The sequence below is a fragment of the Pseudomonas bharatica genome (genome assembly GCF_048586865.1).
In the GTDB taxonomy this organism is placed as follows: domain Bacteria; phylum Pseudomonadota; class Gammaproteobacteria; order Pseudomonadales; family Pseudomonadaceae; genus Aquipseudomonas; species Aquipseudomonas bharatica.
The window spans coordinates 1-113,039 of the sequence record NZ_JBMAWR010000019.1 but is presented as its reverse complement, the minus strand read 5'-3'; the positions used below and the strand labels follow the sequence as shown (position 1 = coordinate 113,039).

Below are 113,039 nucleotides of genomic sequence, written 5' to 3'. Positions count from 1 at the left end.
GGTGCGCGACAACATCGCCTTCCCCCTGGCCATTCGCAAGCGCAGCGCTGCCGAACGCGACAAGCAGGTGGACGCAATGCTCAAGCTGGTGCAACTGGAGAAGTTCGCCCATCGGCGCCCGGCGCAACTCTCCGGAGGCCAGCAACAGCGCGTGGCGATCGCCCGGGCGCTGGTGTACGAGCCACGCATCCTGCTGATGGACGAGCCGCTGGGGGCGCTGGACAAGAAGCTGCGTGAAGACCTGCAGGATGAACTGCGCCAGTTGCACCGGCGCCTGGGCATCACCATCGTCTACGTGACCCACGACCAGGAAGAAGCCATGCGTCTTTCACAGCGCATCGCGATCTTCAGCCACGGCAGGATCGTCGGCCTGGGGACCGGGTATGACCTGTACCAGAATCCGCCGAATGCCTTCGTGGCGTCGTTCCTCGGCAACTCCAATTTCCTGCGGGTGAAGGCCCATGGCAATGGGGCGGCGAGCTTCGAAGGGCAACCGGTGGCGATGCGTCTGACCTCGGGTGTGAGCGATGGGCAGGAAGTGTTGCTGATGGTTCGGCCGGAGAAGGCGCTGGCCTTGAGTCGTGAGCAGGCTGCCCAGGAAGCACTGCCAGCGGGCTGGAACGAAGTGACGGCGAAGGTCGGCGAGGTACTGTTCCTCGGCGAGAGCCAGACTTGCTCCGTGGTAACGGCTGGCGGCACGCAGATGACGGTGAAGGCCCTGTCGGCGGCCGGCATGTCGATGAAACCGGGCGACGAAGTGAAAGTGCGCTGGGCCGTGGCAGATGCCTGTGTGTATACGGAGTGGCAGGAGAGTGATCTGAACAAGGCTGCCGGGGCACATTAAAAGCTGCGGCGAATGAAAAATCCCGGCCAATGGCCGGGATTTTTATTGTCTAGGAGATCATCGCTGGCAAGCCAGCTCCCACAAGTTCAGCGGGGCACGCGGATCCTGTGGGAGCTGTGAGGCCAGTCAGGCTGGCGCAGAGGTGCGGATCAGATGATCGAACGCCGCCAACGACGCCTTGGCCCCCTCGCCCACCGCAATCACGATCTGCTTGTACGGCACGGTCGTCACGTCACCCGCGGCGAACACACCCGGGATGTTGGTCTGGCCCTTGGCATCGACGATGATCTCGCCACGCGGGGTCAGCTCGACACTGCCTTTCAGCCAGTCGGTATTCGGCAGCAGGCCGATCTGCACGAAGATCCCTTCCAGCGCCAGCTCATGCTCGGCATCGCTGGTGCGGTCCTTGTAGCGCAGGCCGTTGACCTTCTGCCCGTCACCCAGCACCTCGGTGGTCAGGGCGCTGGTGATGACCTTGACGTTGGGCAGGCTGTGCAGCTTGCGTTGCAGCACGGCATCGGCCCGCAGTTGGCTGTCGAACTCGATCAGGGTCACCTGGGCAACGATACCGGCCAGGTCGATGGCCGCTTCCACGCCGGAGTTGCCCCCGCCGATCACCGCCACGCGCTTGCCCTTGAACAGCGGGCCGTCGCAGTGCGGGCAGTAGGCCACACCGCGGCTGCGGTATTCCTTCTCGCCCGGTACGTTCATTTCGCGCCAGCGGGCACCGGTGGCGAGGATCACGGTTTTCGCCTTGAGGGTCGCGCCGCTGTTCATCCGCACCTGATGCAGGCCGCCGTCGGTGGCGGGCACCAGGGCGTCGGCACGCTGCAGGTTCATGATATCGACGTCATACTGCTTGACGTGTTCCTCCAGCGCCGTGGCCAGTTTCGGGCCTTCGGTTTCCTGCACCGAGATGAAGTTCTCGATGGCCATGGTGTCCAGCACCTGGCCGCCGAAACGCTCGGCCGCGACACCGGTGCGGATGCCCTTGCGCGCAGCATAGATCGCCGCCGCCGCACCTGCGGGACCACCACCGATCACCAGCACGTCGAAGGCGTCCTTGGCGTTCAGTTTGTCCGCCTGGCGGGCGCTGGAGCCGGTGTCCAGCTTGGCGACGATTTCTTCCAGGCCCATGCGGCCCTGGCCGAAGACTTCACCGTTGAGGTACACGCTCGGCACCGCCATCACCTGGCGCGATTCCACTTCGGCCTGGAACAGCGCACCGTCGATGGCGACGTGGCGCACGTTGGGGTTGAGCACCGCCATCAGGTTCAGCGCCTGGACCACGTCCGGGCAGTTCTGGCAGGACAGCGAGAAGTAGGTTTCGAAGTTGAACTCCCCTTCCAGCCCGGCGATCTGTTCGATCAGCTCGGCGCTGGCCTTGGACGGGTGCCCGCCGACCTGCAGCAGGGCCAGGACCAGGGAGGTGAATTCGTGGCCCATGGGAATGCCGGCGAAGCGCAGGCTGATTTCACCATTGGGGCGATTGAGCGAGAACGACGGGACGCGGGCGTCAGTGCCGTCCTCGCGCAGGGTAATGAGGCTCGACAGGCTGGCGATTTCGCGCAGCAGGTCGTGGAGTTCGCGGGACTTCGCGCCGTCATCGAGGGAAGCGACGATCTCGATCGGCTGGGTGACCCGCTCCAGGTAGGCTTTCAACTGAGTTTTAAGCGTGGCGTCCAACATACGGGCGATTCCTTTTTTTCAATCGGTGTAAATGCAAACGCCCGGGCGAAAGCGCCCGGGCGTTTGTGCGGGGCGGGTACTGCAATCAGGTGCGGATGACCGCCCTCGACTTCGTCATGACCGGCTTAGATCTTGCCGACCAGGTCCAGCGATGGGGCCAGGGTGGCTTCGCCTTCTTTCCACTTGGCCGGGCAGACTTCGCCTGGGTGGGCAGCAACGTACTGGGCAGCCTTGACCTTGCGCAGCAGCTCGCTGGCGTCGCGGCCGACACCGCCGTCGTTCAGTTCGACGATCTTGATCTGGCCTTCCGGGTTGATCACGAAGGTACCGCGGTCCGCCAGGCCGGCTTCTTCGATCAGCACGTCGAAGTTGCGCGAGATGAGGTGGGTCGGGTCACCGATCAGCGGGTACTGGATCTTGCCGATGGTTTCGGAAGTGTCATGCCAGGCTTTATGGGTGAAGTGGGTGTCGGTGGACACACCGTAGATTTCCACGCCCAGCTTCTGGAACTCGGCGTAGTTGTCGGCCAGGTCGCCCAGCTCGGTCGGGCACACGAAGGTGAAGTCGGCTGGGTAGAAGAACACTACGGACCACTTGCCTTTCAGATCGGCGTCGGAAACCTGAACGAAGTTGCCGTTGTGGTAAGCGGTTGCGGTGAACGGTTTGACCTGGCTGTTGATGATTGGCATCGGTATCGCTCCTTCAGGGTTGGAAAAACTTGATGGAGAAATCCTAGCCAATAGAGCCGATCAATGCTCATTGGCAAAAATGATGTTGGTGATTGGTTTTGGCTATAACCGGTGGGTATTAATAGAAGAGACAGAAAGCGACGCGGACCCTGTGGGAGCGGGTTCACCCGCGATTACTTTAGTGAATTCACCATCGTAATCGCGGGTGAACCCGCTCCCACAGGGTCCGCGTCGTTGCAAAAGGGTCAGCGGGTCACGGTGCGCATGGTGACGAACTCTTCCGCCGCCGTCGGATGCACGCCGATGGTGTCGTCGAACTGCTGCTTGGTCGCGCCCGCCTTCAGTGCGATGCCCAGGCCCTGGATGATTTCGCCCGCCTCCGGGCCGACCATATGGCAGCCGAGCACGCGGTCGCTGTCGGCGTCGACCACCAGCTTCATCAGGGTCTTTTCCTGGACATCGGTAAGGGTCAGCTTCATCGGGCGGAAACGGCTTTCGAAGATCTTCAGCGAGTGCCCCGCCTGCAATGCCTGCTCCTCAGTCAGGCCGACCGTCCCGATCGATGGCTGGCTGAACACCGCTGTGGGGATATTGGCGTAGTCCACCGGGCGGTATTCCTCCGGTTTGAACAGCCGCCGCGCCACCGCCATGCCTTCGGCCAGGGCCACCGGGGTCAGTTGCACACGACCGATCACATCGCCGATGGCGAGGATGGAGGATTCGTCTGTCTGGAACTTGTCGTCGACCCGGACGAAACCGCGCTCGTCCAGTTGTACCTCGGTGTTCTCCAGGCCCAGGTTGTCCAGCATCGGCCGGCGCCCGGTGGCATAGAACACGCAGTCGACGACCAGTTCGCGACCGTCCACCAGGGTCGCCTTGAGGCTGCCGTCGTCCTGCCGGTCGATGCGTGCGATGTCGGCGTTGAACTGAAGATCCAGACCGCGCTTCTCTAGCTCTTCCTTCAGATGGGTCCGTACCGAGCCGTCGAAACCTCGCAGGAACAGGTCGCCGCGATAGAGCAAGGTGGTATCGGCGCCCAGCCCGTGGAAGATGCCGGCGAATTCGACCGCAATGTAGCCGCCGCCGACGACCAGCACGCGCCTGGGGAGATCCTTGAGGTAGAAGGCTTCGTTGGAGCTGATGGCCAGCTCGCGTCCGGGAATGTCAGGAATCTGCGGCCAGCCGCCGGTGGCGATCAGGATGTGCCTGGTCGAGTAGCGCTTGCCCTCGACTTCCACTTCATGGGGCGCGGTAATCCGTGCATGGCCTTCCAGCAAGGTCACGCCACTGTTGATCAGAAGGTTGCGATAGATACCGTTGAGGCGCTGGATCTCGCGGTTCTTGTTGGCGATCAGTTGTGCCCAGTCGAACTGCGCATCTTCCAGCGACCAGCCGAAACCGGAGGCCTGCTCGAACTCATCGGAGTAGTGCGCGCCGTATACCAGTAACTTCTTCGGCACACAGCCGACGTTGACACAGGTGCCACCCAGGTAGCGACTCTCCGCCACCGCCACCCGGGCGCCGAAGCCTGCGGCGAATCGCGAGGCACGCACACCGCCGGAACCGGCACCAATCACAAACAGATCAAAATCGTAGGCCATAACTCTCTCCTCGGCAGTGCGCCAGCATAGCGCCTGTTATCGCCATAAACAAAAGGGCCTGGAACACTGACGAATGAAAAGCTGTCGTCCAAGTCAAAAAAATGAATCCGTGCGGAGTCGGCTCAGTCAACTCTTGTGAACGCAGTAATCTGACGAGGTATAGCGATGACCATCGAAGCAGAGACACTCGTACAACTGACCGAAGCCCTGAAAAAACGCGGCATGCGCCTGCTGGCCGACATCAACTTCATTCGCGCGCCTTATCGTCGCAATCACCGCTGGGTCTGCTGCATCGCGCAGGCAACCCGCAAGCCGCGCATCCTGCGTGCGTGAACCAGAAAACAAAACGCCCGATACGAAGACCGGGCGTTTTGTCGGTAGCGGTCGGAACTCAGTAGGCCTTGCCGGTCTTGTAGAAGTTCTCGAAGCAGAAGTTGGTCGCCTCGATGTAGCCTTCGGCGCCACCGCAGTCGAAACGCTTGCCCTTGAACTTGTAGGCCATGACGCAGCCGTTCTGGGCCTGCTTCATCAGGGCGTCGGTGATCTGGATTTCACCACCCTTGCCCGGCTCGGTCTGCTCGATCAGGTCGAAGATATCCGGGGTCAGGATGTAGCGACCGATGATGGCGAGGTTCGAAGGCGCATCTTCCGGCTTCGGTTTCTCGACCATGCTGTGGACGCGGTAGATATCGTCACGGATCATTTCGCCGGCGATGACGCCGTACTTGTTGGTTTCCTGCGGGTCGACTTCCTGGATGGCGACGATCGAGCAGCGGAACTGCTTGTACAGCTTGACCATCTGGGTCAGCACGCCGTCGTCGTCGAGGTTGACGCACAGGTCGTCGGCCAGGACCACGGCGAATGGCTCGTCACCGATCAGCGGACGGCCGGTGAGGATGGCGTGACCCAGGCCCTTCATCTCGGTCTGACGGGTGTAGGAGAAAGAGCACTCGTCCAGCAGGCGACGGATGCCGACCAGGTATTTTTCCTTGTCGGTACCCTTGATCTGGGTTTCCAGCTCGTAGCTGATGTCGAAGTGGTCTTCCAGGGCACGCTTGCCGCGACCGGTGACAATGGAGATTTCGGTCAGGCCGGCCTCGAGGGCTTCTTCGACGCCGTACTGGATCAGTGGCTTGTTGACCACCGGCAGCATTTCCTTGGGCATGGCTTTGGTTGCGGGCAGGAAGCGAGTGCCGTAGCCGGCTGCCGGGAACAAGCATTTCTTGATCATAAAAGTCCTTAACGAAGGGCTGTGCGTACGAAATTCGGCGCAGTCTAATCAGGCGGCATCAAGCTTACAATGCCCCGCCCGACCGCGCCCGCTGCCATCATAGAGAAATCCATGGGGAGATAGTTCCCACGGCTTGAAATTATTGGCCATGCGCCAGTATTCCAGCGACAAAAAGGCGCCATTTCCTGCGTGGAAAACGGCGCCCTGACTATCGATTTTCAGGCTGATCGACTACTTGCCCGTGCCCTGTCCGACAAGCACACCCTCCACGGTCTGACCGTACAGGTTGACTCCGTCGTTGGCGTGGAACTTCAGCCGGGTTTTCTCCACCGAGCCCTCCACCAGCCTGGGATCCTGCGGCCGCTCGTGCTTGTTGATATAGGCTGCGACGTCCCACGCCTGCTGGTCGCTGAGGCTGCCGGGCTTGCCCAGGGGCATGTTGTACTTGATGAAGGACGCCGCCGTGTTGATCCGGTGCATGCCCGCGCCCCAGTTGTAGGAATCCTTGCCCCACAGCGGTGGCATGACGTAATCATCGGCGACCTTTTGTCCCTCGCCATCAGCACCATGGCAAAGCGCGCATTGCTGCTGGTAGACCTGCTTGCCACGGGCGATGTCGTAGCCACCCGCAGGCTGGGCGACATCGGGATAGCCGCGACCCGGCGGCTCGACGCCGACCTGGGCCTTGCTGGCCAGCCAGTAGGAATACACCGACAAGGCGGTAATCTCATGGCTGTCAGCAGCAGGTGCCTTGCCGTTCATGCTGAACTGGAAACAGCCCTGGATGCGCTCGGCGTAGGTGTTGACCTTGTCGTTCTTCTTGCGGTAGGCCGGATACATCGGATAAGCGCCCCACAGCGGCGCGGAATGCGCCATGCGGCCCTGGTCGAGGTGGCAATTGCTGCACTTCATGCCGTTGCCGACATAGGCTGGCGCCAGGCGTTGGGTATCGACAAACAGCGCATAGCCATCCCTGACCATCTTCCCGAACGCGTTGTCAGGCAGTTCGCTTTGCGCCGGTGGCACGAAGACCGGAGCCTGGCTGGCCGGCGGCACCTTCAGTTGCGATTGGTCTTCCATGGCCACCTGTGCGGCATGAGCCGAACCCAGCGCGCAGGCCAATGCGGTACAAACGATTGCTTTCATGGCCTGGCCTCCTGCCCGGCGGCGAAGTACTCGGCGATCGCCTTGACCTCGTCATCGGTCATGGCCTTGGCCACGCCCACCATCAATTGATTCGGATCGTTGTGACGGCTGCCGTCACGCCAGGCGTTGAGCTGCGCGACCAGGTAGGTGGCCGGCTGCCGGGCCAGTGGCGGGAAGTGCTCGCCGACGCCAACGCCACCCGGGCCATGGCATTGCACGCAACCGGGGATCTGCCGGCTCCAGTCGCCGTACAGGGCCAGTTGTTCGGTCGGGTCGCTGGCCATCTGCTGGCGCCGGCTGCCGGGCGCCACGGGGGCTGGCATGGCCGCCAGGGTCTGGCTCACGGCGGCGATTTCATCGTCGTCCAAGGCCTTGGCCAGCGGCTCCATGATCGGATTCCTGCGCGTACCGTCGCGGAAATCGCGCAACTGCTTGCTGACGTAGCCCGCCGGGAGGCCGGCAAGTCGCGGAAAACCAGCGGCGGCCAGGCCCAGGCCATCCGGACCATGGCAACCCTGGCAGGCCATGGCGGCGGGATTGGCCCCTCCTTGGGCAAGGATCTTCTGGCCCGGGTCGGCATGAGCGGCCGGCAGAGAAAACAACAACAGGCTACTGATCAGGATTCGATCCACTGTGATCATCACGGCATTCCCTTTTTCTTCTGGTTATATGCTTAGACTCAAAAAATATAAGCCTATGGATAGTAGGGCTATTGTTCAGCCACTACAACGCCGGAAAGCACCAGAAAGGGGCATTTGGATCGGTGAATCGATTAACGAGAGGAGATTTCAAGGACTGCACAAAAACCCAGTCTGGGTTCACCCGCGCTCAAAGAACAAAACATAACTCTTGGAGTTGCAGGGATCGTGTGGGAGCGGGTTTACCCGCGATGACGTTAGTGAACCCACCATCGTAATCGCGGCGGTTCGGCGCTCCGATAAACCCGCTCCCACAGGGTTTTTGCGATGTTCTCTAGAACGCTGGTATCAGCCCGAAATGCACCGGGTGGCGGCGTTGTTGACGTCGGAAAGCCGCAGCGGGAAGTTGTTCAGGCGTTCGTGCAGCTTGATGGCGCTGCCATTGGAGCGTTCATTGATGTTCATCACTGCGGCAGGGGCGTCGGACAGCTTCTGCGGGACGATTACCCGGATCGAATTCTTCTCGCCTCGAGTCACCTGCAAGGGGTCACGGCTGTCCTTCAAGTGTTCCTGCACGCAGGTCAGGTACTGCTCGGGCGATTTGCCGGAAATCACGTCGAGGGTTTCAGGGCTCTGTTCCAGCTCGGCCACACTGGCACAACCGGTCAGCGTCAGTGCCAAGGCAGATACAAACCATTTCATCGAGAACCGCTCCTGCATATAAAAAAACTCAGACCGCTATTAGGCCAATTTGCTCCCTTGAATGTCAGATTTATCGTAAGGAATGTGACGAGTCCTACATTCCCCTCCCGTGCTTCTGTTATCGTGCCGCTTTGCCGAAATATCCCTTGCGGAGCCGCTACATGAAATTCGTACACCAGCGCGAGCATCTGAACGAAGACGATATCGTCGTTATCGAGTGCTCCCAGCGCTGCAATATCCGCCTGATGAACGACGCCAATTTCCGCAGTTTCAAGAATGGCGGGCGCCATACCTACCATGGCGGCGCATTCGACCGCTTCCCGGCCAAAATCACCGTGCCAAGTACCGGTTTCTGGAACATCACCATCGATACCGTGACCCAACGGCCGATCTCGGTGACCCGCAAGCCGGCCTTCACCCACAAGATCAAGATCATCCGTCGTTCATCGTCGCAGTTGAGATAAAAGCCCCATGAGCACCAACATCAAATACGTCATCAAGTACAAGCTCGACGGCGAACGCCGCTGGGATTTCGCCGTCCTGGCAGACAATTCGCTGGAACAGGCACAGCAAGCGCTGCGCAAGATCCACGGCGACGACGCCGACAAAATCACCGATATCCAGGTCAGCAAGGCACTCTGAGGTCGCTGGCCGTCATAGAGGAGTTCACGGGTAATGAGCCGCTGGCCGGATTCACGCATCCTCGATCTGTTGGCAATTGATCTGCCGATTCTCCAGGCACCGATGGCCGGTGCCACCGGCTCGGCCATGGCGATCGCCGTGAGCGAGGCCGGCGGCCTGGGCTCCCTGCCTTGCGCCATGCTCGGCCCCGAGCAGATCCGCCAGGAACTGCAAGCCTTCCGCCAGGCCAGCCGTGGCCCGCTCAACCTGAACTTCTTCTGCCACACCCCACCGCCCGACGATCCGGCGCGCATAGCGCGCTGGAAAGCAGCGCTCAGACCCTACTACGAGGAAGTCGGTGCCGACTTCGAGGCGCCGACACCGGTGTCCAGCCGCGCGCCGTTCGACGACAGTGCCTGCGCGCTGGTGGAGGAACACAAGCCCGAGGTGGTCAGTTTCCATTTCGGCCTGCCGCAGCCGCGCCTGCTGGCCCGGGTCAAGGCGACCGGGGCCCGGGTGCTGTCCAGCGCCACCACGGTCAGCGAAGCCTTGTGGCTGGAGCAGCAAGGCTGCGACGCGATCATCGCCATGGGCTACGAAGCCGGCGGCCATCGCGGGATGTTTCTCAGCGAAGACCTGAACAGCCAGGTCGGTACCCTGGCGCTGGTCCCGCAGATCGCCGACGCGGTGCGCGTGCCGGTGATTGCCGCCGGCGGCATCGGCGACGCCCGGGGCATCGCCGCAGCCTTCGTGCTCGGTGCGGCAGCGGTGCAACTGGGCACCGCCTATCTGTTCTGTCCGGAGGCCAAGGTTTCCGCCATGCACCGCAGGGCCCTGCATACCGCACGGGAAAGCGACACAGCGCTGACCAACCTGTTTACCGGACGCCCGGCCCGGGGTATCTGCAACCGCATCATGCGTGAACTGGGCCCGATGAGTGAGCTGGCCCCGGCCTTCCCCCTGGCCGGTGGCGCCTTGATGCCGATCCGGGCGCTAAGCGAGCCAGCGGGCAACAGCGATTTCAGCAACCTGTGGTCCGGCCAGGCATTGCGCCTCGGCATCGAACGACCTGCTGCAGAACTCACCCGCACGCTCGCCGAACAAGCACTCACCATTCTTGGCCGTTGAAACAGGTCTTCCCGTTGGCAAGGACATCGCTATATATTTAGGTATATAGCGATTGGCCTTTACTCAACCCCGGAGTCGTTTCATGCGCAGCCACACCCCTCGCCTGGCCCTGGCCGGCCTGTTCACCCTGCTCGCCTTCAACCATGCGTGGGCCGATGAGGTCCAGGTCGCCGTCGCGGCCAACTTCACCGCACCGATCCAGGCCATCGCCAAGGACTTCGAAAAGGACACCGGTCACACGCTGGTCGCCGCCTTCGGCGCCACCGGCCAGTTCTATGCGCAGATCAAGAACGGCGCACCGTTCGAAGTGTTCCTCGCCGCCGACGACACCACTCCGGCCAGGCTCGAAAGCGAAGGCGCCACCGTCAAGGGCTCGCGCTTCACCTACGCCGTGGGCACCCTGGCCCTGTGGTCGGCCACGCCCGGCTATGTCGACGACAAGGGCGAGGTACTCAAGGCCAACCGGTTCCAGCACCTGTCCATCGCCAATCCGAAGGCCGCTCCCTACGGCCTCGCCGCCACCCAGGTGCTGGACAAGCTCAAGCTGACCGAAGCCACCCGGGGCAAGATCGTCGAAGGCCAGAACATTACCCAGGCCTTCCAGTTCGTCTCCACCGGCAATGCCGAGCTGGGCTTCGTCGCCCTGTCGCAGATCTACCAGGACGGCAAGCTCGGCAGCGGCTCCGCGTGGATCGTGCCGGCCGAGCTTCACGACCCGATCCGCCAGGACGCGGTGATCCTCGAAAAAGGCAAGGCCAACCCAGCCGCCAGGGCACTGGTCGATTACCTGAAAGGTCCGAAGGCTGCCGCCGTGATCAAGTCCTACGGTTACCAACTCTGATGCCGCTCGATGCCAGCGACTTCGGCGCTATCTGGCTGACCCTCAAGCTGGCGTCGCTGACCACCCTGCTCCTGCTGCTCCTTGGCACCCCCATCGCCTGGTGGCTGGCCCGCACCCGCTCGTGGTGGCGCGGGCCGGTCGGTGCGCTGGTGGCCCTGCCCCTGGTGCTGCCACCCACGGTGATCGGTTTCTACCTGCTCCTCGCTCTCGGCCCCCACGGTTTCATTGGCAAGACCACCGAGGCCCTGGGGCTTGGCACCGTGGTGTTCAGCTTCAGCGGCCTGGTGATCGGCTCGGTGATCTACTCCATGCCTTTCGTGGTGCAACCATTGCAGAACGCCTTTGCCGCCATCGGCGATCGTCCGCTGGAAGTGGCCGCGACGCTGCGCGCCAGCCCGCGGGATACCTTTTTCAGTGTGGTGTTGCCGCTAGCCCGGCCCGGTTTCGTCACCGCCAGCATCCTCGGTTTCGCCCATACGGTTGGCGAGTTTGGTGTGGTGCTGATGATCGGCGGCAATATCCCCGACAAGACCCGGGTCGTCTCGGTGCAGATCTTCGACCACGTCGAGGCCATGGAATACGCCCAGGCGCACTGGCTGGCCGGGGCGATGCTGGTGTTCTCGTTCCTGGTGCTGCTGGCCCTGTATGGCAGTCGCCGCGGCAAACCGGCCTGGGGTGCAACATGAACGCGCAGATCCACGCCCGCCTCAAGGTAGCCCGCGGTGATTTCACCCTGGATGTCGACCTCGACCTGCCCGGCCAGGGCGTCACTGCGCTGTTCGGCGCCTCCGGCTCGGGCAAGACCACCTGCCTGCGCTGCCTGGCGGGCCTGGAACGGGCCGCGGATGCGCGCATCGAGGTCGCCGGCACGGTCTGGCAGGACTCGGCCCGGGGCATCTTCGTTCCGCCCCACCAACGTCCGATCGGCTATGTGTTCCAGGAAGCCAGCCTGTTCAGTCACCTCACGGTGCGCGACAACCTGGCGTTTGGCTACAAGCGCATCGATCCAGCACTGCGCCGGATCCACCTCGAACAGGCCTGCGAACTGCTGGGCATCGGTCACCTTCTGCAACGCAAGCCCACCACCCTGTCCGGCGGCGAACGCCAGCGCGTCGGTATCGCCCGGGCACTGCTGACCAGCCCGAGCCTGTTGCTGATGGACGAGCCCCTGGCGGCCCTGGATGGGCCGCGCAAGCGCGAGATCCTGCCGTATCTTGAGCGTCTGCGCGACGAGCTGCGGATCCCGCTGATATACGTCAGCCATGCCCAGGAGGAAGTCGCGCGCCTGGCCGATCACCTGGTGCTGCTGGAACAGGGCACGGTCCTGTCCAGCGGCCCGCTCAACCAGACCCTCGCCCGCCTCGACCTGCCCCTGGCCCGCGATGAAGACGCCGGGGTGGTGCTCGAAGGCCGGACCGGCGCCTACGACGAGGTCTACCAGCTCCTGGACGTCCATCTGCCGGACAGCACGTTGAAACTGCGCATTCCCCACGCGCCCCTGGCGCACGGCTCGGCCCTGCGTATCAGGATCCAGGCCCGGGACATCAGCCTCAGTCTGGCGGAGGACCCACGTTCGAGCATCATCAACCGCCTGCCGGTGACCCTGCGCGCCCTCTCCGACCAGGGCAGCCCGGCGCAGATGCTGGTCAGCCTCGACGCAGACGGGCATCCGCTGCTGGCCCGGGTCACGCGCTATTCCTGCGACCAGCTCGGCCTGCAACCTGGCCAGAAACTCTGGGCGCAGATCAAGGGCGTGGCGCTGCTCGGCCAATAGCGCCAGGTGAATCCGCCAGGTCACAGTCCGGAGCTACAGCCCGGAATGAAACTCATTTATTAACCAAACTAAAACCTCACAAAAAAAGCGTTAATTATCGAAAGTTTCTCTTTTCACAAGAGAAATTTCCCATATTCGTTCAAGCCCCCTATGCTTGCGAGGTGCGAATCTCGCCAGGCGAAGTTCCCACCTGTCCGTCGACTCCCAATCCAGAAAAAGGCACCAGCAAATATTTTGCTCGGGGAATTAATTTTCAACGAATGCGTCTTTAATGAAGGGAAAGAGGGAAGCGCTTCCGGCGCCCCCATCCTCGGTGGGGTACTCGCCCGCGAGGCATTTCAAGTTACCAAGGAGAAATACATGCTGATACTCACCCGCAAAGTCGGCGAAAGCATCGTCATCGACGATGACATCAAAGTCACAATTCTGGGCGTCAAAGGGATGCAAGTGAGGATTGGCATCGATGCACCGAAAGATGTCCAGGTGCACCGCGAAGAGATCTACAAACGCATTCAGGCCGGCAGCCCTGCGCCGGAGAAAGGAGAAGGCAGTCACTAAGGCTTCGGCCTGATTGCAGTCGCACGGATGCGCCTGTCCCTTGCCGGACACAAGCAGATTGCCGGGTCTAGCTCTCGGCCGGTGGTAATACCTGCCGGACCATGGCAACCAGTTGTTCGGGATCGAAAGGCTTGTCCAGCACAGCATCGAACAGCCCGGGATTTTCCCGGCCGACGCTGGCTTGCGCGCCACTCATGAGAATGATCGGCAGCGTATTGAACTGGGGGTCGACGCGAAGCTTCCTGGCGAGCTCCTCGCCATTCATCAACGGCATCATATAGTCGGTGATCAGCAGTTCGACCCGAATTTTCTCCTGTCGCTCCTCTGCGTTCTCGTGTTGGTCCGGCTTCAGGATCTTCAGCGCGCCCAGCCCGTTGCTGGCTTTCTTCACCTGATACCCCGCCTCCTCAAGGATAAACTCGAGGATATCGCAGATCACGTATTCGTCATCGACCACCAGGACTGTGCTCATATCGTCACACTGCGGCCCTCAGGACCGCTCCAGTGGCTGGGCAGTACCCGACAACACCGCGGCAGCCTCGTTGAATGCCTTGTGCAATTGCATCCCGTCTTCGCCGAAGCGGACCTCCAGCAACGCCGGGTCGTAAAGGCTGTCACGCACCTTGAGGATCGACAGCACACGCTTGAGCTGCGAATTCAGCTCGACGAAGCGCATCAGCAGCAAATTGTCGACGACGCTCGACAGCTCCGGTGCCGGGGCGATGATTTCCGAACCGAACAGGTCGCGCATCTCCCAGGTCGCCAGCACCGTCACGTCGCGGGCACGCAGCTCACCCATCAGCGCACGAAAGAACCCATTGAGGCGTTCCGGACGGGTGGCCAGCCGGGTGAACCCACCAAGGTTGTCGATGAGCACGCGCTTGCTTCCATGGGTTGCCACCTGCCGCAGCAAGCGCGCGCCGACATCGTCGAGCAACCCTTCGGTGGTGGGTTGCCAGGCAATCTGCAGTGCGCCTTCGCGTTCCATAGCCGCGAAGTCGAGCCCCAGGCTGGCAGCCTTCATGCGCAGGCGAGTGGCCGGCTCATAGAAACCGAAATGCAGCCCGGGCGCGTCGGGTGTGGCTGCGCCCAGGAAACTCAGGCCCAGGGAGGTCTTGCCACTGCCCGAAGGCCCCATCACCAGGGTCACGGAACCCTGCGCCAGCCCACCCTTGAGCAGATCGTCGAGGGAAGGTGCGCCGGTGCCGACACGGACGAAGGTCTCGCTGCCCGCCCCCGAGGGGTGCCCGTACAGGGCCTCGAGACGCGGGTAGACCTGCAGGCCATCGTCGGTTATTTCGCATTCGTGCAGGCCGGACAGCGCCGCGCTGCCGCGGGTCTTGCGCAACTGGATACGCCGTACCGCCCGGGCGCCGTGCAGGTCCTCGCCCAGTTCGATCACACCGTCGACCATGGTGTGTTCGGGGCAGTCCTCCTCGAAATGGACACTGGTCAGCAGCAACAAGGTACAGCCGGCGAAGGCGGCATGGGCCTGCAGTTCGGAAATGAATTTCTTGGCGTCGAGCGCGGTCTGCGCCCGCGAGCGGGCGTTGAGCAGACCGTCGATGATCAACAGCGAGGCACCGTGGCGGGCGATCTCCCCGCGCAACAGGCGCACCACCGCTTCCAGGCCGTCCTGCTCTAGGGTATCGAAGGCACTGAGATACTGGATCTGTTCGCCGATCTTCGCCGGGTCGAAAAACGACAGGGTCGACAGGTACTGGAACAGTCGCTCATGGGATTCGCTGAGCAGGGTCGCCACTAGCACCCGGCCGCCGCGCTGCACATGATTGAACGCCAATTGATTGGCCAGCACCGTCTTGCCCGAGCCGGGACGGCCCTGGACGATGTAGGCGGCGCCAACGACAAGACCGCCCTTGAGCAGGTCGTCGAGCCCCTGGATCCCGGTCACTAGACGCTTGAGCTGTTCCACCTTGGTTGTTCCTCCCCGTTGGCCGGCAGCGGGATGCACAGGGTCATGCAGGTGCCTTTGCCCGGCTCGCTGTCGACCCAGATCCCGCCATTGCTTTGCCTTGCAAAACCGTATACCTGGCTCAGGCCCAGGCCAGTGCCCTTGCCGAAACCCTTGGTGGTGAAGAACGGCTCGAAAATCCGCGGCAGCACCTCGGCGTCGATACCGGTGCCGGTATCGATGACGCTGATCGCAGCGAAATCACCTACCAGGCCATCACGCTCGCCCTGCAACCGGCGATTGCCGGCAACGATGCGGATCTCCCCGCCCGCCTCCATCGCGTCGCGGGCGTTGAGCACCAGATTGAGCAACACCATCTGCAACTGCCCGGCGTCCACTTCGACCGGGGCCAGGTCCTCGTCGCACAGCACATGCAGTTCGATATTCTTCGGCAAGGCCTGGTGCAGCAGTGCGTGGATGGACTCGATCACCTCGGCAAGATCGACCCGTACCACGTTGAGCTCCTTGCGCCGGGCAAAGCTGAGCAATTGCTGGGTCATCTGGCTGCCGCGCTGGCCGGCATCGAGAATATGCTCGAGCATGCGCCGGGTACGTTGCGGATCGGAGCTGTTGAGCGCCAGCCTGGCCGAGTTGAGGATGATGGTCAGCAGGTTGTTGAAGTCGTGGGCCATGCCCCCGGTCAACTGGCCAAGGGCCTCGAGCTTTTGCGACTGGAACAGTTGGGCGCGCATGGCATCCAGTTGCAGCGCGGCCTCGCGCCGGTCAGTGATGTCGCGGGTGATCTTCGCCAGACCAATTATCTCGCCCTCCCGCGAGCGCACCACATCCAGCACCACCAGGGCCCAGAAACGCGTGCCATCCTTGCGCACGCGCCAACCCTCGTCCTGGGCGCGGCCCTTGCTCAGGGCCTGGCTGACGAGAGAAGCGGGACGCCCGTCGGAACAATCCTGCTCGCTGAAGAACAGCGAGAAATGCCGTCCGATCACTTCCTCGGCCCGGTACCCCTTGATGCGCTCGGCACCGGCGTTCCAGGAAATGATGCAACCATTGAGGTCCAGCATATAGATGGCGTAGTCGACCACCGTCTGTACAAGTTGCTCGTACAGGCCGGCATTCATGCTATGCAGGTCGACGCGTTCGGATGGATCCATTTCGGGGTCCGCTGGCTAGGGTTGGACGATAACTACAGCATACGCTGAGGACGACCTGAAAAGACGCCTGCTGCAGCAGCGGAGTTCCCCTTTTTGCAGTAATAGGCCGCCGCAACCCATAAATATGCCCCGCAACCATTGCGCTGGATCAAGGTATAGCGCGATTGTAGGCGCTGCGCCTGCCGACGTGCCGGCAAATTGCTATAGTTCGCGCCCCCGGGTATCGACAAGACGAGCGGTTGAGGAAAGGGATCTTGGTCATCAACATACGCATGCAACGCATTCACGACGATCTGGAAACCACCGCCGACGGCATGGAACAACTGGCTCGCGGCCTGGCCGGGCACGCCGTCTATCTACAGCATTCGGTGCATGCAGGCGATGCTGTCGAAGTCAGGGCACGGGTCAGCGGCCTGACCGACTCGATCAACGAGCTGCGCGCCGTGGCCAACAGCATCGAATTGCGCTAGGCCGCCCGGATGCTCCCCGAACATCCCGCGGCACTGCGCAGCCTCAAGGCACGGCGCCTGTATCGGCGGCATGGCCAGGTCGGTCTGTTCTTCGTTGGCAGTCTCTCGGTGCTGGCCGGCATGACCGATGCCATCGGCTTTCTGGCCAGCGGCGACTTCGTTTCCTTCATGAGCGGCAACACGACACGCCTGGCGGTGGCTGTCAGCGAAGGCCATTTCGGGCTGGTGCTGCGCCTGGGCCTGCTGGTAATCACTTTCGTCCTTGGCAATGCCCTGGGCGTAATGATCGCCCGCTCCAGCCGCAAGCGCGCCTGGCCGTTGCTGGTCCTGACCTCTCTGCTGTTGCTGAGCGCAGCTTTTTGTGGCGACTACCTGGAACTCCTGGCGCTGCTGGCGGCGATCCTTGCCATGGGCATGCTCAATGCCGCCGTGGAGGAAGTGAACGGCCTGCCCATCGGCCTGACCTACGTCACCGGCGCCCTTTCCCGTTTCGGCCGAGGTCTTGGCCGCTGGCTGATGGGCGATCGTCGCGCCGGCTGGCGCATGCAACTGGTGCCATGGGGCGGCATGCTGTTCGGCGCGGTCCTTGGCGGCTGGCTGGAACATCGGCTGGGATTCGCCGCGCTGCTGTTCAGCAGTGCGCTGGCGGCCCTGATCGGCTTGGCTTCGCTGTTCATTCCACGACGTTGGGTGCAGCGCTATATGGCGCGTTGAAGCGGCTTGCCCGTTGACTGGAATATAACGATGAGTTATAAAGCGCGCTTGCTTCGAGCAGCTTCTTGAAGCTCGGACAACCTGCGAGTGTGGTGGAATTGGTATACACAGCAGACTTAAAATCTGTCGGCGCAAGCCTTGCGGGTTCGAGTCCCGCCACTCGCACCACCTTCCGGAAAGCGCCCTCCATGGGGCGCTTTTTTCATATCTGCCAGTCGCTTACCGGTGATCGAGGAAACCAAACCCGAAACATGCGGTCATAACCTTGCCATCGACCCTATCGCGTCGATTCGAGGACATCACCGTGTTGACCCGCCTGACCCAGTTTTCCCTGCTTGCCGCGATCCTGCTTTCCGCCGGCTGTGCCCATCACCATCATCATGACCGCGACGACGGCTGGCGCGGCGGTGACCGCGATCAGCGGCGCTGGCACGACGACGACCGCCGCCGCTATGACGACCGTTACGACTACCGTCGTGACGACCGCCGCTACCGCGATGACGACTGATATCCCTGACACACGATCGCTTCAACGACCCTGAGGTTTCTGCCATGCGTCTCACACTGCCTACTCTTGCTCTAGGTTTCCTGATCTCCCAGGCCGCGCTGGCCGGTGACGGCACCACCGCCATTGGCGGCGGCCTCGGCGGCGCGCTGGGCAACGTGGTTGGACAACAGATCGGCGGCAGCACCGGCGCGGCCATCGGTGCCGGCCTGGGTGGCGCTGCCGGTAGCGCCGTCGGTGCGAAGAAAGGCAATCGTACCGAAGCCGCGATCGGCGGTGGCCTTGGCTCGGCCGGTGGCTCGGTGCTGGGCGGCAAGGTCGGCGGCTCCACCGGCTCGACCATCGGTGCAGGCCTCGGCGGGGCTGCGGGCGGCGCGCTGGGCAATCACCTGGCCGATGACGATCGCCACGACTCCGGCAAGCACAAGCATAAGCGTCATCATCGCGGTCATTGATAACGCGGCGCTTTGCGCTGTGTTCTCGACGTGCAGTGCTCTCGACAATGGGAGCATTGCACAGCCCAAGGCATATCCCACGCATTGACTCAAGCATTCGTCTGACCCAAGCTTGGCGCTTTTCCGTAATCCCCGTCCGGATCACGCATGCCCCGACCGCGTATCTACCTGTTCGCCGGCCTCGCCCTGCTATTGCTGGCGGGCCTGGGCAGCCTGGCGCTGCAAAAGGACCCTCCGGCACCCAATCCGGCACTCCAGCACTCCTACGTCAAGGCCCTGGCCCAGGCGCATAATGGCCTGCCCGGAGCTGCCCGGGTGCTGTACCAGCAACTCGGGCGCGACGACCTGTCGGCCATCCGCCGCGCCAGCCTCTACGCAGAACTGCCCAACTATCCGTCTCCCCAGGCCCTGAAACTGGCCAGCCAGGACCTGCGTAACGACGATCCCCTGGTACGTCGCGCCGCCCTCGAGGCCATCGCCGCCATGGTCCCGGCCAACCAGCGCAGCCTGCTCCTCGGCCCATTGCTCGACGATGAGGACGACAGCGTACGCTTCGCTGCGGTGGACGCCCTGGCAGGCTTGAGCCCCGATGACATCGGCCTGTACTTCGCACCGTTGCAGAACGTGCTCGACCAGTACCAACTGGCCCTGCAGACGCGCAGCGAAGATGTACAGGACCAGGTGCACCTGGCCCGCCTCTATCTGCAGGAGCGCGACTTCCCCGCCGCCGCCAGCGCACTGGACCAGGCGCTGAAGCTGGAGCCGGAGAACCTCGAGGCCATAGCCACCCGGGTACGCCTGCTCGACAGCCAGGGCCAGGGCGAAGGCTCTCGTGCGGTATTGGCCGAAGCCTTGCAGCGCTATCCTGATTCCGCCTTGCTGCAATATGAACTGGGCCAATGGCTGCTGCGTCATCAGCAGGACGAATACGCCCTGCTGGCATTTTCCAGGGCGGTGGAGCTGGAGCCGGACAACAGCGACTATCGCTATACCCTGGCGGTCAGCCTGCACAGCCTCGACCAGCTCCAGGTGGCGCAAAAGCAGCTGGAAACCCTGCTCGCCCGGCAGCCGGCCAATCGCAAGGCGCGGGTACTGCTGATCGAGTACTGGAAGGAAAGCGGCCAGTTGCAGAACGTGCAGATCCTCCTGGCCCAACTGGAGCAGCAGAACCCCGACGATCCCCTGGTCCAGCAAGGCCTCTGACGCTACCGGCGTCCTTCGCGCAATCGGTTTGAACCCGCGCTTTCACGGCGCGGTCCAGAGAGAGTGCATCCGCTGCAGATGAAACGCTGCCCGGGGCGCTTTCCAAGGAGATCGACCGTGAATCATTCGTCAGCCAACAGCGAGCGTGCGCTGATCCTGGCGCCACCGCCGATCAGCGACCACACCCGGAACCTGCTGGAACAGGCCGGGCTCATTGCCCTGGCCATGGGCAATGTCGAAGAGCTGGCCGACGCGCTTGACCAGGGTGCAGGCCTTGCGATCATTGCCCGGACATGCCTGGAAGATGCCGAATCCTCGCGGCTCGAATGCCACCTGCGCAGCCAGCCATTATGGTCGGACCTGCCGGTAGTGCTGATCGGCGACGGCGATCAAACCATGGCTTGCAATGCGCATCTGCGCCTGGCCCTGGGCAATCTGTTCATCCTGCCCTGCCCCTTTGCCGACCAGGCCCTGCTGGACCTCGCCCACACCTCCCTGCGTGCCCGGCGTCGCCAGTACTACAGCTGCCAGCAAGGACTGGAACTGGCCAGCCTGCAGCGTCGGACCGAAGAGCGGGTTCGCCATTTGCGCGAAGAAGAGCAACGCCTGCACCAGAACCAGAAAATGGAGGCCATCGGCCAACTGGCCGGCGGCGTGGCCCATGACTTCAACAACCTGCTCACCGGCATCGGCGGCAGCCTGGAATTGATCCGCCAGCGCATCGACCAGCAACGCCCGGAGGACGTTCCCAGGCTGGTGGACATGGGCCTCACCGCGGTGCAACAGGCCGCCAGCACCACCCATCGCCTGCTGGCCTTTTCCCGGCGCCAGTCGCTGGACGACCGCCCGGTGCAACTGGCCGCTCTGCTGGAGCACAAGCGCCTGAGCGACCTGGTCGGCCCGGGCGTACGCCTGAAGCTACGCATCGATAAGGAACTGTGGCCGGCCAGGGCCGATGCCCGGCAATTGCAGGAAGCCCTGGACAACCTGCTGGTCAATGCCCGCGACGCCTTGCCCGATGGAGGCGAGGTGCGCATCGAGGTCAGCAATCTCCATCTGCTGCGTCCCTTGCCCGAAGCCCATCCTTTCGATGGCAATGATTTCGTCCGCATCAGCGTCACCGACAACGGTTGCGGCATGTCGCAAAGCACCCTGGAACGCGCATTCGATCCTTTCTTCTCGACCAAGGGCAGCGGCCAGGGCTCCGGCCTCGGCCTGTCCATGGTCTACGGTTTCAGTCGCCAGTCCCACGGTCATGTCAGCCTGCACAGCCGGGTGGGCCAGGGCACCGAGGTGGAGCTGCTGCTGCCGCGCCATCATCCGGAAAACGCCGCAGCTTGCGCTGCTGCGGCATGCCCGGCCGACGGAGGGCAGCCATGACCCAGGCACAACGCCCCCTGGAGCTGAGCCAGGTCGAACCGGTCAGCGCCTTGCGCGTGCTGACGGTGAATGTGCACAAGGGCTTCAGCCCGCTGAATCGTCGCTATGTGCTGCCGGAGCTGCGCGAGGCGGTACGTGCGCATCACGCCGACGTGGTATTTCTCCAGGAAGTGCTCGGCAGCCACAGCCGTCATGCCCAGCGCCATCCGGGCTGGTCGCCGTTGCCGCAATACGAGTTCCTGGCCGACAGCCTGTGGCCGATGTTCGCCTACGGTCGCAATGCGGTGTATCCCGAGGGCGAGCACGGTAACGCCCTGCTGTCGAAGTTTCCCATCCTCGAACACCACAACTTCGATGTCAGTGTCGATGGCAGCGAGCAACGCGGCCTGCTGCATTCGGTGCTGGCCCTGCCCGGCGAACGCCGGTTGCACACCATCTGCGTGCACCTGGGGCTCGACGAGCGCCAGCGCACCCAGCAACTGCATTTGCTGTGCGGCCTGCTCGACACCCTGCCCGAGCACGCACCGGTGGTGATCGCTGGCGACTTCAACGACTGGCGCCAGCGTGCCGACGCCCTGCTCGCCAGTCGCGGCCTGTTCGAGGTGTTCACCCGCGCCTACGGCGCACCAGCGTGCAGCTTCCCGGCGCGCTGGCCACTGCTGCGTCTTGACCGAATCTACCTGCGCAATGCCCGGGCCCATGAGCCTCGGGTGATGTCGCGTAAACCCTGGTCGCATCTGTCCGACCACCTGCCACTCTGTGTCGAGGTCCTGTTATGAGCACCGAATGGCGTGCGGAAAACGAAGTGCAGCTACTGATCAACGGCGAGGAATATTACCCGTCGGCGTTCGAGGCCATCCGCCAGGCCCGCGAAGAAGTGCTGCTGGAAACCTTCATCATCTACGAGGACAAGGTTGGCCTGGAACTCCAGCAGGTACTGATCGAGGCCGCCCAGCGCGGGGTGCGGGTGCAGGTATTGGTGGACGGTTACGGTACCGCCGAGCTGAGCCGCGAGTACCTCCAGGCGCTGTTCGATGCCGGTGTGGACCTGCAGGCCTTCGACCCGAGTCCGATGCGCCTGGGGGTGCGAACCAACCTGTTCCGCCGCCTGCACCGCAAGATCCTGGTGATCGACGGTTCGCTCGGCTTTATCGGCGGCATCAATTACTGCGCCGACCATCTCGGCGATTTCGGCCCCCTGGCCAAGCAGGACTACGCGGTCCAGGTACGCGGCCCGATCGTCGATGACCTGCGCAAGGCAACCCTCAAGCTGCTCGACAGCCACGCCCGCATCGGCCAGCGCAACCGCGCCTGGTGGCGCCGGGCGCCGGTATTGGAGCCAGACAGCGAACAGGCGCAGATGCGCCTGATCATCCGCGACAACAACGAGCACCCCACCGACATCGAGCAGCAATACCTGCGCGCCATTGTCAGCGCCCACGAGCGCATCATCATTGCCAACGCCTACTTCTTCCCCGGCTACCGCCTGCTGCGTGCCTTGCGCAATGCCGCGCGGCGCGGGGTGGACGTGACCCTGATCCTGCAAGGGATGCCGGACATGCCCTGGGTACGCCTGTGCTCGCGGCTGCTGTACAACTACCTGCTGCGCGACGGGGTGAAGATCCATGAATATTGCGAACGACCGCTGCACGGCAAGGTGGCCCTGGTGGACCGGCACTGGAGCACCGTCGGCTCCAGCAATCTCGATCCACTGAGCCTGTCGCTGAACCTTGAAGCCAACCTGGTGATCCGTGACGAAGCCTTCAACCAGCGCCTGTTCGAACACCTGGACGAACTGCGCAACAAGCGCTGCAAGACGGTGAGCCTGCAACGGGTGCTGCGCGGTTACTGGTGGCGCGCGCCGCTGATTTTCCTGACGTTCCACTTCACCCGTTACTTCCCGGCGCTGGTCGCCGGCTTGCCGGCGCACAAGCCGCGGGTAAAGCCGCTGTACCAGGATGCTGAAACCGTGCAGGAGCGCCTCTCTTGAAAAAGACCTTGTGGAAACGCGCGCGCCAGGCGCTGACGGTGCTGTTCTTCATCCTGGTCCCGGTGTTGCTGTTCATGCTCCTGCGCAACCAGGATTGGGGCGAAGTCTGGCATGCGTTGACGTCCTACCGGCCAACCGTGCTACTCATCGCCCTGGGTTTCGTAGTGTGCAGCTTCGTCCTGTTCAGCAGCTACGACCTGCTCGGTCGCCGCTATACCGGTCACCGCTTGCCGGCGCGCCAGGTGTTGCCCCTGGCGTTCGTCTGCTATGCCTTCAACCTCAACCTGAGCGCCTGGGTAGGCGGCGTTGCCCTGCGCTTTCGCCTGTACTCGCGCCTGGGACTGGACACCCCGACCATCACCCGCATCCTTGGTTTCGGCCTGGTCACCAACTGGCTGGGCTATTTGCTGGTCGCCGGTTGCCTGTTCACCCTCGGCTTTCCCAAGCTTCCCGCTGGCCTGGAGATCGGCAGCAGCGGCTTGCGCGTGATCGGCATTGCCATGCTGATCGCGGCCATCGGCTATCTGCTGGCGTGCCGCTTCGCCAAACGGCGGGAGTGGAACATACGCGGTCAGCAGATCACCCTGCCCTCCTGGCGCCTGGCCGCGCTGCAAGCGCTGATGGGTGCCGGCAACTGGTGCCTGATGGGCCTGGTGATCCATACCCTGTTGCCGGAAAAGGCTGGTTATCCGACCTTGCTGGCGACCCTGATGGTCAGCAGCATCGCCGGGGTGATCACCCATATTCCGGCGGGGCTGGGCGTGCTGGAAAGTGTGTTCATCACCCTGCTGCAAGGTCAATACAGCCAGGGCACGCTGCTGGCGGCACTGATCGGCTACCGCGCCGTGTATTTCCTGCTGCCGCTGCTGGTCGCCTGCGTCACCTACCTGGTATTGGAGCGGGTAGCCGCCCGTCAACGCGGCCGTGCTGGCACGTCGGCGACCGAGGGCGGGACTGGCTGAAGCATGCTGGCGACCTTGCGCAGCAGCGCGTTCAGGTCGAACGGTTTGACGAGCAGGTCCATGCCCTGCTCGTCCAGCCCGCTGGTGTTGAATGATTCACGGGTAAAACCGGTGATGAACAGAATCCGCTGCCGGGGCGCGCGAGCACGCACCGCCTTGGCCAGCTCGATACCGCTGAGCCCGCCGGGCAAGCCTATGTCGGTGATCACCAGGTCGAGGGATCCGGCGCTTTCATACAGGGCCAGGCCACTGCTGGCATCCCCTGCCTCCAGCACTTCTAGCCCCTGGTCCTGCAAGGATTCACGAATGACCATGCGCAATACCGGCTCGTCGTCGATCAGCAGGACCCGCAGCCGACCGGCCGGCATGCTCAGGGGCGCCTGCGGTTGCGTGGGCTCTGGCTGCGGTTGTGGCAGGGGCACGTCGGAGCCGATGAAACGCGGCAGGAGCAGCTCTATGCAGGTGCCCTTGCTCTCTTCGGAAACGATGCGAACGCTGCCACCGGACTGGCGCACGAAGCCATACACCATGGACAGGCCAAGGCCACTGCGCTCGCTTGCAGGCCGGGTACTGAAAAAGGGATCGAAGGCCCTGGCGGCCACCTCCCGCGACATGCCGCAGCCGTTGTCCTCCACCCTCAGGCAGCAATAATCGCCCGGTGGCAGGTCGACGCCGGGCAGCGCACTGTAATGCCGTTCGTAGCAGGTGCTGATCTTCACCCAGCCCCGGGGGCGCATGGCATCGCGCGCATTGGCACACAGATTGATCAGGGCGTTTTCCATCTGGCTGACATCCACCTCGATCAACCAGGGACGCGGGTCCACCTGCCAGCGCAGCTCGATATCCGGACCGATTGCCTGGTGAATCATCGGTTCGATATTCGTCAGCAGGTCGTTGAGATCCGCCGGGCGCGGTGACAATGGCTGGCGACGGGAGAATGCCAGCATGCGCCGGGTCAGCTCGGCGGCGCGATCGGCGGCCTGGCGGGCGGCGTCCAGGTATTTGTCGATAGTGTCCACGCGCCCCTGGGCCACGCGGCGCTCGAGCAATTCGAGGCTGGTGCTGATACCGGTCAGCAGATTGTTGAAGTCGTGGGCCACGCCAGCGGTCAACTGACCCACCGCTTCCATTTTCTGACCGTGACGCAACAGCTCCTCGGCCTGGAGCAAGGCGTCCTCTCGTTCGCGGGCCTGGGTGATATCGTGGCCCAGCAAGGTGGTGAAGTCCGAGCCGGGCATGGCGCCCAGGCTGAACCGACGGTAATGCCCGTCGACATGCCGCAAGCGCCCCTCGCCGCTCGGCTGGGCGCCCTGGAGGAGCTGCCGGACGACGAGGTGGTCATCCGGGTGCAGCATGTCCAGCAGTGACCGGCCATGCAGGTCGTCATCCCAACCCAGCAGTTGCCGGCAGGCCGGGTTGAACGTGCGCAGGCGCAGATCCTCCTGCACCACCAGCATCAGGTCGCTGGACAGCTCCCACAAGCGGGTGTGGTCGGCCGTCCGTTCCTGCACCTGGCGCTCGAAGGATCCGGCCAGCTCGCGCCATTGCCGCTCGGACTCGACGCTGCTGGTGGTTTCAAGCACGGTGTCGAGAAATCCGGCGACCTGGCCGCTCTCATCGCGCACCGGGCTTGCGGAAAAAGTGAAATAGACCTGTTCGAGCGTGCCGTTGCGGCTGGTAACCAGCGGGAAGTTCTCGAGAAAGACCGCTTCCCCCTCCATGACCCGAAACACCAGCTCGCCCACTTCGCCCCAGATATCGCTCCATACCTCATTGAACGGACGGCCCAGCGGGTTCGGCTTGTTTCCCAGGATGGGCACGAAGGCGTCGTTGTAGAGCGTGATCATATCGCTGCCCCAGACCAGGCAACTGGGGAAGCGCGACGCCAGCATCAGGTCCACGGCGATGCGCAGCGAATTGGGCCAGCGATGCAGGGGGCCGAGCGAGGTACTGCTCCAGTCGAACTGGCGTACCGCCTCGCTCATGCCCTGGGCCTGGACCGGACGAGGTGCGAGATGAATGATATGCATCGCTGCGCTTCCTTGACCGCTGTCAGCGATCGGACTCCTGTCCTATGTCTTCGTTCCACAGCGCCGGACGCTCGCGGATGAAGCGGGTCATCAAGTCGATGCACTGCGCATCCTGCAGTACCGTGACCTGCACACCGCGCTCGCGCAGCAGCGCTTCTTCGCCCATGAAGGTGCGGTTTTCCCCGACCACCACCTCGCGGATCCCGTACAGCAGGATCGCCCCACTGCACATGGCGCAGGGCGAAAGGGTGGTGTACAGGGTGGCCTGGGCATAGATCCGCGCATCCTGGCGCCCGGCATTCTCGAAGGCATCCATCTCGCCATGCAGCACCACACTGCCCTGCTGGACCCGCCGATTGTGCCCGCGGCCGATAATGCGACCCGCATGGACGATCACCGAACCGATGGGAATGCCGCCCTCTTCCAGGCCCAGGCGGGCCTCGTCGATGGCGGCCTGCATGAACTGCGACTGCTGCTGGGCATCGACCATGTCACTCTCCTGTGCATTTGCAGACAACTTTCAAAACGCTAGCACATAGCCATAGGTCGTGGCGGGCTTTTCCCGGGGAACTATGCTGTACAGGTTCGAAATCACCTCCGACCTCCCTCTCCACCCCGCCGAGGATCACCGCAATGAGCCAGAAAGTTCTGGTGGTGCTGACCAATACGGCCAAATACCCCACTCTCAAGCGCGCTACCGGCCTATGGCTGGGCGAAGCCGTGCATTTCGCCGACGTCCTTCAGCAGGCCGGTTACCAGGTCGATTATTGCAGCCCTGCGGGCGGCTACGTGCCCGTCGATCCGCACAGCCTGAACCTGGCACAGGACATCGACTGGCAGTGGTACAACGACAAAGCGTTCATGAACCGCCTCGGCAACACCCTGGCGCCCGGACAGGTAAGGCCCCGCGATTACCGGGCGATCTACTACGCCGGCGGACATGGCGTACTGTGGGATTTTCCGGATAACCATGGGCTGCAGGAGATTGCCCGGCAGATCTGGGAAAACGGTGGCGTGGTGGCTTCGGTCTGTCACGGCGCGGTGGGCCTGTTGAACATCAAGCTCAGTGACAACTCGTTGCTGCTGCGTGATCGCGAAGTGACCGGCTTCTCCAATATCGAGGAGCAACTGGCGGAGCTGGACAAGGTAGTGCCCTTCCTGACCGAAACCGAGCTGGCCGCCCGCGGCGGGCTCTATTGCAAGGCAGAGGATCCGTGGGAAGCCTTCGCCGTCGTGGACCAGAAGGAAGGGCGGCTGGTCACCGGGCAGAATCCGGCATCCGGCGCTGCGGTCGGGCGCCTGGTGGTCAGCGCGCTCGAGTCCGCGCAAACATGACAGCGTCCTGACGAAACGAAGAATCCGACACGTCCTGTCAGCTGCTCGTACAGGAAGCGGGTATAGCGCTCACTTATGCTGATCGGCTTCGGTCCGGCCCCATCCGGTCGTGGCCTTCTGCCTATAGGTGAATCATGCCCCTTCGTACTTCCCGTTCCAGCCACGCACTGCTCACCCTGCCGACCTTGCTGCTGATCGGCCTGGCTCCCGTGGCCTTCGGCTTGCTGGTAATGGCCTGGCAGGTCAACAAGCAGCTCGACGAGTCTTCCATTCTTGCCCTGCGCGACGCCCGGCTGGGTGTCGATAGCCTGATCGACTCGCTGCACGGGGCCAGCAACAAGGTCCTCAACCTCGCCGAGTACCCCTGCGACAAGGCCCTGCCCGCCCTGCACAGCGAGGTGGTCGGCAACCCGGAGCTGCGCTCGCTGACCCTGGTTCGGGAAAACCGCGCCTATTGCAGTACCCTGCGCGGCGAATCCGGATTGCTGGTGGACCCCGGCGACTATTTCAACCATCGCTTGCGCCTGGAAGCGGGCAACGACAACACCCCCGACTCGGCAATCCTCTATTACCGCCTGCAGGAATATCCCTACGGTGTGCTGGCGGTGGCCGACGGCGAAATCCTGCAACGGATCCTGCACGGCACGCGGCAACCGGAGAGCGTAAAACTGCAGTTCGGGCCGACGCTGATCGGCGCCACCGGCGAAGTCCAGGACAGCCTGCAGGCTTTGGCAAGCGAGCCCGGCATGAGCCAGGTATCGCCGATGTACGGCTACACCATCCATATCGTCCATCCGCCCGGGCATGCCGCACGGCAATTGCTGGACAACAGCAGGGTGGTCGCACCGTCGCTGTTGCTGGTGGGCATCATGACGGCGGCGGGGAGCTACTGGGCGATGTATCGACGGCGGCGCGGGGTGGGCCGGGCGGTATAGACAGGTCTGAACGGGCCTCATCGCCGACAACGCCGGCTTCCACATTGTGGGAGCCGGCGTTGTCGGCGATGAGGCCATCAGCAACAACAAAACACCATCAATCGGTGCTCAGCACCCCACGGCGCACCTGGTCGCGCTCGATCGACTCGAACAGCGCCTTGAAGTTGCCTTCGCCGAAACCATCGTCACCCTTGCGCTGGATGAACTCGAAGAACACCGGGCCCATCAGTGTTTCCGAGAAGATCTGCAGGAGCAGACGCTTGTCGTCCGGGTTGGACGAACCATCGAGGAGAATGCCGCGCGATTGCAGTTCGGCGGTTGGCTCGCCATGGGCTGGCAGGCGGCCTTCGAGCATCTCGTAGTAGGTTTCCGGCGGCGCGGTCATGAAGCGCATGCCGAGTTTCTTCAGGGCGTCCCAGCTCTTGATCAGGTCGTCGGTGAGGAAGGCCACGTGCTGGATGCCCTCGCCGTTGAACTGCATCAGGAACTCTTCGATCTGCCCGGCGCCCTTGGACGACTCTTCGTTCAACGGGATGCGGATCATGCCATCCGGGGCGGTCATGGCCTTGGAGGTGAGGCCGGTGTATTCGCCCTTGATGTCGAAGTAGCGGATTTCGCGGAAATTGAACAGCTTCTCGTAGAACCCGGCCCAGTAGGTCATGCGTCCGCGGTACACGTTGTGGGTCAGGTGATCGATGATCTTCAGCCCGGCGCCGACCGGATTGCGATCGACTCCCTCCAGCCAGTTGAAGTCGATGTCGTAGATCGAGCTGCCTTCCTCGAAGCGGTCGATCAGGTACAGCGGCGCACCGCCGATACCCTTGATGGCCGGCAGGCGCAGCTCCATGGGGCCGGTTTCGATTTCCACCGGCTGGGCGCCCAGCTCCAGGGCACGGGCGTAGGCTTCATGGGCATTGCGCACGCGGAACGCCATGCCGCAGACCGACGGGCCATGCTCGGCGGCAAAGTAGGACGCAACGCTTTTCGGTTCGTTGTTGAGGATCAGGTTGATCCCGCCCTGGCGGTAGAGATGGACGTCCTTGGAGCGGTGGGTAGCGACCTTGGTGAAGCCCATGATCTCGAAGATCGGCTCCAGGGTGCCGGGGGTCGGCGAAGCGAATTCGATGAATTCAAAGCCCATCAGGCCCATCGGGTTGTCGAAGAGATCTGCCATGTTCGTATGCCTCATCATCAAAACGGTTGAATAACGCGAGTTACTGTTCGGTCGATGCGAGTGAACGTGGTGGCGCGCAGGAAATGCCCCGGGTACTGCGGGCAAGGAAGTCACCAAGAATCAGCTTGAATCCATGACACTTCATAGAGGACCCATGTTCGGCGGGTTCGATCCCCGTGGACGGGAACCTTATTGTTGTATTCGTAACGCGATTCTACAGTGCGTAATTTCATTTGTCGCGCATTGCTTTCATCGGCGCGGCAACCCACAGGATAGACGGCGGCATTGCCCGCTATGCTATGCGAACCAGCCCAAGGATGGATCCCGCCCATGCCCCTGCACAAATCCCGGCGCCGCGCGCGCCTGTTGCGTCGCCTGCTGCCCTGGCTGGTGGGCGCGCTGCCCGTGCTGGGCGGGCTGGCAATCATGCATTGGCAGGCCGAGCGCGAGTTGCAGGCCCGTGCGCAGAACAGCGCCCGCCAGGCGGTCAGCCACCTCGAGCAGGTCCTGGACAATGTCGCCGCCGCGGCACGCACGCTACTGCCCATGGCCGGCAGGCCCTGCACCGAGGTTGACCTGGCCCTGCGCGAGCAGGTCACCCGACGCTCGTTCGTGCGCTCCACCAACCTGACCCTCGATGACGAGATCTATTGCACCTCGCTGTTCGGCGAATTCCGCGAAAAGGTCGATCCGACGGATTATACCGACGGCAGCCTGTGGTTGATGGACGGCAACTCGGTGACCCCGGGCCATCCATTGCTGGTCTATCGCCTGAGCGACGGCGCCAGGGGCGCGATCACCACCCTCGATGGCGATCACCTGACCAGCGCCCTGGAACTGATCGCCCCGGACATCGACCTGCGCCTGCAGGTCGGCGCGCACTGGATCGACAAGCTCGGCCAGGTGCGCCAGGGTGCGGTGCCAGGCTATCCGGTCGCCCCGCAGCGAGTGGATTCGCAGCGCTACGCCTTTTCCGTGTACAGCGGTTTCCAGGCTGGCCAGGCCTGGCGCCTGATGCGCAGCGAATACCCGGCGCTGTTCGGCCTGCTGCTGTTTCTCGGCGCCGGTTCCGGCGCGGCCTGCTACTGGCAACTGCGGCGTGCTTCGTCACCACGTGCCGAACTGCAACGGGCCCTCGAGGCGGATGAATTCGTGCCCTATTTCCAGCCGGTGGTGCGCCGTGGCGACTACCGCTGGTCCGGTGCCGAGGTGCTGATGCGCTGGCATCACCCGCGCGAAGGCCTGGTGCGCCCGGACCTGTTCATTCCCTATGCCGAGCACAGCGGGCAGATCGTGCCGATGACCCGGCGCCTGATGGAGCGCCTGGCCAGCGACCTGGCGCCCCACGCCCATCTGTTCGAGGACGGCTTCCACCTGGCGGTCAATGTCACCGCCGCCCACTGCCAGGATCCGGGCCTGTGCGATGACTGCCAGGCCCTGCTCGACGCCTTTCCCCCGGGGCGCGTGCAACTGACCCTGGAGCTCACCGAGCGTACACCGATAAAACCCGGCCCGATCACCGACCAGTTGTTCGAACGCCTGCACCGCATGGGCGTGCTGCTGGCGATCGATGATTTCGGCACCGGCCAGTCGAGCCTCGGCTACCTGCAGCACTTCAATGTCGACTACCTGAAAATCGACCAGAGCTTCGTCGGCATGATCGGTGTCGATGCGCTCTCCCTGCATATCCTCGACAGCATCATCGAGCTGTCGGCCAAGCTGGGCCTGGGCATCGTCGCCGAGGGCGTGGAAACCGCTGAGCAGCGAGACTACCTGGCGCGCTTCGACGTCGATTACCAGCAAGGCTACCTGTTCGGCCGGCCCATGCCCCTGGGCGACTTCATCACGGCCCTCGGCGACCAACAGCGGCCGGCGGTTGCCGAAGCGACGCCGGCCCTGAGATCATGAGCGGTCAACCTTTCCTCCCGTTTCACTGTTGTTCGAGGCCCCCTTGTCCAGAGGCATTGCTTTATCGGTGATGGCGTCCTGCCTGTTCGCCGTGATGTATTACTACACCTCCCTGCTCGCTCCGCTCGACGGTGAGGAAATCTTTGGCTGGCGCATGCTCCTCACCCTGCCCTGCGCCACCCTGTTCATGATCGTCACCCGCGACTGGTCGCTGGTCACCGGCCTGGTGCGCCGGGTGCAACGCACCCCTGCCCTGTTCCTTGGCCTGTGTGCGACCTCGGCGCTGGTCGGCGTGCAACTCTGGCTGTTTCTCTGGGCACCGCTGCAAGGGCGCAGCCTGGAAGTGTCGCTGGGGTATTTCCTGCTGCCGCTGACCATGGTCCTGACCGGGCGCCTGGTCTATGGCGAGCGTCTATCACGCCTGCAGAAGGTCGCCGTAGCCCTGGCGGCCACCGGGGTCGGGCACGAGCTGTACCAGCACGGCAGTTTCGCCTGGGAAGTGCTGGTGGTCGCCGGGGGTTATCCGGTGTATTTCGTGCTGCGTAAACGCCTGCACACCGACCATCTGGGCGGGCTGTGGACGGACATGCTGCTGATGTCCCCGGCCGCGCTGTACTTCGTCATCAGCGGACCGCTGTCGGGCGCTGATCTGGACACCCACCCGCAGCTCTACGCCCTGATTCCGCTGCTGGGCGCGATCAGTGCATTGGCGTTGATCAGTTACGTATTGGCGAGCCGGATGCTGGCGTTCAGCCTGTTCGGCCTGCTCAGCTATGTGGAACCGGTGCTGCTGGTGATGGTGGCACTGATCCTGGGCGAAAGCATCGCCCCGGACCAGTGGCTGACCTACCTGCCGATCTGGCTGGCAGTCCTGGTGCTGATCATCGAAGGCGTCAGGCACCTGCTGCGCCAGCGTCGGCCGGCTGCCTGAGACGGACCTGGCGCACGCGGCGCTCCTCCACTTCGACCACGGTCAGCGACCAGCCTTCCCACTCGAGCTGGTCACCGACCATCGGCAGGCGGTCCAGCAGGCTCATCACCAGCCCGGCGAGGGTCTGGTAGTCGTCGGTGGGCCGGGCCGCGAAGCCGGTCTGCGCCTGGATCTGGCGCAAATTCAGGGCACCGCTGACCAGGTAGCCCTCCTGGTCGGCGACGATGCCCGGGCCGACCACTTCACTGGCATCGGGCAGTTCGCCGGCAATCGACTCGAGGATGTCGGTCATGGTCAGGACACCGGTGAAATCACCGAATTCGTTGACCACGAAGGCAATGTGCGTCGATTCGCTGCGCATCTGTTCCAGGGCATTGAGGATGCTGAAGCTCTCCAGCAGGTTCAACGGCGCGCGCATCAGTTGCTCCAGGTCCGGCTCGCCACCGGCCAGCAGCACCTTGAGCAGTTCCTTCTTGTGCACGTAGCCCAGCGGCTCTTCGACACGCCCGTCGCGGATCACCGGCAGGCGCGAGTAGGAAGAGTTCATCAACGCCTCGCGGATCGCTTCCGGCGGCTGGGCCAGATCGATAGCGTCGACTTCGGCACGCACCGTCATCACCGTCCTGATCGGCCGCTCGGCGAGGTTCAGCACGCCGCTGATCATGACCCGCTCGCGGCGGTCGAACAGCACCTGCTCGTCGCCATCGCCCACCAGGTCGGCGATTTCTTCACCCACTTCGTCGGCTTCAACCCGGCGCCCGCCAAGCAAGCGCAGGACGGCGTGGGCGGTGCGCTCGCGCAACGGCTTGTGCTGTTGCAGGCTGCGCTTGCGCCGGGCCCGGGCCAGCTGGTTGAAGGCCTCGATCAGCAAGGAGAAGCCGATCGCCGCGTACAGGTAGCCCTTCGGAATATGGAAGCCCAGGCCTTCGGCGGTGAGGCTGAAACCGATCATCATCAGGAAGCCCAGGCACAGCATGATCACTGTCGGATGGGCGTTGACGAAGCGGGTCAGCGGTTTGCTGGCGACGATCATGATGCCGATCGAGAAGATCACCGCGATCATCATGATCGACAGGTGCTCGACCATGCCCACGGCGGTGATCACCGCATCCAGCGAGAACACTGCGTCAAGCACGACGATCTGCGCGACGATCGGCCAGAACGCCGAATGACGCACCGGCCCGCCGGCCTGCACCACGTGGCCCTCCAGGCGCTCGTGCAGCTCCATGGTGGCCTTGAACAGCAGGAACACACCACCGAACAGCATGATCAGGTCACGTCCGGAGAACGACTTGCCGAACACCTCGAACAAGGGTGCGGTCAGGGTCACCATCCACGAGATCGAAGCCAGCAGGCCCAGGCGCATGATCAGCGCCAGCGACAGGCCGATGACCCGCGCACGGTCGCGCTGATGAGGCGGCAGCTTGTCGGCGAGGATGGCAATGAAGACAAGGTTGTCGATGCCCAGGACCAGTTCCAGGACAATCAGCGTGGCCAGTCCCAGCCACGCGGTGGGATCGGCTAGCCATTCCATGGACGGGTACTCATGCGGGCAAGGTCACGGGGACGGGACGAAAAGACAGGCCATGAAGGCCTGGTACTGGGGGGCTCCGAGGAGAAGGAAGTCATATCAACCTGAGATCAATTAGGGACGTCGATCCTACAGTTGTAGCGGCGTTTTACTACACAGGGAAAGTATTTCAATGTGTAAGTCAGGATTCTGTGTGGTCAGTTCAGGCCTCATCGCTGGCAAGCCAGCTCCCACAGTGTCCGCGGCGCTGCCGAACCCTGTGGGAGCTGGCTTGCCAGCGATGAGGCCCTCACTTGCACAGCAGAATCAACGATTCCAGTTGGCCTCGCTGCTCTGCAGGGCGTTGGCGATGGTCTGTACCTTGTCGTCCGGCAATTCCCGCGGCAGCGGGTCGGTACCGGCACTGACCGCCAGTTGCGCGTAGGCATTGCGCAACTCGGCATAGGACAGGTCACGCTTGAGCTGGGTCTGCAGGTTGTTCAGCTCGCCCTGGATCAGCTCCAGCTCGCCGATGTTGTTGGTCTGGAAACGGTTGCGCAGCTGCTCGGCGATCTGTCCGTCGAGCCGGGCCATTTCCTCGCTGGTCTTGAACTGCCGGCTGGACTCCTCGAAATTCGCCCGGGCGACGTACAGCTGCGCCAGCACCGCCACCGACATGGCCTGGCGGCGTGCCTCGGCTACGCTTTGGCCCGCTTCGGCAACCTTGATCGCCCGTGGTCCGGACAGCACGTTGAACAGGTTCCAGGTGACCTTGACGCCATAGTCGGCCCAGCTCTGGTTGACCAGGAAGGAGTTGCTGTCGTAGTGACCGCCGGCGGAGAACTCCAGGCCCGGAAGCATGCGCAGCATGGCCTTGCGGGTTTCCGTGGCGCTGATGCGCGCCTGGTAGTCCTGCTCGCGCAGTTCCGGACGGCTGGCCAGCGCCTGTTGTTCCAGTTTGGCGAAATCGCCCTGGAATTGCGGCACCGCGTAGCTATCGTCCAGGGCCAGGGTGTAGGGCTGGTTCATCGGCAGGTTGATCAGCGCGGCCAGCTCGGTCTTGGCCAGGGTAAGGGCACGACGCTGCTCTTCAAGCTGGCGGGTGGCCTCGATCAAAGCACGCTGGTAGCTCAGGGCCTGGACCGGGTCGCCGATGCGCTGGGCACTCATCAGCTGGCTGTTGATGCGCGCCTGGTTGATCCGCCCCATCAGGGTATCGATCTGCTTGAGCAGGCGCTCTGCCGCCACCGCACGCCAGTAGGCCGAACGCACGTCCTGGGTGATGGTATGGATGACCTTGCGCTTGCGCTCCTGAAGGATGTAGCGCTGGTCGGACTGCTGCTTGGCGCTGAAGTAGCTGACGCCGAAGTCCAGCACGTTCCACACCATGGTCAGGTCGGCGACCTCGCGGTCACGGTCCTGGGAGGTCGAAGGCTCGAGGGACTGGGTTCCGGTCTGCACGCTCTGGCTGCTGGAGGCGCTGACATTGTTGCGACCGGCATAGCCGGCGGACAGGGCCATGCGCGGCAACATGTCGAACTGCGCCAGGTCCAGCTGGCGCTGGCCGAGGGCTTCTTCCATCACCTTCAGGCGGGCTTCGAGGTTGTACTTCACCGCGCGGGCCATGGCCTGGTGCAGCGTCAGGGGGCCGCTAAGGGGCTCCTGGTCCTTGTAGATGCTGGCCATGTCGCTGCGGGCACGCTCTTCGCTGGCGCTGCGCTCGATCGGGTCGCTGGTCACGGCGCAGCCGCCGATAGCCAAGGCCAGCAGGCTGGCGGCAAACAGTTTGTGCTTTTTATTCATCCTTGCGCCGCCCCCAGGTACGGCTCGATTCTCAAGAGTTGTGCTGGTCATGCTCGCTGTCCGATCTCGGCCGGTTTGGCGAGGGCCTTGGCCAACTCGCGCACCTGGCGCTGGTCGGCTTCGTTGATATGTTGCAGTTGCTGGCCGAAGGTCGGCACGCCGAACACTCCGCGCAGCCCCTGGTTGAGGTCGCTCTGTTTCCACTGGTTGCCGTTGAACACGTTCATCTCGCTGACACCCGGCACATCGCGGTTGAAGATGTTGGCGAAGGTGCTGGCGCCGAACAGTCCGCCAGTGCCGCCGCCAAAGCCGAGGAAGCCCTGGCCGTCGCCATTGCCCAGGCCGCTGTCGCTGCTGCCGAAGACCTGGGCGATGAAGCTCGGCGCACTGCCGGCCTGGCCGAGGAAGATGGTGCCCAGCGGCCTAAGGTCGCCGCCCACGGTCCGCACCTCGAACAGCGAGCCCGGGGCCAGCGGCGAGATGCTTTCGTTGATCTCGATGCCCGGCACCTGCGGCTGGATCACTGCAGGTTGTGGAAGGCCCGAGCTGTCCGGTGGATTGAGCCGGTATTCCAGATCGCCGACGTCCTGGCTCTGCAGGGTCTGCCCGGCACTGACCAAGGACTGTGCCAGCAGGTTGCCGGCGCCGTCCTGGATGCCGCTGTCCGGCGCATTCAGGCTCAAGGACAAGGTGCCCTGCCCGCGCAGGTTGCCCACCACGATGCGGTAGGTCTGTGCATCGATGCGCTGCACCGACTGCACCACCCCGCTGGCGCTGGCCGTGCCGAGCACGCTGAAGTCGCTGGCATCGACACCACTGACCGCCTCGTCGAAGGTCAGGGTGAAGCTCAGGCTGCGGTCGGTCGGCAGGACCGGGCCGTCCACCACGATGCTGCTCGGCCGTGGCGCCCGGGCATCGACCAGGATGCCGCTGGTACTGCCGACATTGTTCAGCCCGGTATTGGCATCGTTGCCGCGGGCATCGCGCAGGGTACCGCCGTTGGTGTCGATGCTCGACGCCACCGCGAAGGTGCTGTTGCCGGCCATGCCGCTGGTGACGGTGAGGCGGAAGGTCAGCGCCGTGCTGCCGGAACCGGACAGGTAATCGGCATAGACCACCCGGCCGTTGTCCAGGGTGATGGCCAGGCGCGGGTTGCCGTCGCCGCTGTCGACCAGCACCGCTTCGTCGGTATTGACCATGAAGTCCAGGGTCTTGCCGGCGGTGTAGGTGCCGCTGGGCGGCACGCTTACGCTGGTCACCGAAGGCGCCACGCGGTCGATGCTGTAGACGCTGCCGTTCAGACCGCCGGTGATCGGGTTGCCCGCCACATCGACAATGCCGGTACCACTGGCACTGAGATTCAGGCGCACGTTGCCGGCACCGGAGAGGTTGTCCACCAACACCTGGTAGGTGCTGCCGTCGATGCGGGTAACCGAGGCGATGCGGCCACTGGCGCTGCCGGTGAACGCCAGTGTGAAGTCAGCGCTGTCCACACCGCTCACCGACTCGTTGAAGGTCACGGTGTAGCGCACGCTGCCGGCATTGGTCGGGGTGATATCGACATTGACGATATTGCTGACACTCGGCGCCTGGGTATCCACCACCACACCGCTGGCGGTGCCCGGGGCGTTGAGGTTCAGGTTCATGTTGTTGCCGGCGGCGTCACGAATGGTCGAGCCGTCCAGGTCGATGCTGCCTGCCAGGCCGACACCCGCTGCGTTCTCGGTAGCCTGGATGGTGTACTGGAACACCAGCGCCGAGGTGCCACTGCCCGAGACATAGGTGGCGTAACGGGTTACGTTGCCGATGGTGAGGGCCACGCGCGGCACACCGCTGCTGGTATCGACATTGACGTTCTCGCTGGCATTGACCGTGAAGGTCAGCACGTCGCCGGCGTTATAGACACCGTTTGCCGGCAGGGTCACCGTGGAAACCACCGGAGCCACGGCATCGATGTTGACGCCCGAGGTATCGCCGACGTTGTTCAGCGTCAGGTTGGCATCGTTGCCGATCGCATCGCGCAGGGTCGCGCCGTTGAGCTGCAGGGCGCTGCCAAGCTGGATACCGTCGCTGTCCAACTGCCCGGTGACCACGGTCAGACGGAACACCAGGGCGTTGCCGCCAGCGCCGGACAGGTAAGTGGCGTAGGCTTTCTCGCCATTGGCCAGGGTCACTTCGAGGCGTGGCGAACCACCGCTGGTATCCAGTTGCACCGCCTCGTCGAGATGCACGGTGAAGTCCAGGTTCTGCCCTGCCACATAAGTGCCGCCGTTGGGTACATCGACGCTGGTCACGCTTGGGGCGACGCGGTCGATGCTGTAGCTGGCGCCATTCAGGCCGCCGCTCAGGGCGTTGCCGGCAGCATCGGCGATGCCGGTGCCGCTGGCGTTGAGGTTGAGCTGCACGGTGCCGGTACCGGCCAGGTTGTCGACCAGCACGGTATAGGTGCGGCCATCGACCCGGGTGACGCTGGCGATGCTGCCGCCGGCAGAACCGCCGAACGCCAGGGTGAAGTCGCCGGCATCGACACCGCTCACGTCCTCGCTGAAGGTCACGGTGAAGCTGGCCGAACCGCTGTTGGTCGGGCTGGCGCCAACGCGCACGATGTTGCTGGCAGTCGGCACGGTGGTATCGACCAGTACGCCTGGCAGGTTGCCGGTGCCCAGAGCCGGATCGATATCGTTGCCGGCCAGGTCGGTCAGCTGTTCGCCACGCAGGTCGAGGCTGTTCACAGCGATACCGTTGCTGTCGTTATCTCCCGCCTGCACCACGTACTGGAACACCAGCGTGTCGCTACCGCTGCCGGAAACGTAGTTGGCATAGCGGGTCGCCCCGCCGACATCCAGCGCCAGGCGCGGTGTCAGGCTGCCGATCTGCAGGGCTTCGCTGGCCTTGACGGTGAAGGTCAGCACGTCGCCGGCCTTGTAGCTGCCATCCACCGGCGCAACCACGCTGACCACGCTCGGCGCGATGCCGTCGACCGCCACCCCGGCGGTACTGGCCACGCTGTTCAGGGTGGTCACGGTAGCGTTGCCGACCAGGTCGGTGATGGCGCCGCCGTTGAGGTCGATGCTGCTGCCCACCGTGACGCCATTGGCGTCGAGCTGGCCGCTGGCGACCACCATGCGGAACACCAGGGCATTACTGCCACTGCCCGAGACATACTCGGCATAGGCGGTGCCGCCGGTATCCAGGGTAATGGCGATGCGCGGGATGCCGGTGCCGGTATCGACCGTCACCGCTTCGCTGAAGTTGACCGTGAAGTCCAGGCCTTGACCGGTGATGTAGGTGCCATTGCTCGGCGCACTGACACTGCCGACCACCGGCACCACACCATCGACCACGATAGCGCTGCGTCCGCCGAGGGAGTTGGCCCCACCCACAGTCGGCAGGGTCAGGACCGCCAGGTCGCTGGTGGCGTTGGTGATGAGCGCGCCATTGAGCTGCAGCGCCGTGGTGCTCTGGAAGTCCAGGTCGGCGCTGATATCGCCGGCCTGCACGGTGTACTTGAACACCAGGGTGTTGCTGCCCGAACCGCTGACATACACGGCGTTGCGATCGACCAGCCCGGTCTCGAGCAGCAGGCTCGGGGTACCACCGCTGACGGTGACGGCCTGGTCCCAGGACACGTTGATCAGCACTTCGTCGCCGACCTTCACCGCCCGGTCGGGGCCCTGTGCGGACACGCTGGTCACCTTCGGATTCACCGGGACCACGTCGATCGCGATGGTGTCGATATCGAGCTTGGCCCCGCCGCTGCCGGAATTGCCGTTGTCGTTGGTCTCGACGGTCAGGCTGGCCGCACCGAGGAAATTGCTCGCCGAGCGGAAGCTCAGGGTCTGCAACGCGGCGTTGACATTGGCCAGGGTGCCTTCGAAGCTCATGGTGATGTTGTTCACACCGGTACCGGTGACCAGGGTGATACCGCTAAGGCTGCCCAAGGTGAGCAGACCGTTGTTGGCGGTCAAGGTCACCGAAACGAGGCCGCCGTTGGCATCCACATCACTGATGGAAATGGCATTGCCATTGGCGTTGTTGAAGCCCAGGGCAACCCCCTGCTGCGCGGTTTGCGCGCCCGGCACGCTGTTGACCGGAGCATCGTTGACCGCGGCGACGTTGAGGGTCACGGTCTTGGTGTCGGTCAGCGCGGGGCCGCCGGTATTGCCGTTGTCATCGATCTTCACCGTCAGGATCACGCTGGCGGTGGCGTCCTGGGCGGTCTTGAAGGTGAGGCTGTTGGCCGCGAGGAACGAGTTGATATCGGCCAGGCTGCCCGACAGGGTCAGCTCACCCGTACCGGAACCGACAACGGTCACGCCCAGGCCGCTGGTGGCCGCCAGGGTACCGCTCGGTACCGAGAAGGTCGCGGTGACGCTATTGGTGCCGGCATCGACGTCGGTGAAGCTGATACCGCTGATAACGCTGGCGACATCCTCGGTCACGGTGATGGATGGCGGCACAGTGGCCGCCGGTGCGTCGTTTACCTCGGTGACCACCAGGGTGATGTTGGTCACCACGTCGGACACGCTCCCGGTGTCGGCTCTCATTGTGAGGGGAACAGCTGCGGTGGCGTTAGCGGCCGTGGTGAAGGTCACCCGGTTGTTGGCGATGAAGGTGTTGATGTTGGCGATGCTGCCATCGAGGATCAGCGTGGTCGGCGTACCACTGACCAGCACGCCACCGGCGCTCACCGCGCTGAGGGTGCCGCTGGTCACGGTCAGGGTGACCGTGGCGTTGAGTGAATCGACATCGCCGATGCTGATGCCGCTGATCGCCGTGGGCACGTCCTCGGTCACCTGGACGGTAGCAGGTGCGCTGATGATCGGGGCGTCGTCCACGGCAGTAATGGTCACGCTGCGCGAGACCACCACCGAGGCCATGCCACCACCGTCGGTCACCTGGAACTGCACGACACGGTTGCTGGTGGTAGGGCTTTCCGAACTGTTGTTGTAGGTCACTGCGCGCAGGGCCGCCTGGAACTGCGCCAGGGTAGCCTGGTTGCCGGCGGAGGTCAGGGTCAGGATGCCGGTGCTGGAATCCCAGCTTGCCTGGATATTGCCCATGGTCGCCGGGTCGGTGACCAGCGCCAGTACGTCCTGGGCACTGTTGTAGCTGGAGAAGCGCACGGTCGCGCTGCCCGGGTTCGGGCCATCCGGGTCGGACAGGGTCAGGTTGGAGTCCACCACTACCGGGGTGGAAGCCACGTTGTTGCCTTCGGTCCAGGCCACGCTGCCGCCGCTCGGGGTCAGTACCGGGCGGTCGTTGACCGCAGTCACGGTGACCGTGGCGGTATCGGTCGCCGTGGAATAGGCCGAGGTGCCGCCGGAGGTGCTGGTATTGATCTTGGCGCCCTGGAAACCGGCGGTGCCGTTGGTCTGGTCCCAGGCCTTGTAGGTGATGGTCGCCGTTTCGCCATGGATGCCGTCCGGGACGAAACGCACCCGGTCCGTCGGGCGCAGGATCAACGCCGCCGTGTTGGAGACGATACCGACATCGGTCCAGGTGGTGCCGCCATTGGTGGAGAACTGCCACTTGCCATAGGTGGCGGTCAGGCCGGTGATGGCGATGCCCTTCACGGCGCCGGTATCGACATCGGTGATGCCGCCGGTCAGCGAGCTGACCAGGTCACCGGCGCTGGCGGTGGAGGTATCGGTCAGTGGCGACAGGCTCGGCGACACCGGGTTCATCACCGGCGCATCGTTGACGGCGGTGACCGTCAGGTTGGCCTGGGCGGTGCCGGTGGAGAAGGCACTGCTGCCGCCGTTGCCGGAGGTATCGGCCAGACTGCGGCTACCATTGGCGGAAGCGCTGCCGGAGGTCTGGTCCCAGGCGCGGAAGCCCATGGACACCGTCTCGTTGTTGGCGCCGTCGGGGATATAGCGCACATAGGTCGTGGAACTGAGCAACAGCGCGCTGGTCGGCGCCACGCTTCCGAAGTCGGTCCAGTTGCTGTTGTCGGTGGAGTACTGCCAGGTGCCGCGACCGGTGGTGACGTACACGGCGATACCGCGCAGCGCCCCGACGTCGGGATCGACATAGGAGGTGCTGGTCAGCAGGGTCGAGATCAGCACGCCCGGGGTCGTGGTGTCTTCGTTGGTGTTCGGGAAGGTGTACGGGCCGCCACTGAGCGTCGGCGCGTCGTTGACCGCGACCACGGTCACGGTGCTGAGGATGCCTACCGTGGCGGTGTTGAGCCCGCCGTTGGAGGTGCCGCCGTTGTCGCGCACCGAATCCACGCTCACCACCCGGTTGGCGGTGTTCGGGCTTTCGCTGTCGTTGCGGTAGGCCATGGCGTTGAGGATGGCCTGCGCTGCCGAGCTGGACAGGCCGCTGTGGGTCAGGGTGATGGTCGCGGTACCGCTGACCACCGAGACCGAGACCGTCGTGCCGTTGATCGCGGTCACCACGTTGGTGCCGTTGACCAGGTTCACGTCGCTGCCGTCGATCACCAGTTTCTCCGCCGCACCGTTGGCGACGCCGGTGACGGTGAAGGTCATCTGGATCACGCTCTGCCCGGTCTCGACGGTATTGATCGTCGCGCCGCTGAACAGCTGCACCGCCGAACCGTTCTCGGTGTAGGTCGGGTTGGTGCCGCTGACATTGACCACCGGGGCATCGTTGACCGAAAGGACGTCGAGGGTGACCGTCGACACCGTGCTGCTGCCGCCGGCACCGTCGTCCATGCTGATCGAGACGCTGCGCGTGGCCGCCGACGGCTCGATGGTATTGGAATTGCGGTAGGCCAGGTTCTGCACCAGCGCAGCGACGGTAGTCGCCGTGGCGTTGCTGGTCAGGGTGACCACCAGCGGGTTGCCGTTGCTGCCGCCGGTGAAGGTACCGATCACCAGGCCGTTGTACAGGATCGAGGCGCCGGACAGCACGATCTGGTTGGCCCCGGCGCCCTGGTCGCGAATGAACAGCACGTCTTCGGCACTGGTGCCGCCACTGGCGATCTGCACCGTCAGCTTGCCGCCGTTGAAGTTGGCCGAGTCGGCGTCGCTGATGGTGGCGTCGCCGTTCTGGTCGAGCAGCACGTAGGCGGCGTCCTCGCGGTAGCTGACCAGGTCGCCGTTGAGGTTGCCGATCACCGGCGCCGCCACCGCGGTCACGGTGAAGTTCAGCGCGGTATTGTTCTGGATGCCCTTGTAGACCTGGCCGTTGGCGTTGGCGAACGCCTTGTTGTCGATGCGCACGGCGTAGGCCACGCCCGCCACCATGTCCGCCGGCGGGTCGATGGTCCAGGTGGTGCCGGAGCCGGTGACCGCACCGCTGCCCACGTCGATGGTCTGGATGATCGCGTTGTCGCTGGTGCGCACGATATAGATGTTGCCCGTGCCCTTGGCCACCGATTGGTCGAAGGTCAGGGTGATATTGGCATTCGGGGTAACGGTCAGGCTGTCGTCCGCCGGGCTGGAGCTGACCAGCTTCGGCAGGCTGCCGCTCTGGTAGAAGATGGCGGTGCTGGCTGCCGTGGACGAGGTGGAGATCAGGTCGAGATCGCCGTCGCCGTCGAAGTCACCGACACGGAACTGCTGGGCGTTCATGTCCGGCAGGGTCACGTTGGCGAACGGCGAACTGGCCTGGTCCACGTCGACGAAGGTGCCATTGTCGTTGCGTATGTAACGGAAGACCGTACCGTTGTTGCCGGTCTGGTAAAGGATATCGGCGTCGCCGTCGCCATCGAAGTCGGCGACGATCGCCCGGGTCACGGACACGGTCGGCAGGGCCGCGGTGGCGGTCATATCGACGAAGACGCCGTTGTTGTTGCGGAAATAGCGCATCTGCATGCCCGACGCGACATGGATCAGGTCGGTGTAGCCGTCGCCATCGACATCGGCGGCCTTGTAGTTGTAGGCGTTGAAGTCGGGCAAGGTGATACCGGCGAACGGCCAGGCGGCGCCGCTGGCGCTGGTCAGGGTGGTAAAGCTTGGCGTGGCGCCGCCACTGTTCACCGCCAATGCCCAGGACGAGCCGGTGCCGCCGGTCTGGTAGAGAATGTCGAGGGCGCCGTCGCCGTTGAAATCACCCACCAGGGTACGCACGCCGAAGCTCGGGCCACTCACGTCCTGGCTGGTGAAGCCCGACCCGGTGTTGAGGTAGAGCTTCATGGTCGGACCGCTCACGGGTGCGGCCAGCAGATCGATGCGACCATCGCCGTTGAAATCCCCGGCGTGGTAGTTGGCGCCGCCGGTGGCGGCGTCGGTCAGGGTCAGGCCGGCGAACATCGAGCTGGCCTGGCTGAAGATGGTGAAGGTGCCGTCTGCATTGCTCTGCGCAAAGCTCCAGGCACCACCGGCGCCTGCAGCCTGGTAGAGGATGTCGGCACGCCCGTCGCCGTTGAAGTCGCCGACCACGTATTTCATCTGGTTGGTGGTGGTCCCCAGCACCGGCGCGCTGGCCACCGCGCCGCCGGTGTAGGTCGAAGCCATCAGGCTGTCGTAGCCAGCGACGCTCAAGGCGCTGGTCTCGATGGCGCCGCTGCTGCGCTCCAGCGTCCAGTTGCCACCCAGCGCCGCGGAGCCGGTGTCGTCCACCGAAGCGGCAACGTCGGCGCCGGTAATCGCCGCCAACTGATCGATGAAGGCCTGGCCCTTGCCACCCTGCCCTACGTCGCAGCCGTAGATCATCAGGTCGCCGTCGGCCTTCAAGGCCGCGCCGATGCTCTCCAGTGCCGCACGATGCTCGGCGAGGTTGTTGCTGGCCAGCCAGACGTTGCCCAGTTGCACGGTACCGTCGGCGCCGTGGGACAACAGGTGGATGGCGTCGAGGTTGTCGCGCCCCTTGAGGTAGTCGGCCATCTGCTGCAGGCCGTCCTTGTTCGGGTCGAGCACCACCACTTCGGTCTTGGGCGACAACCCTTCGAGCAGTTGCCCGACGTTGCTGACCTGACCGTCGACGAACACCACTTCGTTGCGCTGGCTGCCCTGCTGCTGGCTCGCCGTTTCGCCGGACGCCGCTGGCGCCTGGCTGCTTTCATTGCTGGAGGTGCTGTCCTTGGCCGCGTCGGCAGTCGTCTGCGCCGCAGCATCCTGGGCAACCACGCCCACGGACGCATCGAACATGATCCGCGGTTCAAGGGCCATCAGCAGCGGGGCCTGGCCGGGCTCGGCGGACTGGGGCTGCCGGGCCGACTTGCGCGAGAGTCGTTCGATGAATTTCATGCTGCACCTCCTGGTGGTCCCCGCACTGCCGGCTGGGCAATGCGGACAAAAAAGTGGCGGTGCCCTGGAGCACCGCCGGTTGTTGCGTCAGTTGCGGCTCGGGAAGATGCCTTGCATCGCGATGATGAAGTTCACCGCAATGTAGGGGCTCAACACCGACGTCGGGATATTGCCGCCGGTCAGCGCAGCGGTGCCGGTCACGGTCACACCGCCGGTGAAGGTCACCGGCTGCGGCGCCAGGTCAACGCGGGGCAGCGGGTTGCCGTTGTTGTCCTTGCCGCTGTGGTACAGCTGGTAAGTGGTGCCGGCACCATCGTTGGGGATGCCCAGGCAGCCGCCGGCAATAGGTGCAACGCTGGTGGCATCGGCATTCACCACCTGTGCGGTGGAGGTTGCGGTGAGGGTGCTGTTGTTGGTCACCAACGACAGCAAGTGGGTGTGGGTCGGCAGGTTGCTGGTCAATTGGGTAACCGACTCGCTGCCACCTTTCTGCCCCATTTGGTAATTCGACAGGCCGGTGCCCTGGCCTTGGCCCACCGGCGTACGGCTGCGCAGGTCCGGCAGGCCGAAGGTACTTACGCCGTCACCACCAAACTGCGTGCCCAGGAGGGCGAACAGTGCGGTGTTCTGATTCAGCGGGACCAACTGGCCCTGACACAGCGCCCAGCCGTACGGGTTGAAGTTGAACCCTGCCATCCGGATTTCGCCCAGAAACGGATCAGCCATCAGACTCTTCCTTATGTTGATTTGCGTGGTTGGTTGAATTGCGAATCAGGGAGCCTCGTCAACCGCAACGCGGTTGCGGTGAATGACCGCTTCAAGCACATGGCGGCCGTCGGGTTCGGGCCGCACCGGACTCATCAGCAAGGTCCAGGGCTGCGCGCGGCCCGGGCCGAACAGATTGAAGGTGTCCTGGGGCAGCACCACACCATGCGGCAGGGCCACCGCCAGGGAATAGCACTCGTAGTCCTGGCTCATCGCCGTGCCATCGGTCACGCCCAGCAGGCTGACGTGCAAGCCCTGATCGTGGGCGATCTGCAGTACGAACCCTTCGGGATCGGCTTCGAGCAGTTCCTGGCGGCTGGGAATGGTGTCGTCGACGGCTTGGCTCATGAGACTTTCCTTGTGTCGGTGCGCGCGTCGCGGCGCAATTTCAGGTACACCCCCGAATCGCCGCAGACATGGAAGCCCAGCCGGCCATAAAGCCGCTGTGCCGGGTTGTAGGATTCAACGAAAAGTTCGACTTTCAGGCCCTGCTCATCTGCCCGTCGCAATTGCGCTTCTATCAGCGCGGAGCCAATGCCCCTGCCCTGGAATTCGGGAAGCAGGGTTATATCGATCAGATTGAGAGTGGTTGGCCCCCAGAACATATAAAGCCGGCCGATCGGCTGGCCCTGGAGTTCGATGATCAATAATTCCCCATCGGCATAATGGGCCTGATAGTAAGCATGCTGAGCATTGAACTGCTGTTTGAGAAAGGCGGCGATCTGCTGCGCCGGCCAGCCGCTACGGGACATCTCTTCGGCGCGTGAGCCGGCATACAGACGCTCGATAAACGCCATATCGTCCGGATGCAGGGCACGCAGGGTCACAGCAGGCATCGACATCTATGCAAACATCCCTGTTGAAATAACTTTGCGAGCTAACTTTTATTGTGACGGGTGTCACGCTTACTTGCATGGCGAATTGACAGCAGATTACCGCAACTGCCTTACAATCGCACTAATTAAAATCCACTTTCTCTTACACCGATCGCTGCCATACGTCGCCACGCGGCGCTAAGCAGCGACTCGCTCTTTCCATCCAGCACCACAATGCCGCGAAGCGGGTGCGATAGTTGTATCGGCGCACTGTCTTCGAGCACGAACTGGGTGCCGTAGTGCGCTTGCAGAGGCTGCGCCCTCTTCTCTTCGTCGCGGCGTATCGCGATGGGCCCCTGATGATCGGAGATCAGCGCTTCCTGGTCGATGGAGGCGACGCCGTTGGCGTCCACCGATTCCAGCGACACCGGCAGGGAATCGCGCAGTACGTCATCGGCGACGAAGTGCCCGGGGGTGCCCGGTGCCACCCGCCACAGGTCGGCTTCGGCCAGGTAACCGCGCAGGCGCAAGCCACCTTCGGCGACCTGGGCCAGCGGCATCTCGCTGCTGATCCAGCGGCCAGGCGCCAGGTTGTCCGCCAGGTCGCGCACCGTGCCGGCATGGGGCGCGCGCAGTACCAGGCGCTCGCGCTGGGCGGCCAGGCCGCGGTATTCGGCAACGGCCTCGGCCAGGCGTTGTTCGAGAATGCCACTGTCGGCGGCGGTTTCACTGCGCCCCGACTGACGCCGCAGTTGCAGCTGGAGAATCTCGATTTCACGTCGGCCGATGCCCATGCGCGCTTCAAGGTCGGGCGACTCCAGGGTCATCAACACCTGGTTGGCCTCGACCGGCTGCCCATCCTTGACCAGCACCTCGCGAATCCGCGCCGCTGCCGGCGCATGCAAGGCACTGAAACGGGACGCTTCGAGCATGGCCGGCACTTCCACGCCGCTGCGCCAAGGCACCACCAACACGGCCAGCAACAGGGCCAGGCCCGCTCCAAGCAACACCACCTTGCGCGGTTTGGCCTTGTCCCGGTGCTGCCACCAGTGCTGCCATTCGCGCCAGATCGGCAGGCCGATGAACCACACCAGCTCGACCATCATCAGGAAGATGCCAAGCACCTTGAAGAACAGGTGATAAACCGCCAGGGCGATACCGAAGAACAGCGCCGCCCGCCAGATCCATGAGGCGTAGCTCCAGCACAGCAGGCGCCGGCGCAGCGCCGGTGACCAGCGCTCGGGCATAGGTTCACCATAACCGAAAAGCTTCTCCCGCAGGTGCCAGCGGCCCAGGGCGAAACCACGCCCTTGCAGGTTATCCACGCCCCACAGGTCGCTGAGCAGGAAGTAGCCGTCGAAACGCATCAACGGGTTGACGTTGATCGCCAGGGTGGTGATCCAGGTGGCGCTGGCCAGCATGAAGGCTGCGGTGCGCCCCGCCCCGTCGGGCAGCAGCGACCAGGCCAGCAGGGCGATACAGGCCAGGATCAGCTCGGCCAGCACGCCCCCGGCGCCGATCAGCAGGCGGGTGCGCCGATCCTGCACGCGCCAGGCGTCGCTGACATCGGTGTAGAGCATCGGCAACAGGACCATGAACGCCACGCCCATGCTCGGCACCCGGCAGCCAGCGCGCTTGGCCATGTAGGCATGGCCGAATTCATGGCACAGCTTGGCAAAGCCCAGGGCGATGGCGAATGCCGCCATGCCGCCCAGGCTGAGCAGGTGCGGGAAGGTCGAAAGGAAGCGCTCCCAGTCACGCATTACCAGGAACAGGCCGAGCAGCAATACGCTGGGCAGACCGTAGCGCAACAGGTTGCCGCCGTGGCGCTCGAGCCAGGGCCAGGTGCGATTGAGAAAAGCGTCAGGGCGCCACAGCGGAATACGGAAAAACAGGTATTTATGCAGGATCTGGGTCCAGATGCCCTGGCGCTGGGCAGCGGCCTTGGGTGCGTAGCTCGCGCGTTGCTCGGCATCGGCGGCGCTGACCAGGTCATGACCACGCAGAAAGCGCAGCAGCTCTTCCACCGCCACGGCGGTCAGGGGCGCGCCCGGCTCGGCATTGGCCGCATTCAGCACCTGCTGCGGGTCACCGAGCGCCCAATGGCGCAGCAAGCGCATGGCCGGCGCGCCCAGCTTGAAATAGCGACCGCGCAAAGGGTCGGCCAGGGTCCATTGCGGCGCACCGTCGAGCCCCGGGGCCCCTGGCGAAAGCTGCAGGTCCGGGCGCAGCGCCGGCAACATCACAGGCCCACCGCCTGGCGCAGGGCCGCCAGCGGCCGGCGCAGCAGGTACAGGGCCAGCGGCGCCCGGTCACCGAAGACCTTGGCGGTCCCGCGCAGGCCGATACGTGGCGGCGCATCTTCGAAGCTCGCATCGAGGCGATAGGCGAGCTGCCCGGCCGGAGTGTTCTGGGCCTGGTAGGCAACACGGTCGAGCACGGCGTTGTGCCGGTTCAGTGGATCGCTGTCGAGGAACAGCGCGACTTCGGCGCCTTTCTCCAGGCCGATGGCATCGGCCACCGGCAACTCGATACGCAACTCGGCCTGGGCCGGATCGGCGATTTCCATCAGGCGTTCGCCGGTGCGCATCGGCTTGCCGATATAACGCTGGGCATCGGCGAATACTGCGATGCCCTCGCGTTCGGCACGTACCTCGGTACGCGCCAGCAGGTTGCGGGCGTAATCACGCTCGGCACGCTTCTGCTCGACCCGGGCAGCGAGCAGGTCAAGACGGGCACTGGAGTCGGCATCGGAAAAGGCACGCTGGGTGTTGGCCTTGAGTTCCGCCTCGGCCACGCCCAGGGTGCGTTCGGCCACATCGGCCTGGGCCCTGAGCGTGGTGGCATCGAAGCGCACCAGCACCTCGCCGGCCTTGACCGCCTGGTTCGGCTTGACGGTGAACTCGGCGACCACGCCATCCAGCGGAGCGGCCACCACCTGGCCGTTGCGCGGTGCCACTTCGGCCGGAGCCAGTACCGACTGGCGCACCGGCAGCAACAGCACCAGCAACAGCGCCGCCGCCAGCGCCCAGCGCGTGCGCGCCGGCCAGCGCAGACGCCATGGCTTGCCCGGCTGCAGGGCGCGCCAGGCGTGGCTGTAGCAGTCGCCAAGTTGCACCAGCAGGGCCTGCTCGGCATCGTTCCACGGCATGTCCCGGGCGAGCCAGAGCCCACCGAATACCTCGCCCTGCCGGTCTTTCAAGGGCAACCAGAACGCATGCGGCGCCGACAGCGCCTGCCAATCGTCGCGGCAGGCCTGGTCCAGGCTTTCTGGGGGCACCACGCCTGGCAGCGCGAAGCGTTCGCTGGCCGCAAGGCCCCTGGCGGCGCGCTCGATGAACACTACGAAGGGGGCGTTCGGCTCCACCGAACTGACCCCGGTCAGGGCGCGAACCTTGCCAGCGATCAGCAACGCGCCATGGCGATAGCCGAACAGCGCCTGGCTGTCATTGACCATGCTGAACGCCAGTTCCTCGACCGAAGGCGCAGACCGGGCCTGGCGCTCCAGCTTCAGGTAATGGGCCAGCAGTTGCTCTAGCGCACCCGGGACGGAAGCGTTCATTTGCGCTCCGCAAAGTGCGCAGTGCCGCTCATGCCGGACAGCAGGCCGGGAGTGCTGGCCGGGACACTGGCAATCAGCAGCAGGGTCTGGCTGCCTTCGTCGATGCGCGCGCCAAGACGCTTGATCACGGCATCGAAGGGCTGGCCGGTTTCATCGGGAACGAAGCTGAAGGTCTGCTCGGGCTTGAGCTTGCCCAGCCAGCTCGATGGCACCAGCAGATGGATTTCCAGGGAGCGGTTGTCGACGATTTCCAGCAATGCCGCACCGCTGGCCACGCTTTCATGGGCCTGGACCCGGCGTTGCACGACCTGACCATCGTAAGGCGCCTTGACCTGGCAACGCTGCACCTGCACCTGGTAGACCTGGGCTTCGGCCTGGGCCTGGGCCTGGCGGGCCTCGGCCAGGGACACTTCGAACTTGCCGACCGAGTTCAGCGCCGCCAGTTGCTGCTTGTTGCGCAGTTCTTCGCGGGTTGCGCGCACAGCGGCGGCCGAAGCGTTGGCCTGGGCCTGGTAGGCGCTGCAATCGAAGCGCACCAGCACGTCACCCTTCTTGAACGACTGGCCTTCACTGAAGGGGATTTCCGTGACCCGGCCGGACAGCTCGCTGGCCAGTACCGCCTGGGATCGGGCACGCAGCACGCCCCGCACTTCGGCTCCACCGCCGGAGGTCGCACCGTCGAGCAAGGGATCGCTTTCGGTCGCGGCTTGTGCCATTCCCGTCATCAGCGCCAACGCCGCCCACCACACCGCCTGCTTCATCTCGCTACGTCCCTGTCAAAGGTCTGGATCATTCAAATGGAGTATCGGCTGCAGTTCACAGAACGTGAACGCCGTCGGTCAGTACCGGACTGATTGCCTGCCGACCCGGAACGAGAAACGCGTCACAGAACGGCTACAAAAAAGTGGCCGGATGCTATCAATGTTTTCTTCGCGCCGGAAGCTCCGGGACCACGGCGCCTCAAGGGCGTCGCCGCAACAGATAGGTGTCCATGATCCAGCCCTTGCGCGCCCGCGCCTGCTCCCGCGCCGCGAGGATCTGCGCCTTGACCTCGGACAGCCGCCCGCTGATCAGGATTTCATCGGCCGTACCGACATACGCGCCCCAGTAAATATGCAGTTCGGGATCATCGATTCCGGCAAAGGCACAGTGGCCGTCGAGCATCACCACCAGGTTGTCGATGCGCGGCACCTGCGCCAGACGCCGCCCGGGAAGGATCTGCAGCGGCTCGCCAACCCGGTTGAGCGGTATGCGATGACGCGCAGCCAGTGCCTGCACGCTGCTGATACCGGGGATCACTTCGATGCTGAAGGACTGCTCGCCGATCAATTCGAGAACGCGCAGGGTGCTGTCGTAAAGCCCCGGCTCGCCCCACAGCAGGAATGCCCCGCACTCGCCCTCGCCCAGTTCCTCGGCGATCAGCCGGTCATAGAGGGCGGCACGCTGTCGGTGCCAGTCGTGTACGGCGCCGAGGTAATCGCTGGCCTCGCCATCGCGTTGTGGGTCGTCCACCTCAACCACGCGGCAGGGTTGGCTTGCCCATTGCGCCAGCAGCGCCTTGCGCAGGTGCAAGCGATCGTCATTGGCCTGATGCTTGTCGAGGACGAAGAACACGTCGGCGCGCTTCAGCGCATCGACGGCCTCAAGGGTGATTTGCCGCGGATTGCCCGGGCCGATGCCAATCAACAACAGCACTTTCATGGACAGGTTCCCCGGGCCGGAAGTCGCACTGCAAGTTAGTGGTTAAACACCATGGCGAACGGAACATATTCAACTTTCAAAGTTCCAAAACCAGGAATGTAAAAGTGTGCTGTTAGTCCACACCCCATTGGCTACACTGTCAACATGCTGTTATTGCAGCCACCCCCGTGGGCCGCTATTTACTGCTTATCTGCAGCGCGCCCGCCTTTGATAAAGGAGTGTTTCCGTGTCCAGACTTGCAGAGTTTCGCGCTGCCGAAAAAGCCCTCCAGGAACAGCTTGCACAGTTGGAGGCCATGAAAAAGGACGCCGGGCTGAAACGCGAGATCGAATTCGAACAGAAACTTCTCACCTTGATGAAGAACTACGACAAGGGTCTGCGCGATATCATTGCCCTGCTCGACCCGGCAGCGGCCGGCAAATCCGTTGCCCGCCCGGTAAAGACCCGCCGCGCGCGGGTGGTGAAGGTGTATGAAAACCCGCATACCGGTGAACTGATCGAGACCAAGGGTGGCAACCACCGCGGCCTGAAGGCCTGGAAAGAACAGTACGGGGCGAGCGAAGTCGACGGCTGGTTGCGCAAATGAGTTTTGCTTCACACATTTTTCACAAGCACAGGATCAGGATGAAGGCTGCTAAAGGATTAGCGCCCCATGCGCCCGCTCCGGCGGGCTTCTAATTCCGACGCCCCGTGGCCGCCACCACGGGGCGTTGTTGTTTGCGCAATGGATTCAGTTCCGTATCATGGCCGTCTGTCTTTCCGCTGGCGCCCCGGGCGCTGGCCTTCTGATGCGGAGTGCCCATGAGCCTGCAAGATCTCGACAACCTCCCCGGCGTCACCGCGCAACCCGATGCCGCCACCCACAATTTCGTCTTCAACCACACCATGCTGCGGGTCAAGGACGTCGCCAAATCCCTGGACTTCTATACCCGCGTGCTGGGTTTCAGCCTGGTGGAGAAGCGCGACTTCCCGGAAGCCGAGTTCAGCCTGTACTTCCTGGCCCTGGTCGACAAGGCGCAGATCCCGGCCGACGCGGCCAAGCGCACCGAGTGGATGAAATCGATCCCCGGCATTCTCGAACTGACCCATAACCACGGTACCGAGAACGACGCGGACTTTGCCTACCACAACGGCAACACCGACCCGCGCGGTTTCGGTCACATCTGCGTGTCCGTGCCGGATATCCGTGCCGCCTGCGAACGGTTCGAGCAACTGGGCGTGACCTTCCAGAAGCGCCTGAGCGATGGCCGCATGAAACACCTGGCGTTCATCAAGGACCCGGATGATTACTGGGTCGAAATCATCCAGCCGACCGAATTCTGATTCGGCTCCGGAAATGAAAAATGCCGCGGATAGTCCGCGGCATTTTTATTTATACCCTTCCCTTCTGGGCCAGCTCCCACAAGGTTCAGCAGTGTTCTTGAGTGATTACTGTGCCCGCCAGGCCGCCACCAGGGCTTCCTTGCGCCCACGAGTCGCCAGGCAGTAGTACAGCGGCACCGTAACAACCAACCCCACCAGCCACGACAGGTCCGCTCCCTCGACCAGGTTGGCATAGGGCCCGACATACAGCGACGTGTTGGCAAACGGCAGTTGCACCATGATCCCGCAGGCATAGGCGATGATCGCGTGCAGGTTGAAGCGCCCGTAGATCCCGCCATCCGCCGCGAAGATCGACTTGATGTCGTAGTGGCCGCGCTTGACCAGGTAGAAGTCGATGATGTTGATCGACGCCCAGGGTACCAGCACCAGCAGCAGCGCCAGGATCAGGCCGATGAAATGGCCGATGAAGTCCGCCGTGGCGCCCAGGGCGGTCAGGCAGCAGCCCAGCAGGATCACGCCGGCCAGCAGCACGCGCACCTTGATGCTTGGGGTCCAGTTGGCGGCGAAGGTCTGGATCGAGGTGACGATCGACAGCACCGCACCATACAGGTTGAGCGCGTTGTGGCTGATGATGTTGAGCAGGAACAGCACCATCAGGATCGGGCCGAGCCAGCCGGTGGCCTGTTTCACCGCATCCATCGCCTCGGTACCTTCAGGCACCAGCAGCACGGCAATGGCGCCGAAGCTGAAACACAGGATGGTACCCAGGGTCGCGCCGAAATAGGTGGCCCAGAAGGGTTTGCCGATCCCCACTTCACGCGGCAGGTAACGCGAGTAGTCCGAGGTATAGGGCGAGAAGCTGATCTGCCAGATCACGCCCAGGGACACCGTGGCGATCCAGCCGGACAGGTTGAAGCCGCCGCGGCTGAAGAAGTCCGCCGGCAGGTCCTGGGCGAACATCATGATGAAGCCAGCCAGCAGCGCCGTACCCATTACCCAGGTGCCGATGCGGTTCAGGGTGTGGATGAAGCGGTAGCCAATCACGCCGATGGCCGTGGCGCTGAGGGCACCGATAATGATCGACACCGGCATCGGTACGCTCGGGGCGATGCCATGGATCGACTTGCCCGCCAGGACGATGTTGGAAATGAAGAAGCCGACGTAGATCAACGCGGTAAAGAACACGATCAGCAGCGCGCCATAACGGCCGAACTGCCCGCGGCTCTGCACCATCTGCGGAATGCCCAGCTGCGGCCCTTGCGCCGAGGCCAGGGCGATGACGATACCGCCAAGCAAATGGCCAAGGACGATGGCGACCAGGCCCCACAGCAGGTCGAGGTGGAACACCTGGACCACCATGGCCCCGGTGACGATGGGCAATGGCGCGATATTGGTGCTGAACCACAGCGTGAACAGATCACGCGCCTTCCCATGGCGCTCTGCTGGCGGTACGTAATCGACCGTATGGTTTTCGATCAACTGGTGTTGCGAAGACGACTGGGACATGGGCAAAAGCTCGAAAGGTTCCGTTTTTATCTTTGTAGGAAACCACTTGCGGCACGCTGCAAGCGGCGTCGAAGCTGAAGACCATATTATGGTATTCCAAGCTTTTGACAACACTGATTCGTCCTTTTGCCGACCAACTGATCTGCTTTTGGTCGCCTCGCTTTCTCCCCTCCATAGGCGCGAGCCCGCGTATTCATTGGGCATTGACCTGAATCAACGCGTTCGTCAGGGCCGGAAAAATCCTCTTGCAAATTAGGTATTACGGTATACCATCAGACACATCAACGATAAAAATGCGGGCACACCGCTGCATCACGAGGATCACGCCATGATCGACGCAACCGTCTACAAGAACGTCCTGGGCTCCTTCCCGTCCGGCGTTACCGTCATCACCACCCTGGACGAGGACGGTCAGATCGTCGGCCTCACCGCCAGCGCCTTCAGCTCGCTGTCCATGGACCCGCCGCTGGTGCTGTTCTGCCCCAACTACAGTTCCGACTCCTACCCGGTGCTGATGCGCAGCAAGAAATTCGCCATCCACCTGCTCTCCGGCCAGCAACAGGCCGAAGCCTATGCCTTTGCCAAAAAAGGCAAGGACAAGGCCCAGGGCATCGAGTGGACCCTGAGCGCACTGGGCAACCCCCTGCTGGCCAACGCCACGGCGATCATCGAATGCGAACTGTGGCGCGAATATGAAGGTGGCGACCACGCCATCATGGTCGGCGCGGTAAAAAACCTGATCGTCCCGGCCGAAGCGCCAAGCCCGCTGGTCTACTGCCGCGGCAAGATGGCCAGCCTGCCAGCCTTCGCCTGAGCCCCTATTCTTCTGAATGCGCCCGCCTGATCCGATGGGCGCCCGATAACAAGCGCCGAGGAAACGCCTCATGAAATTTTCGTTGTTCGTGCACATGGAACGCTGGGATGAACAGGTCAGCCACCAGCAACTGTTCGAAGACCTGACCGAGCTGACCCTGATGGCCGAGAAAGGCGGGTTCAGCACCGTGTGGATCGGCGAACACCATGCAATGGAATACACCATCTCGCCCAGCCCGATGCCGCTGCTGGCCTACCTGGCCGCACGCACCGAGACCATCCACCTCGGCGCCGGCACCATCATCGCGCCGTTCTGGCACCCGATCCGCGTCGCCGGCGAATGCGCACTGCTCGACGTGATCAGCAATGGCCGGATGGAAGTCGGCCTGGCCCGCGGTGCATACCAGTTCGAATTCGACCGCATGGCCAATGGCATGCCGGCTTCCGAAGGCGGCGCAGCGCTGCGCGAAATGGTTCCGGCGGTACGCGCGCTTTGGCAGGGCGACTATGCCCATGACGGCGACATCTGGAAATTCCCGACCTCCACCTCCGTGCCCAAGCCGGTACAGAAACCCATGCCGCCGATGTGGATCGCCGCCCGCGACCCGGACTCGCACAACTTCGCGGTTAAGAACGGCTGCAACGTGATGGTCACCCCGCTGATGAAGGGCGACGAGGAAGTGGTCGACCTGAAGAACAAGTTCGAAGCGGCCCTGGCCAACAACCCGGATGTGCCACGCCCGCAACTGATGGTCCTGCGCCACACTCACGTGCATGCCGAAGACGACCCGCAAGGCTGGAAGATCGGCGCCCAGGCGATCAACCGCTTCTACCGCACCTTCGACGCCTGGTTCGGCAACAAGCAGACCCCGGAGAACGGTTTCCTCGCGCCGAGCCCTGAGTCCAAGTTCGCCGGGCGTCCGGAGTTCGAACTGGAAAGCCTGCACAAGACCGCGATGATCGGTACCCCGCAGCAGGTGATCGAGCGCATCCGCTACTACCAGGAACTGGGCGTCGACGAGTTCAGTTTCTGGTGCGACAACAGCCTGCCGCATGAAGAAAAGCGCAAGTCGCTGGAGCTGTTCATCAAGGAAGTCGTACCGGCGTTTCGCTGAGTCATGACGTTCGTCAACTGAACAAACCTCACTAGAAGCCTTGACGCCTCATCTGTGGGAGCGGGTTTACCCGCGATTGCGATGGTGAATTCACCGACGCTATCGCGGGTGAACCCGCTCCCACACGGTCACCACAACCCCCACTGCGCATCCCCCTGCAACCACTTATCCCCTCCCCCGCAGAAATTTCCTGCCACCCTCTTGCACATCAAATATTATGGTATACCATCAGACAACAAGACCTGAACACACTCCACAGGAGCCCCGCCCCATGAGTTTCGAAATCCGCAAGATCGTCACCTACTCCGAAGAAACCCGCATCGAAGGCGGCAAGGCCACCGACAAGCCGGTGACCATGGTCGGCCTGGCCGTGGTGATCAAGAACCCATGGGCCGGGCGTGGCTTCGTCGAAGACCTCAAGCCGGAAATCCGTGCCAACTGCTCCGACCTCGGTGCTCTGATGGTCGAGCGCCTGACCGCCGCCATCGGCGGTGCCGACAGGATCGAGGCCTACGGTAAGGCCGCAGTGGTGGGCGCCGACGGCGAGATCGAGCACGCGTCGGCGGTGATCCACACCCTGCGCTTCGGCAACCATTACCGCGAAGCGGTCCAGGCCAAGAGCTACCTGAGCTTCACCAACAAGCGCGGCGGCCCGGGTACCTCGATCCAGATCCCGATGATGCAGAAGGACGACGAAGGCCTGCGCTCGCACTACATCACCCTGGAAATGCAGATCGAAGACGCCCCGCGTGCCGACGAGATCGTCGTGGTCCTCGGCGCTTCCGACGGTGGCCGCCTGCACCCGCGCATCGGCAACCGCTACATCGACCTGGAAGAACTGGCCGCTGAAAAAAACCAATAACAATACCGTCCACCGGGCCGGCGCGTGGGCCGCACCACGCCCGACCCTGAAGGAGCGCCCCACCATGATTCAGCCTGTCGCTGAACGTACACCTGCCGGCACCAGCTACCTGGCCACCGGCCAGGGTCAACCCGTGGTACTGATCCACGGCGTGGGCCTGAACAAAGAAATGTGGGGCGGACAGTTCGTCGGCCTCGCCAACGACTACCGTGTCATCGCCTACGACATGCTCGGCCACGGCCAGAGCCCGCGCCCCCAGCCGGGTACCGACCTGCAGGGGTATGCCGAACAACTGGCGGAACTGCTCGATCATCTGCAGATCGCCCAGGCCACGGTAATCGGCTTTTCCATGGGCGGCCTGGTCGCCCGCGCCTTCGCCCTGCACTTCCCGCAACGCCTGGCGGCGCTGGTGGTGCTCAACAGCGTCTTCAACCGCAGCCCCGAGCAGAGCGCCGGGGTTATCGCCCGTGCCGCCCAGGCGGCCGAACACGGCCCCGATGCCAATGCCGAAGCGGCCTTGGCGCGCTGGTTCAGCCGCGAGTACCAGGCCGCCAACCCGGCCCAGGTCGCAGCCATCCGCCAGACCCTGGCCAGCAACGACCCGCAAGGCTACCTGACCACCTACGAGCTGTTCGCCACCCAGGACATGTACCGCGCCGACGACCTGGGCAGCATCCAGGTGCCGACCCTGATCGCCACCGGCGAGCACGACCTCGGCTCGACCCCGAGCATGACCCGGGAACTGGCTGCGCGCATTCCCGGCGCGCAAAGCGTGGTCCTGGCCGAGCAGCGGCATATGATGGCGGTGGAGTCGCCGCGCCTGGTCAACCAGATGCTGCTGGACTTCCTCGGGCACGCCCGCACTCTCTCCGATTCAGCCAAGGGGATCGTTGCATGACTCTCACCCATTTCCAGATGTGCATCGACGGCCAGTGGCTCGATGCCCAAAGCGGCCAGACCTTCGACAGCCTCGACCCGGCCACCGCGCAAGCCTGGGCAACCTTGCCCGACGCCGCCGAAGCCGATGTCGAACTGGCCGTGCAGGCCGCGCAGAAGGCCTTCGACAGCAAGGCCTGGCGTGGCCTCACTGCCACCGCCCGGGGCAAGCTGCTGCGCCGCCTCGGCGACCTGATCGCCGAGAACAAGGAGCGCCTGGCCCAACTGGAAAGCCGCGATAACGGCAAGCTGATCCGCGAAACCCGCGGCCAGGTCGGCTACCTGCCGGAGTTTTTCCATTACACCGCGGGCCTTGCCGACAAGCTCGAAGGCGGCACCCTGCCCCTCGACAAGCCGGACCTGTTCGCCTACACGGTGCATGAACCGATCGGCGTGGTCGCTGCGATCATTCCGTGGAACAGCCCGCTGTACCTGACCGCGATCAAGCTGGCCCCGGCACTGGCCGCCGGCAACACCATCGTGATCAAGCCGTCCGAGCACGCCTCGGCAACCATCCTCGAACTGGCCCGCCTGGCCCTCGAGGCCGGCTTCCCGGCCGGTGTGGTCAACGTGGTCACCGGCTACGGCCCGAGCACCGGCGCGGCGCTGACCCGCCACCCGCTGGTGCGCAAGATCGCCTTCACCGGCGGCGCCGCCACGGCGCGCCACGTGGTACGCAGCAGTGCCGAGAACTTCGCCAAGCTGTCGCTGGAACTGGGCGGCAAGTCGCCGAACATCATCTTCGCCGACGCCGACCTCGACAGCGCCATCAACGGCGCCGTGGCCGGCATCTATGCCGCCTCCGGGCAGAGCTGCGTGGCCGGTTCGCGCCTGCTGGTGCAGGACGACATCTTCGACGCGTTCGTCGAGCGCCTGATCGAACGCGCCAGGCGCATCCGCATCGGCAACCCGCAGGACGAAAGCAGCGAGATGGGCCCGATGGCCACCGCCCAGCAACTGGCAGTGGTCGAGGGCCTGGTCGCCGCTGCCACGGCCGAGGGCGCGCGCCTGCGCATGGGCGGCAAGCGCGCCGAGGTCGAGGGTGACGGCTGGTTCTACGAGCCGACCCTGTTCGAGTGCGACAGCAATTCGATGAAGATCATGCAGGAAGAGGTGTTCGGTCCGGTCGCGGCGGTGATCCGCTTCAAGACCGAGGAAGAGGCCCTGGCGATCGCCAACGACTCGCAGTTCGGCCTCGCCGCCGGCATCTGGACCCGCGATCTGGGCCGTGCCCACCGCCTGGCCCGGGACGTGCGCTCGGGGATCATCTGGGTCAACACCTACCGCGCGGTGTCTGCCATGGCGCCAATCGGTGGTTTCAAGAACAGTGGCTATGGCCGCGAAAGCGGCATCGACTCGGTGCTGGCCTACACGGAACTGAAAACGGTCTGGATCAACCTCTCGACCGCGCCCATGCCCGACCCCTTCGTGATGCGCTGAGAGGTGAACTGAAATGATCGAACCCGGCATCTACAAAGACGTGATGGGCTCCTTTCCGTCCGGCGTGACCGTCGTCACCACGCTGGATGCCGAAGGTGGCATCGTCGGCATCACCGCCAGCGCCTTCAGCGCGCTGTCGATCGAACCGGCGCTGGTGCTGTTCTGCCCCAACTACGCCTCCGACACCTACCCGATCCTGCGTGACAGCAAGCGCTTTGCCATTCACCTGCTGGCCGCTGGCCAGACCGCCGAAGCCTACGCCTTCGCCGGCAAGGGCAAGGACAAGGCCAAAGGCATCGAATGGAGCCTCAGCGCCCTGGGCAACCCGGTGCTGGCCAACGCCACGGCGGTGATCGAATGCGAACTCTGGCGCGAATACGATGGCGGTGACCACGCGATCATCGTCGGCGAAGTGAAGAACCTGATCCTTCCCGAGCAGCCAGTGACGCCGATGATCTACCACAAGGGCAAGCTGGGCGCCCTGCCGAACCTGGGCTAGTCCTGAGGACTTCATCGCGGGTGAACCCGCTCCCACATTGACCGCGTAACCCTGTGGGAGCGGGTTCACCCGCGATAGGGCCCGAACGGTCAACCAAGCTTTCAGGGGTGTCGCCTGGCAACCACTCACCTTCGGTTTGCGGCACCCCGTTTTTCTTCAGCATGCAGGAGCCCGAGATGAGCAACGAGAAGTACGAAAAAGGCCTCGCCATCCGCACCCAGGTGTTGGGCGAGGCGTACGTCAACCGGTCCATCCAGAACGCCGACGACTTCACCAGGCCCCTGCAGGAACTGGTTACCGAGTACTGCTGGGGCCATGTCTGGGGCCGTGACGGTTTATCGCTGAAAGAACGCAGCATGATAAACTTGGCAATGATTTCCGCGTTGAACCGGCCCCACGAGCTCAAGCTGCACATCCGCGGCGCCTTGCGCAACGGACTGAGTCGTGAACAAATACGCGAGATTCTGCTCCAGGTCGGTATCTATTGCGGTGTACCCGCGGCGGTGGACAGTTTCCGCCTGGCCCGGGAAGCCTTCGCCGAGGCCGACTCGGAGTCAACCAGTTAAACACTGGCTGTTCTGGACCCACCGCAGGACGCACCCGATCGGCGAGTGCGTCGATGTCGCTGGCGCAACAGCCAATTGCAGAGCGCAGACAATGAAACGCCAGCCACTCGACGACAGCTTCAAGGTCAACCGCAATCCCGTTACCCTGCGCGAAATCGTGCTCGACAAGCTGCGCAGCGCGATCATGAACTTCCACCTGCTGCCCGGCGACCGCCTGGTCGAACGCGACCTGTGCGACCGCCTCGGCGTCAGCCGCACCTCCGTGCGCGAAGCCCTGCGCCACCTGGAATCCGAAGGCCTGGTGGAATTCGCCGATGCCAAGGGCCCGCGCGTCGCCATCATCACCCTCGAGGACGCCCGCGACATCTATGAGCTGCGTTGCGTGCTCGAAGGCCTGATCGTCCAGCTGTTCACCCTCAACGCCAAGGCCAAGGACATCCGTGCCCTGGAAAAGGCCCTGGAGGAGAACCGCAACGCCCTCACCAACGGCGAGCTGCAACAGGTGCTGGAATCGGTGCAGGGCTTCTACGACGTGCTGCTGGAAGGTTCCGGCAACCATGTCGCCGCCACCCAACTGCGCCAGTTGCAGGCGCGCATCAGTTACCTGCGCGCCACTTCCGTATCCCAGGAAAACCGCCGCGGCGCGAGCAACCGGGAAATGGAGAAGATCGTCGAGGCGATCAAGAGCGGCGACCCGCTGGCCGCGCACCAGGCCTCGGTGGATCACGTCCGCGCTGCCGCCAAGGTGGCCCTCGACTACCTGCGCTCGAAGCAGGAAGACGCCGGCAAGATCCGCGAGATCACCACGCCGATCGCCCTCAAAGAACCCCGCATAGGCCGCTGATCATGCCTGCCGTCCCGCGTTTCTGCCCGCAATGCTCGGCCGCGCTGCAACAGGGACGACCGGACGGCGATACCCACGAACGCCTGATGTGCGGTGCCTGCGGCTATATCCACTACATCAATCCGAAGATCATCGCCGGCTGCATCATCGAGCGCGACGGCAAATACTTGCTGTGCCAGCGCGGCATCCCGCCGCGCCCCGGTACCTGGACCTTGCCGGCGGGCTTCATGGAAGCCGGGGAAACCACCGAGCAGGCGGCGCTGCGCGAGGTCTGGGAAGAAACCGGGGTGCGCGGCGACATCGTCTCACCCTACTCGATCTTCAGCGTGCCGAGGATCAGCGAGGTGTACATCATCTTCCGTGCCGTGGCCGTGGAGATCACTGGCCAATGGGGTCCGGAAACCATGGACTGCCGCTTCTTCGCGCCGGATGAAATTCCTTGGGATGCCATCTACTACCCGGCGATCCGGCAGATCCTCGAGCGCTATATCGAGGAACGCCAGGCCGGGGTCTACGGCATCTACATGGGCAATGACGACAGCGGCAAGGTGCACTTCATGCGCTGAGGCGCTCACGCATGAATTCGATCAGCGCCTGTACCGGACGCGCGCTTTGCCGGTGTTGCGGATAGACCGCCGAGAGCTGCAACGGCTCGGTGACGAAATCCTCGAGTACCGGCACCAGTTGCCCCGTCGTCAACGCCTCGCCGACGATGAAGGTCGGCAGATAGGTAATCCCCATGCCCTTTACCGCCGCATCGCGCAGCAGCTCGCCGTTGTTCGCGCGCATGCGCCCGCACACGGTGACCGTGCGCAACTTGCCCTGTTCCAGGAAACGCCATTGCACCTGGCGACCATGTCCATAAGGCAGGCACTCATGGTTGACCAGATCGTCCGGGCGTGACGGCGTGCCCTTGCGTTCCAGGTATTCGGGGCTTGCGCAATAGACCCGGTCGATGGCCGCCAGGCGCCGGGCAATCAGGGTCGAGTCCTCCAGCACGCCGATACGCAGGGCCAGGTCGTAGCCCTCGCCGAGCAGGTCCACCGAACGGTCGCTCAGGTCCACCTCGACGCTGACCTGCGGGTAGCGCTGGAGAAACTCCGGCAGCAGGCAGCCGAGATGCGCCACGGCGAACGACAGCGGTGCACTCACGCGCACCGTGCCGCGGGGCTCGCTGGTCTGCCCGGCGATGCCCTGCTCCACCTGCTCGACCTCGTTGAGCAGACGCAGGGATGACTCGTAGTAGCTCTGGCCCAGGGGCGTCGGATCGAGGCGCCGGGTCGAGCGGTTGAGCAGGCGCACGCCAAGGCGCTCCTCCAGGGCCATCAGGCGCCGGCTGACGAACTGCTTGGACAGGCCCAGCTTGTCGGCCGCAGCGGTGAAGCTGCCGGACTCCATGACCTGGGCAAAGATTCGCATATCTTCGAAGGGGTTCATTGTCTCTTTCCGGTGGACAGTAAAACGCTTTATAGCGGCTTTTTCACTTACTCGCATCTCAATAATCTGGGCACACCTTACAGCGCAGCCGAAACCCAACCCGCGGCGCTGATGGCATCTAACCTTGCTGCCCATACCTAACGCGAAGAAAAGGAATCCCAACATGAAACTGGTCACCAAAACCCTCGGCGCCACCCTCCTCGCCCTCTCCATCGGCAACGCGTTCGCCGCCGGCAGCCCGGGCGTCGAACGGCAGACCCAGGCCTTCCTCGAAGCCCTGGAGAAAGGCGGCGGCAAACCGCTGGAACAACTGGCACCGAAAGACGCCCGTGCGGTACTGACCGGTGCCCAGGCTTCGGTCCAGGTGGATCTCTCCGGGATCAAGGTCAGCGAGAAGACCATCAGCGTCGGCCAGGACAAGGTCACCCTGAAGATCGTCCGCCCGGCCAACGTTGCTGGCGAGCTGCCGGTGTTCATGTTCTTCCACGGTGGCGGCTGGGTGCTGGGTGACTTCCCTACCCACCAGCGCCTGATCCGCGACCTGGTGGTCGGTTCCGGCGCGGTGGCGGTGTATGTCGACTACACGCCGTCGCCGGAAGCCCATTACCCGACCGCGATCAACCAGGCCTATGCCGCCACCCGCTGGGTAGCCGAGCATGGCAAGGAAATCGGTGTCGACAGCAGCCGCCTGGCGGTGGCCGGCAACAGCGTCGGCGGCAACATGGCCGCGGTGGTCGCGCTGATGGCCAAGGAACAGAAGGCTCCGGCACTGCGCTTCCAGTTGCTGCTGTGGCCGGTGACCGATGCCAGCTTCGAGACGGCTTCGTACAAGCAGTTCGCCGAAGGCCACTTCCTCACCACCGGGATGATGAAATGGTTCTGGGACAACTACACCACCGACCAGGCCCAGCGCGCCGGCATCCACGCCTCGCCGCTGCGCGCCAGCGCCGAACAGCTCAAGGGCCTGCCGCCGGCGCTGGTGCAGACCGCCGAATTCGACGTGCTGCGTGACGAAGGCGAGGCCTATGCCCGCAAGCTGGATACGGCCGGGGTGGATGTTACGGCGGTGCGTTACAACGGCATGATCCATGATTATGGCCTGCTCAACCCGCTGGCCAAGGTGCCGGAAGTGCAGGCGGCGATGCGGCAGGCGGCGCTGGAGCTGAAAACGCATCTGCAGTGATGCCCCGGGGGCTGCCTTGCAGCCCCCTTTTTTATTGCGGCGTAATCCAGAAAATCTCCTGTCCCGGCACCCGGATCTCTACCCGTCCATCCTTGCGCACCCGCAGCACCGAACGCTTGTACAGGGCCTGCTGGTCCTTGAAGTACTTGCCCGAAGACCAATAGGCCGCGCCATCGACGTCATACGCGACGAGATTGCCGTCCGGCTGCAACATCAAGCGCGCCGGTGGTCGCCCATGGCGCTCGGCGGCGATCCATACCGTCTTGTTATCGGAACCCCTGACCAGCATCACCGAGCCGTTGGAGCGGTACAGCAAGGTATAGGCTCCGCCTTCCGACATCACGAAACCATTGGGCACCAGATGCTCGCCCACCAGCATCCGGTCACGCCCGGCGAATACCTGGTAGTACGGTTCGATGAAGAACTGCTGCTCGGTCTCATAGGGATGATCGACACGCTTGCCATCCAGGCGCACCTCGCTCATCGATCGGTTCGGCCCGCTGCGGGAAACCAGCCGAACGTCGTTGTTGGCGTCGCCCGTGTAACTTTTGAACTGCAGATTGAACACCTCATGCGCAGCGTTCCAACTGATCTTCCAGCCGTCCTTGACGGCCTTGTAGTCGGTGACCCCCATCACACCGGCCGCGCCACCGATCTGCAGAATATTCCCGGACACCGCGTGCTTGATGCGGAAAAGCTGGTCGACCTGCGGGTTGAAGACCAAGGCCCCGATGGGCTCCAGACGCCACTCCTGGACCTCGACGCAGGGGTGCACGCCACCGTCGCTGCCGAAGCGCAGGCCGTTGTCGCCCAGACCCGAGCGCCAGCTCACCGACACGGCGCCGCGCATGCCCTCGCGCTCCTGTGCCAGTTGCTCGACCAAGGCCAGCACCTCGTCGGGCAGCCAGTGCGTCATTTCCCTTTCCTGGCGGCCCAGCAATACCTCGAAGTCGTCGAGGTCGTTCTGGATACGGAACTGCTGGCAGGCGTCGGCCTGGACCAGATGCAACAGCAGGAACGCCTTGACCTGAGCAAGGAAGAAACGCGCATAGCAGTATTTGCTGAGGTAGAAGAACGAAACGAAGTCGCGCTGGTTCAGGTCCTCCTGGAACGGCCGAAGGAAGTACTGGGCGTAGGACGTGCTGAGCATGCGTTGCAGGGTCAGCAGGCTCGCTCCCAGTTCCTCGCCGACGCGGCTGGCCAGTCCGTTCAGGCGGCCTTGGCTGACGAAGCGGTCGGCCGCGCCCTGCGGGCTGCCGGCGGACTGTTCGCGGATGCCCTGAATGAGCTTTTCCAGCGCCTGGTCGTAATCGTGGTAGAGGGATTCGATCAGCGTGAGCGCCGGGGCGATCTGGTACTTGTCCAGGTTCAAGCGATAAGCCGCGACCTTGCGCTCGAGCAAGGCGATGCTCGAGCGTACCTGTTGCAACGGCTGTAGGCATTGCTCCAGCCGTGCATAGACCTCCTCGCCACCGGTGAGCCCATGATCCTCGTGCAGAACGTCCCAGATACCGACGACCGCGCCAGGAATCATCGCCAGGCAGGTGTCATCGATCAGCCCGCGGGCGGAAATGGATAGGCCGAACTTAAGCGGTGAATCGAACATCAAGGCGTTTCTCCCTGGAGTGAACATTCGATTGTAGGGAGATGGGATGACAGGGGAAATAGCGTTTTGCCATCAATGTATTCGAGGAGCAGCGCACCGCGACCCTGTGGGAGTCCGCGCAAAGAACAGTTCCAAAGCACGACGCGTATCCTGTGGGAGCGGGTTCGGCGTTCCGATGAACCCGCTCCCACAAGGTCCCTGCAAGTCAAAAAGTTATGTTTTGTTCCATGAGAGCGGGTACTCGTCGCCGCCGTGCATTACTTCTGCGCAGTGGTCAACGCGGCATAGCTGTTCATCAGGTTGCGATAGTTGGGAATCCGTTGCGACAGCAGGTTACCCAGGCCTTCGATGTCGTTGCGCCAGTCGCGGTGCAGCTCGCACGCCACCGAGAACCAGTTCATCAGTTGCGCACCCGCCGCGCTCATCCGCGCCCAGGCCGCCTGCTGCACGGTCTCGTTGAAGGTGCCGGACGCATCGGTCACCACGAACACCTCATAACCTTCGGCGATGGCCGACAGGGTCGGGAAGGCTACGCACACGTCGGTCACCACGCCGGCGATGATCAGCTGCTTGCGCCCGGTGGCCTTGATCGCCTTGACGAAGTCCTCGTTGTCCCACGCGTTGATCTGCCCCGGACGGGCGATGTACGGCGCATCCGGGAACAGTTCCTTCAGTTCCGGTACCAGCGGGCCGTTAGGGCCCTGCTCGAAGCTGGTGGTGAGGATGGTCGGCAGGCCGAAGAATTTGGCCAGGTCGCCCAGGGCCAGCACGTTGTTCTTGAATTCGTTCGGCGAAAAGTCCTGTACCAGCGAGATCAGCCCGGTCTGGTGATCCACCAGCAACACCACCGCGTCATCCTTGTTCAGGCGTTTGTAGTCGTTGCTCATTTTCATGACTCCTCTGGAGGTAAGAGAGGCGCAGGCCCCTGCCTGCGCCGGGGTGGAACTCAGAAAGCGAAGCAGGAACAGCCGAACGCGCCCCAGAAGCCCTGGAAGTCGCTGACCGGTACATTGGACAGGCGTGCCCGTTCATGGGTATGCGCATGCACCGCGCACGGCCCGCTGCACTGGTGCACCTGGGCCTGCAACGGCGAGGCCGGGCGCCAGTGCCCCGGGACCTTGACCACCGGCGACCAGTCCGGCAGCACCGGGATGTCCTTCGGCCCCTGCCCGTCGAACTCGCCCGCGCCATAGACCACTTTGCCGCCGACCACGGTCAGCAGCGATTCGATCCACTTGATCGCCTCTTCCTCGACGCTGAAGAAGTCGGCGCTGAGCACTGCCACGTCGGCCAGTTGGCCGACCTTGATCTGGCCCTTCTTGCCCTGCTCGGAAGAGAACCAGGCGCTGCCATGGGTAAACAGCTCCAGCGCGGTGGAACGCGGCAGGCCTTCCTGGTGCAGGGCCAGGCCGCCGACCGTACGGCCGCTGACCATCCAGTACAGCGAGGTCCACGGGTTGTAGCTGGACACCCGGGTCGCGTCGGTCCCGGCCCCCACCGGCACGCCTTCGGCCAGCATGCGCTTGATCGGCGGCGTGGCTTCGGCGGCCTTGGCGCCGTAGCGATCGACGAAGTACTCGCCCTGGAAGGCCATGCGGTCCTGGATCGCGATACCGCCGCCCAGGGCTCGCACCCGCTCGATGTTGCGCGGAGTGATGGTCTCGGCATGATCGAAGAACCAGGGCAGGCCGTTGAACGGAATGTCGCGGTTTACTTTCTCGAACACGTCGAGCATGCGGCTGATGGACTCGTCATAGGTGGCATGCAGGCGGAACGGCCAGCGCTGCTCGACCAGATGGCGCACCACCGGCTCCAGGTCCTGCTCCATGGACGGCGCCAGGTCCGGGCGTGGTTCGAGGAAGTCCTCGAAGTCGGCAGCGGAGAACACCAGCATCTCGCCGGCACCGTTGTGCCGCAGCATGTCGTCGCCCTGGTGCAGCTTGACGCTGCCGGTCCAGTTCTTGAAGTCGGCCAGCTCTTCCTTGGGCTTCTGGGTGAACAGGTTGTAGGCGATACGCACCGTCAACTGGTCTTCCTTGGCCAGGTGCTCGATCACCTCGTAGTCGTCCGGGTAGTTCTGGAACCCGCCGCCGGCGTCGATGGCGCTGGTCAGGCCGAGGCGGTTGAGCTCGCGCATGAACTGGCGGGTCGAGTTGATCTGGTACTCCAGGGGCAGCTTCGGCCCCTTGGCCAGGGTCGAGTAGAGGATCATCGCGTTCGGCCGGGCCACCAGCATGCCGGTCGGCTCGCCACGGGAATCACGGACGATCTCGCCACCCGGCGGGTTCGGCGTGTCCTTGGTGTAGCCCGCCACGCGCAGCGCAGCACGGTTGAGCAAGGCGCGGTCGTACAGGTGCAGGATGAACACCGGGGTGTCCGGGGCCGCCTGGTTGATTTCCTCCAGGGTGGGCATGCGCTTTTCGGCGAACTGGAATTCGTTCCAGCCGCCGACCACCCGTACCCACTGCGGGCTCGGCGTGCGCTCGGCCTGGTCCTTGAGCATGCGCAGGGCATCGGCCAGGGACGGCACGCCTTCCCAGCGCAGCTCCAGGTTGTAGTTGAGGCCACCGCGGATCAGGTGCAGGTGCGAGTCATTGAGGCCGGGGATGGCGCAGCGTCCCTTGAGGTCGATGACCCGGGTGGCGCTGCCGCGGGTGGCCATGGCTTCGGCGTCGGTGCCGACGGCGACGAAGCGCCCATCCTTGATCGCCACGGCACTGGCTTCGGGTTTTTCCCGGTCCACGGTATGGAAGCGGCCATTGAACAGAATCAGATCGGCATTCATTGCAGGTCCCTGGTCTGGAGTGAGTGAAGCGAAGGACAACCGCGGCAGCAGGGTCGCTGCGGCGGTCAGGAGGGATCCGGCGGCGAGCAGGCGGCGCCGGGTCGGGTCGTTGCGGTCATCGTGGTCGGTCATGGTGGACGTTCCGATGGGGGTTTTTGCGGAATTCTTGAGGGCAGACGGGGGATACACGAGTTAATCGTTGTTAATTATTCCCCCCGCCCCCGTAGGGCTTTGACAGCGAAGCCTGACAAGCCTAGTCGCCGCGAAAGGCCTGCAAGGCGCAAGCAGGCATTGCCTTGTCGGAAAAACCTCCCCAACATGCTGGAAAACCACAGGCCAGAGCCTTGCCAAGGCTCGTGCCGATAGTCGGAACAGCGTCGGGAGCAGGATGTGAGCCGTCACCGTGAACAGGCCGTGAAGTTCGGCCCTTATCGGGTTTTTCCAGGCCAGCGCCTGATCGTCGAGAACGACCGGCCCCTGCGCCTCGGCCGGCGCGCCATGGACCTGCTCCTGGCGTTGCTGGAGCGCCCCGGCGAAGTGCTGGGCAAAAGCGAGCTGATGGCCCGGGTGTGGCCGGATACCGTGGTCGAGGAGATCAGCCTGCGGGTCCATATCGCGGCCCTGCGCAAGGCCCTGGGCGATGGCCAGGACGGCCAGCGCTACATCATTACCGTGGCCCAGCGCGGCTACAGTTTCGTCGCGCCACTGCTTGCGCAAGAGGAGGATTCCCAGGCGCCGGCGCCGGCCTCGCACAACCTGCCATTGCGCCGCACTCGCCTGATCGGGCGGCAGATGCTGGTCAACCAGGTGCTCGGGCAACTGTCGCGCCAGCGCCTGCTGACTCTCGCCGGCCCGGGCGGGATCGGCAAGACCACCGTGGCCCTGCGCGTCGCCGAGCAGTCGATAGGGCTGTACCGCGACGGTATCCGTCTGCTCGACCTGAGCACGCTCGGCACACCGTCCACCATCCTCGGCAACCTGGCCGGCGTGCTCGGCCTCGCCCTGCCCGACCAGGCGCCGCTGGACGCCCTGTGCGAGCACTTGCGCGGCCGCCACCTGCTGCTGGTGATCGACAACGCCGAACACCTGGTCGATTCGGTGGCCAGCCTCTGCGAGCACCTGCTGCGTGGCGCGCCGCAGTTGCAGGTCCTGGTGACCAGCCGCGAAAGCCTGCGCGCCGAGGGTGAGGCGGTACTGCGCCTGGATGCCCTGGAATGCCCGCCGCCCGAGGCTGCCGGGGATCCGGCGCAGGCCTTGAGGTACGGCGCCGTGCAGTTGTTCGTCGAACGTGCCATCGCCAATCAGGAGCAGTTCGAACTCGATGCCGCCAACCTGGCCACGGTGGTCGCCATCTGCCGGCATCTGGACGGCATCCCGCTCGCGCTGGAACTGGCGGCTGCGCAACTGGCGGTACTCGGCCCGGACGCCCTGCTCGCCGACCTGCGTCGCCACCTGTTGCCGAGCCAGGGCGATGAACGCCGCCAGCACCTGCTCGGCGCCACCCTCGACTGGAGCTTCCAGTTGCTGGCAGACAGCGAACGCACCGTGCTGCGCCGCCTCAGCGTGTTCCGTGGCGGTTTCAGCCTGGCCTCGGCCATGACCCTGGCCGCCGACGAGCGCCTGGCCCCGGACCAGGTGCGCGATGCGGTGAGCCAACTGGTCAGCCAGTCGCTGCTGAATGTCGATGTCGGCGATGAAGAGGTGTTTTACCGGATGCTCGACACCACCCGCTGCTACGCCCTGGACAAGCTGCAGCAGGCAGGCGAACTGGCCGGGACGCTCAAGCGGCATGCCGAGCGCTGCCTGGCGATCATGCAACAGGCCGAACGGGAGTGGGCTAGGACCAGCCCCGAGCAATGGCTGGAACGTTATTCACGCAGCCTTGACGATCTGCGCGGCGCACTGGAATGGGGCTTCGCCAATGCCGAAGCGGGCCTGCTGGCCGCACGCCTGACCGCCGCTTCGGCTCCGTTGTGGCAAGAGCTGTCGTTGCTGTCCGAGCATGGCCGGCATATCCGCAAGGCCCTGCTGCGACTGGAAACCGATACCCACCCGGGAAGCAGCCTGGCGATCAACCTCAAGCTGGCCATGGGTACCTTCAGCTACCACGACCACGGCGGTACACCGCAGACCCTCGATGCCTTCGCCAGTGCCGCGCGCCTGGCGCAAGCCAACGGCGACCTGCCCGGCCTGCTCCGGGCGATTTCCGGGAACATGGCGGTGTACCTGAGCCGCGGCGAGTACCAGCACGCCCTGCAACTGAGCCATGACTTCGACCGGCGCGGCCTCGACCACGATCCGCAACTGGCCCTCAGCGCCCAGCGCCTGCGCGGCCTGGGCCTGCACTTCAGCGGCGCGCAGGACGGCGCCCGGCGCGAGTCCGACGCCGCCCTGCAACGCATGGCCCAAAGCGGCCGGCTCAACCGCTTTACCCATGGCTTCGGCGTGCAATACGACCAAAGCGTCGCGGCCCTGACCCTGCAAGCGCGGATTCTCTGGCTGCAGGGCCTGCCCGAGCAGGCGGCCTGCAGCGCCAGCCAGGCACTGCAACTGGCGCAGCAGATCGACCACGGCACCACCCTGTGCTACACCCTCGCCCTTAGCGGCTGCGTCATTCCCTGGTACAACGGCGAACACGCGCTGGCGCAGGAACGGGTGCGCCTGCTGCGCGAGCAGTCGCAGCGCCATTCGGTGGGGCTGTTCCGCGATTGGTCCGAGCACTATGCCTGGGCCTTCGCAATGACTGACGCAGCGCCAGCAGGCCCGGCCGGCGGCCTGATCGGCGACCTGCTCGCCACCCTGGTCCCGGGCCGGGTGGACAGTGCCCTGTTGCAACGGGCGCAGAGCGGTGATGCCGGTTGGGCCAGCGCCGCCCTGCTGTGCGCTTATGCAGCGCAATTGCCCGAAGGTGTTGCCCAGGCGCGCCAGCAAGCCGAGAACCTGCTGCTCAAGGCCCTGGGGCTGGCGCGCAAGCAACGGGCACTGGCCTGGGAGTTGCGCAGCGCCACCGCCCTCGCCGGCTTGTGGCTGGAAGATGGCCGGCCGCAACCGGCGCGGCAACTGCTGGCAGCGGTGCATGGACGCTTCCAGGAAGGCTTCGCCACCGCCGAGCTGCGCCGCGCGCGGCAACTGATGGAGCGCCTGGCGCAACACGAGCCCCAGGTCGGTGGCTACGCCGGTGCCGAGTGATAGCTGGCGGCCGCGTCCTCAAGGTACCAGCGGGTACTGTTGAGCAACCGATAGCGCGCTGATTCCGGGTCGAGCGCCAACATCGAACTGGCGGCCAGTCGCTGCACCGCGCGGGCGGTCACCAACGGACCGAGGCCGACCCTGGAGCCATGGTGCACCGCCTGCTCCAGGCTGAACCCGCGGCCCAGGGCGGCCAGGCAGCGCAGCACGTGCTGCTCTTCACTGCCCAGGCGTTGGAAACTCCAGTCCAGCGCCGCCTTCAACGACTGATGCCGGGCCTCGGCGGTGCGCCGGCCACGATTGAGTACCTGCAAGCCTTCGCTCAACTGCGCGCGCAGGCCGACCAGGGCGAACACCTCGATCTGCGCGGCGGCCAGCTCCAGGGCCAGGGGCAAGCCATCGAGCTGCCGGCAGATGTCGCGAACGGTCTTGAGATCCTGCGGGCGCAGCTGGAAATCCGCCTGCCGGGCCCGGGCACAGCCAACGAACAGACGCACCGCCGCATAGTTCATGAATTGCTCGACGCTGCATGCATCGTCGCCGGGGGGGACCGCCAAAGGCGCTACCGGAACCACGGTCTCGCCGCGCATGCGCAGCGCTTCGCGGCAGGTCAGCAGAAGGCTCACTCCCGGCGCCAGCGCGAGCATGGCTTCGACCAAGCGGCGGCTGAACCCGGGGCAGGCTTCGCAATGGTCCAGCACCAGCAGCAGGCGGCGCTGCTGCAAAAAGGCTGGCAGGCCGCCAAGGGTACACCCAGGGTTCGCTTGCAGGCCCATGTCCTGCAGCAACCCCGCCAGCGCCTCGTCCGCGCATTGCCCGCGGGCAAAATCCAGCAGCCACACGCCATCGCGCCAATGTCCGCCCTGCTCCTGCGCGGCGGCCAGGGCCAGTCGGGTCTTGCCCACGCCGACCGGTCCGGTAAGGGTCACCAGGCGGCGCCGGGTCAGCAACGGCGCCAGGTTCGCCAGCTCCTCGTCGCGACCAACGATGCCGCTCAGGCGGGTGGGCAGGTTGCCCGTCGGCACATCAGGTGCGAGCACGGCGGCATGCTCTGCCGGCAAAACCGGCGCAGCGAAGCGATAGCCCTGGCCGGGCAGGTTGATGATGAAGCCCTCGCCGAGGGCCCGGCGCAGGGCGGCGATATGCACCCGCAGGTTGATGTCCTCGACCACGCTGTCGGGCCAGACCCGGGCCAGCAGGGTGTGCTTGTCCACCACGTTGCCGGCGTGTTCCAGCAACACCAGGAGAATGTCCAGCGCCCTCCCGCCCAGGCGCAGCGGCTGGCCGTCAGCCAACAGCAGGCGTTGCCCGATATGAACGATGAAGCGGTCGAAGCGCACGGCCTCGACGGCAGTTGAATCCCGGGCCAGCGTACCCAATGGCATCCTCCTCCGACGGCGAAAGTCCTTGTTGTCCATCTTGGCAAGGGATCACGAAGGGACAACCGTGGCGGGGGGCGGTATACGGACAATCGGGGGGTGGGGACGGACATGGATCGATGCAGTGGCTGATGGCCTCATCGCTGGCGAGCCAGCTCCCACAGGGTTCCAGTCGCTGCAGAACCCTGTGGGGGCCGGCTTGCCAGCGATGAGGCCACCAGCCACAACGACGAAAGACGCATGACAAAACCTCCGCAACGCTCCGAAAAAACGTTTCAACAGCTTACAATCCCGCCCCATTCGTAATTAAGAAGAAAGGTCCCGTCAGTACATGGCGCTCGATCCCCCTACCATGCTGGTCCTCACCGTCGTTCTCGCCGCGACCGCCGCGCTTTACCTGGCGATCGAATGGGGCAGCGTGCGGGAAAACTCGCTGCTGTTCTGGAGCGCCGGCTTTGCCACCATCACCATCGGCTCGACCCTGGCCCTGATGCGCAGCAGCGGCCTGCTGGTGCTGGGCATCTGGTTCGCCAACGGCCTGCTGGTGACCGCCCACTGGCTGTTCCTCCTGGGTGTGGCGCGCTTCACCGAAACCCGCCTGTCGCGGGCCTGGTACCTGATCTTCGTACTCTGGGGCGCGCTGCTCCTGCTCCCCGAGGACCAGTGGTGGTCCAAGGTCATGACCTTCTTCAATGCCGGCCTGGTGGGCGTCCTGGCCCTGCGCGCCAGTGCCCTGCTGCGGCCTCACGGCAGGTCCCTCAGCGTCGGCGCCGTGCAGTTGCGCTATGTGATGCTCGGCCACGGCCTGTTCTACGTACTCAAGGCGTGCCTGGCGATGGTTCCCGGGACCCTGCTCGACCTGGCCTCGTTCCGTGGCGAGATCATTCAGATCTCCCTGGTGGAAGGCGCCGTGGCACTGATGCTGATCGCCCTGTCGATGACCGGCAGCGAACGCTACCGCCGGGAAAAACGCATCGCCCGCCTCGCCGCCCGCGACCCGCTGACCACCCTGTACAACCGCCGCGCCCTGGAGGTTCGCGCGCCACGCCTGCTGGAAAACGTCTCGGTGCAGCAGCCAGGCGCACTGCTGCTGATCGATATCGACAACTTCAAGCTGGTCAACGACCTGTACGGCCATGCGGCGGGCGATCGGCTGCTGGTGAGCCTGGGCGAAATGATCCTTGCCGGGTTGCCGGAAGACGCCCTGGCCGCACGCTTGGGCGGCGACGAGTTCGTGATCCTGCTGGGCAATGCCTCCAGCGAGCGCATCGTCGCCCTCGGCAGCACCCTGCGCGAAGGCTTTCGCCAGCAGGCCTCGACCTTCGCCACGCCGGAGCCGGTGACCCTGAGCATCGGCGCCAACCTCTTCGAATACCCGCCGGCCAGCCTGGCGGCGCTGATCGAACAGAGCGATGCGGCGCTGTATGAATCCAAGCGCGGTGGCCGGGACAGTATCCGGCTGGTGGATGCACGCTGATTGCTGATGGCCCCATCGCTGCGATGGGGCCCGAAAGCACCCCTCCGAGTTAGAAGCGGTACTTGGCAGTCACCGTATAGTTACGTGGATCACCGACGAAATTGCCGCCAACGGTGGTCATGATGCTGGAGTAGTAGTCGCGGTCGAAGATGTTGTTGGCGTTCAGGCTCAGGGTCAGGTGCCGGTCGACATCGTAGCTGGCGAACAGGTCGGTCACCGCGTAACCGCCCTGCTCGATGCCCGCGCTGGTGTAGATATCGCTCTGCACATGCAGACCGCCACCGACCTTCCAGCGATTCAAGTCACCCGGCAGGCGGTAGCTGGTGGCCAGCTTGAACAGGTTGAGCGGCAGGTTGGTACCGTAGCGCTCGCCGCTGGACTGGGTGCCGATCGGCGCATAGTCATTGGGCTTGCGGTGCTTGGCGTAGTTGTAGGTGTAGCCGGCCGACAGTTGCCAGTCCGGCAGCACTTCGCCGCTGATCTCGAACTCGACGCCCCGGCTGCGCACCTCGCCCGACGCGCCATAGCAGTCCGGCATGGCACCGCAGGTGGCGGCATCCAGCTGCACCGGCAGGTTTTCCAGGTCGATCTGGAACAGCGCGACACTGGCATTCAAGCGCCCGTCGAAGTACTCCGCCTTGAGCCCGACCTCGTAGTTGCTGCCTTCCTGCGGATCCAGCAGGCCGCCACCGGCGCTGTTGTAGTTCTGTGGATTGAAGATCCGCGTCCAGCTGGCATAGGCGGTGTAGGTGTCGCTGAGGTCGTAGGTGAAGCCCAGGTAGGGGGTGAATTCCCGGGTCGCCTTGTACTCGTCGTTGCCGGTCCAGGTGCCGGAGTGGGTGGTCAGTTCGTAGGCGTACCAGTCCAGGCGCCCGCCTGCGGCCATCTTCAGGGCGTCGGTCAGGCTGAAGCGCGCGGTGAAGTAGACGCTGGACTGGTCGATCTTGCCGTCCCGCGACCAGGCATCGGTGATGCCGGGCTTGGGCACGCCCTTGCCATCGAACGCCAGCGGGTCGAACTCGTAGACGAAGCCCAGGGGCCAGCCGCCAGGGCCGTCGTCGATATCCTGCTGGCGATAGCTGCCGCCCACCACCAGTTCATGGCCGCGCCCGAACAGTTCGAACGGACCGCTGGCATAGCCGTCGAGACTGGCCTGGGTGTTTTCGTAGTGGTACTTGCCGAAGCCGAAACCCAGGTCGCGGGAGGTTTCGTCCGGGCGATAGAGGTAGGAACCGAACATGTCCATCTGGCTTTGCAGCGCGGTGGCGGCGAACTTCGCCGTCCAGTCGTTGGCGAAGCGGTGGGTGATGTCGGCGAAGACCGTGCTGCTTTCCTTGTCCCAGTACGACCAGCTCGGGCTCATCCGGGTCGAGCGGGGAATATCGAGGAAGCTGCCATCGGCATTGGTGCCGCGGCCGTTCCAGTCGGCGCCGGGGTTGTTGTCCTGGCTCCAGCTGTAGCCCACGGCGAGCGTGGTGGCATCGTCGAGGTCGGCTTCGAGCACGCCGTAGAACAGGCTGCGGCGGTTCTGGTAGTCGTCGATATAGGCGTTGCGGTCCTGCAGCGACAGCACGGTGCGCCCGCGCAGGGTACCGCTGGCATTGAGCGGGCCGCTCAGGTCCAGTTCACCGCGGTAGTCGTCCCAACTGCCGGCACCGGCGGTGATGCTGCCCTGGAAGGTTCCGGTGGGCCGCTTGCGCACCAGGTTGATCGAGCCGCCCGGGGAACCCGCGCCCTCCATCAGGCCCGAGGCGCCACGCACCACTTCGACCCGGTCGTACATGGACAACAGGCCTGTGGAAAGGCTGGCTTCGTCGTAAGCCACCGGAATGCCGTCGACCATCAGGTTGTTCAGCTGGAAGCCCCGGGAGTTGAAGCGCTCGCGCTCGCCGCCCCACTTGGTCAGGGTCAGGCCGGTGGTGTACTTCACCGCATCGCCGAGGGTGGTCATGGCCTGGTCCTCGATGCGCTGGCGGGTCACCACGCTCACCGACTGCGGGGTTTCCCGCGGGGTCAGGGCCAGCTTGGTGCCGCTGCTCATGGTCCCGGTGGTGTAGGAGCCGGTAGGCTCGCTGGTGGCGCCAAGGCCGCTGGCATTGATGCTGGTGGCGTCCAGTTGCAGCGCACCGTCGTCGGCCGAAGCCGGGCTGGACACCAGGTAGCTGCCGTCCCCGGTTCTCTGCAGTTTCAACCGGCTGCCACGCAGCAGCCGTTGCAGGGCCTGCTCCACCGTGACGTCGCCACTCAGGGCCGGCGCCTGAAGACCCTCGGCGCTGTCGGTGGCGAACAGGATGCGCGCCCCGGTCTGCCCGGCCAGGGCATTCAGGGCCTGGTCCAGCGGCTGGGCCGGCAGGCTCACGGCATGCCGGGCCTCCTGGGCCTGCAGGCTGGTTGCCAGGGTGATGCTGACGGCCAGCAACGACAGGCGGCGCAAGCGGCGCGATGTGGTGTAGATGCTCATTGGACTCCCCGATAGTGCAGTCGAAAAACGCGTTCTGAATCGACGCTCACAGGGAGTGGCGAATGGGACCGGAAAAATGTTGAGGCCAGGAATGAAAAATATTCTCTTTTCCATCAACGACTGCGGATCGACACCTGGCCATCGGCAGCACGCTCCACATTGATCGGCAGGATCGACGGCAGCAGATCGAGCAGCGGCTCCACCGCAGCACTGTCGAACTCACCGGAAAGCCGCTGGCCGGCAGCCCGGCTGTCGAGCAGGTGGATCGGCGCCTGGCGATAGCGTTGCAGGTCGACGATCACCTCGCGCAACGGCGTGCCGTCGAAGCGCAGCTTGCCCTGTTGCCAGGCAATGACCCTGGCCGGGTCCACCGGGGTGACCTGGCCGATCTGCGCGTCCCTGGCCTGCACCTGCTGGCCACCGAACAGACGCTGTGCAGCGACGGCGGTGCTGGAGACCTCCACCTCGCCGTCCACCACTGCCACGGCGACGCCGCGGCTGTCGCTGCGCACATTGAACACGGTGCCGATGTCGCGCACGGCGATGCCCTGGCTGCGCACGATGAAGGGCTGTGGGCCGTGGGCCACGGTGAAGGTCGCTTCGCCCTGCAGCAGCTCGAACTGGCGGCTGCGCAGGCGGTGCTCGATGCGCAGGTGGCTGTTGCTGTCGAGGACCAGCTGGCTGCCGTCGGCCAGGGTCAGGCGCTCGCGCTGGCCGATGGCGACGCGCACCTCGTCGCTGTAGTACGACGGATCGAAGGCCCAGGCCGCTGCAGCCAGCAGCAACACCGACAGCCCGCCACCGAGGGCGCGCTTGCGTTGGCGCTGGCGGGTGCTCTGGGCCTTGGCTTCGGCAAGCAGGGCTTCGCGGGACGGGACGCGCTCGCGCAGGGCCTGCTCGAAAGGCGTCAGGGCATCGGCGGGTTTGCGGGCGTCTGTCATGCCGTCGCCAGCGCCCGGCGGGCCGGTTCCCACTGGCGGGCGATGGTGTGCATGGCGCGGGAGAAATGCTGGGTGACCATATTCAGGGAAATGCCCAGCTCGGCGGCGATCTCCTTCTGTGGCATGCCGTGAATGCGGTGCAACAGGAACACCTGGCGGGCCCGGGCCGGCAGGCTGTCGACGATGGCCAGCAAAGCATGCAGCTGCTGCTCGAAGTCGAGGCTGGCGGCGCCGTCGAGGTCGTGCACATGCCAGTCGGGGACGTCCGGTGTGAAATCGATCAACGCCGCACGGCTGTTATCGGCGCGGCGGCGGTCGATGGCCTTGTTGAAGGACACCTTGCGCAGGAAGGCGAACGGCAGCTTCACCGGCTGCTGCGGGGGCTTCTCCAGCAACTGCACGCAGACGTCATGCACCACCTCGCGGGCGAACTGGCTGCCCTGGAAGCGCCGGCGGATATAGGCGACCAGATCATCGTAATGCAGCGCCAGGGCCCCGATCAGTTCGGGGTTGGAGGTGGAATCGGGCATGAGCGTCAGGGTATGCGAATGGGAGTGGTTCGCATTATATGCATTAGGGAAGCGTTGCCAAGGCATGTTGTCTGGTGACTGTCAGGGCCTCATCGCCGGCAACGCCGCCTCCCACAGGGTCCAGCGGTGCACGCGAACCTGTGGGAGCCGGCGTTGCCGGCGATGAGGCCATCACTATCAACATCACACCAACCCGCTCTCCGAGCACACCAGCATCACCGCCAGCATCAGCATCGCCCCGCCCGACACCCTGCCGACCCAGCGCGTCGCCGCTGGCCGCGAGCGCAGCGCCACCCCGGCGCCCAACCCCACCAGCGAATACACCACCGCGCAACTGGCCGTGTAGATCAGCCCCAGCACCACGATCTGCCCGGCGATGCCCAGCCCCGCCTGGGGATTGGTCCAGGGCGGGACAAAGGCGACGAAGAACAGGAAGCCCTTCGGATTCAACCCGCTGACCAGCGCGCCGCGCACGAACTGTCCGAGCCGGCTGGTCGCTCCCGCCTCGGCCCCCGCCTGCGCCACCGGCGGATTGCGCAACAGCCCCACGCCGAGCCAGGCCAGATAGGCCGCGCCCACCAGGCTCAAGCCAGTGACAAAGGTGGTGTTGCCCGCCACCAGCACCTCGAAGCCGCCCGCCACCACCAGCGTCAAGGCGACATAGCCGGCAAGCAACCCGGCCACAGCCGCCATTACCCCCTTGCCACGCAGCCCTTCGGCGATCGCATAGGCCCAGTCCGGGCCGGGAATCACCACGAAGACCATGGCGAAGCACCAGAAGCCCCACAGCGTCACGGTACTCATTCCAGTGAACTCAGCCATGCAATGCGAGCCCCTTCAACGCCTTGTCCACGGCCTTCTTCGGCCCGCGCAGGGCCAGGCCCACCAGGTTCAGGCTGGACGGATCCTCGGCGAGGAACACTTCGCGATTGGCCGCGTCATGGCCGGTGGCGAACATCGCCTGGACGTAGGGCGACAAGGTCAGGCCGCGCTCCAGGCCGATACGATGCGCCTTCTGCAACCCGGCCAGATCGCCTTCGAAGATCATCATCGGCTGGCCGAACAGCTTGCCGTAGCGGTTGCCGGCGGCATCCACATAGGGCTCGCCCATGACCTCGGGCGCGGCAGCGGCGATACCGGTGGAAAGAAAGGCCACCACATTCAGGCGCTGCCAGATGGCAAGGTCGTTGCGTACGACAATGGCTACTTTGCTATCGAACATCGGGAAAACTCCAAATCAAAGGCGAGGCGCCATGATCGGAGTCGGGAGGCGGGTCAGTCTGTAAGGTTTGTGCACTGTCGGCGATAAGCCGCCGGGGTCATGCGGAAGGCGCGGCGGAACCATACGCCGAGGTGGCTCTGGTCGGAGAAGCCGGTCTGCGCCGCCACTTCCGCCGGTTTCATGCCGCGCGCCAACAGGGCCCGTGCCGTGCGCAGGCGCAGGCGCACCAGGTAGGCGTGAGGCGACTGGCCGAAGGCTTTCTTGAATTGCCGGGTCAGGCGAAACCGATCGACGCCGGAGAAGGTCGACAGCTCTTCGAGGCTGACGTCATAGGCCATCTGCGCGTGCAGGAAATCCCGTGCCCGCTGCAGTTCCTGCGGCGAATCGCGGCGCAGCGAAGCCGGCTTGAGGCAGACATGACGCGCCAGCGTGCCGAGCAGGTGGTCAATGCCCTGGTCTCTTGCCAGCCGCCCCTCGTTGTTGTGCAGGGCATGGAACGCCTGCTGGATCGCGCCGATCAGCTGCGCATCGTCGGTCAGGGTGCTGTGGAAGGCCGCCTGCAGGCTGGACGCATCGCCGATGCCGAGGCGCTCGGTGATGCTGCTGACGAAGGGTTGCGGCAGGTACAGCATGGCGTAGGTAAAGCCCTCGGCCTCCGGGGCATGACCGTCATGCACGGCACCGGGCTCGATCAGGATGGCCCGGCCCGGCGTGCTCACGTGCAGCGAGCGGTGGCAACTGAATTGCTGCACGCCCTGCTGGGTCACGCCCAGCAGCATTTCGTCGTGGTCATGGGGATCGTAGGCATGGCCCTCGAAATGCGCATGGACGCTCTCGATCCCGGTTTCCGCGTCGCGGCGCATGTGCAGCCAGTCGTTGTCGCGGTTGTCGTGTGATTCAACGCTCATAAGGGCCGTCGGGGGTTGAATGGCGGGCTGCGGAGCCGGAGGATGGACGCCTGACTCGTGAAGCTCAAGGAGACCGGAAAAATGCCAGCAGGAAATACAATCTATCTGGATAACCTGGCGGTTGGCGATGTTTTTGTCAGCGAGGAGCATGCGCTGGACGCCGAGCAGATCATCCGTTTCGCTACAGAATTCGACCCACAACCCTTCCATATCGAGGCAGATGCCGCCAAGGAAACCTTCTTCGAGGGGCTCGCCGCGAGTGGCTGGCACACGGCGGCGATCACCATGAAACTGCTGGTACAGAGCCTGCCATTGTCACGCGGGGTGATCGGGGCAGGCGGGGAAATCAGCTGGCCGCGAGCAACCCGGCCGGGGGATGTGCTCAAGGTCACCAGCACGGTGCTGGAGCTGTTGCCGTCGCGGTCGAAGCCGGACCGGGGCTTTGTGGTGGTGGAGTCGTTGACCCGTAACCAGGCAGGAGAGGTTTGTCAGAAGCTGGTTTCGAAGGTGTTGTGTTTCCGCAAGGACAGCTAGCCCTCAAACGACGCGGACCCTGTGGGAGCGGGTTCATCGGAGCGCCGAACCGCCGCGATTGCGGTAGTGAATTCACCATCGCAATCGCGGGTGAACCCGCTCCCACAGGGTCCGCGTCCGCCTTCAGCCGCACACCAGCTTCCCGACCTTACCCCGCCGCCGCTCCAGCAACCGGTCGAAGCCCAGGTTGTACAGGTAGGTATACGGCAGCAGGAACACCAGCAAGCCCACCTCCATCAGGAACGCCTCCACCAGGCCGATCGACAGCCACCACGCTGCCGCCGGCACTACAGCGAGGATCAGGCCGCCTTCGAAACCCAGGGCATGGGCGATCCGTACCCATGGCGTGCGCGTGAAGCCCATGCGCCGTTGCAGCCGGTCGAAGAGGACGTTGTAGAGCATGTTCCACAAGGTGGCGGTGACCGAAATGGCCAGGGTCAGCAGCCCGGCACTCATCAGCGGCTTGCCCATCACCAGGGCGATGGTCGGTGCGCACAGCAGCACGGCGAAGAATTCGAAGCCCAGCGCATGGACGATGCGGGTGAGCAGGGTCTTTTCGGTGGTCATGGGATGACTCCTGGAAAGGTTTGAACCCGGCCAGCTTATGACCTACATTTCCGTACCTCAACAGCCAATATCCCAAGCACTGGTTGCAAATATGAAACGCCTCGAATGGGACAACCTGCACGTCCTGCTTGCCGTGGTTCGCTCCGGCAACCTCAAACGCGCGGCCCAGCGTTTGCGCCTGAGCACCGCTACGCTGTCGCGGCGCCTGGATGCGCTGGAAGAACAGCTCGGCGGGCAATTGCTGGAGCGCAGTTCCACCGGCTGCCTGCCCACTGCGTTCGGCCAGCGTATCGCCGGCCTGGCCGAGCAAATGGAAGGCGCGGCCAACGAGATCCTGCGCGAGGCCGACTCGCCAGAGAACGTGGAAGGCACGGTGCGGGTGAATGCCGACGAGTGGCTGTCATTCCTGGTGATCGCCCTGCTCGCACCGATCCGCCCGCGCCATCCGCTGCTGGACATGGAGGTGCTGACCACGCCACACCCGGTCAATCTGGCGCGACGCGAGGCCGACCTGTCGTTGCGCTATGCCGAGCCGGAAACCCGCGACCTGGTCGCCGAGCCCCTGGGCGAGATCGAATTCGCGCTGTACGGCGCCAGCCACTACCTGGACCGTCACCGCCCGGCGCTCGCCGCGCGCGACTGGGCCAACCTCGACTTCGTCGGCCTGGAGGAGTCACGCCTGGACCAGGACCTGGAAACCTGGTGGCAAGGCCTCGACGGCGCACCCCCGCCGTGGCTGCGCTGCAACCAGACCCTCGGAATCTACGACGGAGTAATCGCCGGGGCCGGGCTCGGCATCGTGGAAAAACGCACGGCGAAACTGACGCCGACACTGGAACTGGTGATGGACATGCCCGGGCTGACCCGCGAGGTGTGGCTGTGTACCCACCGTTCGTTGCGGGAAAGTGCGCGGATCAAGGCGGTTCGGGATTTCCTGGTGCAAGCCTGGCCGCACTAGCAAGGCTTGACGCGCTCGGTGTGGGAGCGGGTTCACCCGCGATGACGATGGTGGGTTCACTTACGTCATCGCGGGTAAACCCGCTCCCACATTGACTGCGTCAAGACTACCTACAGAGCATGGATCAGGCTCTTATCTTGCCCGTTTCCCGACAGCCGTTGTCCCAATCGCGCGAGACAGGGCTTGCCCGGCGGCCTAGGATAGGCTCGCTTCGTCCTTGTGTGTCGAGTTATTTCCGGAAGGTCCCGTATGTCCACTACAACAACCAGTGCAGCGCCCCCTCTTTCAGCCACATCCACTGCCAGCCCCGGCAGCCAGCTGGTGATGCAGGTCATCGCCGGCTGCGCCCTCGCCCACCTGGTCAATGACCTGATCCAGGCGGTGCTACCGTCGATCTACCCGATCCTCAAGGCCAACTACGGCCTGAGCTTCACCCAGATCGGCCTGATCACCCTGACCTTCCAGCTCACCGCCTCGCTGCTGCAGCCCTGGGTCGGCTACCACACCGACCGCCATCCCAAGCCATGGCTGCTGCCGGTAGGCTCGATCTGCACGCTGGTCGGCATCATCATGCTGGCTTTCGTCGGCAGCTTCGGCGCCATCCTGCTGGCCTCGGCACTGGTGGGCATCGGTTCCTCCACCTTCCATCCGGAAGCCTCGCGCATCGCCCGCCTGGCCTCGGGAGGGCGCTTCGGCCTGGCCCAATCGACCTTCCAGGTCGGCGGCAACGCCGGCTCGGCCTTCGGCCCGCTGCTGGCCGCGGCCATCATCATTCCCTACGGCCAGGGCCACACCGCCTGGTTCGGCCTGGTGGCGCTGTTCTCGATGTTCGTCCTGTACAAGCTCAGCCGCTGGTACAGCCACCACCTGAGCCTGTTCAAGCTCAAGGCCGGCAGCAAGGCCACCCACGGCCTGTCCAGGCGCCGGGTGACCTTCGCCCTGGTGATCCTCGCGCTGCTGGTGTTCTCCAAGTACTTCTACATGACCAGCTTTACCAGTTATTTCACCTTCTACCTGATCGAGAAATTCGACCTGTCGGTAGCCAGCTCGCAACTGCACCTGTTCCTGTTCCTCGGTGCGGTGGCGGCGGGAACCTTCTTCGGCGGGCCGATCGGTGACCGCATCGGCCGCAAGGCGGTGATCTGGTTCTCCATCCTTGGTGCCGCGCCATTCACCCTGGCGCTGCCCTACACCGACCTGTTCTGGACCAGCGTGCTGAGCGTGATCATCGGCTTCATCATGGCCTCGGCGTTCTCGGCCATCGTGGTCTATGCGCAGGAACTGGTGCCGGGCAACGTCGGCATGATCGCCGGGATCTTCTTCGGCCTGATGTTCGGCTTCGGCGGCATCGGCGCCGCGCTGCTCGGCCACCTGGCCGACCTGCACGGGATCACCGAGGTGTACACCCTGTGCTCGTTCCTGCCGTTGCTGGGGATCCTGACGGTGCTGCTGCCGTCGACCAAAGGGGTCTGACAGACGACGCGGACCTTGTGGGAGCGGGTTTACCCGCGATTGCGGCAGCGAATCCAGCATCGCAATCGCGGGTGAAGCCGCTCCCACAGGGTCCGCGTGTGCCCATGAACACCAGTTTTTTTAACGCCTCAGAACACATATTTACTAATTTCGCCCCCGCCCCAGCCCCCTCAAGATCGGCCTCCTACAAAAACGAAGTGCGCCAAGCGTGCTCATCCTTGCCTTGGAGTCCGTCATGACCAACGCTGCGTCATCCGCACCGCTTATCGAGAAACACACGATCGGCTACGTGCCACCCGAAGATCGCCATGGAAAGGTACGGGACCTGTTCACCCTCTGGTTCGGCGGCAATATCGCGCCGTTGCCCATCGTCACCGGGGCCCTCGGGGTCCAGTTGTTCCACCTGAACCTGGTCTGGGGCATCGTCGCGATCCTCGTCGGCCACCTGCTCGGCGGTGTGTTGATGGCCCTGCATTCGGCCCAGGGCCCGCAAATGGGCATCCCGCAGATGATCCAGAGCCGCGCCCAGTTCGGCTCCCTCGGCGCCCTGCTGGTGGTGGTGATCGCCGGCCTGATGTACATCGGCTTCTTCGCCTCCAATATCGTCCTGGCCGGCAAGTCCTTGCATGGCGTGGCCGAGAGCATCCCGGTGCCGGTGGGCATCGTGATCGGCGCCCTCGGCTCGGGAATCATCGGCATCATCGGCTACCGCTTCATCCACGTACTCAACCGCATCGGCACCTGGGTGCTGGGCATCGGTATCGTGGTGGGCTTCGGCTACATCCTCAGCCACGTGCAGTCCGATGACTTCCTCACCCGCGGCAGCTTCAACCTGTCCGGCTGGCTGGCCACGGTGTCCCTCGCCGCGCTGTGGCAGATCGCCTTCGCCCCCTACGTGTCCGACTATTCGCGCTACCTGCCGGCCAACGTGCCGGTGGCGGCGACCTTCTGGACCACCTACCTGGGCTCGGCCCTGGGTTCGAGCCTGTCCTTCGTGTTCGGTGCCGTCGCGGTACTGGCGGTGCCGGCCGGCATGGACAGCATGGACGCGGTCAAGCTCGCCACCGGCGCCATCGGTCCGCTGATGCTGGTGCTGTTCCTGCTCAGCGTGATCAGCCATAACGCCCTCAACCTGTATGGCGCGGTGCTGTCGCTGATCACACTGGTGCAGACCTTCGCGTATCGCTGGATCCCTACCGCGAAAAGCCGCGCCGTGCTGTCGCTGGTGGTGCTGCTGGGTTGCTGCGTGGTGGCGGTGTTCGCCTCGGCGGACTTCATCGGCCACTTCGTCGATATGGTCCTGGTGCTGCTGGTGGTGCTGGTGCCGTGGACGGCGATCAACCTCATCGACTTCTACGCGATCCACAAGGGCGACTACGACATCGCCTCGATCTTCAAGGTCGATGGCGGCATCTATGGCCGTTACAACCCGCAGGCGTTGCTGGCCTACGCCATCGGCATCCTGGTGCAGATTCCGTTCATGAATACCCCGCTGTATGTCGGCCCGGTCTCGGCGCATATCGATGGCGCCGACCTGTCGTGGCTGGTCGGGCTGCTGGTCACCTCGCCGCTGTACTACTGGCTGGCGACCCGGGACAGCGCGTATCGCCGGCGGCAGACCAGCGCCAGGCTGGCGGCTGCGCACTGATCGCACGCAGGGCCTGAACGCAAAGGCCGCGGAGGTTTGCTCCGCGGCCTTTTTTCATACCGCTACGGTCAGCGGCGAAGCTGACACCGATAGCGTCAGCAATGCTTTGCAAATCCTCATGTTCAGCAACGCGTCACTGAGCAATTCCTGGTGGCGGTCATTGGGCAGGTCGGGAAGGCAGGCGGCGTACTGGATGGCTTTGACGAGGTGTTCGGTTGCCCGCTGGATGGCGTCTTCATGAGAGAGGCCGGGGCCGACGCAGAGGGTCGGGGGTGGATCGGGGACGAGCTTTTTCATGGTGTAACTCCTAGCCGGGTGATGCGGTCACCGACTCGCCGCTAAACGAGTGGGTGGCAGCTGTACGTGGGTTAGCAGACCGAGGGCTAGGAGACCCGGCGCACCCGAAGGTGCCCACACGCACAGCCGCCATTACAAGCGTCGCTGGAGTGCACTAGCCATTCGGACTGCTAATCCGTGTCGTCGATGTGCGACGACCGGCGAAGACTAGGCAGGGTTTCCCATGGACGCAACCACCAAGCGGGGGTCGGGAGTATGCTTGGGAAATTGCCTACAAGAAAGTCGGAAATCGGTGAAGTTTCCAGACATATGCAACAGAACTTGACCCGGCCATTGAGCGCGGCATCGGCAGCTCACCCCCGCAAATAAACCAGCAACCGCCCCAGCATCTCGTCACACCCGCGCAATTGCTCCAGGCTGACGAATTCATCCGGTTTGTGTCCCTGGTCCATGCTCCCCGGCCCGCACACCACGGTGGGAATCCCTGCCTGCTCGAAAAGCCCGCCCTCGGTACCGAAAGCCACGGTGCCGAACCCGTCGGAACCACTGAGCATCGCCAGCACCCTGGCCGCCTCGCTATCAGGCGCGGTGGCCAGCCCCGGATAGGCGCTCAGCGGTCGCAGGCTGACACCGGTAGCGGGCTCTACCGCCTGCATCTTCGGTACCAGTTCCGCCTCGGCAAAACGCTCCAGTTCATCCGCTACCACCTGCGCATCGAAGCCCGGCAAGGCCCGTACCTCGAAATCGAACTCGCATTCCGCCGGGACGATATTCAGCGCCCGGCCACCCTTGATCACGCCGGTCTGCACCGTGGAGAACGGCGGATCGAAGCGTTCGTCGTGCAGTTCGGGAGCGGCCAGGCGTTCGCCGATCTCGCCGAGCTTGCCGATCAGGCGCGCCGCATATTCGATGGCGTTCACGCCATAGGGTGCGTAGGCCGAGTGGCAGGCCGCGCCATGCACCTGGCAACGCATGGCCAGCTTGCCCTTGTGGCCGAGGACCGGCTTGAGCTCGGTGGGCTCGCCGATCAGGCACAGCACCGGCTTGTGCGGGCGCTGCTCCAGGGCGGCGAGCATCGAACGCACGCCGAGGCAGCCGACTTCTTCGTCATAGGAAAACGCCAGGTGCACCGGGGTGCGCAGCGGCGCGGCGACGAAGGCCGGGACCGCCGCCAGCACGCAGGCGATGAAGCCCTTCATGTCGGCGGCGCCGCGGCCATACAGGCGGCCGTCGCGCTCGCTCATGGCAAAGGGCTCGACCGTCCACGCCTGGCCGTCCACTGGCACCACGTCGGTATGCCCGGACAGCACCACACCGCCACGGTCCCGAGGGCCGATGGTGGCGAACAGATTGGCCTTGGTGCCCTCGTCGTTGAGAAACAGCTCGCTGTCCACGCCATGACTGGCCAGGTAGTCGCGGATAAAGGCGATCAGTTCCAGGTTGGAGTCGCGGCTGACCGTCGGGAAGGCGATCAAGCGCGCCAGCAGGCCACGGCTGTTCGCGTCATTCATCGCCCGGCACTCCGTAGCTCGGCGCGGCGGTGGGGTCGAGGGCGCGGGTCACGTAGTCCTGCATCTGCGGGCGGTAGGCCTGCCACAGGGCATCGAGCTGGCCGATGGGGTCTTCGTCGGCCCAGTCCACGCGCAGGTCCACCAGCGGCCAGGTCAGTTCCCCTGCCACCTTCAGCGCCGCCGAATGCACCAGGCCGGCCTCGCCACCGGCGGCCATGGCGGCGTGCATCGCGGCCAGCAGGCGGTCGGGAAGCTGGCCGTCGGCCTGTTCGAAGGCGCTGACCATGGCTTCGATCACGTGGCGCCCGGAAAGCAGGTTGCCCGCCGCCGCGCACTGCTCGCCGGCCACTGCATGGTGCACACCCAAGGCTTCGCTGCCGGTGAACAGCGCGACCCGGCCCTGGCTGTCGATCACCGTGACCTGGCGGTACTGGCTCCAACCGTTGGCGCCGAGCGCTCGCTCCAGGGCATCGGCAGGCGCGCTCTGCTCACGCTCGAGCAGATCGAGGATCTGCGGGCCGAGGGCTGGCAGGGTGATGTTCTGCGTCGACACCGCGCCGACGCCGGCACGCACCCAGGGGCAGCGGGCGCCGACGGCGATGCTGGAGGAACTGATGGCGATGCCGACCTGGCCGGTTTCGGGGCAGCGGCCAATGATGGAGAAGGTCATGCAGGGGCTCCTTGAAGGTCTGGTTCAGAGAGCATTGTGGCTGGCCGCAGTGGAGCGGGAAATTCGCGGATTTATGGCTTGGGGGAAGGAAAAAACTGGCCTGGCCCCGCCAGGGCACCCACCCTCGGCTTTTTATCGCCAACCCCCAGTTATTAACTATTTTCGCCTTTTCCTGCGCTTCCCTAGTCTGGCCCCAGGCAACGGCGGTTCTCCGACCGTCCCCGAACACAACGCCTGGAGAAAGGGCAATGGGCATGACTTTGAACAACCTTGAAATCGATACCCTGGTGGTCGGCGCCGGACAGGCCGGGGTGGCCATGAGCGAACACCTGAGCAAGCTCGGCGTGCCGCACCTGGTGCTGGAGCGCAATCGCATCGCCGAAGCGTGGCGCACCGGCCGCTGGGATTCGCTGGTGGCCAACGGCCCGGTCTGGCACGACCGCTTCCCCGGCCTGGAATTCGACCTCGACGCCGACGCCTTCGCCGGCAAGGACCAGGTCGCCGATTACTTCGAAGCCTACGTGCGCAAGTACGACCTGCCGATCCGCACCGGCGTCGAGGTGAAAAAGGTCACCCGCAACGCCGATCGCCCGGGCTTTACCATCGAAACCAGCGAAGGCACGCTGCATGCTGCCCGCGTGGTTGCCGCGACCGGCCCGTTCCAGCGCCCGGTGATCCCGGCCATCGCGCCGAAGGATCCGGCGCTGCACCAGATCCACTCCGCCGCCTACTTCAATCCGCAGCAGTTGCCCGAGGGCGCGGTGCTGGTGGTGGGCGCCGGCTCTTCCGGTGTGCAGATCGCCGACGAACTGATGCGTGCCGGGCGCAAGGTCTATCTTTCGGTGGGTGCCCACGACCGCCCGCCGCGCGTATATCGCAACCGCGATTTCTGCTGGTGGCTGGGTGTGCTCGGCGAATGGGACGCGGAAATCATGAAGCCCGGCCGCGAGCACGTGACCATCGCCGTCAGCGGCGCCCGCGGCGGCCATACCGTGGACTTCCGCGCCCTGGCCCACCAGGGCATGACCCTGGTCGGCCTGACCCAATCGTTCCAGGATGGGGTCGTGCGCTTCCAGGACAACCTGGTGGACAACATCCGTCTCGGCGATGAGAACTACCTGGCGCTGCTGGACGCTGCCGACGCCTACATCGAACGCAACGGCCTCGACCTGCCGGAAGAACCGCAGGCCCGCATGCGCCTGGCCGATCCTGAATGCATGACCCGGCCGATCCTCGAACTGGACCTGGCCAAGGCCGGCGTCACCAGCGTGATCTGGGCCACCGGCTACGGCCTGGACTTCAGCTGGCTGGCGGTGGATGCCTTCGATGCCAACGGCAAACCCAGGCACCAGCGCGGCGTGTCCAGCGAGCCCGGCGTTTACTTCCTGGGGCTGCCATGGCTGTCGCGCCGTGGCTCCTCGTTCATCTGGGGCGTGTGGCACGACGCCAAGCACGTGGCCGGGCACATCGCCACCCAACGCACCTACCTGGCCTACCGCGACAAGGCTCAGCGCCAGTCCGCCGCCGCTACCGAATCGTCTGAAAACGCTGCTCTCGAAGGAGTCAACTGATGCCAACCCATACCCGCATCCGCATGTTCAACACCAAGGCCACCTACCCCAACCAGACCCTCGACAACGACCTGTGCCAGGCCGTACGTGCCGGTAATACCGTGTACGTACGGGGCCAGGTGGGGACCGATTTCGAAGGCAACCTGGTGGGCCTCGGCGACCCGCGCGCGCAGGCCGAACAAGCGATGAAGAACGTCAAGCAACTGCTGGAAGAAGCGGGTTCGGACCTGAGCCATATCGTCAAGACCACCACCTACATCACCGACCCGCGCTTCCGCGAACCGGTATACCGGGAAGTGGGCAAATGGCTCAAGGGCGTATTCCCGATCTCCACCGGCCTGGTGGTGGCCGGGCTGGCGCAGGCGGAGTGGTTGATGGAGATCGATGTGATCGCGGTGATTCCGGAGTAAGCAAGACCGCAAGACCATGCACCCTCCTGTGGGAGCTGGCTTGCCAGCGATGAGGCCCGACTGGACAACATCTTTGTTGTCGACGGCCAAATCGCTGGCAAGCCAGCTCCCACAGGGTTTTGGGCCAGCCGATTCAGGAAAGCCCGGAGAGCTCTTCCCTGCAGAAATCCACGAACAACTGCGCCGGCCGGGTCAACTGCACCCGCTTCAGCTTGGCCGTGACCAGTCCGGACAGTTCCACCGGCTCGGCGATGTCCACCGCCACCACTTTCTGCCCGTCATAGGTGCATTCCGAGCTCGGCCGGGTGACCAGCAGCGAGAAGCCGAAACCCTGCCCTACCATGCCCCGCACCATCTCGATCGACGGCGAGCTGAAGACGATGTTCGGGGTCAGCCCGAGGTCGTTGAACAGGCTGACGAAGTAGGTCCGGCTCGGCGCGACGTCGAGCAGGATCATCGGCTCCGGACACAGGTCGCGCAGTGATACCTGGGCCTGGCTGGCGAAACGATGCTTTTGCGGCAGCAGCACATAGGGCTTCTGCGGCGGCATCAGCGGTTCGGTCTCGATGGTGTTGTCCAGGTAGTGGTCGTACAGGAAGGCCAGGTCGAACGCCCCCGAGGTCAGCCCCTGCACCAGCTCCTGCTGCTCGCCGTCGCGCATGCGGATGTCCACGCCGGGATAACGCTCGCGGAACCCGGCGATCAGACGCGGCAGGTACAACGGCGCGACGGTTTCGAATACGCCGATATCGATCTGCCCGGCCACGGTGTCGTTGTCGGCCAGGGCGTTCTGCTCGAACTCCCGGGCCATCTGCAGCAGCGACTTGGTCTTGGCGTAGAAGCGCTTGCCACTGGGGGTCAGCGAGACGCCCTGGGCGTGATGGCGGATGAACAGCTGCACGCCGAAGCTCTCTTCCAGGCTCTTGATCGCCGTGGAAATCGACGGCTGGGCGATGTACAGCTGGCGCGAAGCCTCGGCAACGCTGCCAGCCTCCACCGTGGTGACGAAATACTTGAGTTGTCGCAGGGTGTAGGACGCCACGTGAACTTCTCCTGGCAGGTTTACCCATCACCTTACCCTAGCAGTGGAAAACCCCGACCGAGGTTTTTCCTCTGCCCGGACCATATTTTTCCTTGGCCTCACTTCCAGGCTTCACGCTCGAAGAAGGCACGCAGGTGTTCGATGAAGAACGACACCTTGGCCGACAGGTTCAGGCGCTCCAGGTACACCGCATAGATATCGGCAGGTGGTGTCTCGTAGTCGCCCAGCACCTCCACCAGCTCACCGGAACGCAGGTAGCGCGCCAGGTTCCACTCGGCCCGCATCAGGATGCCATGCCCCTCCAGCGCCCAGTTCAAGGCGACTTCGCCATCGTTGGTGCTGAGCCCGCCGCGCACCTTGACCGATTCCGCCTGCTTGCCCCGGCTCAGGCGCCAACTGCCGAAGGCGGCGTCGTTCTGGCGCAGCACGATGCAGTGGTGGCTGGCCAGGTCCCTGGGGGTTTCAGGGGTGCCGCAGCGCGCCAGGTAGGCCGGCGCGGCACACAGGCGCCGACGGTTGCTGGCGATCTTGCGCGCGATCAAGCGCGAGTCCGGCAGGTCGCCGAAGCGGATCGCTACATCGATGGCATCGTCCGGCAGGTTGATCGGCCGGTCGGTAAGTTGCAATTGCACCTCCACTTCCGGATGCCGCTGGACGAAGGAAGAAATCGCCGGCCCCACGTGCGTGCGCCCGAAGCCCAGCGGCGCATTGACCCGCAACAGGCCCTTGGGCTCGGCCCGGCTGCTGGAGACCTGGCGCTCCATTTCCTCGATCTCGCCGACGATACGCTGGGCGTTGACCAGGTACAGCTCGCCCTCGGCGGTGAGGCTGATGCTGCGCGTGGTGCGGTTGAGCAGACGCACGCCCAGGCGCTGCTCCAGCTGGGCCAGGCGCTTGGAAACCGCCGGCGGGGTCAGGTTCAGCTCCCTGGCCGTCGCCGCCAGGCTGCCAAGGCGCACCAGCTGGATAAAGAAGGCCAATTCCGAGACCGGACTCATTAGTAACCTCAGGTAAACAATGAAGTGAAATTCATTGTATTACCACGTTTCAGAAAAACCTTTAACTTTCCCTCCCGTGATTACCCACACGAAACCTGGGCTATCCCGCCGCTGCGACTTGCCTGGTCGCAGCGGCGCGACAAGCCCGGCCGACAAGAAAAAATCCGACTCACAACAATAAAGCGGAGAAAAACGGCCATGAAAGTTCTAGGCAAGTTGTATGTGCAGGTCCTGATCGGCGTCAGCCTCGGTATCGCCCTCGGGGTGTTCTGGCCCGAAGTCGGCGTCGATCTCAAGCCCTTGGGCGATGCCTTCATAAAACTGATCAAGATGGTCTTCGCGCCGATCATCTTCGCCACGGTGGTGCTCGGCATCGCCAAAATGGAAAACATGAAGGAACTGGGCCGGGTCGGCGCCCGCGCCCTGATCTACTTCGAAGTGCTGTCCACCTTCGCCCTGGTGCTGGGCCTTGTGGTGGTCAACCTGGCGCAGCCCGGCGTGGGCATGAACGTCGACCCGGCGACCCTGGATACCAAGAGCATCGCCAGCTACACCTCGGCAGCAGCGGCCGGCTCCGGCAGCTTCACCGACTTCCTCCTGCATATCATCCCGGCCAGCGTCACCGACGCCTTCGCCAAGAACGAGATCCTGCCGATCCTGCTGTTCTCGACCCTGCTGGGCATCGCCCTGGCCCATCTGGGCGAGCGCGGCAAACCGGTGGTGGACGTGCTGGAAAGCTTCTCCCACGGCATGTTCCACATCGTCGGCATGGTCATGCGCGTCGCCCCGCTGGCGGCCTGCGGCGCCATGGCCTTCACCGTCGGCAAGTACGGCCTGGGCTCGATCGTGTCCCTCGGCAAGCTGATGGCGACCATGTACATCACCTGCTTCCTGTTTGTGGTGATCGTGCTGGGCTTCGTCGCCCGCCTGTCCGGCTTCAGCCTGTGGAAATTCCTGAAATACCTGAAGGAAGAACTGTTCACCGTGCTCGGCACCAGTTCCTCGGAATCGGTGGTGCCACAACTGATGGGCAAGCTGGAAAAGGCCGGCGTATCGAAACCGGTGGTGGGCCTGGTGATTCCGTCCGGGCTGACCTTCAACCCCGATGGCCAGTGCATCTACTACACCATGGCGGCGATCTTCATCGCCCAGGCCACCAACACGCCGCTGAGCCTGACCGACCAGCTCATCGTCCTCGGCGTGCTGCTGCTCACCTCCAAGGGTTCGGCCGGGGTGACCGGCTCCGGCTTCATCACCCTGGCCGCGACCCTGGCGTCGCTGGGCAGTATCCCGGTGGCCGGCATGGTCCTGCTGCTCGGCGTGGACCGCTTCATGTCCGAAGCCCGCGCCATCACCAACACCATCGGCAACGCCGTCGGCACCCTGGCCATCGCCAAATGGGTCGGCGCGCTGGACAGCGCCCAGCTCAACCGCGTCCTCGACGGCCAGCCCGAAGCCGAAGCACACCGTGCCGAGGCAGCCCCCGCGCTGCACAACAACCAGACCGTGACACCGGCGACCACCGCCAGCGGTGCATGACCTGCACCCGAACCCACCCGCCTTGTGATGCTGTAAGGAGATAAACCGTGGAAAGAGAAGAAGCCGTCCAGTCGCTCACCGATACCCTGGCGAAATTCACCGCCTACATCGGCAAGCGCCTGCCCAGGGACGTCAAGGCCAAGACCGCCAAGCTGCGCGCGGCGGAAACCAACCCCCTGGCCATCGCCGTGTACGACTCCATGGCCGAGAACCAGGACTATGCCGACAAGCTCAACCGCCCGAGCTGCCAGGACACCGGGGTGATCCAGTACTTCGTCTCGGCCGGAGCGCGCTTCCCGCTGCTGGGCGAGATGGAGAGCATCCTGGAGAACGCCACGAAGGAGGCGACCATCCAGGGCCCGCTGCGCCACAACGCCGTGGAGACCTTCGTCGAGAAGAACACCGGGACCAATACCGGCTCGAAGATCCCTTGGCTGGACTGGGAAATCATCCCGGATGCCGACTACGCCATCGTCGACGTGTACATGGCCGGTGGCGGCTGCACCCTGCCCGGCTCGGCCAAGGTGCTGATGCCCGGCCAGGGCTACGAAGGGGTGACCGAATTCGTCTTCGACGTGATCACCTCCCGCGGCGTCAATGCCTGTCCGCCGCTGCTGGTCGGCGTAGGTGTCTCTACTTCGGTCGAGACCGCCGCGCGCCTGTCGAAGAAAGCGATCCTGCGTGAAGTGGACTCCAGCCACCCGAACGAAAGCGCGGCGCTGATGGAAAAGCTGCTGGAAGAAGGCCTGAACGAAATCGGCATCGGGCCCCAGGGCCTGACCGGCAACAGCAGCGTGATGGGGGTGAACATCGAGTCCTCGGCCCGTCACCCTTCGACCATCGGTGTTGCCGTATCCACCGGCTGCTGGGCCCACCGCCGCGGCAAGATCCGCATCAACGCCGACCTGTCCTACGACATCCTTTCCCATGAAGGTGTAGTTCTGTGAAAAAGATCCTCAGCACCCCGATCAAAGACGAAGACCTGGCCGAGCTCAACGTGGGCGACGTGGTCTACCTCACCGGCCAACTGGTGACTTGCCGCGACGTCGCGCACCGGCGCCTGATCGAACTGGGCCGCGAACTGCCGGTGGACCTGCGCGGTGGCGCGATCTTCCACGCCGGCCCCATCGTCAAGAAGAAGGACGATGGCAGTTTCGAGATGGTCTCCATCGGCCCGACCACCAGCATGCGCATGGAGAAGTTCGAGAAGGAATTCATCGAGCAGACCGGCGTCAAGCTGATCGTCGGCAAGGGCGGCATGGGCCCGGAAACCACCACCGGCTGCCTGGAGAACAAGGCAGTGCATGCGGTGTTCCCCGGCGGTTGCGCGGTGCTCGCGGCCACCAAGGTGGAAGAGATCGAACGTGCCGAATGGCAGGACCTGGGCATGCCCGAGACCCTGTGGGTCAACCGCGTGCGCGAGTTCGGCCCGCTGATCATTTCCATCGATACCAAGGGCAACAACCTGTTCGAACAGAACAAGAAGCGCTTCAACGAACGCAAGGGCTCGGTGATCGAGAAGATCAACGCGCAGGTGCGTTTCATCAAGTAAGACCACGACCGACCGGTGCCCACGCAGCACCGGTCGGCCGTTCCCTTCTTTACAGAACAACGAGATATCGCCATGTATCCAGCCAGTCATCACGCACTGCGCGAGACCTTCCGTGGCCTGCTCGCCCGCCCGGCCTGCCAGCGTACCGCTTCGGTGTTCGACCCCCTTTCCGCGCGCATCGCCGCCGACCTTGGCTTCGAGGTCGGCATCCTCGGTGGCTCGGTGGCCTCGTTGCAGGTGCTGGGCGCGCCGGACATCGCCCTGCTGACCTTGAGCGAGTTCGTCGAGCAGGCCACCCGCATCGGCCGGGTGTCGCGCCTGCCGGTGATCGCCGATGCCGACCATGGCTACGGCAACGCGCTCAATGTGATGCGCTGTGTCGCCGAGCTGGAACGGGCCGGGGTCGCCGCCCTGACCCTTGAGGACACCCTGCTGCCGGCGCGCTTCGAAGAGCCGCTGTCGGAGCTGATCAGTGTCGAGGAAGCCGTCGGCAAACTGCGCGCCGCGCAGCGGGCGCGGCAGGACCGCAGCCTGGCACTGATCGCCCGGACCCATGCCGGGGTGCAATCCTTGTCGCAGGTTATCCAGCGCACCCGGGCCTATCAGGAGGCCGGGGCAGACGGAATCTGCCTGATCGGGGTGAGGGACTTCGAGCAACTGGAAGCAATCGCCGAAGGATTGCGGGTACCCCTGATGCTGGTGACCTATGGCAGCCAACAGGCCTGGGACGAACAACGCCTGACCGGACTCGGCGTGCGGATCGTGGTGGACGGGCATGCGGCCTGCTTCGCGGCGATCAAGGCCACTTACGACACCCTGCGGGCGCAGCGCGGGCCGGATGCCGGCGCCGAGCTCAGGCCCGGCGAACTGGTGGCACGGTACAGCCGGGCCGAGGAGTACCTGGGGCTGGCGCGGGAATATATGGGGGTGATTGCCTGAGGGGTCTTGGGCTGTTCTTTCAGGTCTCATCGCCGGCTAGCCAGCTCCCACAGGTCCGGCGGTGCACGCGGTCACTGTGGGAGCTGGCTTGCCAGCGATGAGGCCTGAGAGACCACCACACACTTCAGATCAGATCACTTCCCGGGCCAGGGATTTGATCAGCGCGTGGTAAATGCCCCATCAGGGCCTTGAACAGCAGCATCCTCGCCTTCGTCATCCTGTTGAGTCTGCTGCATCCACGGGCCATCCCGCAGTCGCGCGTCCAGCCGTGCGGCTTCCTGCAGCAACGCCTCGCTGGCGGCACGAGCCTGGCGCGAGCGCCAGCCCGAGGTGAACCCCAGGCGCTGGACTTCGGCCAGCGCTTCGTCGAGGTCCTGCATACCACGCTCCTGTGCTTCGCAGGCCACCGCAATGGACATGCCGCGCTCTTCGATGCTGCTCGAGGCGGCGCTGATCCCGGCAAGGGCCAGGTTGGCGTCGTAGGTCTGGTCGCGCCCCTGGCGTGCCAGCAGGCGCACCTCGTTGCCCAGGTCGGTCCTGGCTGCCAGCGCCGTCCGGTCGACACTGCGCAACGCCATCAGGGTGGCACTGAGCCCCGCCTGGCCCTCCAGTGCCAGCTTCATCGATTGGCGTGATTCACTGCCGACCTGACGGGCATCCTCCAGCAACTGCCGACCCTCTACCTTGATCCGGGCAAAGGCGGTCAACGCCAGATCGAACTTGCGCTGCTGTTGTTGCAGGGCCGCGTCACACTCGTTGCTCAAGGCAACGACCTGGTTCGCCAATTGGCCCAGGTGCGCCAGGTCCTTGCGCATCAGCCCCAGGCTGTCGCTGGCTTCACCCTGCAGCACCCGCATGCCCTCGCGCAGCGCCCGCGCCTGCTCCTGACAGCGGGCCAGATGTGCGCGCTGGCGCAGGCACAGGTCCAGCAGGAGGACGCCAGCACAGGCGCCGAGAGCCGCGAACAGCCCCAGGAGCGGCTCCAGCAACAGGATGACCACAAGGATCAGGCAGTAGCGAAATGAAACGGTGGCTGGTGGCATGCGGGCAGAAGGTCCCTCAACGGCTGCGCAAACGTGTGCGTATCAAGTGTGGCGGCTTTTTTCCCGGGTTGCCGTGGTCCGCGCTGCCGGGATAAACAAAAAGCCTGCGCGGATAAACGAAAGCCTTCAGAGCTGCTCGCGATAGCGTCCCGGCCCCATGCCGAACCAGCGCTCGCAGGCCTTGTTGAAAGCACTTTGATGGCGAAAACCGACCTGGTAGGCAATCTGCTTGAAGCTCAGAGTGCTGTTGCGCAATAGCCGATGGCTGTCGCGCAGCCTCACCTCGTCGAGCAAACGCACGAAGCTGTGCCCCTCGCCTTCCAGGTTGCGACTCAGGCGCGGACCACTCATGGCCAGCACCTCGGCGACCCGGGCCAGGGTTACCGGACGCCCCTGGCCCAGTTGCTCGCTGATGACCGCCCGGACCTTCAGGCTGAGGCGATCGCCGCCCATCTGCGCCTGCCAGCGTGCCAGGTAGTCGCGATGTACTGCATGCAGCGCCGGATCGTGGCTGGCCACCGGCAGCGCGGCATCGGCATGGCTGAACAACAAGGCATTCTGCGCCGCGCCGTGCTGGATATGCTCACCATAGACCCGCCTTGCATCGGCGCTAACGGTGCACGGCGGATAGCTCAGTTCCGCGCGCAATGGCCGGATCGTCCGCCCCGGCACCAACCAGCACAGCAGGCCGACGGTGATCGCCGCCACCGCGTCGATGAACACCCGCGACAGTTCGCGCTGGCCAGTTCCGGTAGGCACGCCGACCAGGCGCACGCCGTCGCTGCGTTCTTCGACGAACAGGCAGAAACCGGTGCCCACCAAATGGTGATGCTCGGCCAGGCTCACCAGCACGCTCTTGATAGTCGGGCTGGACATCACCGCGTAGCCAAGTGGCCCGAGGTGGGCCGGGTGAGCATGCTCGAACGCGCGCAGGCCGATCCCCGGATCGCCGCCGAGCAGGCTGGCCTGGTCGAACACAGCGTCGAGGCTGGCCAAGGGGATGAAGGCAGGCGCGGACGGGTCCAGCAAGGGTTCGGCCAGGTGCTGGCACAGCTCGCGAACGGCGGGCTGGACACCTCCCAGCGCGGAGATCAGGGCGTTGGCAAAAGCCCGCGAAACGGTTGGCATGGACGAATTCCAGAAACGAATGGGTCAGGCATGTCCGGAGTCAGTCGTATGACCACCGAAAGCGCATTTGACTCAATGAATCGTCTTCCAGGACACAACCTTTAGTGGCGTAGGGGCTTTCCCGATAAGGCTTTCCGGGGTGCTAGGGGAAACCATCAAGTGGGTGGCGGGGTCGGGAAGTTATCGCATGACCTTGCGACACGCCCCCACAAAAGCACGGCATGCAGCGACAAGCCCCCACCCTCCTGCATCTGTAGGATAGTGATCCACCACCCTTTACCGCGAAACTCGATCCAGGCCCTGCCCCCTCCGGCCACCCCAAGACCCCTGACGAAACCAATAACAACAGTCGCACAGAGGTAGTTGCCCCATGTCCCGGCACGAATACAGTCCCGCCCGCCTGTTGCAGGCGTTCAGCAACATGAGCCTGGAGCTCCAGCGCCTGGCGCAGAACCAGGACCTCGCGAACTTCCACCGCCCGGCCCTGGACTGCATCGGCCAGGTGTTGCCCTTTGCCAGCGCGTGGTGGGGCCGCGCCGCATTGATCGACGGCTTGCCGGAAGAACACAGCTCCTACCTGCATGGGCTGCCCGCCAGCTACCTCCCGGACTGGCAGTCCATCCGCCATATCGACGTCACGGTCGGCCGGGTCCACGCCCATCCCGGGCAGTCGGTGATCATCGACATGCGCGACCCCGACAACGGCCCCGGCCTCAACTGGCTGGGACAGGCCTACGGCATCGGCGAGCTGCTGTGCGTGGTGCATGTCGATCCGCGCACCCTGTTGAGCGACCACCTGGCCCTGTACCGTGCCCCGGGCGCGCCGCGCTTCACCGAACAGGACCGGCTGATCCTCGATAACGCCATGCTGCACCTGGTCGCAGCGGTGTCGGCCAACCAGATCCGCACCCTGGTGACCAAGCGCGAGTCCCTCAGCCCGTCGCGCAACCTGGCGCTGGCGGTGTGCGACCAGCGCGGCACCCTGCAGTGTGCCGAGCGTGGATTCGTCGATCTGCTGCTGGGCGAGTGGCCGCAGTGGAGCGGCCCGCTGCTGCCGATGGCCGTGGACGGCCGCGGGCATGAGGGCAAGCACCTGCAGATCGAAGCCTCGGCGGTAGGCGACCTGTTTCTCCTCGCCGCCCGCCCCCGCGGTGCCCTGGCCCAGTTGAGCCCGCGGGAACAGGATGTCGCCATGGGCTTCGGCGAGGGCAAGACCTACAAGGAAATCGCCCGCGACCTGGGCATGGCACCCAACACCGTGCGCCACCATATCCGCGCCATCTATCACAAGCTCGGGGTCAACGATAAGACCCGCATCGCCCAGTTGCTGCATACCCCGCCCGACTGACCCCGGACGCTGATCGACCCTGACCGCCCGCCGACGCTCTGCGCCGGTGACGGCCCGGCTTTGCCTGCGATTTGCCAACCATAGAAGAAGAGACACCACGACCATGACCCATCCCTTGATCCGCACGCTGGCCCTGGCCGGCGCCTTGTCGAGCCTGCACGCCCAGGCCGCCGACCTCAACGCCCGGGATTTTTTCGGCGCCCCTTCCGGCACCAGCCTCGGCGTGCTGTACCTGCCGGCCACCCGTGCCGGCGACTTCCACGGCCCGGCCGATAGCACCGGCAAGGCCGAGCTGAAGGTCAATGCCGTGGCCTACCGCCAGGTGTTCTTCAGCGACCTTTGCGGCACCCTGTGTACCCCGCAGTTCATCGTGCCCTTCGCCGACATCGATGCACGCCTGCCCGGCGCGAGCCGGCATACCGGAGAAAGCGGCTTCGGCGACCCGCAGGTGGGCGGCACGCTGTTTTTCATCAACGACCCGGCCAGCCGCACCTACAGCGGCCTGCTGACCCTGGTCACCCTGCCGGTCGGCGAGTACCACGGGCAAAATCCGGACGTCTCGCCCGGTGCCAACCGCTGGGGCACCACCTTCGTTTACAACTACACCCGGGGCATCGGCGAGAAGTGGGTGCTGGAAGCCAACCTCGAAGCCCAGCTCTACGGCAAAAACGACGACTACTTCGGCAGCGACCTCAAGCAGGACCCGCTCTATCGCCTGCAAGCCTTCGCCTCCTACGACTTCACTCCCGCCACCTACGGCGCGCTGCGCCTGATCCATGCCGACGGCGGCGAACTGAAGATCGACGGCCAGCGCATCGACGACACCCACAAGCGCTACACCCAGGTGGGCTTCGAGCTCGGCCACTGGCTGGACCGGCAAAACCAGGTGATGTTCAGCCTGTCGCAGAACGTCGCCACCGACAACGGCTACCACGGTACCGACGCCTTGCTGCGCCTGGTCCATGTGTTCTGACGCGGAGATGCCCATGAGCAGCAAGCCCCTGTCCGCTGGATCCGCTACCGCTTCGTCGCACCTGGCCCTGCTGGCGGCCATCGTGCTGTTCGCCGCGATCACCCCGACCATCCTCATGACCGCGCCGGCGGTGGCCGCGCAACTGGCCACGCAGTGGAGCCTGAGCCCGTCACGGATCGGCGATCTGTTTTCCGCCGAACTGGGCGCCATGAGCCTGGCCACCCTGCCCGCCTTCTGGTGGCTCAAGCACGCCGATTGGCGACGGGTCGCCCTGCTCGCGGGCCTCGCCTTCATCGCCGCCAACCTGCTGTCGATCTACGCCACGGATTACTCCACGCTGCTGGCCCTGCGCTTCTGCAGCGCCCTGGCCGGCGGCTCGCTGATGATCGTGTGCCTGTCCAGCGCCGCCTCCACCAGCAATCCGAGCCGGGTCTACGGCCTGTGGGTCATGGGTCAGCTGGTGGTCGGGGCGATCGGCCTGAGCGTGCTGCCGCGCCTGTTCGAACACTACGGGCTGGCCGCCTGCTACCTGTCGCTGGCGATACTGATGGCGCTGTTCCTGCCCCTGGCGCGTTGCTTCCCGGAAGGAGCGCCAGCCGCACCGACGGGCGCCGACACAGCGCCCTCGGCGAACAAAGGCAAGATCGTCCTGGGGATCCTCGGCATCCTGGCCTTCTACATCAGCCTCAGCGGCGTGTGGACCTTCATCGGCGCGATCAGCGCCGCCGCCGGGATTGCCCCCGAAATCAGCGGCGAAGTGCTGGCCATCGCCACCCTGATGGGCATCGTCGGTGCCGGTTGCGCCTCGCTGATCGGCGAACGCCTGCCGCGTGGCCTGCTGTTGCTGGCGGGCTACGGGCTGATGGTCGGTTCGGTGCTGCTGCTCCTCGGCCAACCGGCCCTGGCGCGGCTGGCGCTGGCGGCGCTGGTGTTCAAGTTCACCTGGACCTTCATCCTGCCGCTGGTGCTCGCCTGCCTGGCCGACCTCGACCGCTCCGGACGCCTGATGAACGCGTCCAACCTGGTGATCGGCGCCGGCCTGGCAATCGGCCCGGCCATTGCCGGCCGCCTGATCGAAAGCAGCGGCAGCTACCAGCCGCTGCTGATCGGCGCCGCCGCCCTGACCTTCACCTCCCTGCTGCTGATCCTCGGTTGCCGTCGCGGCGCCTGAGCCCTCCTTTCACCTGGAAAAAACGGAATCATCATGAGCCGAAACACTGCCTTTTTCTTCGACGAACTGAGCCTCTGGCACAGCGCCGGCCTGCATGCCCTGACCTTGCCGGTAGGCGGCTGGGTGCAGCCTCCGGCCGCCGCCGGACATGCCGAATCACCGGAAACCAAGCGCCGCCTGAAAAGCCTGCTGGATGTCTCCGGCCTGACCCGCCGGTTGCAGGTGCGCGGTGCGGCGCCTGCCAGCGAGGAGGATCTGCTGCGCGTCCACACGCCTGATTACCTGCAACGCTTCAAGGCCCTCAGCGATGCCGGTGGCGGCGAGCTGGGCCCGCACGCGCCAATCGGGCCGGGCAGCTACGAGATCGCCAGGCTGTCCGCCGGCCTGGCAGTGGCGGCGGTGGACGCGGTGCTGGCTGGCGAGGTGGACAACGCCTATTCCCTGTCGCGCCCGCCGGGCCATCACTGCCTGGCCGACGGCGCCATGGGCTTCTGCTTCCTGGCCAATATCGCCGTGGCCATCGAAGTGGCCAAGGCCAGGCGCGGGCTGGGCAAGGTCGCAGTGATCGACTGGGACGTGCACCACGGCAACGGCACCCAGTCGATCTTCGAGGAACGCGGTGACGTGCTGAGCATTTCCCTGCACCAGGACGGCTGCTTCCCGGCCGGCTACAGCGGCGAGGACGAGCGCGGGCGCGGCGCCGGGCTGGGCGCGAATATCAACATTCCCCTGCCGCCGGGCAGCGGACATGCGGCCTATATCCACGCGATGGAGCGCATCGTGGTGCCGGCACTGGAGCGCTTCGAACCGGAACTGATCATCGTCGCCTGCGGCTACGACGCCAACGCCGTGGACCCGCTGGCGCGGATGCTGCTGCACAGCGACTCGTTCCGCGAGATGACCCGGTGGGTGCGCGAAGCCGCCGAGCGCCTGTGCCGGGGGCGGCTGGTGCTGGTGCATGAGGGCGGTTACTCGGAGGCCTATGTGCCGTTCTGCGGGCTGGCGACGATCGAGGAGCTGGCGGGCGTGAGGACCGGGGTGGACGATCCGATGCTGGAATTCGTGCAGTTGCAGCAGCCGGTCGAGACCGTGGCAGCGTTCCAGCGGCAGTGGGTCGAGGGCCTGGCAGGCCGGTGCCTGCCCTGAGGATAACGAGGTTGTCGAGCATCCCTCTACCCAGCCGACCGTGAATAGTGGCAGGGTGCCGCATCACTCCGGAGCACTGCCATGCCCTTGTCGAAACCACCCAGACTGCCTGCGAGGTTCTGATGCCAACCCTGCGTGCGATCGTCGATGACTGGTACGACAAGGCCTGGGGGGCGCACAAGAGCGGCAAGAAAGGCCTGCTCCCGGAACTGGAGCGCTCGCCACTGATGTGGCGAAGCTCCAGCCCCTGGAAGTGTGAACCGGGAGACGTCCACTTCAGCAATACCAAGGAAAGCAGCTACACCTCCAAGCTGCCCAGGCTCGACACCAGGACGCTGGAACAGCACTGGAGAAGCGTTCGCCTGGGCCTGTCCAGCCGCGGCTTTGTCGGCGAGGAACAACTGAACCCGCTGATCCCGCGGATGAACAGCAAGAACGTGGTCAAGCGCGTGAAGGCCCGGGTGAAATCCAGCGGCCTGAACGCCTCGATGGTGCTCAGGCGCGAGCTGGCCTCGGTCGCCGACAACACGCTATTCATCAAGGGTACCCTGGAGGATGGCTCCCCCCTGTCCGCTGTCGTGTGGTTCGAGCGCGCCACGGTGGCCTGGAGACTGCAGTCCTGGTGCGGCATCGTCGTTAAAGACATCACGAACCATCCTTCCCTGCACGGCATCTATGAACACCCGAACGCCCTGACCCTGGACAACGGCCTGAACAGCCTGAGTTTTGGCGAGCCGATATTCATCGAGTCGTCGGTGGTTGTCGCGGGCTCGGCGACCACCATTCCCGTACTGGCGGGCGCGCACTATTACGTGGGTTTCAGGTTCGGCCCCAACCTGCAACGGGCGGTGCGCAAACGCACGCCCCTGGTGCTGATCGGCAACCAGATGAACGCCAACGCCTGGCGTTCGACGCCCTTCGACTTGAGCTTCACCGATCTGGAACTGCGCAATTGCACCCTGTTGATCAAGACCCGCCAACTCGATGACGGCGGCACCCTGGTCTGGGACAGCCGCTGCTACCTGGAGGGTCGCGGTCTCGGTGGGCAACGTTACCGCACGGAACTGGCCAGCGATAACTGCATCCTGCGCTGGAACCTGCAGCTCAGCGCCAGTCTCGATTACGATCCAGCAGACGTGCATGAAACCGACTCACCACAAAACGCCGAGCTGGCCGGGGCCGAGGAGGACTTTTTCCTCGACTCGCCGGCGACCTACCCGCCCTTGCAGAAACTGGAACGCTACGATGCCTGGCTCGGCGGTGCAGCGTGGCGCAGTGGCGATATCACATCGGCGATCTATGGGTCGCTGGCCGAGGCCCAGTTCCTTCACCTGCAGTTCGGCATCGCCCGGCCGCTCCACGATCCCATAGCCGAGCGCCACCTGACCAACGCTGCGCAAGCGCGTCAGCAGCGCCTGCGGGCCGAGGCGCTCGCAACGCTGCGGTCAGTGTACGCTGACACGCGCAGCGACGGTCTTGAGGAATACCTCGTCGGTGGCCTGGGCCAACTGCTGCGTCTGCAGGTTATTGATCAGCAGCATCACTGCTCTCCCCTCCTTGCTCGAAAACCCGCCAGCTCGTGCCCTCGTCAAGCTCGACCACCAGCCGCCGCATGGGCCCGAGCAGCGCCCGGTATTGCAAGGCATCGCAAGTGGGAAGAAACACCGACAGCACCCGGGGATCGTAGAAACGGAAATTCAGGACACGCCTGTCTTCGGTACGCACCCGCAGGAATTTCTTGCAGTGGCGGCGCAGGCGGTCCATCGACAGGTCCGCCGGCGCCACCAGCAGGATGCCCCAGGCATTGCCCCAGCCCAGGTCCAGCAGGGCCAGGCTGGCCGGAGCCCGCGTCGGCAGCCTGACCAGCCACGGCGCCGCGGCCTTGAGGCGCGGAATCAACTCGCCTGAATACAGGCAATCGCACGCCAGTCCGCTGCGCTCCAGCCACGGCAGGATCGCCGGATCCCGGGCACCATCGAGCAAGGCGTAGACCTGCTGGTCGTCGGCGTCGCCCCCAGGCCAGAGCAGGTCGGGCAGACGCTCCAGCGCAGAAAGCCCGGACAGATTCTCGGTCATCGCTTGCCCTCGCAGATTTCACAGAATGGCGTGCCTCGTTCGGCCGCCTGCTCCAGGACGGCCGCCTGGGCGTCTTGTACCGCTTCGATAGGTTGCTGGACAGGATCCGCCACGGCGGGCGCCTGGGCTTTGGCCTGCTCGCAGATCTCGCAAAAAGGCATGGCCTGCTGTGCCGCCTGCTCCAGCACCTGTGCCTGGGCATCCTGGACCTGCTCGGCCGCTGTCGGCTCGACGGCTGCCAGGGCGGCAGCCGGTTGTGCCTTGGCCAGTTCGCACGCCTCGCAGAACGGCGCCGCCTCCTGTGCGGCCTGCTCGAGCATCGCGGCGAGGGTGTCCTGGGCCTCGGCCTGCGCCGGCGAGGTTACAGGCACCTCCTTGGCCACCGCCACGGGCACCACCGCTTCCACCCGTTCCGGCTGCGGTGCTGGCGGCGCCGGGGCAGCGACCACGGTAACCGCTTCGGCAGCATGGGTAATGACCTGCGCACGCCAGGCGTAACGATCAGCGCGCAGGTTGCCGAACTGCAATTCGTTGGCGACCTGATGCAGTACCTGTTCGTCGCTGAGGCGGTGAATCAGCAAGGTCTGCCGGGCCAGCATCGCGCGCAGTTCGAACAGCCGGTCGCGCAAGTGAAACTGCACGAAGGCCTCGGCCTGCCAGGCATCCCCGAGGTCGACGCGCCGCTGCCAGGACAGGTTGCCACCGTCACGGGCAATGGCCGGGAACTCGGCCTGTTCGCACAGGCCGATCTGTTCCACGCCGTCGGCAAGCCATATGCGCATGGTCGTCCCGGGAAGTCGAAAAATGTGCCGACACACTACCGCGAGCAGTGGCCTTTAGCCAGATCAGCACGAATGCCGCAGTGGTGCCGTTCGGGATTTCTACCGAACGTAGGTCAATAAGCCACAAAAAAAGCCGGGATTTGCTTGACCCACGCCAGAATCCTCCCATTAAATCCGCACATTCCTACAAAAATAACGGCCGCCGCCAGGCTTCCTCAAGGGACGTCCCATGCTCAGCACCGCCCTCGATAACGCTCGTGTCATGGCTCTCAACGACCAGGCCGGGCATTACAAAGCCCACGGTTACCTGGACAAGGCGGAGCAATGCTTCATCGAGGCACTCGACCTCGCCGAAAGCGTCGACGGCTTCGATCCCGCCCTTCTCGCCACGCTTCGCGACGGCCTAGCCGGCCTGCGCTGGGAGCAGCAACGCCACGCCGAAGCGGAGGCGCTGTACCTGGAGGTGCTGAGCACCCGGGAACAGCTGTTCTCCAGCAGCCACCGGCTGGTCGGGCAAAGCCTGCAGACCCTTGGCAATTGCTACCTCAAGCAGGGCCGCATCGGCGAAGCGGCGCGCATGCTGGAACGGGCGGTGCAGGTCTATCGCGAAGACACCCCCGACGACCTGGAGCCGGTCAGCGCCTGCCTGGCCTCGCTGGGGCTGGCTCACCTGCAGCAGGACAACCTGGCGGCGGCGCACAAGGCATTCAGCGAATCGCTGGGGATCTACCAGGTGCAACAGCCGCGGGACGAGCAGGTGATCGCGGTGCTGGGCGAGCAGTTGAAGATGATCGAGCATCTGGGCAAGGGGGCCTGGTGGAAGTTCTGGTAAAGAACGGCTCCCACAGGGTACGCGGTGCTTCCGACTATCTGCCCCCTGCAAAAGCCGCCAAGAAGGATTATTCTCTTCGAACATTTCCCCGCCACAGACTATGTGAGAAGCGAATATGAAGATCGATGACATGGACGCTTTCGTCGCGGTCATCCGCTGCCAGTCGACCAACCTGGCCGCCGAGGCCTTGCAGTTGACCCAACCGGCAATCACCCGGCGGGTACAGAATTTCGAGGAAGACCTGGGCGCCAACCTGCTCGATCGCAATACCAAGCCACTCAAGCCGACGCCCATGGGCTGGCGTGTGTACGAACAGTGCAAGGCGATCCTGCGCGAGATCGATACCCTGCGCGAGCTGGTCGCCAGCGACGGTGCCCCCAGCGGCACCCTGCGCCTCGGCGTGCCGCAGACCATCGGCGACGTGGTCCTGCTCGACGCCCTGGCGAAGATTCGCGAAGCCTACCCGGACCTGCGTACCCAGGTGGTCAGCGGCTGGGGCAGCTCGTTGATCTCGCGCATGGAAAACGGTGACCTCGACGCCGCCGCGGCCCTGTTCCCTACCGGCAAGATCTTCCCCGAAGGCATCGCCAGCCGCTCCATCGGGCGCATGCAATTGAGGGTCGTGGCGGCCAAGGGCACCGCCGGCAAGAAAAGCTACAAGCTCAAGGACTGCTACCTGCGCGGCTGGGTGCTCAACCCCGATGGCTGCGGTTTCCGCGCCGGCCTGCAACGGGCGTTGAGCGAACAGGGGCTGTCCCTGCAGATCAACCTGGAAACCTTCGGCACCGAGCTGCAACTGGGCCTGGTCGCCAATGGCCAGGGCCTGGGCCTGGTACCGGAACCCCTGCTCGCGGCCAGCCGGCATCGCGACCAGCTGGAAGTGCTGAACGTCACCGATTTCAAGCCCCAGGTCGATCTCTGGCTGTTCCATCCGCGCTACCTGGGCAATCTGCAGGAGCCGGTGGAGTTGTTCGGCGCGGTATCGGCCCAGCGCCTGGATACGCACAAAATAGCGTGATTGCATTTTGAAAATTGTGATTATGTCTTTTTCTGATAATTAACTTAGAACCAAAAAGCCTTTCACAAGCCCGTTTCAGACGCTTATGTTCGCTTTACCGACCCCGACCTGGTGGAGGCAAATGGATTTCCGCCGCCGCCAGAGGGTCGTCCCTCCTCCCCGTTTTCGGGTCGCCCTCCGGTTGTCTGCGGAACCGCTATCCCAAGCTCGCGGTTGCCCATGCGGCAACCTTATGGAGAACGCGATATGGGGCTCACCCGTAGAGATCTGGTAACCCGCCTGGCCGCCATCGGCGGCTATTCGGCGGCATTGGGCGGCCTGTCCGCCCTTGGTCTGCCCGGCAGCGCCCGGGCGGCAAGTTTCGAACCCCTGAACCTGGCCAGCCGCACCGGCAACGGCAAGCGCGTGCTGATCGTCGGCGGCGGCATCAGCGGCCTGGTTTCGGCCTACGAGTTGCGCAAGGCCGGTTTCGAAGTGAAGGTGCTGGAGGCACGCAACCGCATCGGCGGGCGCGTCTGGACCCTGCGCAACGGCGACCAGGTCGAACACAACGACGGCAGCAAGCAGACCGTGGCCTTCGACGACGGCCTGTTCTTCAACGCCGGCGCCGCGCGCCTGCCCAGCCACCACCTGACCATCCTCGGCTACTGCCGCGAACTCGGCGTGCCCCTGGAAGTGCTGGTCAACAGCAGCCGCAACGCCCTCGCCCAGCCGGACCTGGCGCAGCCACCCCTGCTGCTGCGCCAGGCGGTCAACGACACCCGCGGTCATCTCAGCGAACTGCTGGCGCGCAGCGTACAGCGCAATACCCTCGACCAGGAGCTGAACGCCGGCGAACGCAAGGCGCTGCTGGATTTCCTCAAGGTCTATGGCGACCTCAACGACGAGCGCCAGTACCGCGGTTCGGTGCGCTCCGGCTATACCCGCTTCGCCGGTGCCGGCGACCAGACGCCGGTGCAACGCACGCCGGTGGAACTGAAGCGCCTGCTCGACAGCAACCTGCTGCTGCCCCTGGTGTTCGACGAAATCCCGGAGTTCTCGGCAACCATGTTCCAGCCCGTGGGCGGCATGGACCAGATCCCCAAGGCGCTCTATCGCCAGGTCAAGGACGCGGTGCAGCTCAACGCCGAAGTGCAGTCTATCCAGACCTCGGACAGCGGCAGCCGGGTGGTATGGCGCGACCGCCTCACGGGCCGCCAGCACACCGAGGACGCCGACTACGCGGTGGCCGCCCTGCCGCTGCCGCTGCTGCGCCGGCTCGACAGCAACTTCACCCCGGCCTTCAAGCAGGCCATGGAGCTGGCCAAGCCGGACAAGGCCAACAAGGTCGCCTGGCAATCACCGCGTTTCTGGGAGACCGACTTCCAGATCTACGGCGGGCTTTCCTATATCAACCATGAAGCGCGTTTCCTCTGGTACCCGAGCGATCGCCTGAACAGCCCGCAAGGCGTGCTGGTCGCCACCTACAACACCAGCGAAGTCGCCGAGTCCTTTGCCGCCAAGCCCTGGGATGCGCAACTCGCCTCGTCGCGCAGCGCGGTGGAATCCCTGCACCCCGGCCACTCGCACAAGCTCGGCCGCGGCGTGGTGGTCAACTGGTCGAAGATCCCCTTCAGCGAAGCCCCGTGGATCGTCCACGACGAAGTCGCCCAGCCCGGCTACGACATTCTCAACCAGCCGCAAGGCCGCACCTGGCTGGCCAGCGATGCCCTGGCCCATGGCGGGGTCGGCATCTGGCAGAACAGCGCCGCCGAATCGGCGCGGCGGGTGGTCGGCCTGATCGCACAACACGCCAAGCAAACCCATGCCGGCGTCGCCGCCGCCTGAACCACGACAAGGAACGTCCCATGAAAAACATTCCCGCCCTTACCCTCGGAGCCCTGATGAGCCTGACGCTGAACACCGCCCACGCCGACAGCATCCAGCGTATCGACCCGCCGGGTTCCAGCTTCCCCATTTCCCAGGTCGTCACGGTGCCGGCGTCGGCGAAGCTGACCTTCGTCAGCGGCACCCTGCCCGACGTCGCCGACCCCAAGGCGCCGAAAGGCAGCATTGCCGCCTATGGCAATACCGAAACCCAGACCCTGTCGGTGCTCAACAAGCTGCAAGCCATCCTCAAGGCCCAGGGCCTGGGGCTGGGCGACATCGTGCAATTACGAGTATTCCTCGTGGGCGATCCGGACAAGGGCGGCACCCTCGACTTCGCCGGGCTGCAGGCCGCCTACACGCGCTTCTTCGCCACCGCCGAGCAACCGAACAAGCCGACCCGCACCGCCTTGCAGGTAGTCGCCCTGCCGCTGCCTGGCGCCCTCGTCGAAATCGAAGCCATAGCCGCCAAAGCCCCATAAGCCACCGGGACCGATCCCGGACATAAAACAGAACAGGAAACACGCCTTGAACACTGCCCGACTTTCCCGTTGGCCGGTGGCGACGGCGCGCACCCCGCTGTTGGGTGCCGCGCTGCTTGCCGGCCTTAACTTCCCCGTCGCCCAGGCCGAAGAAGCCGGTACCGACACCGCGGCCTCGCGCCTGGAGACCGTGATCGTCACCGGTAGCCGCGGCAGCGAAAAACGCACCGTGACCACCAGCCCCGCGCCGATCGACGTGATCAGCGCCAAGCAATTGCAGGACACCGGCAAGCCAGGCCTGATGGAGGCCCTGAGCGCCACCGTGGCTTCCTTCACCCTCCCGGAAAAGACCGGCTGGGACGCCAGCGGCATGGCCCGGGCGCCAAGCCTGCGCGGGCTTAATGCGGCGCAGGTGCTGGTATTGGTCAATGGCAAGCGCCGCCACACCAGCGCCACCCTCAACATCAGCGGGATCAACGCTGGCGCCGCCCCGGCCGACCTCGACCTGATCCCCATCAGCGCCATCGACCATGTCGAGGTACTGCGCGATGGCGCCGCCGCCCAGTACGGCTCCGACGCCATCGCCGGGGTGATCAACGTGATCCTCAAGGCCGATACCAGCGGCACCGCGGTAACCAACGTCGGCCAGGGCTACGACGGCAAGAAGCAGACCGTGCAGCAAAGCCTGAACAAGGGCTTCGAGATCGGCCAGGACGGCGTGCTGCAACTGGCGCTGGACGCGCGCAGCCAGAACGACGACAACAAGGCCAGCGCCAACGGCTATAGCGTCGCCGAGGCCCACGAGAAAGCCGGCAAGGTCACCTACGGCGGCTACGGCACGCCGAAGATCAACCTGCTGACCCTGGGCTACAACGCCGAACTGCCGATCCACGACGACCTGAACCTGTACTCCTTCAGCACCTGGTCGTACCGCAAGGCCGAGCAGGGCCAGAACTTCCGCCTGCCGACCATCGTCAACACCATCACCACCGGCCCCAACGGCCGGCCTTCGGGCTATACGCCAACCTGGTACATCGAAGAGCAGGACTTCCAGGCGGCCCTCGGCGCCAAGGGCCTGGTCGGCGAGTGGGACTGGGACCTGTCCAGCACCTACGGGCGCAACGACGCCGAACAGGGCACGTGGAACAACCAGAACCCGTCTCTCGGTGAAGCGACACCCAATCACTTCAAGTCCGGCACCTGGATCTCCACGCAGCTGACCAGCAACCTCGATCTGCACCGCGGTTTCGACGTGGGCCTGAGCAAGCCGCTGGACCTGTCGTGGGGCCTGGAGCAGCGCCGCGACGGTTATGAAGTGTAAGAAGGCGACTGGGCCAGCTGGGCCGACGGCGGTTACTGCCGCGCGCCGGGGCAATGCGCCTCGTCCGGGGCCCAGGTAACCAACGGCATCTCGCCCGACCAGACCGACAAGACCCACCGCAACAGCGTCGCCAGCTACGTGGACGTCGGCTTCAATCCGCTGCCGCAGTGGTATGTCGGCACTGCCCTGCGCTACGAGCACTACGATCAGGGCATCGGTGCCACCCGCAGCGGCAAGCTCAGCACCCGCTACGAGTTCACCCCGCAGCTGGCGGTACGGGCCACGGTGAGCAACGGCTTCCGCGCACCGTCCCTGGCCAACAGCCTGTTCAGTGCACGCTCCACCACCTATGGCGTGGTCGACGGGGTCTACCAGTCGATCAACTACGGCGTACTGCCGGTGGACTCGGCGGCAGCCAAGGCCCTGGGTGCCGAAGCACTGAAGCCGGAACGATCGACCAACTACAGCCTCGGCCTGACCTTCCAGCCAAGTGACCGGCTGTCGTTCACCGCCGATGCCTACGTGATCAACGTGCGCGACCGCATCACCCTGACCGGGACCCTGCTTGGCCCGGAAGTCACCCAGACCCTGATCGCCAACGGCATCGACTCGACCTCCGGCGGCCAATACTTCACCAACGGTGCGAACACCCGGACCAAGGGTGTGGACCTGGTCGGCAACTACGACCAGGACCTTGGCGGCTACGGCAGCGTGAAGTGGACGGCGGCGTGGAACTGGAACGACACCGAGATCCTTTCGTACAAGGACAGCGTCAACATCCTCGGCAAGGACTACGCGCTGATGGATCGCCAGGCACGCAACTTCATCTCCGGGGTGCAGCCCAGGACCAAGCTGCTGCTGGGCGGGAGCTGGAAGCTGGATGACTACACGGTGAACCTCGGGCTGACCCGTTATGGCTCGCACCGCGAGGTCAACGATGCCAACGACCGCTCGCTGGACCGGGTATACAAGGCGCGCTGGATCACCGACCTCGACGTCGGCTACCAGTTGACCAAGGACCTGAACCTGGCGGTAGGCGCGAAGAACCTGTTCGACATCTATCCGGAGCGGCAGGCGCCGAGCAGCAAGACCATGACCAAAGGATATGGGGCCTATTCGCCGTATGGCTTTACCGGGGGCTATTACTACACGCGGTTGACCTATGACTTTTGATTGAGCGACGCGGACCTTGTGGGAGCGGGGGGGGCCGCCCCGCGGGCGCGGCTCCCCCCCCCCCCCCCCCCGGGGCCGCCCCCCCCCCCCCGGG

General features: G+C 64.5%; 102 protein-coding genes, 1 tRNA gene and 1 pseudogene (1 of these 104 running past the window's edge). 56 read left to right on the top strand and 48 right to left on the bottom strand.

Annotated features, from left to right (window positions below):
* Positions 1 to 844 carry the 3' portion of an ABC transporter ATP-binding protein gene (locus ACKLLE_RS20205; protein ID WP_064304142.1) on the top strand. It extends 305 nt beyond the left edge of the window, so the window shows 844 of its 1,149 coding nt (coding positions 306-1,149); its start codon lies beyond the left edge, outside the window; it ends in the stop codon at positions 842 to 844.
* Between the two features lie 126 nt (positions 845 to 970).
* On the opposite strand, the gene ahpF is transcribed toward ACKLLE_RS20205, so the two are convergent.
* From ahpF to gorA, 3 genes are all read right to left on the bottom strand, one after another.
* Positions 971 to 2,533 (bottom strand): alkyl hydroperoxide reductase subunit F, encoded by a 1,563-nt coding sequence (ahpF, locus tag ACKLLE_RS20200; protein WP_420058878.1) that lies wholly within the window; start codon positions 2,531 to 2,533, stop codon positions 971 to 973.
* A 125-nt stretch (positions 2,534 to 2,658) separates the two neighbouring features.
* Positions 2,659 to 3,222: an alkyl hydroperoxide reductase subunit C gene (gene ahpC, locus ACKLLE_RS20195; protein WP_009407126.1), complete on the bottom strand. Its 564-nt coding sequence runs from the start codon at positions 3,220 to 3,222 to the stop codon at positions 2,659 to 2,661.
* A 245-nt stretch (positions 3,223 to 3,467) separates the two neighbouring features.
* Entirely contained in the window at positions 3,468 to 4,823 is a 1,356-nt protein-coding gene (gene gorA, locus ACKLLE_RS20190; protein ID WP_420058877.1) for a glutathione-disulfide reductase, read from the bottom strand.
* A 165-nt stretch (positions 4,824 to 4,988) separates the two neighbouring features.
* Between gorA and ACKLLE_RS20185 the strand changes: the two genes are divergently transcribed.
* Positions 4,989 to 5,156: a hypothetical protein gene (locus ACKLLE_RS20185; protein WP_167654053.1), complete on the top strand. Its 168-nt coding sequence runs from the start codon at positions 4,989 to 4,991 to the stop codon at positions 5,154 to 5,156.
* A gap of 58 nt (positions 5,157 to 5,214) precedes the next feature.
* Here the strand turns inward: ACKLLE_RS20185 and galU are convergent, their stop codons facing one another.
* From galU to ACKLLE_RS20165, 4 genes are all read right to left on the bottom strand, one after another.
* On the bottom strand, positions 5,215 to 6,054 hold the full coding sequence (gene galU, locus ACKLLE_RS20180) for a UTP--glucose-1-phosphate uridylyltransferase GalU (RefSeq protein ID WP_009407129.1): 840 nt from the start codon (positions 6,052 to 6,054) through the stop codon (positions 5,215 to 5,217).
* A 231-nt stretch (positions 6,055 to 6,285) separates the two neighbouring features.
* Positions 6,286 to 7,200, bottom strand: coding sequence for a c-type cytochrome (locus tag ACKLLE_RS20175; RefSeq protein ID WP_064304139.1), 915 nt, complete (start codon positions 7,198 to 7,200; stop codon positions 6,286 to 6,288).
* Positions 7,197 to 7,841: a c-type cytochrome gene (locus ACKLLE_RS20170; protein ID WP_420058876.1), complete on the bottom strand. Its 645-nt coding sequence runs from the start codon at positions 7,839 to 7,841 to the stop codon at positions 7,197 to 7,199. The genes ACKLLE_RS20175 and ACKLLE_RS20170 overlap by 4 nt, the downstream gene beginning before the upstream one ends.
* Positions 7,842 to 8,186: 345 nt before the next feature.
* On the bottom strand, positions 8,187 to 8,540 hold the full coding sequence (locus ACKLLE_RS20165; protein ID WP_064304137.1) for a hypothetical protein: 354 nt from the start codon (positions 8,538 to 8,540) through the stop codon (positions 8,187 to 8,189).
* A 161-nt stretch (positions 8,541 to 8,701) separates the two neighbouring features.
* Between ACKLLE_RS20165 and ACKLLE_RS20160 the strand changes: the two genes are divergently transcribed.
* The 7 genes from ACKLLE_RS20160 to csrA all read left to right on the top strand — a co-directional run bounded on the left by ACKLLE_RS20160 (position 8,702) and on the right by csrA (position 13,462).
* Positions 8,702 to 9,004 carry a DUF1883 domain-containing protein gene (locus ACKLLE_RS20160; RefSeq protein ID WP_009402597.1) on the top strand — a complete coding sequence of 101 codons (303 nt, stop codon included), beginning with the start codon at positions 8,702 to 8,704 and terminating at the stop codon, positions 9,002 to 9,004.
* A gap of 7 nt (positions 9,005 to 9,011) precedes the next feature.
* Complete coding sequence (locus ACKLLE_RS20155; RefSeq protein ID WP_009402599.1) at positions 9,012 to 9,182, top strand: hypothetical protein; 171 nt, start codon at positions 9,012 to 9,014, stop codon at positions 9,180 to 9,182.
* A 33-nt stretch (positions 9,183 to 9,215) separates the two neighbouring features.
* Entirely contained in the window at positions 9,216 to 10,289 is a 1,074-nt protein-coding gene (locus ACKLLE_RS20150; protein ID WP_420058875.1) for an NAD(P)H-dependent flavin oxidoreductase, read from the top strand.
* Positions 10,290 to 10,371: 82 nt separating this feature from the next.
* The gene (gene modA / locus ACKLLE_RS20145) at positions 10,372 to 11,130 is read left to right on the top strand and encodes a molybdate ABC transporter substrate-binding protein (RefSeq protein WP_420058874.1); all 759 of its coding nucleotides are present in this window, start codon (positions 10,372 to 10,374) and stop codon (positions 11,128 to 11,130) included.
* Positions 11,130 to 11,816: a molybdate ABC transporter permease subunit gene (modB, locus tag ACKLLE_RS20140; protein WP_420058873.1), complete on the top strand. Its 687-nt coding sequence runs from the start codon at positions 11,130 to 11,132 to the stop codon at positions 11,814 to 11,816. The genes modA and modB overlap by 1 nt, the downstream gene beginning before the upstream one ends.
* Positions 11,813 to 12,904, top strand: coding sequence for a molybdenum ABC transporter ATP-binding protein (gene modC / locus ACKLLE_RS20135; RefSeq protein ID WP_420058872.1), 1,092 nt, complete (start codon positions 11,813 to 11,815; stop codon positions 12,902 to 12,904). Before modB ends, modC begins: the two co-directional genes overlap by 4 nt.
* Before the next feature lie 360 nt (positions 12,905 to 13,264).
* Positions 13,265 to 13,462, top strand: coding sequence for a carbon storage regulator CsrA (gene csrA / locus ACKLLE_RS20130; RefSeq protein WP_009402608.1), 198 nt, complete (start codon positions 13,265 to 13,267; stop codon positions 13,460 to 13,462).
* Between the two features lie 67 nt (positions 13,463 to 13,529).
* Here csrA and ACKLLE_RS20125 read toward each other — a convergent pair whose 3' ends face one another.
* From ACKLLE_RS20125 to ACKLLE_RS20115, 3 genes are read right to left on the bottom strand one after another with little or no spacing between them, the layout of a single operon-like run.
* A complete protein-coding gene (locus ACKLLE_RS20125; RefSeq protein WP_420058871.1) occupies positions 13,530 to 13,934 on the bottom strand; it encodes a response regulator in 405 nt (134 codons plus the stop codon).
* Between the two features lie 18 nt (positions 13,935 to 13,952).
* On the bottom strand, positions 13,953 to 15,395 hold the full coding sequence (locus ACKLLE_RS20120) for an ATPase domain-containing protein (RefSeq protein WP_064304132.1): 1,443 nt from the start codon (positions 15,393 to 15,395) through the stop codon (positions 13,953 to 13,955).
* A complete protein-coding gene (locus tag ACKLLE_RS20115) occupies positions 15,374 to 16,546 on the bottom strand; it encodes a two-component system sensor histidine kinase NtrB (RefSeq protein WP_420058870.1) in 1,173 nt (390 codons plus the stop codon). The genes ACKLLE_RS20120 and ACKLLE_RS20115 overlap by 22 nt, the downstream gene beginning before the upstream one ends.
* A 254-nt stretch (positions 16,547 to 16,800) precedes the next feature.
* On the opposite strand from ACKLLE_RS20115, the gene ACKLLE_RS20110 reads away from it, so the two are divergent.
* The 10 genes from ACKLLE_RS20110 (at position 16,801) to ACKLLE_RS20065 (ending at position 24,225) form a co-directional block, all read left to right on the top strand.
* The gene (locus ACKLLE_RS20110; RefSeq protein WP_205884614.1) at positions 16,801 to 17,016 is read left to right on the top strand and encodes a hypothetical protein; all 216 of its coding nucleotides are present in this window, start codon (positions 16,801 to 16,803) and stop codon (positions 17,014 to 17,016) included.
* 9 nt (positions 17,017 to 17,025) lie between these two features.
* Positions 17,026 to 17,730: a YoaK family protein gene (locus ACKLLE_RS20105; RefSeq protein ID WP_420058869.1), complete on the top strand. Its 705-nt coding sequence runs from the start codon at positions 17,026 to 17,028 to the stop codon at positions 17,728 to 17,730.
* A gap of 83 nt (positions 17,731 to 17,813) precedes the next feature.
* Positions 17,814 to 17,898 (top strand) — tRNA-Leu (locus ACKLLE_RS20100).
* Positions 17,899 to 18,034: 136 nt separating this feature from the next.
* Entirely contained in the window at positions 18,035 to 18,238 is a 204-nt protein-coding gene (locus ACKLLE_RS20095) for a hypothetical protein (protein WP_100228124.1), read from the top strand.
* Positions 18,239 to 18,282: 44 nt separating this feature from the next.
* A complete protein-coding gene (locus tag ACKLLE_RS20090) occupies positions 18,283 to 18,690 on the top strand; it encodes a glycine zipper domain-containing protein (protein WP_009402621.1) in 408 nt (135 codons plus the stop codon).
* Between the two features lie 147 nt (positions 18,691 to 18,837).
* On the top strand, positions 18,838 to 19,893 hold the full coding sequence (locus ACKLLE_RS20085) for a tetratricopeptide repeat protein (RefSeq protein WP_420058868.1): 1,056 nt from the start codon (positions 18,838 to 18,840) through the stop codon (positions 19,891 to 19,893).
* 117 nt (positions 19,894 to 20,010) lie between these two features.
* On the top strand, positions 20,011 to 21,273 hold the full coding sequence (locus ACKLLE_RS20080) for an ATP-binding protein (RefSeq protein ID WP_420058867.1): 1,263 nt from the start codon (positions 20,011 to 20,013) through the stop codon (positions 21,271 to 21,273).
* Positions 21,270 to 22,052, top strand: a complete 783-nt coding sequence (locus tag ACKLLE_RS20075; RefSeq protein WP_420058866.1) for an endonuclease/exonuclease/phosphatase family protein — start codon at positions 21,270 to 21,272, stop codon at positions 22,050 to 22,052. The genes ACKLLE_RS20080 and ACKLLE_RS20075 overlap by 4 nt, the downstream gene beginning before the upstream one ends.
* Complete coding sequence (gene clsB, locus ACKLLE_RS20070; protein WP_420058865.1) at positions 22,049 to 23,263, top strand: cardiolipin synthase ClsB; 1,215 nt, start codon at positions 22,049 to 22,051, stop codon at positions 23,261 to 23,263. The genes ACKLLE_RS20075 and clsB overlap by 4 nt, the downstream gene beginning before the upstream one ends.
* Positions 23,260 to 24,225 carry a lysylphosphatidylglycerol synthase domain-containing protein gene (locus tag ACKLLE_RS20065; RefSeq protein WP_064304125.1) on the top strand — a complete coding sequence of 322 codons (966 nt, stop codon included), beginning with the start codon at positions 23,260 to 23,262 and terminating at the stop codon, positions 24,223 to 24,225. Before clsB ends, ACKLLE_RS20065 begins: the two co-directional genes overlap by 4 nt.
* Here ACKLLE_RS20065 and ACKLLE_RS20060 read toward each other — a convergent pair.
* Positions 24,177 to 26,255 carry a hybrid sensor histidine kinase/response regulator gene (locus ACKLLE_RS20060; protein ID WP_420058864.1) on the bottom strand — a complete coding sequence of 693 codons (2,079 nt, stop codon included), beginning with the start codon at positions 26,253 to 26,255 and terminating at the stop codon, positions 24,177 to 24,179. The two genes, ACKLLE_RS20065 and ACKLLE_RS20060, sit on opposite strands and share 49 nt — an antisense overlap.
* Before the next feature lie 22 nt (positions 26,256 to 26,277).
* Positions 26,278 to 26,745 (bottom strand): nucleoside deaminase, encoded by a 468-nt coding sequence (locus ACKLLE_RS20055; protein WP_064304123.1) that lies wholly within the window; start codon positions 26,743 to 26,745, stop codon positions 26,278 to 26,280.
* A 143-nt stretch (positions 26,746 to 26,888) separates the two neighbouring features.
* Here ACKLLE_RS20055 and ACKLLE_RS20050 point away from each other — a divergent pair, with 143 nt between their 5' ends.
* Both ACKLLE_RS20050 and ACKLLE_RS20045 read left to right on the top strand, forming a co-directional pair.
* Positions 26,889 to 27,590, top strand: a complete 702-nt coding sequence (locus tag ACKLLE_RS20050) for a type 1 glutamine amidotransferase domain-containing protein (RefSeq protein WP_420058863.1) — start codon at positions 26,889 to 26,891, stop codon at positions 27,588 to 27,590.
* A 134-nt stretch (positions 27,591 to 27,724) separates the two neighbouring features.
* On the top strand, positions 27,725 to 28,525 hold the full coding sequence (locus ACKLLE_RS20045) for a CSS-motif domain-containing protein (RefSeq protein WP_420058862.1): 801 nt from the start codon (positions 27,725 to 27,727) through the stop codon (positions 28,523 to 28,525).
* Between the two features lie 97 nt (positions 28,526 to 28,622).
* Here the strand turns inward: ACKLLE_RS20045 and hppD are convergent, their stop codons facing one another.
* On the bottom strand, positions 28,623 to 29,699 hold the full coding sequence (hppD, locus tag ACKLLE_RS20040; protein ID WP_009402640.1) for a 4-hydroxyphenylpyruvate dioxygenase: 1,077 nt from the start codon (positions 29,697 to 29,699) through the stop codon (positions 28,623 to 28,625).
* Positions 29,700 to 30,029: 330 nt separating this feature from the next.
* On the opposite strand from hppD, the gene ACKLLE_RS20035 reads away from it, so the two are divergent.
* A complete protein-coding gene (locus ACKLLE_RS20035; protein ID WP_420058861.1) occupies positions 30,030 to 31,607 on the top strand; it encodes an EAL domain-containing protein in 1,578 nt (525 codons plus the stop codon).
* 43 nt (positions 31,608 to 31,650) lie between these two features.
* Complete coding sequence (gene rarD / locus ACKLLE_RS20030) at positions 31,651 to 32,538, top strand: EamA family transporter RarD (protein WP_420058860.1); 888 nt, start codon at positions 31,651 to 31,653, stop codon at positions 32,536 to 32,538.
* Here rarD and ACKLLE_RS20025 read toward each other — a convergent pair.
* The 10 genes from ACKLLE_RS20025 to cobF form a co-directional block, all read right to left on the bottom strand.
* On the bottom strand, positions 32,501 to 34,072 hold the full coding sequence (locus ACKLLE_RS20025; RefSeq protein WP_420058859.1) for a TerC family protein: 1,572 nt from the start codon (positions 34,070 to 34,072) through the stop codon (positions 32,501 to 32,503). The two genes, rarD and ACKLLE_RS20025, sit on opposite strands and share 38 nt — an antisense overlap.
* Before the next feature lie 303 nt (positions 34,073 to 34,375).
* Positions 34,376 to 35,851, bottom strand: coding sequence for a TolC family protein (locus ACKLLE_RS20020; RefSeq protein WP_064304118.1), 1,476 nt, complete (start codon positions 35,849 to 35,851; stop codon positions 34,376 to 34,378).
* A 47-nt stretch (positions 35,852 to 35,898) separates the two neighbouring features.
* A complete protein-coding gene (locus ACKLLE_RS20015; RefSeq protein WP_420058858.1) occupies positions 35,899 to 45,012 on the bottom strand; it encodes a DUF4347 domain-containing protein in 9,114 nt (3,037 codons plus the stop codon).
* An 87-nt stretch (positions 45,013 to 45,099) separates the two neighbouring features.
* On the bottom strand, positions 45,100 to 45,738 hold the full coding sequence (locus ACKLLE_RS20010) for a phage tail protein (RefSeq protein WP_064304116.1): 639 nt from the start codon (positions 45,736 to 45,738) through the stop codon (positions 45,100 to 45,102).
* Positions 45,739 to 45,783: 45 nt separating this feature from the next.
* Positions 45,784 to 46,125: a hypothetical protein gene (locus tag ACKLLE_RS20005; protein WP_064304115.1), complete on the bottom strand. Its 342-nt coding sequence runs from the start codon at positions 46,123 to 46,125 to the stop codon at positions 45,784 to 45,786.
* Positions 46,122 to 46,619: a GNAT family N-acetyltransferase gene (locus ACKLLE_RS20000; RefSeq protein WP_420058857.1), complete on the bottom strand. Its 498-nt coding sequence runs from the start codon at positions 46,617 to 46,619 to the stop codon at positions 46,122 to 46,124. The genes ACKLLE_RS20005 and ACKLLE_RS20000 overlap by 4 nt, the downstream gene beginning before the upstream one ends.
* Before the next feature lie 119 nt (positions 46,620 to 46,738).
* Positions 46,739 to 48,838 (bottom strand): site-2 protease family protein, encoded by a 2,100-nt coding sequence (locus ACKLLE_RS19995; protein ID WP_420058856.1) that lies wholly within the window; start codon positions 48,836 to 48,838, stop codon positions 46,739 to 46,741.
* Positions 48,835 to 50,154 (bottom strand): efflux RND transporter periplasmic adaptor subunit, encoded by a 1,320-nt coding sequence (locus ACKLLE_RS19990; protein WP_420058855.1) that lies wholly within the window; start codon positions 50,152 to 50,154, stop codon positions 48,835 to 48,837. Before ACKLLE_RS19990 ends, ACKLLE_RS19995 begins: the two co-directional genes overlap by 4 nt.
* Entirely contained in the window at positions 50,151 to 50,915 is a 765-nt protein-coding gene (locus ACKLLE_RS19985; protein WP_420058854.1) for an efflux RND transporter periplasmic adaptor subunit, read from the bottom strand. Before ACKLLE_RS19985 ends, ACKLLE_RS19990 begins: the two co-directional genes overlap by 4 nt.
* A 199-nt stretch (positions 50,916 to 51,114) precedes the next feature.
* A complete protein-coding gene (cobF, locus tag ACKLLE_RS19980) occupies positions 51,115 to 51,855 on the bottom strand; it encodes a precorrin-6A synthase (deacetylating) (protein ID WP_420058853.1) in 741 nt (246 codons plus the stop codon).
* A 226-nt stretch (positions 51,856 to 52,081) separates the two neighbouring features.
* Here cobF and ACKLLE_RS19975 point away from each other — a divergent pair, with 226 nt between their 5' ends.
* Positions 52,082 to 52,441 (top strand): histone-like nucleoid-structuring protein, MvaT/MvaU family, encoded by a 360-nt coding sequence (locus ACKLLE_RS19975; RefSeq protein WP_009402667.1) that lies wholly within the window; start codon positions 52,082 to 52,084, stop codon positions 52,439 to 52,441.
* A 215-nt stretch (positions 52,442 to 52,656) separates the two neighbouring features.
* Complete coding sequence (gene gloA / locus ACKLLE_RS19970; protein ID WP_009402669.1) at positions 52,657 to 53,178, top strand: lactoylglutathione lyase; 522 nt, start codon at positions 52,657 to 52,659, stop codon at positions 53,176 to 53,178.
* Between the two features lie 105 nt (positions 53,179 to 53,283).
* Here the strand turns inward: gloA and ACKLLE_RS19965 are convergent, their stop codons facing one another.
* Positions 53,284 to 54,684: a purine-cytosine permease family protein gene (locus ACKLLE_RS19965; RefSeq protein ID WP_420058852.1), complete on the bottom strand. Its 1,401-nt coding sequence runs from the start codon at positions 54,682 to 54,684 to the stop codon at positions 53,284 to 53,286.
* Positions 54,685 to 55,012: 328 nt separating this feature from the next.
* Between ACKLLE_RS19965 and ACKLLE_RS19960 the strand changes: the two genes are divergently transcribed.
* The 9 genes from ACKLLE_RS19960 to ACKLLE_RS19920 all read left to right on the top strand — a co-directional run bounded on the left by ACKLLE_RS19960 (position 55,013) and on the right by ACKLLE_RS19920 (position 62,325).
* Positions 55,013 to 55,498 carry a flavin reductase family protein gene (locus ACKLLE_RS19960; RefSeq protein WP_420058851.1) on the top strand — a complete coding sequence of 162 codons (486 nt, stop codon included), beginning with the start codon at positions 55,013 to 55,015 and terminating at the stop codon, positions 55,496 to 55,498.
* Positions 55,499 to 55,568: 70 nt separating this feature from the next.
* Positions 55,569 to 56,612 carry an LLM class flavin-dependent oxidoreductase gene (locus ACKLLE_RS19955; protein WP_009402675.1) on the top strand — a complete coding sequence of 348 codons (1,044 nt, stop codon included), beginning with the start codon at positions 55,569 to 55,571 and terminating at the stop codon, positions 56,610 to 56,612.
* Positions 56,613 to 56,883: 271 nt separating this feature from the next.
* Entirely contained in the window at positions 56,884 to 57,474 is a 591-nt protein-coding gene (locus tag ACKLLE_RS19950) for an amino acid synthesis family protein (RefSeq protein WP_420058850.1), read from the top strand.
* A 64-nt stretch (positions 57,475 to 57,538) separates the two neighbouring features.
* Positions 57,539 to 58,372, top strand: coding sequence for an alpha/beta fold hydrolase (locus tag ACKLLE_RS19945; protein ID WP_064304106.1), 834 nt, complete (start codon positions 57,539 to 57,541; stop codon positions 58,370 to 58,372).
* The gene (locus ACKLLE_RS19940) at positions 58,369 to 59,850 is read left to right on the top strand and encodes an aldehyde dehydrogenase (protein ID WP_064304105.1); all 1,482 of its coding nucleotides are present in this window, start codon (positions 58,369 to 58,371) and stop codon (positions 59,848 to 59,850) included. The genes ACKLLE_RS19945 and ACKLLE_RS19940 overlap by 4 nt, the downstream gene beginning before the upstream one ends.
* Positions 59,851 to 59,863: 13 nt before the next feature.
* Positions 59,864 to 60,349: a flavin reductase family protein gene (locus tag ACKLLE_RS19935; protein ID WP_064304104.1), complete on the top strand. Its 486-nt coding sequence runs from the start codon at positions 59,864 to 59,866 to the stop codon at positions 60,347 to 60,349.
* 176 nt (positions 60,350 to 60,525) lie between these two features.
* Complete coding sequence (locus tag ACKLLE_RS19930; protein WP_064304103.1) at positions 60,526 to 60,915, top strand: carboxymuconolactone decarboxylase family protein; 390 nt, start codon at positions 60,526 to 60,528, stop codon at positions 60,913 to 60,915.
* A gap of 91 nt (positions 60,916 to 61,006) precedes the next feature.
* A complete protein-coding gene (locus tag ACKLLE_RS19925) occupies positions 61,007 to 61,759 on the top strand; it encodes a GntR family transcriptional regulator (RefSeq protein ID WP_009407874.1) in 753 nt (250 codons plus the stop codon).
* 2 nt (positions 61,760 to 61,761) lie between these two features.
* Positions 61,762 to 62,325: an NUDIX hydrolase gene (locus tag ACKLLE_RS19920; RefSeq protein WP_009407877.1), complete on the top strand. Its 564-nt coding sequence runs from the start codon at positions 61,762 to 61,764 to the stop codon at positions 62,323 to 62,325.
* On the opposite strand, the gene ACKLLE_RS19915 is transcribed toward ACKLLE_RS19920, so the two are convergent.
* On the bottom strand, positions 62,315 to 63,196 hold the full coding sequence (locus ACKLLE_RS19915; protein ID WP_420058849.1) for a LysR family transcriptional regulator: 882 nt from the start codon (positions 63,194 to 63,196) through the stop codon (positions 62,315 to 62,317). The genes ACKLLE_RS19920 and ACKLLE_RS19915 overlap by 11 nt on opposite strands.
* 163 nt (positions 63,197 to 63,359) lie before the next feature.
* On the opposite strand from ACKLLE_RS19915, the gene ACKLLE_RS19910 reads away from it, so the two are divergent.
* Positions 63,360 to 64,379 carry an alpha/beta hydrolase gene (locus tag ACKLLE_RS19910; RefSeq protein ID WP_420058848.1) on the top strand — a complete coding sequence of 340 codons (1,020 nt, stop codon included), beginning with the start codon at positions 63,360 to 63,362 and terminating at the stop codon, positions 64,377 to 64,379.
* Positions 64,380 to 64,410: 31 nt separating this feature from the next.
* Here ACKLLE_RS19910 and ACKLLE_RS19905 read toward each other — a convergent pair whose 3' ends face one another.
* From ACKLLE_RS19905 to ACKLLE_RS19895, 3 genes are all read right to left on the bottom strand, one after another.
* On the bottom strand, positions 64,411 to 65,985 hold the full coding sequence (locus tag ACKLLE_RS19905; protein WP_420058847.1) for a hypothetical protein: 1,575 nt from the start codon (positions 65,983 to 65,985) through the stop codon (positions 64,411 to 64,413).
* Positions 65,986 to 66,242: 257 nt separating this feature from the next.
* Positions 66,243 to 66,872, bottom strand: a complete 630-nt coding sequence (gene ycaC / locus ACKLLE_RS19900; RefSeq protein ID WP_064304099.1) for an isochorismate family cysteine hydrolase YcaC — start codon at positions 66,870 to 66,872, stop codon at positions 66,243 to 66,245.
* A gap of 59 nt (positions 66,873 to 66,931) precedes the next feature.
* The gene (locus ACKLLE_RS19895) at positions 66,932 to 68,770 is read right to left on the bottom strand and encodes an amidohydrolase (protein ID WP_064304305.1); all 1,839 of its coding nucleotides are present in this window, start codon (positions 68,768 to 68,770) and stop codon (positions 66,932 to 66,934) included.
* 390 nt (positions 68,771 to 69,160) lie between these two features.
* Between ACKLLE_RS19895 and ACKLLE_RS19890 the strand changes: the two genes are divergently transcribed.
* Entirely contained in the window at positions 69,161 to 71,959 is a 2,799-nt protein-coding gene (locus ACKLLE_RS19890; RefSeq protein ID WP_420058846.1) for an ATP-binding protein, read from the top strand.
* On the opposite strand, the gene ACKLLE_RS19885 is transcribed toward ACKLLE_RS19890, so the two are convergent.
* The gene (locus ACKLLE_RS19885) at positions 71,941 to 73,344 is read right to left on the bottom strand and encodes an ATP-binding protein (RefSeq protein ID WP_420058845.1); all 1,404 of its coding nucleotides are present in this window, start codon (positions 73,342 to 73,344) and stop codon (positions 71,941 to 71,943) included. The genes ACKLLE_RS19890 and ACKLLE_RS19885 overlap by 19 nt on opposite strands.
* A gap of 325 nt (positions 73,345 to 73,669) precedes the next feature.
* Here ACKLLE_RS19885 and ACKLLE_RS19880 point away from each other — a divergent pair, with 325 nt between their 5' ends.
* Positions 73,670 to 74,815, top strand: a complete 1,146-nt coding sequence (locus tag ACKLLE_RS19880; RefSeq protein ID WP_420058844.1) for a GGDEF domain-containing protein — start codon at positions 73,670 to 73,672, stop codon at positions 74,813 to 74,815.
* A gap of 49 nt (positions 74,816 to 74,864) precedes the next feature.
* Here ACKLLE_RS19880 and ACKLLE_RS19875 read toward each other — a convergent pair whose 3' ends face one another.
* The 6 genes from ACKLLE_RS19875 to ACKLLE_RS19850 form a co-directional block, all read right to left on the bottom strand.
* Positions 74,865 to 77,276, bottom strand: coding sequence for a TonB-dependent siderophore receptor (locus ACKLLE_RS19875; RefSeq protein ID WP_420058843.1), 2,412 nt, complete (start codon positions 77,274 to 77,276; stop codon positions 74,865 to 74,867).
* A 113-nt stretch (positions 77,277 to 77,389) separates the two neighbouring features.
* Positions 77,390 to 78,217, bottom strand: a complete 828-nt coding sequence (locus ACKLLE_RS19870) for a FecR family protein (RefSeq protein ID WP_420058842.1) — start codon at positions 78,215 to 78,217, stop codon at positions 77,390 to 77,392.
* Complete coding sequence (locus ACKLLE_RS19865) at positions 78,214 to 78,747, bottom strand: RNA polymerase sigma factor (protein ID WP_064304093.1); 534 nt, start codon at positions 78,745 to 78,747, stop codon at positions 78,214 to 78,216. Before ACKLLE_RS19865 ends, ACKLLE_RS19870 begins: the two co-directional genes overlap by 4 nt.
* Before the next feature lie 183 nt (positions 78,748 to 78,930).
* Complete coding sequence (locus ACKLLE_RS19860) at positions 78,931 to 79,569, bottom strand: LysE family translocator (RefSeq protein WP_420058841.1); 639 nt, start codon at positions 79,567 to 79,569, stop codon at positions 78,931 to 78,933.
* Positions 79,562 to 79,969, bottom strand: a complete 408-nt coding sequence (locus ACKLLE_RS19855) for a DUF2000 family protein (RefSeq protein ID WP_064304091.1) — start codon at positions 79,967 to 79,969, stop codon at positions 79,562 to 79,564. The genes ACKLLE_RS19860 and ACKLLE_RS19855 overlap by 8 nt, the downstream gene beginning before the upstream one ends.
* 53 nt (positions 79,970 to 80,022) lie before the next feature.
* On the bottom strand, positions 80,023 to 80,877 hold the full coding sequence (locus tag ACKLLE_RS19850) for an AraC family transcriptional regulator (RefSeq protein WP_420058840.1): 855 nt from the start codon (positions 80,875 to 80,877) through the stop codon (positions 80,023 to 80,025).
* 57 nt (positions 80,878 to 80,934) lie between these two features.
* Here ACKLLE_RS19850 and ACKLLE_RS19845 point away from each other — a divergent pair, with 57 nt between their 5' ends.
* Positions 80,935 to 81,411 (top strand): MaoC family dehydratase, encoded by a 477-nt coding sequence (locus ACKLLE_RS19845; protein ID WP_420058839.1) that lies wholly within the window; start codon positions 80,935 to 80,937, stop codon positions 81,409 to 81,411.
* A gap of 123 nt (positions 81,412 to 81,534) precedes the next feature.
* On the opposite strand, the gene ACKLLE_RS19840 is transcribed toward ACKLLE_RS19845, so the two are convergent.
* Entirely contained in the window at positions 81,535 to 81,978 is a 444-nt protein-coding gene (locus tag ACKLLE_RS19840; protein ID WP_064304088.1) for a multidrug/biocide efflux PACE transporter, read from the bottom strand.
* Positions 81,979 to 82,069: 91 nt separating this feature from the next.
* Between ACKLLE_RS19840 and ACKLLE_RS19835 the strand changes: the two genes are divergently transcribed.
* The 3 genes from ACKLLE_RS19835 to ACKLLE_RS19825 all read left to right on the top strand — a co-directional run bounded on the left by ACKLLE_RS19835 (position 82,070) and on the right by ACKLLE_RS19825 (position 86,057).
* Positions 82,070 to 82,936, top strand: coding sequence for a LysR family transcriptional regulator (locus tag ACKLLE_RS19835; protein WP_064304087.1), 867 nt, complete (start codon positions 82,070 to 82,072; stop codon positions 82,934 to 82,936).
* 249 nt (positions 82,937 to 83,185) lie between these two features.
* Positions 83,186 to 84,409: an MFS transporter gene (locus ACKLLE_RS19830; RefSeq protein WP_037062396.1), complete on the top strand. Its 1,224-nt coding sequence runs from the start codon at positions 83,186 to 83,188 to the stop codon at positions 84,407 to 84,409.
* Between the two features lie 235 nt (positions 84,410 to 84,644).
* Positions 84,645 to 86,057 (top strand): purine-cytosine permease family protein, encoded by a 1,413-nt coding sequence (locus tag ACKLLE_RS19825; RefSeq protein ID WP_420058838.1) that lies wholly within the window; start codon positions 84,645 to 84,647, stop codon positions 86,055 to 86,057.
* 54 nt (positions 86,058 to 86,111) lie between these two features.
* Here ACKLLE_RS19825 and ACKLLE_RS19820 read toward each other — a convergent pair whose 3' ends face one another.
* From ACKLLE_RS19820 to ACKLLE_RS19810, 3 genes are all read right to left on the bottom strand, one after another.
* Entirely contained in the window at positions 86,112 to 86,354 is a 243-nt protein-coding gene (locus ACKLLE_RS19820) for a hypothetical protein (RefSeq protein ID WP_420058837.1), read from the bottom strand.
* 353 nt (positions 86,355 to 86,707) lie between these two features.
* Positions 86,708 to 87,865: an acetylornithine deacetylase gene (gene argE / locus ACKLLE_RS19815; RefSeq protein ID WP_420058836.1), complete on the bottom strand. Its 1,158-nt coding sequence runs from the start codon at positions 87,863 to 87,865 to the stop codon at positions 86,708 to 86,710.
* Positions 87,858 to 88,535: a DUF1028 domain-containing protein gene (locus ACKLLE_RS19810; protein ID WP_420058835.1), complete on the bottom strand. Its 678-nt coding sequence runs from the start codon at positions 88,533 to 88,535 to the stop codon at positions 87,858 to 87,860. Before ACKLLE_RS19810 ends, argE begins: the two co-directional genes overlap by 8 nt.
* Positions 88,536 to 88,789: 254 nt before the next feature.
* On the opposite strand from ACKLLE_RS19810, the gene ACKLLE_RS19805 reads away from it, so the two are divergent.
* Together ACKLLE_RS19805 and ACKLLE_RS19800 are read left to right on the top strand one after the other, a co-directional pair.
* Positions 88,790 to 90,106 (top strand): flavin-containing monooxygenase, encoded by a 1,317-nt coding sequence (locus tag ACKLLE_RS19805; protein ID WP_420058882.1) that lies wholly within the window; start codon positions 88,790 to 88,792, stop codon positions 90,104 to 90,106.
* Positions 90,106 to 90,516, top strand: a complete 411-nt coding sequence (locus ACKLLE_RS19800) for a RidA family protein (RefSeq protein ID WP_064304083.1) — start codon at positions 90,106 to 90,108, stop codon at positions 90,514 to 90,516. Before ACKLLE_RS19805 ends, ACKLLE_RS19800 begins: the two co-directional genes overlap by 1 nt.
* Positions 90,517 to 90,649: 133 nt before the next feature.
* On the opposite strand, the gene ACKLLE_RS19795 is transcribed toward ACKLLE_RS19800, so the two are convergent.
* Both ACKLLE_RS19795 and ACKLLE_RS19790 read right to left on the bottom strand, forming a co-directional pair.
* Complete coding sequence (locus ACKLLE_RS19795) at positions 90,650 to 91,558, bottom strand: LysR substrate-binding domain-containing protein (RefSeq protein WP_009407239.1); 909 nt, start codon at positions 91,556 to 91,558, stop codon at positions 90,650 to 90,652.
* A 98-nt stretch (positions 91,559 to 91,656) separates the two neighbouring features.
* Positions 91,657 to 92,556, bottom strand: coding sequence for a LysR family transcriptional regulator (locus tag ACKLLE_RS19790; RefSeq protein ID WP_064304082.1), 900 nt, complete (start codon positions 92,554 to 92,556; stop codon positions 91,657 to 91,659).
* A 198-nt stretch (positions 92,557 to 92,754) separates the two neighbouring features.
* On the opposite strand from ACKLLE_RS19790, the gene ACKLLE_RS19785 reads away from it, so the two are divergent.
* The 4 genes from ACKLLE_RS19785 (at position 92,755) to ACKLLE_RS19770 (ending at position 96,586) form a co-directional block, all read left to right on the top strand.
* Positions 92,755 to 94,095, top strand: a complete 1,341-nt coding sequence (locus ACKLLE_RS19785; protein ID WP_420058834.1) for a dicarboxylate/amino acid:cation symporter — start codon at positions 92,755 to 92,757, stop codon at positions 94,093 to 94,095.
* A gap of 47 nt (positions 94,096 to 94,142) precedes the next feature.
* Positions 94,143 to 95,042, top strand: coding sequence for a L(+)-tartrate dehydratase subunit alpha (gene ttdA, locus ACKLLE_RS19780; RefSeq protein WP_009407248.1), 900 nt, complete (start codon positions 94,143 to 94,145; stop codon positions 95,040 to 95,042).
* On the top strand, positions 95,039 to 95,647 hold the full coding sequence (gene ttdB, locus ACKLLE_RS19775; RefSeq protein WP_009407255.1) for a L(+)-tartrate dehydratase subunit beta: 609 nt from the start codon (positions 95,039 to 95,041) through the stop codon (positions 95,645 to 95,647). The genes ttdA and ttdB overlap by 4 nt, the downstream gene beginning before the upstream one ends.
* A gap of 72 nt (positions 95,648 to 95,719) precedes the next feature.
* A complete protein-coding gene (locus ACKLLE_RS19770; RefSeq protein WP_009407258.1) occupies positions 95,720 to 96,586 on the top strand; it encodes an isocitrate lyase/PEP mutase family protein in 867 nt (288 codons plus the stop codon).
* A 158-nt stretch (positions 96,587 to 96,744) separates the two neighbouring features.
* Here the strand turns inward: ACKLLE_RS19770 and ACKLLE_RS19765 are convergent, their stop codons facing one another.
* Both ACKLLE_RS19765 and ACKLLE_RS19760 read right to left on the bottom strand, forming a co-directional pair.
* Positions 96,745 to 97,629 carry a hypothetical protein gene (locus tag ACKLLE_RS19765; protein ID WP_420058833.1) on the bottom strand — a complete coding sequence of 295 codons (885 nt, stop codon included), beginning with the start codon at positions 97,627 to 97,629 and terminating at the stop codon, positions 96,745 to 96,747.
* A gap of 126 nt (positions 97,630 to 97,755) precedes the next feature.
* Entirely contained in the window at positions 97,756 to 98,757 is a 1,002-nt protein-coding gene (locus ACKLLE_RS19760; RefSeq protein WP_064304079.1) for an AraC family transcriptional regulator, read from the bottom strand.
* Positions 98,758 to 99,127: 370 nt separating this feature from the next.
* On the opposite strand from ACKLLE_RS19760, the gene ACKLLE_RS19755 reads away from it, so the two are divergent.
* The 4 genes from ACKLLE_RS19755 to ACKLLE_RS19740 all read left to right on the top strand — a co-directional run bounded on the left by ACKLLE_RS19755 (position 99,128) and on the right by ACKLLE_RS19740 (position 103,395).
* Positions 99,128 to 100,105 carry a helix-turn-helix transcriptional regulator gene (locus ACKLLE_RS19755; protein ID WP_420058832.1) on the top strand — a complete coding sequence of 326 codons (978 nt, stop codon included), beginning with the start codon at positions 99,128 to 99,130 and terminating at the stop codon, positions 100,103 to 100,105.
* A 103-nt stretch (positions 100,106 to 100,208) separates the two neighbouring features.
* Positions 100,209 to 101,078 carry a transporter gene (locus tag ACKLLE_RS19750; RefSeq protein ID WP_420058831.1) on the top strand — a complete coding sequence of 290 codons (870 nt, stop codon included), beginning with the start codon at positions 100,209 to 100,211 and terminating at the stop codon, positions 101,076 to 101,078.
* A gap of 7 nt (positions 101,079 to 101,085) precedes the next feature.
* Positions 101,086 to 102,249: an MFS transporter gene (locus ACKLLE_RS19745; RefSeq protein WP_420058830.1), complete on the top strand. Its 1,164-nt coding sequence runs from the start codon at positions 101,086 to 101,088 to the stop codon at positions 102,247 to 102,249.
* Positions 102,250 to 102,282: 33 nt separating this feature from the next.
* Positions 102,283 to 103,395: a class II histone deacetylase gene (locus ACKLLE_RS19740; RefSeq protein ID WP_064304075.1), complete on the top strand. Its 1,113-nt coding sequence runs from the start codon at positions 102,283 to 102,285 to the stop codon at positions 103,393 to 103,395.
* Between the two features lie 298 nt (positions 103,396 to 103,693).
* Here ACKLLE_RS19740 and ACKLLE_RS19735 read toward each other — a convergent pair whose 3' ends face one another.
* From ACKLLE_RS19735 to ACKLLE_RS19715, 5 genes are all read right to left on the bottom strand, one after another.
* Complete coding sequence (locus tag ACKLLE_RS19735) at positions 103,694 to 103,933, bottom strand: hypothetical protein (protein ID WP_420058829.1); 240 nt, start codon at positions 103,931 to 103,933, stop codon at positions 103,694 to 103,696.
* On the bottom strand, positions 103,926 to 104,537 hold the full coding sequence (locus ACKLLE_RS19730) for a hypothetical protein (protein ID WP_420058828.1): 612 nt from the start codon (positions 104,535 to 104,537) through the stop codon (positions 103,926 to 103,928). Before ACKLLE_RS19730 ends, ACKLLE_RS19735 begins: the two co-directional genes overlap by 8 nt.
* Positions 104,538 to 104,546: 9 nt before the next feature.
* Complete coding sequence (locus tag ACKLLE_RS19725) at positions 104,547 to 104,795, bottom strand: hypothetical protein (protein ID WP_420058827.1); 249 nt, start codon at positions 104,793 to 104,795, stop codon at positions 104,547 to 104,549.
* A gap of 124 nt (positions 104,796 to 104,919) precedes the next feature.
* Positions 104,920 to 105,471, bottom strand: a complete 552-nt coding sequence (locus ACKLLE_RS19720) for a DUF4123 domain-containing protein (RefSeq protein ID WP_420058826.1) — start codon at positions 105,469 to 105,471, stop codon at positions 104,920 to 104,922.
* Positions 105,468 to 106,253: a hypothetical protein gene (locus tag ACKLLE_RS19715; RefSeq protein ID WP_420058825.1), complete on the bottom strand. Its 786-nt coding sequence runs from the start codon at positions 106,251 to 106,253 to the stop codon at positions 105,468 to 105,470. Before ACKLLE_RS19715 ends, ACKLLE_RS19720 begins: the two co-directional genes overlap by 4 nt.
* 229 nt (positions 106,254 to 106,482) lie before the next feature.
* Here ACKLLE_RS19715 and ACKLLE_RS19710 point away from each other — a divergent pair, with 229 nt between their 5' ends.
* The 5 genes and pseudogenes from ACKLLE_RS19710 to ACKLLE_RS19690 all read left to right on the top strand — a co-directional run bounded on the left by ACKLLE_RS19710 (position 106,483) and on the right by ACKLLE_RS19690 (position 112,945).
* Complete coding sequence (locus tag ACKLLE_RS19710; RefSeq protein ID WP_064304069.1) at positions 106,483 to 107,085, top strand: tetratricopeptide repeat protein; 603 nt, start codon at positions 106,483 to 106,485, stop codon at positions 107,083 to 107,085.
* Positions 107,086 to 107,200: 115 nt separating this feature from the next.
* Complete coding sequence (locus ACKLLE_RS19705; RefSeq protein ID WP_064304068.1) at positions 107,201 to 108,103, top strand: LysR family transcriptional regulator; 903 nt, start codon at positions 107,201 to 107,203, stop codon at positions 108,101 to 108,103.
* Between the two features lie 246 nt (positions 108,104 to 108,349).
* Entirely contained in the window at positions 108,350 to 109,930 is a 1,581-nt protein-coding gene (locus tag ACKLLE_RS19700; RefSeq protein WP_064304067.1) for a flavin monoamine oxidase family protein, read from the top strand.
* Positions 109,931 to 109,950: 20 nt separating this feature from the next.
* On the top strand, positions 109,951 to 110,451 hold the full coding sequence (locus tag ACKLLE_RS19695) for a RidA family protein (protein WP_420058824.1): 501 nt from the start codon (positions 109,951 to 109,953) through the stop codon (positions 110,449 to 110,451).
* Between the two features lie 76 nt (positions 110,452 to 110,527).
* Positions 110,528 to 112,945, top strand: a pseudogene (locus tag ACKLLE_RS19690) (TonB-dependent receptor plug domain-containing protein).
* Positions 112,946 to 113,039: the final 94 nt, after the last annotated feature.

Bases quoted from the DNA above. Each gene is read 5' to 3' on its own strand.
- ACKLLE_RS19750 (WP_420058831.1), top strand. From the start codon at position 100,209: ATGACCCATCCCTTGATCCGCACGCTGGCCCTGGCCGGCGCCTTGTCG.
- ACKLLE_RS20055 (WP_064304123.1), bottom strand. From the start codon at position 26,745: ATGGTCGATGCCCAGCAGCAGTCGCAGTTCATGCAGGCCGCCATCGAC.
- ACKLLE_RS19855 (WP_064304091.1), bottom strand. From the start codon at position 79,969: ATGTTCGATAGCAAAGTAGCCATTGTCGTACGCAACGACCTTGCCATC.
- ACKLLE_RS19910 (WP_420058848.1), top strand. From the start codon at position 63,360: ATGAAACTGGTCACCAAAACCCTCGGCGCCACCCTCCTCGCCCTCTCC.
- ACKLLE_RS20050 (WP_420058863.1), top strand. From the start codon at position 26,889: ATGAGCCAGAAAGTTCTGGTGGTGCTGACCAATACGGCCAAATACCCC.
- ACKLLE_RS19895 (WP_064304305.1), bottom strand. From the start codon at position 68,770: ATGAATGCCGATCTGATTCTGTTCAATGGCCGCTTCCATACCGTGGAC.
- ACKLLE_RS20105 (WP_420058869.1), top strand. From the start codon at position 17,026: ATGCTCCCCGAACATCCCGCGGCACTGCGCAGCCTCAAGGCACGGCGC.
- ACKLLE_RS20075 (WP_420058866.1), top strand. From the start codon at position 21,270: ATGACCCAGGCACAACGCCCCCTGGAGCTGAGCCAGGTCGAACCGGTC.
- ACKLLE_RS19925 (WP_009407874.1), top strand. From the start codon at position 61,007: ATGAAACGCCAGCCACTCGACGACAGCTTCAAGGTCAACCGCAATCCC.
- ACKLLE_RS20060 (WP_420058864.1), bottom strand. From the start codon at position 26,255: ATGCATATCATTCATCTCGCACCTCGTCCGGTCCAGGCCCAGGGCATG.
- ACKLLE_RS20155 (WP_009402599.1), top strand. From the start codon at position 9,012: ATGAGCACCAACATCAAATACGTCATCAAGTACAAGCTCGACGGCGAA.
- ACKLLE_RS19915 (WP_420058849.1), bottom strand. From the start codon at position 63,196: ATGAACCCCTTCGAAGATATGCGAATCTTTGCCCAGGTCATGGAGTCC.
- ahpF (WP_420058878.1), bottom strand. From the start codon at position 2,533: ATGTTGGACGCCACGCTTAAAACTCAGTTGAAAGCCTACCTGGAGCGG.
- ACKLLE_RS19785 (WP_420058834.1), top strand. From the start codon at position 92,755: ATGAAAGTTCTAGGCAAGTTGTATGTGCAGGTCCTGATCGGCGTCAGC.
- ACKLLE_RS19700 (WP_064304067.1), top strand. From the start codon at position 108,350: ATGGGGCTCACCCGTAGAGATCTGGTAACCCGCCTGGCCGCCATCGGC.
- ACKLLE_RS20170 (WP_420058876.1), bottom strand. From the start codon at position 7,841: ATGATCACAGTGGATCGAATCCTGATCAGTAGCCTGTTGTTGTTTTCT.
- ahpC (WP_009407126.1), bottom strand. From the start codon at position 3,222: ATGCCAATCATCAACAGCCAGGTCAAACCGTTCACCGCAACCGCTTAC.
- ACKLLE_RS19985 (WP_420058854.1), bottom strand. From the start codon at position 50,915: ATGAAGCAGGCGGTGTGGTGGGCGGCGTTGGCGCTGATGACGGGAATG.
- ACKLLE_RS19740 (WP_064304075.1), top strand. From the start codon at position 102,283: ATGAGCCGAAACACTGCCTTTTTCTTCGACGAACTGAGCCTCTGGCAC.
- ycaC (WP_064304099.1), bottom strand. From the start codon at position 66,872: ATGAGCAACGACTACAAACGCCTGAACAAGGATGACGCGGTGGTGTTG.
- ACKLLE_RS19830 (WP_037062396.1), top strand. From the start codon at position 83,186: ATGTCCACTACAACAACCAGTGCAGCGCCCCCTCTTTCAGCCACATCC.
- ACKLLE_RS20115 (WP_420058870.1), bottom strand. From the start codon at position 16,546: ATGGATCCATCCGAACGCGTCGACCTGCATAGCATGAATGCCGGCCTG.
- ACKLLE_RS19705 (WP_064304068.1), top strand. From the start codon at position 107,201: ATGAAGATCGATGACATGGACGCTTTCGTCGCGGTCATCCGCTGCCAG.
- ACKLLE_RS19745 (WP_420058830.1), top strand. From the start codon at position 101,086: ATGCCCATGAGCAGCAAGCCCCTGTCCGCTGGATCCGCTACCGCTTCG.
- ACKLLE_RS19770 (WP_009407258.1), top strand. From the start codon at position 95,720: ATGTATCCAGCCAGTCATCACGCACTGCGCGAGACCTTCCGTGGCCTG.
- ACKLLE_RS20025 (WP_420058859.1), bottom strand. From the start codon at position 34,072: ATGGAATGGCTAGCCGATCCCACCGCGTGGCTGGGACTGGCCACGCTG.
- ACKLLE_RS20010 (WP_064304116.1), bottom strand. From the start codon at position 45,738: ATGGCTGATCCGTTTCTGGGCGAAATCCGGATGGCAGGGTTCAACTTC.
- ACKLLE_RS19920 (WP_009407877.1), top strand. From the start codon at position 61,762: ATGCCTGCCGTCCCGCGTTTCTGCCCGCAATGCTCGGCCGCGCTGCAA.
- ACKLLE_RS19765 (WP_420058833.1), bottom strand. From the start codon at position 97,629: ATGCCACCAGCCACCGTTTCATTTCGCTACTGCCTGATCCTTGTGGTC.
- ACKLLE_RS19960 (WP_420058851.1), top strand. From the start codon at position 55,013: ATGATCGACGCAACCGTCTACAAGAACGTCCTGGGCTCCTTCCCGTCC.
- ACKLLE_RS20000 (WP_420058857.1), bottom strand. From the start codon at position 46,619: ATGTCGATGCCTGCTGTGACCCTGCGTGCCCTGCATCCGGACGATATG.
- hppD (WP_009402640.1), bottom strand. From the start codon at position 29,699: ATGGCAGATCTCTTCGACAACCCGATGGGCCTGATGGGCTTTGAATTC.
- modC (WP_420058872.1), top strand. From the start codon at position 11,813: ATGAACGCGCAGATCCACGCCCGCCTCAAGGTAGCCCGCGGTGATTTC.
- galU (WP_009407129.1), bottom strand. From the start codon at position 6,054: ATGATCAAGAAATGCTTGTTCCCGGCAGCCGGCTACGGCACTCGCTTC.
- ACKLLE_RS20160 (WP_009402597.1), top strand. From the start codon at position 8,702: ATGAAATTCGTACACCAGCGCGAGCATCTGAACGAAGACGATATCGTC.
- ACKLLE_RS20085 (WP_420058868.1), top strand. From the start codon at position 18,838: ATGCCCCGACCGCGTATCTACCTGTTCGCCGGCCTCGCCCTGCTATTG.
- ACKLLE_RS20090 (WP_009402621.1), top strand. From the start codon at position 18,283: ATGCGTCTCACACTGCCTACTCTTGCTCTAGGTTTCCTGATCTCCCAG.
- csrA (WP_009402608.1), top strand. From the start codon at position 13,265: ATGCTGATACTCACCCGCAAAGTCGGCGAAAGCATCGTCATCGACGAT.
- ACKLLE_RS19930 (WP_064304103.1), top strand. From the start codon at position 60,526: ATGAGCAACGAGAAGTACGAAAAAGGCCTCGCCATCCGCACCCAGGTG.
- ACKLLE_RS19835 (WP_064304087.1), top strand. From the start codon at position 82,070: ATGAAACGCCTCGAATGGGACAACCTGCACGTCCTGCTTGCCGTGGTT.
- ACKLLE_RS19720 (WP_420058826.1), bottom strand. From the start codon at position 105,471: ATGACCGAGAATCTGTCCGGGCTTTCTGCGCTGGAGCGTCTGCCCGAC.
- ACKLLE_RS20020 (WP_064304118.1), bottom strand. From the start codon at position 35,851: ATGAATAAAAAGCACAAACTGTTTGCCGCCAGCCTGCTGGCCTTGGCT.
- ACKLLE_RS20165 (WP_064304137.1), bottom strand. From the start codon at position 8,540: ATGAAATGGTTTGTATCTGCCTTGGCACTGACGCTGACCGGTTGTGCC.
- ACKLLE_RS20035 (WP_420058861.1), top strand. From the start codon at position 30,030: ATGCCCCTGCACAAATCCCGGCGCCGCGCGCGCCTGTTGCGTCGCCTG.
- ACKLLE_RS19730 (WP_420058828.1), bottom strand. From the start codon at position 104,537: ATGCACGTCTGCTGGATCGTAATCGAGACTGGCGCTGAGCTGCAGGTT.
- gloA (WP_009402669.1), top strand. From the start codon at position 52,657: ATGAGCCTGCAAGATCTCGACAACCTCCCCGGCGTCACCGCGCAACCC.
- ACKLLE_RS19805 (WP_420058882.1), top strand. From the start codon at position 88,790: ATGACTTTGAACAACCTTGAAATCGATACCCTGGTGGTCGGCGCCGGA.
- argE (WP_420058836.1), bottom strand. From the start codon at position 87,865: ATGAATGACGCGAACAGCCGTGGCCTGCTGGCGCGCTTGATCGCCTTC.
- ACKLLE_RS19885 (WP_420058845.1), bottom strand. From the start codon at position 73,344: ATGCCATTGGGTACGCTGGCCCGGGATTCAACTGCCGTCGAGGCCGTG.
- modA (WP_420058874.1), top strand. From the start codon at position 10,372: ATGCGCAGCCACACCCCTCGCCTGGCCCTGGCCGGCCTGTTCACCCTG.
- ACKLLE_RS19710 (WP_064304069.1), top strand. From the start codon at position 106,483: ATGCTCAGCACCGCCCTCGATAACGCTCGTGTCATGGCTCTCAACGAC.
- ACKLLE_RS19755 (WP_420058832.1), top strand. From the start codon at position 99,128: ATGTCCCGGCACGAATACAGTCCCGCCCGCCTGTTGCAGGCGTTCAGC.
- ACKLLE_RS19695 (WP_420058824.1), top strand. From the start codon at position 109,951: ATGAAAAACATTCCCGCCCTTACCCTCGGAGCCCTGATGAGCCTGACG.
- ACKLLE_RS19875 (WP_420058843.1), bottom strand. From the start codon at position 77,276: ATGAGCATCTACACCACATCGCGCCGCTTGCGCCGCCTGTCGTTGCTG.
- ACKLLE_RS19905 (WP_420058847.1), bottom strand. From the start codon at position 65,985: ATGTTCGATTCACCGCTTAAGTTCGGCCTATCCATTTCCGCCCGCGGG.
- ACKLLE_RS19735 (WP_420058829.1), bottom strand. From the start codon at position 103,933: ATGAATAGCGTGTTGTCGGCGACCGAGGCCAGCTCGCGCCTGAGCACC.
- ACKLLE_RS19940 (WP_064304105.1), top strand. From the start codon at position 58,369: ATGACTCTCACCCATTTCCAGATGTGCATCGACGGCCAGTGGCTCGAT.
- ACKLLE_RS19935 (WP_064304104.1), top strand. From the start codon at position 59,864: ATGATCGAACCCGGCATCTACAAAGACGTGATGGGCTCCTTTCCGTCC.
- ACKLLE_RS19760 (WP_064304079.1), bottom strand. From the start codon at position 98,757: ATGCCAACCGTTTCGCGGGCTTTTGCCAACGCCCTGATCTCCGCGCTG.
- ACKLLE_RS20175 (WP_064304139.1), bottom strand. From the start codon at position 7,200: ATGAAAGCAATCGTTTGTACCGCATTGGCCTGCGCGCTGGGTTCGGCT.
- ACKLLE_RS19825 (WP_420058838.1), top strand. From the start codon at position 84,645: ATGACCAACGCTGCGTCATCCGCACCGCTTATCGAGAAACACACGATC.
- ACKLLE_RS19790 (WP_064304082.1), bottom strand. From the start codon at position 92,556: ATGAGTCCGGTCTCGGAATTGGCCTTCTTTATCCAGCTGGTGCGCCTT.
- ACKLLE_RS19945 (WP_064304106.1), top strand. From the start codon at position 57,539: ATGATTCAGCCTGTCGCTGAACGTACACCTGCCGGCACCAGCTACCTG.
- ACKLLE_RS19965 (WP_420058852.1), bottom strand. From the start codon at position 54,684: ATGTCCCAGTCGTCTTCGCAACACCAGTTGATCGAAAACCATACGGTC.
- ACKLLE_RS20005 (WP_064304115.1), bottom strand. From the start codon at position 46,125: ATGAGCCAAGCCGTCGACGACACCATTCCCAGCCGCCAGGAACTGCTC.
- ACKLLE_RS20015 (WP_420058858.1), bottom strand. From the start codon at position 45,012: ATGAAATTCATCGAACGACTCTCGCGCAAGTCGGCCCGGCAGCCCCAG.
- ACKLLE_RS19850 (WP_420058840.1), bottom strand. From the start codon at position 80,877: ATGAGCGTTGAATCACACGACAACCGCGACAACGACTGGCTGCACATG.
- cobF (WP_420058853.1), bottom strand. From the start codon at position 51,855: ATGAAAGTGCTGTTGTTGATTGGCATCGGCCCGGGCAATCCGCGGCAA.
- ACKLLE_RS19715 (WP_420058825.1), bottom strand. From the start codon at position 106,253: ATGCGCATATGGCTTGCCGACGGCGTGGAACAGATCGGCCTGTGCGAA.
- ACKLLE_RS19840 (WP_064304088.1), bottom strand. From the start codon at position 81,978: ATGACCACCGAAAAGACCCTGCTCACCCGCATCGTCCATGCGCTGGGC.
- ACKLLE_RS20125 (WP_420058871.1), bottom strand. From the start codon at position 13,934: ATGAGCACAGTCCTGGTGGTCGATGACGAATACGTGATCTGCGATATC.
- ACKLLE_RS19800 (WP_064304083.1), top strand. From the start codon at position 90,106: ATGCCAACCCATACCCGCATCCGCATGTTCAACACCAAGGCCACCTAC.
- ACKLLE_RS20150 (WP_420058875.1), top strand. From the start codon at position 9,216: ATGAGCCGCTGGCCGGATTCACGCATCCTCGATCTGTTGGCAATTGAT.
- clsB (WP_420058865.1), top strand. From the start codon at position 22,049: ATGAGCACCGAATGGCGTGCGGAAAACGAAGTGCAGCTACTGATCAAC.
- ACKLLE_RS19810 (WP_420058835.1), bottom strand. From the start codon at position 88,535: ATGACCTTCTCCATCATTGGCCGCTGCCCCGAAACCGGCCAGGTCGGC.
- ACKLLE_RS19880 (WP_420058844.1), top strand. From the start codon at position 73,670: ATGGCGCTCGATCCCCCTACCATGCTGGTCCTCACCGTCGTTCTCGCC.
- ACKLLE_RS19860 (WP_420058841.1), bottom strand. From the start codon at position 79,569: ATGGCTGAGTTCACTGGAATGAGTACCGTGACGCTGTGGGGCTTCTGG.
- ACKLLE_RS19955 (WP_009402675.1), top strand. From the start codon at position 55,569: ATGAAATTTTCGTTGTTCGTGCACATGGAACGCTGGGATGAACAGGTC.
- ACKLLE_RS20045 (WP_420058862.1), top strand. From the start codon at position 27,725: ATGCCCCTTCGTACTTCCCGTTCCAGCCACGCACTGCTCACCCTGCCG.
- ACKLLE_RS19950 (WP_420058850.1), top strand. From the start codon at position 56,884: ATGAGTTTCGAAATCCGCAAGATCGTCACCTACTCCGAAGAAACCCGC.
- ACKLLE_RS19990 (WP_420058855.1), bottom strand. From the start codon at position 50,154: ATGAACGCTTCCGTCCCGGGTGCGCTAGAGCAACTGCTGGCCCATTAC.
- ACKLLE_RS19820 (WP_420058837.1), bottom strand. From the start codon at position 86,354: ATGAAAAAGCTCGTCCCCGATCCACCCCCGACCCTCTGCGTCGGCCCC.
- ACKLLE_RS20185 (WP_167654053.1), top strand. From the start codon at position 4,989: ATGACCATCGAAGCAGAGACACTCGTACAACTGACCGAAGCCCTGAAA.
- gorA (WP_420058877.1), bottom strand. From the start codon at position 4,823: ATGGCCTACGATTTTGATCTGTTTGTGATTGGTGCCGGTTCCGGCGGT.
- ACKLLE_RS19865 (WP_064304093.1), bottom strand. From the start codon at position 78,747: ATGCCCGATTCCACCTCCAACCCCGAACTGATCGGGGCCCTGGCGCTG.
- modB (WP_420058873.1), top strand. From the start codon at position 11,130: ATGCCGCTCGATGCCAGCGACTTCGGCGCTATCTGGCTGACCCTCAAG.
- ACKLLE_RS19870 (WP_420058842.1), bottom strand. From the start codon at position 78,217: ATGACAGACGCCCGCAAACCCGCCGATGCCCTGACGCCTTTCGAGCAG.